This is a genomic window from Gemmiger sp. An50 (assembly GCF_002161595.1).
Lineage (GTDB): Bacteria > Bacillota > Clostridia > Oscillospirales > Ruminococcaceae > Allofournierella.
The window spans coordinates 55,431-159,472 of sequence record NZ_NFID01000006.1 but is presented as its reverse complement, the minus strand read 5'-3'; the positions used below and the strand labels follow the sequence as shown (position 1 = coordinate 159,472).

At 59.8% G+C, this 104,042-nt stretch carries 101 protein-coding genes, 3 tRNA genes and 3 pseudogenes (1 of these 107 only partly in view); 77 read left to right on the top strand and 30 right to left on the bottom strand.

Annotated features, from left to right (window positions below; translation table 11 throughout):
• The first annotated feature begins 39 nt into the window (after positions 1 to 39).
• The 3 genes from B5G03_RS07710 (at position 40) to B5G03_RS07700 (ending at position 1,967) form a co-directional block, all read left to right on the top strand.
• A tRNA-Thr gene (locus tag B5G03_RS07710) sits at positions 40 to 115 on the top strand.
• Between the two features lie 176 nt (positions 116 to 291).
• Positions 292 to 367 (top strand) — tRNA-Trp (locus tag B5G03_RS07705).
• A gap of 271 nt (positions 368 to 638) precedes the next feature.
• Positions 639 to 1,967 carry a putative ABC transporter permease gene (locus B5G03_RS07700; RefSeq protein ID WP_087181144.1) on the top strand — a complete coding sequence of 443 codons (1,329 nt, stop codon included), beginning with the start codon at positions 639 to 641 and terminating at the stop codon, positions 1,965 to 1,967.
• 67 nt (positions 1,968 to 2,034) lie between these two features.
• Here B5G03_RS07700 and B5G03_RS07695 read toward each other — a convergent pair whose 3' ends face one another.
• The 3 genes from B5G03_RS07695 to sfsA form a co-directional block, all read right to left on the bottom strand.
• Positions 2,035 to 3,288 (bottom strand): coproporphyrinogen-III oxidase family protein, encoded by a 1,254-nt coding sequence (locus tag B5G03_RS07695; protein WP_087181143.1) that lies wholly within the window; start codon positions 3,286 to 3,288, stop codon positions 2,035 to 2,037.
• 13 nt (positions 3,289 to 3,301) lie between these two features.
• On the bottom strand, positions 3,302 to 4,204 hold the full coding sequence (locus B5G03_RS07690) for a radical SAM protein (RefSeq protein ID WP_087181157.1): 903 nt from the start codon (positions 4,202 to 4,204) through the stop codon (positions 3,302 to 3,304).
• 140 nt (positions 4,205 to 4,344) lie between these two features.
• The gene (gene sfsA, locus B5G03_RS07685) at positions 4,345 to 5,043 is read right to left on the bottom strand and encodes a DNA/RNA nuclease SfsA (RefSeq protein ID WP_087181142.1); all 699 of its coding nucleotides are present in this window, start codon (positions 5,041 to 5,043) and stop codon (positions 4,345 to 4,347) included.
• Between the two features lie 395 nt (positions 5,044 to 5,438).
• On the opposite strand from sfsA, the gene B5G03_RS07680 reads away from it, so the two are divergent.
• From B5G03_RS07680 to bilS, 4 genes are all read left to right on the top strand, one after another.
• The gene (locus B5G03_RS07680; protein WP_087181141.1) at positions 5,439 to 6,368 is read left to right on the top strand and encodes an RICIN domain-containing protein; all 930 of its coding nucleotides are present in this window, start codon (positions 5,439 to 5,441) and stop codon (positions 6,366 to 6,368) included.
• Positions 6,369 to 6,593: 225 nt separating this feature from the next.
• Entirely contained in the window at positions 6,594 to 7,952 is a 1,359-nt protein-coding gene (locus B5G03_RS07675; protein WP_087181140.1) for a redoxin family protein, read from the top strand.
• Between the two features lie 147 nt (positions 7,953 to 8,099).
• Complete coding sequence (gene bilQ / locus B5G03_RS07670; RefSeq protein WP_087181139.1) at positions 8,100 to 8,585, top strand: bilirubin utilization transcriptional regulator BilQ; 486 nt, start codon at positions 8,100 to 8,102, stop codon at positions 8,583 to 8,585.
• A gap of 62 nt (positions 8,586 to 8,647) precedes the next feature.
• On the top strand, positions 8,648 to 9,151 hold the full coding sequence (gene bilS, locus B5G03_RS07665) for a flavodoxin family protein BilS (RefSeq protein WP_087181138.1): 504 nt from the start codon (positions 8,648 to 8,650) through the stop codon (positions 9,149 to 9,151).
• Between the two features lie 81 nt (positions 9,152 to 9,232).
• Here bilS and B5G03_RS07660 read toward each other — a convergent pair whose 3' ends face one another.
• The 6 genes from B5G03_RS07660 to B5G03_RS07635 all read right to left on the bottom strand — a co-directional run bounded on the left by B5G03_RS07660 (position 9,233) and on the right by B5G03_RS07635 (position 14,099).
• Entirely contained in the window at positions 9,233 to 10,225 is a 993-nt protein-coding gene (locus tag B5G03_RS07660; protein WP_087181137.1) for a hypothetical protein, read from the bottom strand.
• A complete protein-coding gene (locus B5G03_RS07655) occupies positions 10,222 to 10,953 on the bottom strand; it encodes an SDR family NAD(P)-dependent oxidoreductase (protein WP_087181136.1) in 732 nt (243 codons plus the stop codon). The genes B5G03_RS07660 and B5G03_RS07655 overlap by 4 nt, the downstream gene beginning before the upstream one ends.
• Before the next feature lie 10 nt (positions 10,954 to 10,963).
• Entirely contained in the window at positions 10,964 to 11,380 is a 417-nt protein-coding gene (locus tag B5G03_RS07650) for a MaoC family dehydratase (RefSeq protein WP_087181135.1), read from the bottom strand.
• 78 nt (positions 11,381 to 11,458) lie between these two features.
• Positions 11,459 to 11,701, bottom strand: a complete 243-nt coding sequence (locus B5G03_RS07645) for an acyl carrier protein (protein WP_058966615.1) — start codon at positions 11,699 to 11,701, stop codon at positions 11,459 to 11,461.
• 15 nt (positions 11,702 to 11,716) lie between these two features.
• Positions 11,717 to 13,495, bottom strand: coding sequence for an HAD-IIIC family phosphatase (locus B5G03_RS07640; protein ID WP_087181134.1), 1,779 nt, complete (start codon positions 13,493 to 13,495; stop codon positions 11,717 to 11,719).
• 298 nt (positions 13,496 to 13,793) lie between these two features.
• The gene (locus B5G03_RS07635; RefSeq protein ID WP_087181133.1) at positions 13,794 to 14,099 is read right to left on the bottom strand and encodes a BofC C-terminal domain-containing protein; all 306 of its coding nucleotides are present in this window, start codon (positions 14,097 to 14,099) and stop codon (positions 13,794 to 13,796) included.
• Between the two features lie 518 nt (positions 14,100 to 14,617).
• Here B5G03_RS07635 and B5G03_RS07630 point away from each other — a divergent pair.
• The 14 genes from B5G03_RS07630 to B5G03_RS07565 all read left to right on the top strand — a co-directional run bounded on the left by B5G03_RS07630 (position 14,618) and on the right by B5G03_RS07565 (position 29,724).
• The gene (locus tag B5G03_RS07630; RefSeq protein ID WP_140401653.1) at positions 14,618 to 16,909 is read left to right on the top strand and encodes a transglycosylase domain-containing protein; all 2,292 of its coding nucleotides are present in this window, start codon (positions 14,618 to 14,620) and stop codon (positions 16,907 to 16,909) included.
• A 202-nt stretch (positions 16,910 to 17,111) separates the two neighbouring features.
• Positions 17,112 to 17,537 carry an ACT domain-containing protein gene (locus tag B5G03_RS07625; RefSeq protein WP_087181131.1) on the top strand — a complete coding sequence of 142 codons (426 nt, stop codon included), beginning with the start codon at positions 17,112 to 17,114 and terminating at the stop codon, positions 17,535 to 17,537.
• An 80-nt stretch (positions 17,538 to 17,617) separates the two neighbouring features.
• Positions 17,618 to 18,835, top strand: a complete 1,218-nt coding sequence (locus B5G03_RS07620; RefSeq protein WP_087181130.1) for a homoserine dehydrogenase — start codon at positions 17,618 to 17,620, stop codon at positions 18,833 to 18,835.
• A gap of 15 nt (positions 18,836 to 18,850) precedes the next feature.
• Positions 18,851 to 19,744, top strand: a complete 894-nt coding sequence (gene thrB, locus B5G03_RS07615; RefSeq protein WP_087181129.1) for a homoserine kinase — start codon at positions 18,851 to 18,853, stop codon at positions 19,742 to 19,744.
• A 123-nt stretch (positions 19,745 to 19,867) separates the two neighbouring features.
• Positions 19,868 to 21,076 carry an aspartate kinase gene (locus tag B5G03_RS07610; protein WP_087181128.1) on the top strand — a complete coding sequence of 403 codons (1,209 nt, stop codon included), beginning with the start codon at positions 19,868 to 19,870 and terminating at the stop codon, positions 21,074 to 21,076.
• A gap of 230 nt (positions 21,077 to 21,306) precedes the next feature.
• On the top strand, positions 21,307 to 22,251 hold the full coding sequence (locus B5G03_RS07605; protein WP_087181127.1) for a M15 family metallopeptidase: 945 nt from the start codon (positions 21,307 to 21,309) through the stop codon (positions 22,249 to 22,251).
• A gap of 44 nt (positions 22,252 to 22,295) precedes the next feature.
• Positions 22,296 to 23,576 carry an EF-P 5-aminopentanol modification-associated protein YfmF gene (yfmF, locus tag B5G03_RS07600; protein WP_087181126.1) on the top strand — a complete coding sequence of 427 codons (1,281 nt, stop codon included), beginning with the start codon at positions 22,296 to 22,298 and terminating at the stop codon, positions 23,574 to 23,576.
• Positions 23,566 to 24,840 carry an EF-P 5-aminopentanol modification-associated protein YfmH gene (gene yfmH, locus B5G03_RS07595; protein WP_087181125.1) on the top strand — a complete coding sequence of 425 codons (1,275 nt, stop codon included), beginning with the start codon at positions 23,566 to 23,568 and terminating at the stop codon, positions 24,838 to 24,840. Before yfmF ends, yfmH begins: the two co-directional genes overlap by 11 nt.
• Positions 24,837 to 26,030 carry a prolipoprotein diacylglyceryl transferase gene (gene lgt / locus B5G03_RS07590; protein ID WP_087181124.1) on the top strand — a complete coding sequence of 398 codons (1,194 nt, stop codon included), beginning with the start codon at positions 24,837 to 24,839 and terminating at the stop codon, positions 26,028 to 26,030. Before yfmH ends, lgt begins: the two co-directional genes overlap by 4 nt.
• Before the next feature lie 41 nt (positions 26,031 to 26,071).
• A complete protein-coding gene (gene folD / locus B5G03_RS07585; RefSeq protein WP_087181123.1) occupies positions 26,072 to 26,923 on the top strand; it encodes a bifunctional methylenetetrahydrofolate dehydrogenase/methenyltetrahydrofolate cyclohydrolase FolD in 852 nt (283 codons plus the stop codon).
• A 165-nt stretch (positions 26,924 to 27,088) separates the two neighbouring features.
• Positions 27,089 to 27,400: a 50S ribosomal protein L21 gene (gene rplU / locus B5G03_RS07580; protein WP_058966591.1), complete on the top strand. Its 312-nt coding sequence runs from the start codon at positions 27,089 to 27,091 to the stop codon at positions 27,398 to 27,400.
• 20 nt (positions 27,401 to 27,420) lie between these two features.
• Complete coding sequence (gene rpmA / locus B5G03_RS07575; RefSeq protein ID WP_058966590.1) at positions 27,421 to 27,672, top strand: 50S ribosomal protein L27; 252 nt, start codon at positions 27,421 to 27,423, stop codon at positions 27,670 to 27,672.
• A 316-nt stretch (positions 27,673 to 27,988) separates the two neighbouring features.
• Positions 27,989 to 29,257, top strand: a complete 1,269-nt coding sequence (gene obgE / locus B5G03_RS07570) for a GTPase ObgE (protein WP_087181122.1) — start codon at positions 27,989 to 27,991, stop codon at positions 29,255 to 29,257.
• Positions 29,258 to 29,301: 44 nt separating this feature from the next.
• Complete coding sequence (locus tag B5G03_RS07565; RefSeq protein ID WP_087181121.1) at positions 29,302 to 29,724, top strand: Mini-ribonuclease 3; 423 nt, start codon at positions 29,302 to 29,304, stop codon at positions 29,722 to 29,724.
• Positions 29,725 to 29,902: 178 nt separating this feature from the next.
• Here B5G03_RS07565 and B5G03_RS17400 read toward each other — a convergent pair whose 3' ends face one another.
• Complete coding sequence (locus B5G03_RS17400) at positions 29,903 to 30,043, bottom strand: hypothetical protein (protein ID WP_156417391.1); 141 nt, start codon at positions 30,041 to 30,043, stop codon at positions 29,903 to 29,905.
• 130 nt (positions 30,044 to 30,173) lie between these two features.
• On the opposite strand from B5G03_RS17400, the gene B5G03_RS07560 reads away from it, so the two are divergent.
• From B5G03_RS07560 to B5G03_RS07550, 3 genes are all read left to right on the top strand, one after another.
• Positions 30,174 to 31,529, top strand: a complete 1,356-nt coding sequence (locus B5G03_RS07560; RefSeq protein WP_087181120.1) for an RsmF rRNA methyltransferase first C-terminal domain-containing protein — start codon at positions 30,174 to 30,176, stop codon at positions 31,527 to 31,529.
• A 118-nt stretch (positions 31,530 to 31,647) separates the two neighbouring features.
• A complete protein-coding gene (locus tag B5G03_RS07555) occupies positions 31,648 to 32,385 on the top strand; it encodes a YebC/PmpR family DNA-binding transcriptional regulator (protein ID WP_058966582.1) in 738 nt (245 codons plus the stop codon).
• A 267-nt stretch (positions 32,386 to 32,652) separates the two neighbouring features.
• A complete protein-coding gene (locus B5G03_RS07550; RefSeq protein ID WP_087181119.1) occupies positions 32,653 to 34,353 on the top strand; it encodes a PASTA domain-containing protein in 1,701 nt (566 codons plus the stop codon).
• A 124-nt stretch (positions 34,354 to 34,477) separates the two neighbouring features.
• On the opposite strand, the gene rpsR is transcribed toward B5G03_RS07550, so the two are convergent.
• The 3 genes from rpsR to rpsF are packed head-to-tail and all read right to left on the bottom strand — an operon-like array spanning position 34,478 to position 35,531.
• Positions 34,478 to 34,732, bottom strand: coding sequence for a 30S ribosomal protein S18 (rpsR, locus tag B5G03_RS07545; protein WP_187120513.1), 255 nt, complete (start codon positions 34,730 to 34,732; stop codon positions 34,478 to 34,480).
• Between the two features lie 32 nt (positions 34,733 to 34,764).
• Positions 34,765 to 35,232, bottom strand: a complete 468-nt coding sequence (locus tag B5G03_RS07540) for a single-stranded DNA-binding protein (RefSeq protein ID WP_058966578.1) — start codon at positions 35,230 to 35,232, stop codon at positions 34,765 to 34,767.
• Between the two features lie 14 nt (positions 35,233 to 35,246).
• On the bottom strand, positions 35,247 to 35,531 hold the full coding sequence (gene rpsF / locus B5G03_RS07535) for a 30S ribosomal protein S6 (RefSeq protein ID WP_058966576.1): 285 nt from the start codon (positions 35,529 to 35,531) through the stop codon (positions 35,247 to 35,249).
• Between the two features lie 214 nt (positions 35,532 to 35,745).
• Between rpsF and B5G03_RS07530 the strand changes: the two genes are divergently transcribed.
• Both B5G03_RS07530 and B5G03_RS07525 read left to right on the top strand, forming a co-directional pair.
• Complete coding sequence (locus B5G03_RS07530) at positions 35,746 to 35,964, top strand: hypothetical protein (protein WP_087181118.1); 219 nt, start codon at positions 35,746 to 35,748, stop codon at positions 35,962 to 35,964.
• Between the two features lie 293 nt (positions 35,965 to 36,257).
• Positions 36,258 to 37,952: a carbon starvation CstA family protein gene (locus B5G03_RS07525; RefSeq protein ID WP_087181117.1), complete on the top strand. Its 1,695-nt coding sequence runs from the start codon at positions 36,258 to 36,260 to the stop codon at positions 37,950 to 37,952.
• A 171-nt stretch (positions 37,953 to 38,123) separates the two neighbouring features.
• Here the strand turns inward: B5G03_RS07525 and B5G03_RS07520 are convergent, their stop codons facing one another.
• A complete protein-coding gene (locus B5G03_RS07520) occupies positions 38,124 to 39,185 on the bottom strand; it encodes an RING finger protein (RefSeq protein WP_162613367.1) in 1,062 nt (353 codons plus the stop codon).
• A gap of 187 nt (positions 39,186 to 39,372) precedes the next feature.
• Between B5G03_RS07520 and prfB the strand changes: the two genes are divergently transcribed.
• The 3 genes from prfB (at position 39,373) to B5G03_RS07505 (ending at position 44,477) form a co-directional block, all read left to right on the top strand.
• A complete protein-coding gene (prfB, locus tag B5G03_RS07515) occupies positions 39,373 to 40,494 on the top strand; it encodes a peptide chain release factor 2 (RefSeq protein WP_087181115.1) in 1,122 nt (373 codons plus the stop codon).
• A gap of 218 nt (positions 40,495 to 40,712) precedes the next feature.
• The gene (locus B5G03_RS07510) at positions 40,713 to 41,864 is read left to right on the top strand and encodes a helix-turn-helix domain-containing protein (RefSeq protein ID WP_087181114.1); all 1,152 of its coding nucleotides are present in this window, start codon (positions 40,713 to 40,715) and stop codon (positions 41,862 to 41,864) included.
• A gap of 60 nt (positions 41,865 to 41,924) precedes the next feature.
• Positions 41,925 to 44,477, top strand: coding sequence for a heavy metal translocating P-type ATPase (locus B5G03_RS07505; protein ID WP_087181113.1), 2,553 nt, complete (start codon positions 41,925 to 41,927; stop codon positions 44,475 to 44,477).
• A gap of 79 nt (positions 44,478 to 44,556) precedes the next feature.
• Here the strand turns inward: B5G03_RS07505 and rlmD are convergent, their stop codons facing one another.
• The 5 genes from rlmD to bilR form a co-directional block, all read right to left on the bottom strand.
• Positions 44,557 to 45,918, bottom strand: coding sequence for a 23S rRNA (uracil(1939)-C(5))-methyltransferase RlmD (gene rlmD, locus B5G03_RS07500; protein WP_087181112.1), 1,362 nt, complete (start codon positions 45,916 to 45,918; stop codon positions 44,557 to 44,559).
• Positions 45,919 to 45,932: 14 nt separating this feature from the next.
• Complete coding sequence (locus B5G03_RS07495) at positions 45,933 to 46,928, bottom strand: LacI family DNA-binding transcriptional regulator (RefSeq protein ID WP_087181111.1); 996 nt, start codon at positions 46,926 to 46,928, stop codon at positions 45,933 to 45,935.
• 20 nt (positions 46,929 to 46,948) lie between these two features.
• Positions 46,949 to 47,785: an AraC family transcriptional regulator gene (locus tag B5G03_RS07490; RefSeq protein WP_087181110.1), complete on the bottom strand. Its 837-nt coding sequence runs from the start codon at positions 47,783 to 47,785 to the stop codon at positions 46,949 to 46,951.
• A gap of 220 nt (positions 47,786 to 48,005) precedes the next feature.
• Positions 48,006 to 48,620, bottom strand: coding sequence for a hypothetical protein (locus tag B5G03_RS17630; RefSeq protein WP_206423613.1), 615 nt, complete (start codon positions 48,618 to 48,620; stop codon positions 48,006 to 48,008).
• Between the two features lie 44 nt (positions 48,621 to 48,664).
• On the bottom strand, positions 48,665 to 50,587 hold the full coding sequence (gene bilR / locus B5G03_RS07480; RefSeq protein WP_087181109.1) for a bilirubin reductase, long form: 1,923 nt from the start codon (positions 50,585 to 50,587) through the stop codon (positions 48,665 to 48,667).
• 192 nt (positions 50,588 to 50,779) lie between these two features.
• Here bilR and B5G03_RS07475 point away from each other — a divergent pair, with 192 nt between their 5' ends.
• The gene (locus B5G03_RS07475) at positions 50,780 to 51,652 is read left to right on the top strand and encodes an AraC family transcriptional regulator (protein ID WP_087181108.1); all 873 of its coding nucleotides are present in this window, start codon (positions 50,780 to 50,782) and stop codon (positions 51,650 to 51,652) included.
• Positions 51,653 to 51,709: 57 nt separating this feature from the next.
• Here the strand turns inward: B5G03_RS07475 and B5G03_RS07470 are convergent, their stop codons facing one another.
• Complete coding sequence (locus tag B5G03_RS07470; RefSeq protein WP_087181107.1) at positions 51,710 to 52,891, bottom strand: iron-containing alcohol dehydrogenase; 1,182 nt, start codon at positions 52,889 to 52,891, stop codon at positions 51,710 to 51,712.
• A 181-nt stretch (positions 52,892 to 53,072) separates the two neighbouring features.
• Between B5G03_RS07470 and B5G03_RS07465 the strand changes: the two genes are divergently transcribed.
• The 18 genes from B5G03_RS07465 to B5G03_RS18005 all read left to right on the top strand — a co-directional run bounded on the left by B5G03_RS07465 (position 53,073) and on the right by B5G03_RS18005 (position 70,929).
• Positions 53,073 to 53,747, top strand: coding sequence for a Crp/Fnr family transcriptional regulator (locus B5G03_RS07465; RefSeq protein ID WP_087181106.1), 675 nt, complete (start codon positions 53,073 to 53,075; stop codon positions 53,745 to 53,747).
• Between the two features lie 24 nt (positions 53,748 to 53,771).
• On the top strand, positions 53,772 to 55,235 hold the full coding sequence (locus B5G03_RS07460) for a family 43 glycosylhydrolase (RefSeq protein WP_087181105.1): 1,464 nt from the start codon (positions 53,772 to 53,774) through the stop codon (positions 55,233 to 55,235).
• Positions 55,236 to 55,792: 557 nt separating this feature from the next.
• Positions 55,793 to 56,506 carry a Crp/Fnr family transcriptional regulator gene (locus B5G03_RS07455; RefSeq protein ID WP_087181104.1) on the top strand — a complete coding sequence of 238 codons (714 nt, stop codon included), beginning with the start codon at positions 55,793 to 55,795 and terminating at the stop codon, positions 56,504 to 56,506.
• 30 nt (positions 56,507 to 56,536) lie between these two features.
• Complete coding sequence (locus B5G03_RS07450; RefSeq protein ID WP_087181103.1) at positions 56,537 to 58,045, top strand: sulfatase family protein; 1,509 nt, start codon at positions 56,537 to 56,539, stop codon at positions 58,043 to 58,045.
• A gap of 83 nt (positions 58,046 to 58,128) precedes the next feature.
• Entirely contained in the window at positions 58,129 to 59,178 is a 1,050-nt protein-coding gene (locus B5G03_RS07445) for a BMP family lipoprotein (protein WP_087181102.1), read from the top strand.
• Between the two features lie 102 nt (positions 59,179 to 59,280).
• A complete protein-coding gene (locus B5G03_RS07440; protein WP_087181156.1) occupies positions 59,281 to 60,801 on the top strand; it encodes an ABC transporter ATP-binding protein in 1,521 nt (506 codons plus the stop codon).
• A 15-nt stretch (positions 60,802 to 60,816) separates the two neighbouring features.
• Positions 60,817 to 61,902 carry an ABC transporter permease gene (locus B5G03_RS07435; protein WP_242962340.1) on the top strand — a complete coding sequence of 362 codons (1,086 nt, stop codon included), beginning with the start codon at positions 60,817 to 60,819 and terminating at the stop codon, positions 61,900 to 61,902.
• A complete protein-coding gene (locus tag B5G03_RS07430; RefSeq protein WP_087181101.1) occupies positions 61,895 to 62,827 on the top strand; it encodes an ABC transporter permease in 933 nt (310 codons plus the stop codon). Before B5G03_RS07435 ends, B5G03_RS07430 begins: the two co-directional genes overlap by 8 nt.
• A 27-nt stretch (positions 62,828 to 62,854) precedes the next feature.
• Positions 62,855 to 63,280, top strand: coding sequence for a cytidine deaminase (locus tag B5G03_RS07425; protein WP_087181100.1), 426 nt, complete (start codon positions 62,855 to 62,857; stop codon positions 63,278 to 63,280).
• A 62-nt stretch (positions 63,281 to 63,342) separates the two neighbouring features.
• Complete coding sequence (locus B5G03_RS07420; protein ID WP_087181099.1) at positions 63,343 to 64,305, top strand: nucleoside hydrolase; 963 nt, start codon at positions 63,343 to 63,345, stop codon at positions 64,303 to 64,305.
• Positions 64,306 to 64,320: 15 nt separating this feature from the next.
• A complete protein-coding gene (locus B5G03_RS07415) occupies positions 64,321 to 65,010 on the top strand; it encodes a ribulose-phosphate 3-epimerase (RefSeq protein WP_087181098.1) in 690 nt (229 codons plus the stop codon).
• On the top strand, positions 65,007 to 65,441 hold the full coding sequence (rpiB, locus tag B5G03_RS07410) for a ribose 5-phosphate isomerase B (RefSeq protein ID WP_087181097.1): 435 nt from the start codon (positions 65,007 to 65,009) through the stop codon (positions 65,439 to 65,441). Before B5G03_RS07415 ends, rpiB begins: the two co-directional genes overlap by 4 nt.
• 28 nt (positions 65,442 to 65,469) lie before the next feature.
• Positions 65,470 to 66,321 carry a transketolase gene (locus B5G03_RS07405; RefSeq protein WP_087181096.1) on the top strand — a complete coding sequence of 284 codons (852 nt, stop codon included), beginning with the start codon at positions 65,470 to 65,472 and terminating at the stop codon, positions 66,319 to 66,321.
• Positions 66,314 to 67,261 (top strand): transketolase family protein, encoded by a 948-nt coding sequence (locus tag B5G03_RS07400; RefSeq protein WP_087181095.1) that lies wholly within the window; start codon positions 66,314 to 66,316, stop codon positions 67,259 to 67,261. Before B5G03_RS07405 ends, B5G03_RS07400 begins: the two co-directional genes overlap by 8 nt.
• A 166-nt stretch (positions 67,262 to 67,427) precedes the next feature.
• Positions 67,428 to 68,633 carry a hypothetical protein gene (locus B5G03_RS07395; RefSeq protein WP_087181094.1) on the top strand — a complete coding sequence of 402 codons (1,206 nt, stop codon included), beginning with the start codon at positions 67,428 to 67,430 and terminating at the stop codon, positions 68,631 to 68,633.
• A 22-nt stretch (positions 68,634 to 68,655) separates the two neighbouring features.
• Positions 68,656 to 69,312 carry a fructose-6-phosphate aldolase gene (fsa, locus tag B5G03_RS07390; RefSeq protein ID WP_087181093.1) on the top strand — a complete coding sequence of 219 codons (657 nt, stop codon included), beginning with the start codon at positions 68,656 to 68,658 and terminating at the stop codon, positions 69,310 to 69,312.
• A 172-nt stretch (positions 69,313 to 69,484) separates the two neighbouring features.
• Positions 69,485 to 70,606, top strand: a complete 1,122-nt coding sequence (locus tag B5G03_RS07385; protein WP_087181092.1) for a hypothetical protein — start codon at positions 69,485 to 69,487, stop codon at positions 70,604 to 70,606.
• A gap of 191 nt (positions 70,607 to 70,797) precedes the next feature.
• Complete coding sequence (locus B5G03_RS18005) at positions 70,798 to 70,929, top strand: hypothetical protein (protein WP_275539300.1); 132 nt, start codon at positions 70,798 to 70,800, stop codon at positions 70,927 to 70,929.
• A gap of 91 nt (positions 70,930 to 71,020) precedes the next feature.
• Here B5G03_RS18005 and B5G03_RS07380 read toward each other — a convergent pair whose 3' ends face one another.
• The 3 genes from B5G03_RS07380 to B5G03_RS07370 form a co-directional block, all read right to left on the bottom strand.
• Positions 71,021 to 71,686: a metallophosphoesterase family protein gene (locus tag B5G03_RS07380; protein WP_087181091.1), complete on the bottom strand. Its 666-nt coding sequence runs from the start codon at positions 71,684 to 71,686 to the stop codon at positions 71,021 to 71,023.
• 28 nt (positions 71,687 to 71,714) lie between these two features.
• Positions 71,715 to 73,655 carry a BMP family ABC transporter substrate-binding protein gene (locus B5G03_RS07375; protein WP_087181090.1) on the bottom strand — a complete coding sequence of 647 codons (1,941 nt, stop codon included), beginning with the start codon at positions 73,653 to 73,655 and terminating at the stop codon, positions 71,715 to 71,717.
• 103 nt (positions 73,656 to 73,758) lie between these two features.
• Positions 73,759 to 75,111, bottom strand: a complete 1,353-nt coding sequence (locus B5G03_RS07370) for an MATE family efflux transporter (protein ID WP_242962338.1) — start codon at positions 75,109 to 75,111, stop codon at positions 73,759 to 73,761.
• Between the two features lie 259 nt (positions 75,112 to 75,370).
• Between B5G03_RS07370 and pth2 the strand changes: the two genes are divergently transcribed.
• Entirely contained in the window at positions 75,371 to 75,793 is a 423-nt protein-coding gene (gene pth2, locus B5G03_RS07365; protein WP_087181089.1) for an aminoacyl-tRNA hydrolase, read from the top strand.
• A 10-nt stretch (positions 75,794 to 75,803) separates the two neighbouring features.
• Here pth2 and B5G03_RS07360 read toward each other — a convergent pair whose 3' ends face one another.
• Entirely contained in the window at positions 75,804 to 76,955 is a 1,152-nt protein-coding gene (locus tag B5G03_RS07360) for an aminotransferase class I/II-fold pyridoxal phosphate-dependent enzyme (protein WP_087181088.1), read from the bottom strand.
• Positions 76,956 to 77,170: 215 nt separating this feature from the next.
• Here B5G03_RS07360 and B5G03_RS07355 point away from each other — a divergent pair, with 215 nt between their 5' ends.
• The 8 genes from B5G03_RS07355 to B5G03_RS07320 all read left to right on the top strand — a co-directional run bounded on the left by B5G03_RS07355 (position 77,171) and on the right by B5G03_RS07320 (position 84,769).
• On the top strand, positions 77,171 to 77,503 hold the full coding sequence (locus B5G03_RS07355) for a hypothetical protein (RefSeq protein WP_087181087.1): 333 nt from the start codon (positions 77,171 to 77,173) through the stop codon (positions 77,501 to 77,503).
• 573 nt (positions 77,504 to 78,076) lie between these two features.
• Positions 78,077 to 78,835: an adenosylmethionine decarboxylase gene (gene speD, locus B5G03_RS07350; protein WP_087181086.1), complete on the top strand. Its 759-nt coding sequence runs from the start codon at positions 78,077 to 78,079 to the stop codon at positions 78,833 to 78,835.
• 31 nt (positions 78,836 to 78,866) lie between these two features.
• Positions 78,867 to 80,315, top strand: coding sequence for an aminotransferase class I/II-fold pyridoxal phosphate-dependent enzyme (locus tag B5G03_RS07345; RefSeq protein ID WP_087181085.1), 1,449 nt, complete (start codon positions 78,867 to 78,869; stop codon positions 80,313 to 80,315).
• A gap of 13 nt (positions 80,316 to 80,328) precedes the next feature.
• Complete coding sequence (gene speE / locus B5G03_RS07340) at positions 80,329 to 81,189, top strand: polyamine aminopropyltransferase (protein WP_087181084.1); 861 nt, start codon at positions 80,329 to 80,331, stop codon at positions 81,187 to 81,189.
• A complete protein-coding gene (speB, locus tag B5G03_RS07335) occupies positions 81,170 to 82,024 on the top strand; it encodes an agmatinase (protein ID WP_087181083.1) in 855 nt (284 codons plus the stop codon). The genes speE and speB overlap by 20 nt, the downstream gene beginning before the upstream one ends.
• A 67-nt stretch (positions 82,025 to 82,091) precedes the next feature.
• Complete coding sequence (locus tag B5G03_RS07330; protein ID WP_087181082.1) at positions 82,092 to 83,351, top strand: saccharopine dehydrogenase family protein; 1,260 nt, start codon at positions 82,092 to 82,094, stop codon at positions 83,349 to 83,351.
• Positions 83,351 to 84,475, top strand: a complete 1,125-nt coding sequence (gene nspC / locus B5G03_RS07325) for a carboxynorspermidine decarboxylase (protein ID WP_087181081.1) — start codon at positions 83,351 to 83,353, stop codon at positions 84,473 to 84,475. The genes B5G03_RS07330 and nspC overlap by 1 nt, the downstream gene beginning before the upstream one ends.
• A gap of 66 nt (positions 84,476 to 84,541) precedes the next feature.
• Complete coding sequence (locus tag B5G03_RS07320; RefSeq protein WP_058965216.1) at positions 84,542 to 84,769, top strand: hypothetical protein; 228 nt, start codon at positions 84,542 to 84,544, stop codon at positions 84,767 to 84,769.
• An 84-nt stretch (positions 84,770 to 84,853) separates the two neighbouring features.
• Here the strand turns inward: B5G03_RS07320 and B5G03_RS07315 are convergent, their stop codons facing one another.
• Positions 84,854 to 85,870, bottom strand: a complete 1,017-nt coding sequence (locus B5G03_RS07315; protein ID WP_087181080.1) for a transglutaminase domain-containing protein — start codon at positions 85,868 to 85,870, stop codon at positions 84,854 to 84,856.
• Positions 85,871 to 86,063: 193 nt separating this feature from the next.
• On the opposite strand from B5G03_RS07315, the gene B5G03_RS07310 reads away from it, so the two are divergent.
• A complete protein-coding gene (locus tag B5G03_RS07310) occupies positions 86,064 to 86,876 on the top strand; it encodes an HAD family hydrolase (protein WP_087181079.1) in 813 nt (270 codons plus the stop codon).
• A 72-nt stretch (positions 86,877 to 86,948) separates the two neighbouring features.
• On the opposite strand, the gene B5G03_RS07305 is transcribed toward B5G03_RS07310, so the two are convergent.
• The gene (locus B5G03_RS07305; RefSeq protein ID WP_087181078.1) at positions 86,949 to 87,146 is read right to left on the bottom strand and encodes a hypothetical protein; all 198 of its coding nucleotides are present in this window, start codon (positions 87,144 to 87,146) and stop codon (positions 86,949 to 86,951) included.
• A gap of 323 nt (positions 87,147 to 87,469) precedes the next feature.
• On the opposite strand from B5G03_RS07305, the gene B5G03_RS07300 reads away from it, so the two are divergent.
• From B5G03_RS07300 to B5G03_RS07290, 3 genes are read left to right on the top strand one after another with little or no spacing between them, the layout of a single operon-like run.
• Entirely contained in the window at positions 87,470 to 88,645 is a 1,176-nt protein-coding gene (locus B5G03_RS07300) for an NAD(P)-dependent malic enzyme (protein WP_087181077.1), read from the top strand.
• Positions 88,642 to 89,481 (top strand): fumarate hydratase, encoded by an 840-nt coding sequence (locus B5G03_RS07295; protein ID WP_087181076.1) that lies wholly within the window; start codon positions 88,642 to 88,644, stop codon positions 89,479 to 89,481. Before B5G03_RS07300 ends, B5G03_RS07295 begins: the two co-directional genes overlap by 4 nt.
• Entirely contained in the window at positions 89,481 to 90,044 is a 564-nt protein-coding gene (locus B5G03_RS07290; protein ID WP_087181075.1) for a Fe-S-containing hydro-lyase, read from the top strand. The genes B5G03_RS07295 and B5G03_RS07290 overlap by 1 nt, the downstream gene beginning before the upstream one ends.
• 52 nt (positions 90,045 to 90,096) lie before the next feature.
• On the opposite strand, the gene B5G03_RS07285 is transcribed toward B5G03_RS07290, so the two are convergent.
• Complete coding sequence (locus tag B5G03_RS07285; protein WP_087181074.1) at positions 90,097 to 91,038, bottom strand: DUF1848 domain-containing protein; 942 nt, start codon at positions 91,036 to 91,038, stop codon at positions 90,097 to 90,099.
• A gap of 206 nt (positions 91,039 to 91,244) precedes the next feature.
• Here B5G03_RS07285 and B5G03_RS07280 point away from each other — a divergent pair, with 206 nt between their 5' ends.
• The 16 genes and pseudogenes from B5G03_RS07280 to B5G03_RS07220 all read left to right on the top strand — a co-directional run bounded on the left by B5G03_RS07280 (position 91,245) and on the right by B5G03_RS07220 (position 101,595).
• Complete coding sequence (locus tag B5G03_RS07280; protein ID WP_087181073.1) at positions 91,245 to 91,490, top strand: helix-turn-helix domain-containing protein; 246 nt, start codon at positions 91,245 to 91,247, stop codon at positions 91,488 to 91,490.
• Between the two features lie 25 nt (positions 91,491 to 91,515).
• Complete coding sequence (locus B5G03_RS07275) at positions 91,516 to 91,860, top strand: hypothetical protein (RefSeq protein WP_087181072.1); 345 nt, start codon at positions 91,516 to 91,518, stop codon at positions 91,858 to 91,860.
• A gap of 157 nt (positions 91,861 to 92,017) precedes the next feature.
• A complete protein-coding gene (locus B5G03_RS07270; protein ID WP_087181153.1) occupies positions 92,018 to 93,076 on the top strand; it encodes a dUTP diphosphatase in 1,059 nt (352 codons plus the stop codon).
• A gap of 5 nt (positions 93,077 to 93,081) precedes the next feature.
• Positions 93,082 to 94,212 (top strand): SUMF1/EgtB/PvdO family nonheme iron enzyme, encoded by a 1,131-nt coding sequence (locus tag B5G03_RS07265; protein ID WP_087181071.1) that lies wholly within the window; start codon positions 93,082 to 93,084, stop codon positions 94,210 to 94,212.
• A gap of 59 nt (positions 94,213 to 94,271) precedes the next feature.
• Positions 94,272 to 94,418 carry a hypothetical protein gene (locus B5G03_RS17395; protein WP_162613366.1) on the top strand — a complete coding sequence of 49 codons (147 nt, stop codon included), beginning with the start codon at positions 94,272 to 94,274 and terminating at the stop codon, positions 94,416 to 94,418.
• 14 nt (positions 94,419 to 94,432) lie between these two features.
• Positions 94,433 to 95,083, top strand: a complete 651-nt coding sequence (locus B5G03_RS07260) for a hypothetical protein (RefSeq protein WP_087181070.1) — start codon at positions 94,433 to 94,435, stop codon at positions 95,081 to 95,083.
• Positions 95,080 to 95,337 (top strand): hypothetical protein, encoded by a 258-nt coding sequence (locus B5G03_RS07255; RefSeq protein ID WP_087181069.1) that lies wholly within the window; start codon positions 95,080 to 95,082, stop codon positions 95,335 to 95,337. The genes B5G03_RS07260 and B5G03_RS07255 overlap by 4 nt, the downstream gene beginning before the upstream one ends.
• Positions 95,316 to 95,909 (top strand): annotated as a pseudogene (locus B5G03_RS17625) (DNA cytosine methyltransferase); the annotation flags it as partial. The gene B5G03_RS07255 and the pseudogene B5G03_RS17625, both read left to right, overlap by 22 nt.
• Positions 95,910 to 95,930: 21 nt before the next feature.
• Positions 95,931 to 96,842, top strand: a complete 912-nt coding sequence (locus B5G03_RS07250) for a phage tail sheath protein (protein ID WP_087181152.1) — start codon at positions 95,931 to 95,933, stop codon at positions 96,840 to 96,842.
• Between the two features lie 18 nt (positions 96,843 to 96,860).
• Entirely contained in the window at positions 96,861 to 97,316 is a 456-nt protein-coding gene (locus tag B5G03_RS07245; RefSeq protein WP_087181068.1) for a hypothetical protein, read from the top strand.
• Positions 97,317 to 97,332: 16 nt separating this feature from the next.
• Complete coding sequence (locus B5G03_RS07240; protein WP_087181067.1) at positions 97,333 to 97,701, top strand: hypothetical protein; 369 nt, start codon at positions 97,333 to 97,335, stop codon at positions 97,699 to 97,701.
• 15 nt (positions 97,702 to 97,716) lie between these two features.
• Positions 97,717 to 98,802: an SUMF1/EgtB/PvdO family nonheme iron enzyme gene (locus B5G03_RS07235; RefSeq protein ID WP_087181066.1), complete on the top strand. Its 1,086-nt coding sequence runs from the start codon at positions 97,717 to 97,719 to the stop codon at positions 98,800 to 98,802.
• A gap of 189 nt (positions 98,803 to 98,991) precedes the next feature.
• Positions 98,992 to 99,378: a four helix bundle protein gene (locus B5G03_RS07230; RefSeq protein WP_140401651.1), complete on the top strand. Its 387-nt coding sequence runs from the start codon at positions 98,992 to 98,994 to the stop codon at positions 99,376 to 99,378.
• A 318-nt stretch (positions 99,379 to 99,696) separates the two neighbouring features.
• Positions 99,697 to 100,401: pseudogene (locus B5G03_RS18165) on the top strand (reverse transcriptase domain-containing protein); the annotation flags it as partial.
• A gap of 9 nt (positions 100,402 to 100,410) precedes the next feature.
• Positions 100,411 to 101,265: pseudogene (locus B5G03_RS18160) on the top strand (IS30 family transposase); the annotation flags it as partial.
• 254 nt (positions 101,266 to 101,519) lie between these two features.
• A tRNA-Thr gene (locus tag B5G03_RS07220) sits at positions 101,520 to 101,595 on the top strand.
• A gap of 134 nt (positions 101,596 to 101,729) precedes the next feature.
• Here B5G03_RS07220 and B5G03_RS07215 read toward each other — a convergent pair.
• The 3 genes from B5G03_RS07215 to B5G03_RS07205 all read right to left on the bottom strand — a co-directional run.
• Positions 101,730 to 102,653, bottom strand: coding sequence for a tyrosine-type recombinase/integrase (locus B5G03_RS07215; RefSeq protein WP_087181065.1), 924 nt, complete (start codon positions 102,651 to 102,653; stop codon positions 101,730 to 101,732).
• A 276-nt stretch (positions 102,654 to 102,929) separates the two neighbouring features.
• Positions 102,930 to 103,583 (bottom strand): hypothetical protein, encoded by a 654-nt coding sequence (locus B5G03_RS07210; RefSeq protein WP_087181064.1) that lies wholly within the window; start codon positions 103,581 to 103,583, stop codon positions 102,930 to 102,932.
• 294 nt (positions 103,584 to 103,877) lie between these two features.
• On the bottom strand, positions 103,878 to 104,042 hold the final stretch of the coding sequence (locus B5G03_RS07205; RefSeq protein WP_087181063.1) for an ImmA/IrrE family metallo-endopeptidase. Its footprint extends 975 nt past the window's final position; 165 of the gene's 1,140 nt are visible here — the last part of the coding sequence; the start codon falls outside the window, past its right edge; its stop codon occupies positions 103,878 to 103,880.

Here is a 104,042-nt window from a genome sequence, read left to right as displayed (position 1 = left end):
AGAGGTCGTGGGTTCGAGCCCCATCCGGGTCGCCATCTTGCTGCTATAGCTCAGTCGGTAGAGCGCATCCTTGGTAAGGATGAGGTCAGCAGTTCAAATCTGCTTAGCAGCTCCATGGTAGAGCCCTTTCGGAATTTCCCGAAAGGGCTCATTTTTTGCCTTCGGGCAGGGCGCTTTTTGAGCCCCAAAGCCGGGCGGAAAAAATTATCAAAAAGTCGAAAATACTTGTTGACACGCGGCCCGTTTTTTGGTATAGTAATAAGGCACCCGGCGAACGGGGCAACTGAATAAAGGGGTATAGCTCAGCTGGTAGAGCAGCGGTCTCCAAAACCGCGTGCCGAGGGTTCGAATCCTTCTGCCCCTGCCAAAGGCCCGTGAATGCGAAAGCGTTCACGGGCTTTTTTGCGTCTTTTGACCAAAACGCGGAACGAGCAAGCTGCGCGACGGAAAAGCATCTTGCGCATGCCTGTAAAAATCAAGTAAAAAATACGAAGGAAACAAAGTTCGTTGTTTGTACAATTGATTTTGCCGCTGGATATGGTACACTTAAGCTACGCTGTTATGCCAGGGAGAAAGGAAAACATCCCGGCGGACTTCGTTGAAAACGGCGGGGCGTTCCCGCCCAAAGGAGAAAACGTATGTACGAATTGAGCATGTTGTTCCTGTATTTTATTATCTATGCCTTTTTAGGCTGGTGCGCTGAGGTTGCTGTCACCGCGGTGAAGCAGCGCCGGTTTGTGAACCGAGGCGTCATGAACGGCCCCATTGTACCGCTTTACGGCTTGATGGCCACTCTGGCCGGGGTCTTTCTGGAACCGGAAGAGAACAATCTTCTGGTGTTTGTGCTGGGGGCTGTGATCCTGTGTGCCGCCATCGAGGTGGTGGCCGGTGTGATCCTGGAGCGGCAGTTTGGACGGCGCTGGTGGGATTACTCCGACCGGCCCATGAACCTGAAAGGTTACATCTGCCTGGAAAGCTCCCTGGTCAAGGGCATCCTGGTGGCCCTGGCAGTGCGCTTCCTGACTCCGGTACTGCACTGGGGGCTGAGCTTCCTGCCTGCTATCGCACTGCAGATTCTGGCACTGGTGCTGGCAGTCGTGCTGGCAGTTGACGGCCTGGTGATGGTCTATGGTGTGCATGAAATGCGCCGCCGCTGGAAGATGAGCGGTCCCATCGCGGACTATCTGCAGCAGGCCAGCGAGACCATCGGCGACGGTCTGACCACCCGCACTCTGGGCTGGTATCATGGTTACCAGAAACGGCATCTGGCCAAGGCTTTCCCCAACCTGACCCGACTGTCCGGTGAGGAGGAACGCCCTGCCGCCAACGTCTTTGCGGCGGGCATCGGCTTCTACAAGCTGTTCTGGCTGTTTTTGATCGGCGCCTTTGTGGGCGATCTGATCGAGACAGTGTTCGTGTGGGGTACCTCCGGCGTGCTGATGAGCCGCAGCAGCCTGCTGTATGGTCCGTTCAGCGTGGTCTGGGGCCTGGGCGCGGCGATTCTCACTGTGGTGTTGCGGGGCCTGATGGACAAAAGCGACCGTTACATCTTCGTGGGCGGTGCACTCATGGGCGGCGTATACGAGTACATGTGCAGCGTGGTCACCGAAAAGCTGTTCGGCAAGGTTTTCTGGGACTACAGCAAGATTCCCTTCAACCTGAACGGCCGTATCAATTTGCTGTACTGTGTGTTCTGGGGCATTGCCGCAGTGGTCTGGGTCAAGGAAGTCTATCCCCGCATCTCGGCCCTGATCGAGAAGATTCCCATGAAGGTGGGCAAGGTGCTCACCTGGGTGCTGGTGGTACTGCTGGCAGTGGACGTGGCTCTCTCCTGCATGGCGCTGGGCCGTATGGACCAGCGGGAAAAGGGCATCCCTGCCACCAATGCGGTGCAGCAGTTCCTGGATGAGCAGTATCCGGATGAATATCTTACCCAGCGGTATCAGAATATGAAACTTGCGGGCTGAGTTGCCCGGAAACAAAAAACGCGCTCTGGTCAATGACCGGGGCGCGTTTTTGTTTGTGTTGAAAAGCTCACAGTTCGATCTGCTCAGGAAAGGCTTCCCGGCGCAGGATGCCCCACATCTTGTCGATGTAGGCCAGGGTGTAGAAGTTCTCATAATGGTGATAATAGAACGCGCCCCGGGGCGTCATGCGCCAGAGCTCATTTTCCTGTTTCACAAGTCCAAGCAGGCGGGCCAGCCGCAGCTCGGCGCCGTACATCCGGTCCAGCGGAACGCCGAAAAAGCGCTCGAAGGCTTTTGGGTCCACGCGGGTACTGTAGGCGGTCCAGAACAGATAGTAGACCATCCGTTGACGGAGAGTGAACCGAAGGGTGAGGGCGGTGGGCAGAAGGCCTGCATTCACCCAGCGGCAGTATTCCTGCACTGAGAAGGTGTTGATCTTGAACTGGTCCCGCAAAAGAGTGGTGGCTGAGCAGCCGAAGCCCAGAAAGTTATCCCGGGTCATGGAGGAATAGCTGGCCTGTTTGTCCTTGGCGAAGGTCCAGATAGAGGTGCGGGTATAGCCCCGATGAGTACCGTAGCGGGTGATGGCGTCCAGCAGGGCTCGCTTTTGCCGCTTGGGCATGGCGGGAACGGTGCTCTCGGTAAAGCTGAAATCAATGAAAGGATAAATGGCCACATGATTTGCCCCGTTCCGGAAGGCGGTGTCAATGTCCGCCCGCAGGTCACGGAAGGTCTGGCCGGGCAGCGCAAAAATGAAATCCATCGAGACAGTTTCAAAGGGCACCTGTGTTAGCGCACGCCGCAGAGCTTCCGCGCTCACACCCGGCCGCCCCAGAAGCTGCTGGAACTTTGGCTGGAAGGACTGGATGCCAATGCTGATCTTGGTCACGCCTGCGGCCTTCAGGGTGCGCAGCAGTGGCGGAGTCACGTCGGCAGGGTGAAGCTCCACCCCGATGCCCTGGGTGATGGTGAAATGCTGTTGCAGTGCAGCGATGATCTCGCCCAGCCGGTCAGCAGCCAGGGCGGGAGTACCACCGCCGAAATACAGGCTGGTCACCTCCTTTTTGCCGGGATGCTGACCGCCCACCAGATGAATTTCCTGAATCAGAGCGTCGATATACCGGTCGCAAAGGTCCTTGGAATAGGGCACCTTGCAGTAGGGACAGAAATTGCAGAGGCTGCGGCAGAAGGGGATGTGCACATAAAGGCCCAGCCCTTCACAATGGGAAAAACGCAGCCGCTGGTCGGCCTCGTTGTAAAACCGGAAGGGCTGCACCGAGCGGGTCAGCCACATTCGGGTCAGTGTGGGAAACAGAGACATGGTGCACCTCCCGTTAAATATATTTCAGGTAGGTCCAAAGCATATCCCAGATGATTCTGGGGTTGCCCTGGAACAGCAAGGTATATTCCGCCACGAAGAAATAACCGCACCGGCTGCACAGCCCCGGCTCGTGGATGCAGCGGCCACAGGTGGAAAGCACCCCGTTTTCCATCACCACACACTGGTGGCAGGGAGTGGGGAAGCGGTTGTGGATCAAATAGGGAAAAGCGCTTTTCAGGTTGAATACCGGCGCGCCCTCCTTCATCATGCGGGCGATGGTACGGCAGCAGCGGGCCTTGTCCCGCGTGCTCAGGGCAAGCTCTTGTGTATCCGGGTAAGGGGTATGGAAGTTGAACGAGACTGCCCGCACGTTTTTCAAATCCCGAGCAAGGCGGCAGACGTGAGCCACCGCACCTTTGTTGATCTGGTTGATGGCCATGTAAAAGCAGATGTTGTCCGCCGTGGCGGCGTTCACATTTTTCAAAATGGCGTCGTAGGTATCGCCCCGGATGGCGTTGTGCCGCGCCCGGTCACCGTCCAGGCTGAGCAGGATCAGGTCCGCCTCAGGCAGGTCCAGCGGGAAGGTACCGTTGGTGACCACGTTTACGATCAGAAAGCCCATCTGCTTTGCTTCCCACACCAGGTCCCGCAGGCTGTGGCCGTCGCTGTGCCACAAAAAGGTCTCACCGCCGCAGAAGAACAGGATGCGCACCCCCATGTCATAGAGCTTGAGCATCTCCCGGCGAATCTGCCGGTACGGATGGATGACGCCGGTGATGTTGTTCACCGAACAGTGCTTGCAGTGCAGGTTGCATTTGTCCGTGAGGATGATGGTGCCCAGGATGGGGTACTTTTTGTGCAGAAGGATGGTTTTCACGCCAAAGGCGGCGAATTGCAGGAAGGAGGAAAGCTTCATGGTCACACCTCCGCTTTTGAAAAGCATTGAAACAAGCTGTTTTTTTCAGTGTAGCACATCTTCCGGGCGGCCGCCATGCCTACAGGCAAAAACAAAGCGCGCTCGGCAGCAAGGCGAGCACGCTCTGTGGTGAAATAGAATTATGGGAGATCGTTCGGCGGGGTCAGGTCTGCGGGAACCGGGGCGTTCACCGTCAGGCTGGAAGGAGTGACACGGCAGTCGTAGGTCAGCAGTGTGACGCCCGCCTCCACCGCCCGGCGCAGTGCGTGGCCGAAGTCCGGATGGGTGGCCCAGTTGGGGGAGAACTGCTTCATCCCCTCCATCTGCAAAAGAATCATCACATAGCAGCGCCAGCCCTGACCGGCCAGGGCAGCCAGTTCCTCCACATGCTTGAGCCCGCGCAGGGTGGGCGCGTCCGGAAAGCGGGCAAAGCCGTTTTCCTCCAGGGTGCAGCCCTTCACCTCCATCAGAATTTTCTCCTCACCCCGGCGGACAAAAAAGTCGAAGCGGGAAGCGCCTACCTTATACTCGGCGCGCAGCTCGTCCAGTGGGCCGATGCCGCCCGCGGCCAGCCATTCCGCCACCGCCTGGTTGGGGGCGGCGGAATCCATATTCACCAGAAGGCCGTCCTTGTCCACGGCGATCAGGTCGTAGGGCGTTTTGCGGGCAGGATTGCTGCCGGGCTGCAGGTAAACGGTGCAGCCCGGGCGCAGCAGCTCGGCACAGCGGCCGGTGTTTTTTACATGAACGTTCAGCACCTGGCCCTCCAGCTCTACCCGGGCGATGAAGCGGTTGGGACGGCTGAGGAAATGGGCGGGAACAATGGCGGAATATTGCATAAAGCGGCCTCCTGAAATGTGGCGGGCGTTTTTCCTGACGAAATTTGACGCAATTGTGAAGTATTCTTCGCAGGGGCGCAACCACTGGATTTTAGCAGAATAATATGGTATAATCAGGCAAGAAACCAAGCAAAAAGCAAACGTGTCAGCTTTGGAGGAGAGAGGATCGTACAGCTGGCTTGGTTTGAGGTTTCAGGGCGATACCGCATCATTCCAGGTGGTGGAGCGCGCCGTAAAATTTTTTGTGATATGAACCAAAAAGCACAGCCAATCCTTGGTGGATTGGCGAGCATTTTTGGAAAATAGCACGGAAAATTTTGGCGTGATACGCCGCCTGAGGCTCGGGCCATGAATTGTGCGGTGTTGCCTTAGATAAGGAAGGAGCAGCGAACATCATGAAAAAGACGGTTCAGACGGTAATCAGTCCCGATAAATTCTACACCATTGCAAGTGCAAATGGCAAGGTTGTTGAAGTAGCGGATTTCAACACGGAAAATGGCGCGGCCATTCAGCTGTGGGATTACGCGGGTGAAGAGTGGCAGCAGTGGGCGTTCGTGCGCGCCGGGGAAGGGGTGTACCGTATCCGCAATCGCTTCACCGGCAAAATGCTCGACCTGATCGCCGGCGGCGTGGTGGACGGCACCTGGCTGCACCAGTGGGAAGGCACCAGCGGCTCCAGCCAGCTGTGGGTCGTGGAGAACACTGGCGACGGCCGTGTGAAGATCAAGTCCAACCTGTCCGGCAAGTGCCTGGACGTGGTGGGCATGAGCCAGGACAACGGCGCCCGCCTGCAGATCTGGCAGGACGTGAACGGCGACAACCAGCTGTGGGTCGTGGAGGAAGTCAAGCCCAAGAAGGCCAGCCGCAAGAAGGCTGAGCCTGAGGCCGAAGCTGCTCCCGCAGAGGAAGCCAAGCCCGCCAAGAAGACCACTGCCCGCAAGCCTGCGGCCAAGAAGACCACCGCAAAGAAAGCCGAGGAAGCGGAGGCTGTCAAGAAGCCCCGTGCTGCCCGCAAAAAGGCTGAGCCCGCCGCCGAGGAGACCAAGGCCCTGAAGGCTGCCGAGGAGCAGAAGGCTTTGAAGGCAGCGGAAGAGCAAAAGGCGCTGAAAGCCGCCGAGGAGCAGAAAGCCCTGAAGGCTGCTGAGGAGCTGAAGGCTCTGAAGGCTGCCGAGGAGCAGAAAGCCCTGAAGGCCGCTGAGGAACTGAAGGCTTTGAAGGCTGCCGAGGAAAAGAAGGCAGCGGAAGCTGCGAAGCCGGTCGAGGCTCCGAAGCCCGCTCCCAAGCCGAACCTGAAAAAGGCCGGCAAGCGCCGCGCTGCCAAGTAATCCGGGTACGGCAATCAAATAAATCGCAGGGCGGTCCGCCTGCCCTGGAGAGAGACGTTCCGGCGTTTGCGCCGCCAGCGTCCCGCCCCAGGCAGGCGGGCTGCTTTTTTGTGGCCACGGACCCAAAACGAGAAAATTCGCGCTGTCTGTGATTATGCCACAGTAACAGCATATCCGGTTTTGCTATACTGATACAAATTCAAACCATGGGAGGACCATTCGCTTATGGGTTTTAATCTGGAAACCAGTGTTTCGGTATTTACCGTATTCATACAGGGCTTGCTCAGCTTTTTCTCGCCCTGTGTTCTGCCGCTGGTGCCGCTCTATCTGGGCTATCTGGCGGGCGGCGCGGCCAGCGCCAGTCTGACCGACAAGCAGCGCCGCCGTATTGCGCTGCGCAACACCCTGTTTTTCATTCTGGGCGTGAGCTTCGCCTTTTTCATGCTGGGCCTGGGCTTCACGGCGCTGGGCAAGCTGCTCAGCGGCAACCGGGCGATGGTGGCCCGGCTGGGCGGTATTTTGATTATCCTGCTGGGCCTGTATCAGGTGGGCTTTTTGCAGGTGGACGCTCTGCAGAAGGAGCGCCGACTGCCCTTTGATCTGAACCGATTCAGCATGAACCCGCTCACCGCGCTGATTCTGGGCTTCACCTTTAGCTTTGCCTGGACCCCTTGCGTGGGCCCGGCCCTCACCAGTGTGTTGGTCATGGCCGGTTCCTCCGCCTCCCGGACCCAGGGCTTTTTGCTTATCGGCGTGTATACCTTGGGCTTCGTGCTGCCCTTTTTGCTGGTGGGCCTGTTTACCAGCCAGGTGCTTTCCTTCTTCCGCCGTCACACCTCCTGGCTTAAATACACCGCTAAGGCGGGCGGCGTGCTGCTGATCCTGATGGGCGTAATGATGTTCACCGGCTGGATGAACAGCTTCACCGGATATCTGTCCGGTGTGGGCACTTCCGGCGCTGCGGCGTCCTCGTCCCAGGCAGTAAGCAGCAGCCAGCCCGATTCGCAGCCGGATTCTCAGGCTGAAAGCCAGCCGCAGCCCAGCAGTGCCCCGGCTGAGTCGGATGCATCCAGCCAGCCGGAGAGTGCGTCCAGCAGCCCGGAAGAAGAGGAGTATCCGGTAATCGCCGCGCCGGACTTCACCCTGGTGGATCAGTACGGCAACGAGCACACCCTTTCCGACTATAAGGGCAAGACCGTGTTCCTGAATTTCTGGGCTACCTGGTGCGGCCCCTGCAAGAAGGAAATGCCGGACATCCAGCAGCTGTATCTGGACCACGGCGAAAATACCGGCGACGTGATCATCCTGGGTGTGGCCGCGCCCAAGAGCGATGACAACCCCTTCAATCAGGAGACCCTGGACGCCGACGGCATCGCAGACTTCCTGGAGGAGGGTGGCTACACCTATCCGGTGCTGATGGACACCACCGGCGATGTGCTGATGAACTACGGCATCTCGGCCTTCCCCACCACCTTCATGATCGACAGCGACGGCAACCTGTTTGGCTATCTGCAGGGCACCATGACCCGTGAGATCATGGACAGCATCATTGACCAGACCGTGAGCGGAATCCGAGCGAACTGATTCCGACATCGGTTTATCAAAAAAGAGAGAGGCGTTTTCCCATAAAACAGGGGAAACGCCTCTTTTTTTGAAAAAATACTTGACAATTGCAGATAAATTCATATAATTGATTTTGTCAGTGAAAATCAAACAGGATGGAGACGGAACATGGAACAGACACTTGCGTTCTATATCAATCTTCTGCGGGGGGACTTCACCCAGTTTTGTGCCCAGCGGCTCAAGGAGCTGGGCCTTTCTCAGGGGCTGCTCTACTTTTTGCTGTATGTGGGGCGGCATCCGGGCTGCTCGGCAGGAGAGCTGGCCTCGGTGATCGGGGCGGACAGTGGCCACACCACCCGCTCGGTGGAAAAGCTGGTGCAGCAGGGCTTCATGACCCGCACCCGTTCCCAGCAGGATAAGCGGGCGGTGGTGCTGGAGCTGACCGAGCAGGGCCGGGAGGCCTTTGTCCAGGCGGGCCGGTGGTTCCATCAGTGGGAGGCCCAGCGCACCCAGGGCATGAGCCCGGAAGAGGTGGCCCAGCTGAAGGGACTGCTGCAAAAAGCGATGGCCGGTATCCCCATGCCCAAATCGCCCATGGAATCGGCTCCCGGGCCGGTGCGAAAAGCCATCCGCAAGGAAACTTGCCAGGAATAAATCATCCATCACAGCCGTCCGGGCGGCGGTTCTCTGCAAGCGTGCAGGAAAGGAAATCAATCATGCGTTACTCCATTGTATATTCCAGCAACACCGGAAACACCCGCCAGCTGGCTGAGGCAATTGAACAGCAGCTTCCCGCCGGGGACCTGCTCTATTGCGGCGCGCCGGATGCGGCGGCGCTGCAGGCGGATGTGCTGTTTGTGGGCTTCTGGACCGATAAAGGCAGCTGCGATGCCAAGGTGGCCGAGATGTTGAAGCAGACAGAAGGCAAAACCGTGTATCTGTTCGGCACTGCCGGATTCGGTCAGAGCCAGCAGTACTTCGATCAGATCCTGGCCCGTGTGCGGGAAAACCTGCCCGCCGGTGCGGTGTATGGCGGCGGCTATATGTGCCAGGGCCGGATGCCTCAGGCGGTACGCCGCCGCTACGAGGCCATGCAGGCCAAGGAGCCGGAAAACGCCCGCTACAAAATGTTGATTGAGAACTTCGATGCGGCGCTGGCCCACCCGGATACCAACGACCTGGAAGCCGCTGCTGCCTGGGTCAAAGGCTGCCTGGCGTAAAATGTTTTAAAGAAACAAGAAAAAGCACTGGGAACGGGCAAAGAATGCCGTTCCCAGTGCTTTTTTGTTTTTGAAGAAAGATCAGTCCACGGTCAGGTTGGGCCGGTCCTGATCGCCGTCTGCCTTGAACAGCACGAACTGCTCCGGGTTGCTGGTGAAGTAGTAGTATTCGGTATTCTCGAAGAGGGGCGGGGTCAGGTAGTTGGGCAGGATGTTCTCGCTGCCCTCGTCCCGCTCGCAGAAGCCCGCCGCCGCGAATACCTCGGCGGGAATGCCCGCGCAGTAGCACTCGGCATATTCCGCGCCAGCGGCATGGAGCAGGCCGTCGATGGCTTTGCCCAGCCGGGGGAGCGTTTCATCCCGGCCAATGAAATCCACGATGCGCAGTACCTTGCCGCAGCCGCTGTCCACCACCCGGGCCACAAGATAGGCCAACGTTACGCCGTTCTCCCGGGCGCAGTACATGTCATATATAAGATGGGGGAAGGCGAAATACCGCCGAATCAGGTACCATAGGTCCTTTTTGGGGGTGTGGGGCGTTTCGGGCAGGCCCAGCTCGGCCAGCTGCTCGGGGCTGTTCACCCGCTCCAGCGTCAGGTCGCCGCTTACCGGCAGCACGGTGAGGTCGGTCACCCGGGCCAGAGTGTATTTTTCCTGGCCGGAAAGCCGGTAAAAGTGGGGCACCCGGTCCGCGTGCCAGCCCAGGAACCGATAAAAGGCCATGGTTTTGGGGCGGATGTTGTTGCAGGCTACCACCGAAGCGCCGGTAAGCCGGGGCAGGGCGTTCATCAGGTCCAGCCCCACGCCGTTGTGGCCCTTTTTCGCCACCCACACCGAGACCCAGATGTCCGGTGCGGGAGATTCGTTTGCCCGGATGTATCCGGCCACCGCCAGCAGCTCACCATTTTCTTCGGCCAGCGCGTATTGCAGTGCATCGCCGCTGCGGTAGTAGAAGTTAAAATATTCCGGCAGGTTCACCAGCGGCAGCTTCCAGTCAAAGTTTTCGTTGATGAAGCCGATCACCCGTTCGGCCTCCTCCGGCCGGGCCAGGCGCAGGGTCAGAGAATCGCTCATAAGGCGCTGCCTCCGGTGATGGGCAGGGTCACGCCGGTGATGAAGCCGGCCTCGTCACTGAGCAGGAAGGCCATGGCGGGCACCACGTCGCTGGGACGGGCGTTGCGGCCCATGGGGTTAGCTTCGGCGCTGGCCTGCACGATCAGATCGCTGGTCTCGGCCAGGAACTTGGTCTCCATCATGCTGGGGGCCACGCAGTTCACGGTTACACCGAAGCTGGCGTAGTCCGCAGCCAGGCTCTTGGCCAGACCGGCCAGGGCGCTTTTGGCCATCACGTAAGCGGCGGTGTTCTTGGGAGGCAGACCCAGCAGGTAACTGGTGAGCATGAACAGCACCCGGCCCTTTTTGGCCTTGGCCATGTCGGGAACAAAGGCCTTGCACAGGGCAACGGCGCTGCGCACCTGCACCGACAGGTCCAGCTCAAAGCGCTCCTCGTCGAACTTCTTGAATTTGGTGTTTACCACCCGCAGGGCGGGCAGGTGCACGAAATGGGTGGGAGCGGGGCAGTTCTTCTGCACGTCCTCGATGAAGGCGCACAGCGCCGCCTCGTTGGTCAGGTCTACATCGTAGGTGCGGATGGCCCCGGGGTGCGCCTGGCACAGGGAGGCCAGGCCCTTCAGATCGCCCGCGCCCTGGGCGATGAAGATGTCGCCCTCCTGATACAGCCGCTCGATCAGCGCGCAGCCCACATCGCTGGAAGCGCCGGTAATCAGATATACATTGCCCATAAAGTCCTCCTTATTTTGCCACGCCCGCCTTGATGACGCCGCGGGTCACTTTTTTGCCGTCCTGATTGGTGATGGTCGCCTTGATGGTGATCTCGCCGAATACCTCGTTCACCTCGTCCACCTTGCCGGTGATGGTCAGAGTATCGCCGAGGAAGATGGGCTTGGCGAATTTGGATTCCACGCTGTGCAACAGGCAGTGTTCGCCGGGCAGGTAGACGCCCGCAAGGGTGGAAAAGAAGCTGGCGCCCAGCATGCCGTAGACCACACGGCCGGGGAAGCCGCGCCCGGCGGCGTATTCCTCGCTCATGTGGATGGGGCTGTTGTCGCCGGTGATGGCGTAAAAGGCATCCATCATTTCAGCGGTCACGGTCACGGTGAAGCTTTCGGTCATGCCGGGGGTGATGTCCGCCAGAGTGTAGCTGTTCATGGAAATATGTCCTCCTTTTAAAAAGGGCTCAAACAGAAAAGGGGCCGGGCCCGCAGCCCAGCCCCTTTTTTCGGTCGTTTACGCGGTCAGACGCTCGATCAGATCCAGCAGGTCGCCCACGTTCTCCAGGCCGCGCACGTCGTCCAGCTTGAACTTCAAGCCGAACTTCTTCTCCATGGCGGTCAGCAGGTTGATCTGCTCCAGGCTGTCCCAATCCTCGATGTCGTCGGCGCAGGTCTCGCGGGTGATCACCAGCTCCTCGTCGTCAAAGTTGTCGCGGAAGATCTGCTGTACAGCGTCAAAAATGCTCTGCTTATCCATTTGAAAAACTCCTTTTTAAACGATCTCGATCTCCATTACACCGCACTGAGGCTGGTAGCCCGCAAAGCCGGTGAATTCGAAGGTCAGGTTGCCCTGGTCATCCTGGGCGGTTTGTTCAAAACCGATTGTAGCATAAAAATCGCGAACGAGCAAATTTTTTGCGGTGGGGTAGTAGTGGCCCACGATCTTTTCCACTCCGGCAGCGGCGGCGCGGCGCACCAGCTCGTCGAACATGGCGTGCTCCAGGCGGCGCTTGAAGGTGCGGCAGCTCATGATCCACAGGTCCATATCCAGCACGTTGTCCTGGATGTGGCCGATCATGGCGGTGACCAGGCCGTTGTCGCCGAACTTGTCCACCAGGCGGCCGTAGAGGGTGATGTAAGCCGGATCGGCCATGATGCCCTCCACCTCGGCGGCGGTGTAGCGGCGGGTGGTCAGGTTGAACTGGTTGGTCTTGTTGATCAGCTGGGTGATGCGCTCGGCGTGGGGCTCGTCAAAGGCGCCGATCTCGCAGTGCATCTCCAGGCTCTTCAGATAGTCGTTGTAATCGCCGAAGCTCTGCTCCAGCTGGGCCCGCTCCAGATTCTGCTTGTACATGCTGGCACGCTTTTTGTCGTCCGCCGAGAGGGTGGTCACCTCAAAGTAGCCGCTGCGGTCGATGGCCGCGATGTACTCTTCCGGCGCGCCCAGCTCGGGCACGGTCACGCCCGGCAGCTCCTGGCGCACGATCTCCCGCTCGGCGGGGTTGTCGTCCACGAACACGAAGCTCTCCGGCAGGATGTTGATCTCCTGGGCCATGGCCGCGATGTTCCGGCTCTTAGGCTCCCAGTTGGCCTTGAAGCAGAGGAAGTCGTCCCGCTTGAGCACGGTATCTGCCCGCTCGAAGCCGGTCAGGGCGATCTTCTCCTCATTCTTGCTGCATACATTCAAAAGGATGCCCAGTTTGGACAGCTCCTTTAAGTAGCTCTGGAACTCCGCGTAGGCCATACCGGCGGGGGTCTCGTTGCCCATCACGATGCCCTCGGGGCCGTCGTCGCCGATGATGCCGCCCCACAGGGTGTTGTCCAGATCCAGCGCCAGGGCTTTCTTGTTCTTGCCCAGCAGGCTCTTGATGATGTTGGCCACGCTCTGACACAGATAGGGGATGCAGTCGATGCTCACCGCATACTTGTAGGCGTACCATGCGGTCTGGCTGCTGAAGGCATCCATGCCATGCACCGCCTGCAGGTAGGCCAGGTCGTTCAGATAAAGGTTGGGAGTGGCCTCCGCCAGGGCGGCCAGCTTCTCGTTCAGCTGGCGCACAAAGCGCACCCGGCCGTGGCAGTCCACGCCCTCCCGGTTGCCCATTACACGGTAGACCGGCAGATCGAAGTTGTTGGCAATGACCGGGCAGCCGAAGGAAAGCGCGGCCCGGATGGCCTGCTCGAAGCGGCTGTATTCCGCGTTCAGCTTCTCCTCCACCCGGGAGGGCTCGTCGGCGGCGTCCGGCCAGAGCTTGATGTTGCGCACGCTGGTGTGGATGTAGATTACATCCGGCGCAAAGGCCTTCAGCGAACCGTCGTCAAAGACCAGGTTTTCATAGAACAGTGCGTAAGCGCCCTCATGGAAGGTGGGCTTGATGCCGTTTTCCAGCAAAAACAGCTCCAGGATATTTTTGATCTCGCCAATGGTGCTGCCGCTCATGATGGCGACTTTCTTTTCGATCAGACCCTGCTTTTCCAGCAGCTGGCGTTTAAGGCTGCGCTTCTTTTGCAGCAGATAGGCCGGGTCCAGGGGATAATCAAAACAGTTCACGGCAAAATTCCTCCTCGCAGAAGTCATGACCCGCCGGAAGGCGGCGGCCAAAGCCGCGGGCGCAAGCAGGGCCCGTCACATGCAGTTTAGGCAATACCGCACAATTCCAGGTGGTGGAGCGCGCCGGAAAATTTTTTGTGATATGAACCAAAAAGCACAGCCAATCCTTGGTGGATTGGCGAGCATTTTTGGAAAATAGCACGGAAAATTTTGGCGTGATACGCCGCCTGAACCGTTCAATGTGAATTGTGCGGTGTTGCCTTTAATTATACTATAAACCCCGGCGGCGCGCAACGCGTCATAAGCCAAAATCCTCCAAAAGCCGCTGCAGCTGCTCCTGGCTTTCCAGCGGGATGCCCGCCTGCAGGCTCAGCACATCGCTCTCGGGCAGAAGATGAGTGTAAACATCATACACTTCCACGGGCTGGTCCTCCTCGCCGGATTCCCCGGGGGCGAACAGGGCCAGCTTGCCGTGCCAGTCGCGCAGAGTATAGCTAGCGTCGGGCGATTTGTTTTCAAACGGACGCAGGGCAAACACAGCCACACTCACGGCAAGGCCCAGCACACAGAGCAGGGCGAGAAGATAGATCCATACTTTCGGCATAGCGATTCACCTCTTTGGAAACAGTATGGCCCGGGCAGGTGCGTTTCAAACGGCAGGATGTGAAATTCCGTTTTTGCTGTACTTGCGGCAGGCATTTGTGCTATAATATCAAAATAGGCAGAGCAGCGCCTGAATGTGAAAGGCTTTTTGAAAAGCCTGCGGGCCTGCCCGGCTTTGCCGGCAAAGCAGCTTCGGCGGCATTCCGGCAGGGCTGCCCGGGGCGAAACGCGCCCTGCGGCGACGCCCCATTCTCACAACGAATTATTTCCGCAAAGGAGGCGGTCCCCATCGAAAACAACGAACACCGCAATATCCGGCGCCCGCAAAACAGCCAGAGCGGCCAGAGTGCGCCCCGCCGGGTAAACCGCACGCCCAGCACGGGCACGCAGCGCACGGTCAACCGCAGCGCGGCGGCCGGCGCTCAGCGCAGCACCGGCGCTCCGCGAACCGGTGGCCAGGGTTCTTCCGGCGCGCCCCATTCCGGCGGGCATACCCCGAAACGGAAGAAAAAGAGCGGCGTGCGCCGCTTTTTCGGCGGCCTGTTTCGTTTCATCGCTGTCTGCTTCTGTCTGGGCGTGATGGTGGCCAGCGTGGTGGCTGTTGCGCTGAGCCTGTATCTGGTGGAAGCCACTGCAGATGACAACCTGGACCTGACCGAGGTCAAGCTGGCTCAGACCACCTGGATCATGGCCAAGGACCACAACACCGGCGAGTGGGTGGAATACGAGGACTTCTACCGCACCAACAACCGTGAGTGGGCCGAGCTGAGCGAGATCGATTCCAGCCCCTATCTGAAGTGGGCGTTTATCTGCACCGAGGATAAGGACTTCTACGAGCATCACGGCGTGAGCTTCAAGCGCACCATCGCCGCGGCCATCAACGAGTATACCCCCATCAAGCTGTTCGGCGGCCGCCAGGGTGCGTCCACCCTGGAGCAGCAGCTGATCAAGAACCTCACCGGCGACGATGAGCAGGACGCCATGCGTAAGATCCGCGAGATCTTCCGCGCCTGGGGCCTGGATAACCGCTATAATAAGGACACCATCCTGGAGACTTACCTGAATACCATCAGCCTGACCGGCAACACCGCCGGCGTAAAGGCCGGGGCCATTCAGTACTTCGGCAAGGATGATCTGAGCCAGCTGACCGCTGCCGAGTGCGCCAGCATCGCGGCCATCACCAAGAGCCCCAATACCTACAACCCCTACAAAAACCCGGAAGAGCATCTGCAGCGCCGCAACCTGATGCTGTGGAACATGTACGACCAGGGCCACCTGACCGAGGAAGAGTACAATGAGGCGGCGAATTCGCCCCTGACCCTGGCCGAGACCGATACAGACAACTCGAGCAGCACCGGCGTTCGCTCCTACTTCAGCGACGCGGTCTACACCGAGCTGAAGCAGCAGCTGGTGAACGAGCTGGGCTGGACCGAGGCCGAGGCGGAGAACGAGATCTTCAACGGCGGCCTGCGCATCTATGCCACGGTAGATCCCTATCTGCAGGAAGAGATGGAGAAGGCTCTGCTCAACGAAGACGAGAGCATTCCCTGGATGGAACGGGAAGAGGAGTTCGAGCTGGGCAGCAAGACCGAGGAGGACCTGACCAAGGAAGAGGGCGTCGTTTACAATGAGGACGGCAGCCTGAAAACCAAGACCGATAAGGACGGCAAGGTCTACTACTATAAGAAGGTCCACAGCCAGGTGGCCATGGTGACCATGGACTACAACGGCGAGATCAAGGCGCTGGTGGGCGGCCTGGGCGAAAAGACCACCGACCTGAGCCTGAACCGGGCCAATGTGGCACGGCAGACCGGTTCTACCATGAAGCCCATCGCAGCCTATTCCCTGAGCATCGACATGGGCTGGATCAACTACTCCACCAACTTTGTGGATATGGGTGTGGGTAAGGTTCTGCTGGACAGCCAGAAAAACAACTACCCCCAGTACCGGGACAAGATGTTTGAGAACGACGCGCCCGAGGTTCTGGCGAATCCCGGCATCTGGCGCGACTGGCCCCAGAACTATGAGACCAGTACCGGCCACGGCGAGCGCACCGTAAACGTGAACTACGCCATCGCTCACTCTTTGAATACCGTTGCGGTGCAGGTGGGCCAGCTGGTGGGCGTGGAGTCCATGTACAACTTCGCCAAGGATACCGTGGGCATGGCCCATCTGAACGAGAACGATATGGATCTGGCGCCCATTGTGCTGGGCAGCCAGAACGGCGGCGCCACTCCCATCGAGCTGGCGGGCGCCTACCTGATGTTCGGCAACGGCGGCGAATATGTGACCCCGCACCTGTACACCCGTGTGGAATACGCCACCACCGGTGAGGTGCTGATCGATAACGAGATCAACGTGGTGCACACCCAGGCCATCAAGGAGAGCACCGCCATGATCATGAACCGCCTGCTGCAGGGGGTTCTGAATAGCGGTACCGCCAGCGGTATGAAGCCCAGCGGTGAGATGGAAGCCGCCGCCAAGACCGGTACCACCACCGACAACAAGGATTATACCTTTGTGGGCCTGACCCCCTATTACGTGACCAGCATGTGGTGGGGTTACGACAAGCCCTACGACATGAGCAAGGCGGGCGCCAGAAACGCCAAGGCCATCCAGAAGGTATGGAAATCCTACATGGAGACCGTGCAGGAAGGTCTGGAGGTCAAGCAGTTCCCGGTGAGCGAGGACGTGAAGACAGCCGCCTTCTGTGTGGACAGCGGCGAGCTGGCCGGAGCCAATTGCCCCAACCGGCAGACCGGCTACTACACCGAAGACAACATGCCCGGCATCTGCCCGATGCATCCGTAAAAAACTGATTTGAAAAAGCCTGCTGTACGCCGTGAACGCACAGCAGGCTTTTTTGTGCATTCTGTGCATACAAAACCGAGCGTGGGTGAGAAATGTGCGGGTTTTCACAAAATTAAAACAGCATCTTGCGTTTTGACCTGCTAAAGTGGTACACTATACACATGCGTAAAAACAAATGTGTTCAAGGGGTGTACAAAACAGCATGAAACGGCATTTTCTGATGGTGGACGCAGCGGTCCTGCCCGAGGTTTTTCTGAAAGTTCTCAAGGCGAAGGAGCTGCTCGCCAGCGGCGAAGCCCGCAACATCTCGGCGGCCACCCGGGCGGTGGATCTTTCCCGCAGCGCGTTCTATAAATATAAGGATTGCATCTTTGATGCCCGCAGCACCCAACAGATCATCACGGTGCTGGCCACCCTGCTGGACGAGAACGGTGCACTGCAGGCGCTTTTGGGCGGCATTTCTGCCGCAGGCGGCAGCGTGGTCACCATCAACCAGGCCACGCCGGAAAACGGCGCGGCCAAGGTGGAGGTCACTGTGCGCACCGATACCCTGCGGGTGAGCATCGAGGAGATGCTGGCCCAGCTGGCGCAGCAGCGCGCTGTGGTCGAGGTGCATCAGGGCGTGTAACGCCGCCAAAACGGCCGGGGGCCGTTTTTCCATTTTTCATCACAAGTGCCCGGCGGCTTTGCGCCGGGCGGGGAGGATTTATGATCAACATTGCGATCCTGGGCTTTGGCACCGTGGGCAGCGGCGTGTATGACGTGCTGCAGAAAAACGCCGGACTCATTGCCCGGCGGGCGGGCCAGGAGATCCGGGTCAAGCGGGTGCTGGTGCTGGAAGTTACCGAAAACCCTGAGCTGTTCACCAGCAGCATCGACGATATTCTGAACGATCCTGAGATCACCATGGCGGCAGAAGCCATCGGAGGCGTGAAAGCTGCATATCCTTATGTGAAGGCGCTGCTGGCCAGCGGCCGCAGTGTGGTGACCAGCAACAAGGAGCTGGTGGCCACCCATGGCGCCGAGCTGCTGGCACTGGCGAAGGAAAAGGGCGTGGCCTTCCTGTTTGAGGCCAGCGTGGGCGGCGGTATGCCGCTGATCACCCCCATGTGTCAGAGCCTGCTGGCAAACCAGGTGGCGGAGGTCTACGGCATCGTGAACGGCACCACCAACTACATGCTCACCCGCATGAGCCGGGAGAACATGGACTTTGCCGCCGCACTCAAAGAAGCTCAGCAGCTGGGCTACGCCGAGACCAAAGACCCCTCGGATGACGTGGATGGTCCGGACGCCTGCCGCAAGATCGCGATTCTGGCCAGCCTTGCCTTTGGCAAGCAGGTCCATACCCAGAACATTCCCACCCGTGGTATCCGGGGACTGGAGCCCTTTGATCTGCGCGCCGCTGCCCGGCTGGGCTGCGCGGTGAAGCTGATCGCCTGGGCGCGGCAGACCGAATCGGGTCCGGCGGTGGGTGTGGAGCCCATGCTGGTGCCGCTGGAGGATCAGCTGGCCGGTGTGGAGGAGGTATTCAATGGCGTTCTGGTACGGGGCGATATGGTGGGCGACGTGTTCTTCTACGGCCGCGGCGCGGGCAAGCTGCCCACCGCCAGCGCCATCGTTGCCGATCTGGCTCTGGCAGCCCAGCAGGGTGCAGCGGTACATGACAGCATCTTCTGGGAGCCTTCTCCCGCGCTGCCCGCGCCGCTCACCAGCGGCGAGCCCGCCACATATTATGTGCGGGTGAAGGGACTTGCCGCTTCCATGCTGCCCGGTCTGTATGGTCCCGGCGAGCTGGTGGCGGATGACGGCGGCCAGGCAGCCTATCTGGTCGAAAACATCACCCCGAAAAAGCTCTATGAAGCGGCCCGCCAGGTGAAAGCCCTGGGCGGCAGTGTGCAGATGGAGCTGCGCCGTCTGGAACAGTAAGGAGGTACAGGCAATATGGCAGTCAAGATTCTGGTCCCCGCCACCAGCGCCAATGTGGGCGCCGGGTTCGACGCGCTGGGCCTTGCGCTCTCGCTCCACAACACCGTGACCATGGAAGAGTGGGATAAGCTGGACATCATGGCCAGCGACGGCTCGCTGGTGCCCACCGGTACCTCCAACCTGATCTACCGTTCCGCCAAGGCGGTGTATGAGCAGCTGGGCAAGCCCATCAAGGGTCTGCGCATCCGGCAGGAAAATCCCATCCCCATGGCCCGTGGCCTGGGCTCCAGCTCCGCCTGCATCGTGGCGGGCATCCTGGGGGCAAATGCATTGCTGGGCAGCCCGCTCACCAAGCGGCAGATGCTCACCCTGGCCACCTCCATCGAGGGCCATCCGGACAACGTGGCTCCCGCCATGCTGGGCGGCTTTGTGAGCAGCGTGTTCGACGAGGGCCAGGTTTTTACCGCCCGCAAGGAGATCAATGAGGAGCTGGCCTTTGCCGCCTTCATCCCCAACTTCAAGCTGCTCACCGAAAAGGCCCGCGCGGCACTGCCCAAAACCGTGGACCGGCGGGACGCGGTGTACAATCTGTCCCGCGCGGCGCTGGCCACCGCTGCCTTCTGCGACGGTGACTACGAGCTGCTGCGGGTTGCCACCAAGGACGCGCTGCATCAGCAGTACCGTTTGCCTCTGATTCCCGGCGGCGAGCGGGTGTTCGAGATCGCCTGGGACCTGGGCGCTTACGCGGTGTACATTTCCGGTGCCGGCCCCACCATCATGGCGGTGGTCCACCGGGACAACTGTGAGTTCTTTGAAAAAGCCGAGGAAGCCCTGCTGGAGCAGCCGGAAACCATGGCCTTTTCTTTGCGCAGAATGCTTGCAGACAATACTGGCGCTGTGGTAGAATAGTAAAGCGACGCGCCGGTCCCGGCAGAGCCTTTGCCGGGAAACCGAGCTTTGCGGATTACATGTGCAGGCGGGCCGCTCCATGGCGGGCGGCACGCATTTGGTATAGAGGAGTTGAGAGAAACAATGGCGTTGATCGTGCAGAAATTCGGGGGTACCTCGGTGGCAAACCGGGACCGGATCTTCAACGTAGCCCGGATTGTGGCAAACACCCGCAACGCGGGCAACGAGGTAGTGGTAGTGGTTTCCGCCCAGGGCGACACCACCGACGACCTGATCCAGAAAGCCGCCGAGATCACCAGCAATCCCTCCCAGCGGGAGATGGATATGCTGCTGGCCACCGGTGAGCAGATCTCCATTTCGCTTTTGGCCATGGCCCTGAGCGAATTGGGTGTGCCTGCCATCAGTCTGACCGGCTGGCAGGCGGGCTTCCACACCGACCGGGCCTACACCAAGGCCCGCATCCGCCGGCTGGACAGCGAGCGAGTGGAAAGTGAGCTGGCCCGTAACCGTGTGGTGGTCGTGGCAGGCTTCCAGGGGTTGAACCGCATGGAAGACATCACCACCCTGGGCCGCGGCGGCAGCGATACCAGCGCGGTGGCGCTGGCCGCCGCCCTGCATGCGGACCGCTGCCAGATCTTCACCGATGTGGAGGGCGTTTATACTGCCGATCCCCGTTTCATCCCCCGCGCGAAACGCCTGGATGAGATCACCTTTGACGAGATGCTGGAGCTTGCGGGCGCCGGCGCGCAGGTGTTGAACAACCGCAGCGTAGAGCTTGCAAAAAAATACGGCGTGGAGCTGGAAGTGCTCTCCAGCCTGAATCCTGTGCCCGGCACAGTTGTTAAGGAGGTTACTAGCGATATGGAAGGTATGCTGATCAAGGGCGTGGCCAAGGACACCGACGTGGCCGTTCTCACCATCCTGAATGTGCCGGACGTGCCCGGCACCTCGTTCAAGGTGTTCGGTGTGCTGGCACAGAAGAACATCAATGTGGACATCATTCTGCAGGGCACCGGCCGTGAGGGCGATAAGGATCTGACCTTCACCGTACCCCTGAGCGATGCTGAGACCGCGCTGCGGGTGCTGAAGGAGAACCAGCACCGCTTCGGCGGCAAGGACATCACCGTGGACACCGGCTGCGCCAAGGTCAGTGTGGTGGGCGGCGGTATGAAGAGCAACCCCGGCGTTGCCAGCCGCATGTTCGAGGCTCTGTTTGAGGCCAATGTGAACATCCGCATGATCTCCACCAGCGAGATCAAGATCAGCGTCATCATCGACAAGGCGGACGCCGACCGCGCTGTGGCGGCCATCCACGACGCCTTCATCCACTAAGTTTTATGCAGCGCCCCTTTGCAGAGCCGAATGCCTGCGAAGGGGCGTTTTTTTGAGCCGTAAGACAATTCGTTCACAGTTTCTTTGCAGCTTTGCACGTTTACAGTATCGGCAAAAACGTGTATAATATGAAACTATAAAACAGGTTTCTGCAAACCGCGATTGAAACGGAAGCCCGGGCGCGCTGGCGCCCTCGTTTATAACCTCACAGTTAAGGAGTGTTGCATCAAATGCCAAGTTATCCGCCCCGTGAAATGAGCGAAGCCGAACGTCGCCGCCGGGCCGCCGCCCGCGCCCGGCGCAAGAAAGAGATCCGCCGCAACCGGATCATTTTTGCGATCCTCTGCCTGGCGCTTCTGGCGCTGATCGTGTTTGGAATGGTCAAGCTGGTTGGCCTGTTCACCAAGGACAAGGATTCCTCCAGCGGTTCCACCAGCAGCTCCACCAGCATTTCGGTCAGCGGCGATTCGACTTCGGAGCCTGCCAGCGGCTCGGAATCCGGCTCGACCAGCAGCCCGGAATCCGGCTCCGCCAGCACCTCCGAACCGGCTTCCGCCACCGGCACCGCCGCCACCACTGGTGGCGGCGGTGCTGACTGGCTGCTCACACTGGTGAATAACAATGTGAAGCTTCCGGATGGCTGGGAGGATACCCTGGAAACAAAGGTGGCCGATTCCTCCACCGGTAAGGAGCTGGCCACCGTGGCGGCCGACGCCTTCATCAACATGAAAAACGCCGCTGCCGCGGAGGGCGTCGACCTGATGCTCTGCTCCGGTTACCGCAGTGTGGAGTACCAGCAGAGCCTGTTCGATGCGGAAAAGCAGAAATGGCTGGATAAGGGCAACTCGGAAGAGGAAGCCTATAACCAGGCCAAGACCGTGGTGGCCGTTCCCGGTTATTCCGAGCACAACTCCGGCCTGGCCGCCGATATTGTGACCCCGAAGCATCAGAATCTGGACGAAGCTTTCGGCAAAACAGACGCCGCAAAGTGGCTGTTCGAGCACGCGCCGGAATATGGCTTTATCCTCCGGTATCCGGAGAACAAACAGGCCATTACCGGCATTATTTATGAGCCCTGGCACTACCGTTATGTGGGGGTGGAAAACGCGAAAGCCATCACCGCCAGCGGCCTGTGCCTGGAAGAATATCTGGACGAGAATCTGCAAAAGGCCTGACGAGTGCGGGCCGCAGTTTTGTCCCTCGAGATTAAGGAGTACCGATGTTACAACGCGAATGCCTTGCGCCTGGGGTGCATCTGAACTGCATCCCGGCGGATAAATTCAACCGCTGCCGGATCTCGCTGCATTTCCGGTTCCCCGCCAGCCGGGAAAAGGCCACCGATCAGGCCCTGCTCCCCCTGGTGATGGACCGGGGCTATGCCGCCTGCCCGGACATGACCCAGCTCTCCCGCAAGCTGGCCCGCCTGTATGGCGCGGCCCTTTCGGTGGAGACCAGCATGCAGGGCGCCAGCCGGGTGCTCAGCGTGTCCATCACCGGCATCAAGGACCAGTTTGCCCTGAACGGCGAAGCTCTGACCGCAGAATACGCGGCCATCGCCTTCGGCGTGGCCTTTGAGCCCTATTTTGAGAACGGACTTTTCAGCCGCGAGGCGGTGGAAATCGAAAAGACCACCCTGACCCGTCAGCTGGAAAGCGAGATCAACGACAAGCGCCTGTACTGCGTGCGGCAGGCCCGCCGCAAATTCTTCGGCGATTCTCCCGCGGGCATCGAGCGGGACGGCTATCTGGCCGACCTGCCCGCCGTCACCTGCGAGAGCCTGACTGCCGCTTATCACGAAATGTTGCGCACCGCTCAGCTGGACGTGATCTGCCTGGGGGCGGACGAGGGCGTGGTGCGCCGTATGACCCTGGAAAAGCTGGCGAATATCCAGCGTGAGCCTGCCCAGCTGGAGAACTATCTGTATATGCCTGCCCAGCCGACGGAGCATTTCCGCGAGGAGATGGACCTGGTGCAGGCCAAGCTGTGCATGATGTTCACCTGGAACCAGTGCGCAAAGCCCGAGCAGCTGAACGCTTTCCGGCTGGCTATGAGCGTGTTCGGCGGTTCCGCCACCAGCCGTTTGTTTTTGAACGTGCGGGAAAAGCAGAGCCTTTGCTACTACTGCGCCAGCCGCTTCGCTTCTCCCACCGCTTTCATGATGGTGGACAGCGGGGTGGAGCCTGCCAACGCCGAAAAGGCCGAGCAGGCCATCTTGAAGGAGTTGAACGATTTGGTGAACGGCCCCATCACCGAGGAGGAGCTGGAAAACAGCCGCCGGGGTCTTTTGTCCGGCCTGACCAGCGTGGGCGACAGCCTGGCCGGTCTGGAAAACTGGTACTACAACGAGATCCTGCGGGGCGGCGCGATCAATACCCCCGAGCAGGCGGCCGATCAGCTGAAGCAGGTGACCGCCGAGGATGTGCGCCAGATCCTGGCCGGGTTCCGGTACTCGGTCGGCTATCTTGTGACCAAAAAGGAGGAGCCCAGCCATGCAGAATGAACCCATGCAGACGGTGCGCGCCGCCGTGGCCTGTGAGGCCCTGACGCTGGAAAACGGCCTGACCGTTCTGGTGAGGCCCATGCCCGGCTACAGCGGCGTCCACGCCATCTACGGCACCCGCTTCGGCTCCATCGACCTGGAATTTGAGGTGGACGGCCGCCGGGTGAGCCTGCCCGCGGGTGTGGCCCATTTCCTGGAGCATAAAATGTTTGAGAGCGAGGACGGCGACGCCTTTGCCAAGTTTGCCAGGACCGGTGCGGCGGCCAACGCCTACACCAGCTTTGACAAAACCTGCTATCTGTTCACCGCCACCCATCAGGTGGACGAGAGTCTGGATATCCTGCTGAGCATGGTGAACGAGCCCTACTTCACCAAGGAGACCATCCAGAAGGAGCAGGGGATCATCGGCCAGGAGATCAAGATGTACGACGACAGCCCGGACTGGCGGATCATGACCGGCCTGTTCGGCTGCCTGTATCATAATCATCCCATCCGCAACGACATCGCCGGTACCGTGGAGAGCATCGCTCAGATCACCCCGGAGATGCTGTACGACTGCTGCAAGGGCTTCTACAACCCGGGCAATATGGTGCTGGCGGTGGCGGGCAACATCACCACTGACCAGGTGCTGGCGGCTTGCAAGCGGGCCAAGCTGCCCGCAAAGCCCGCTCAGGTCAAGCGCATCCAGCCCCAGGAGCCGGAAACCGTCGCGAAGGAGCGGCTGGAGTTCTCCATGCAGCTGGCCAAGCCCTGCCTGGGTGTTGGCTTCAAGGAAGCACCGGTGGAGGGCGCCAAGGCCGAGATCATCTGCGACATGCTCACCGAACTGGTGTGCGGCGGCATGACCGATTTTTACCGCAGCCTGTACGACCAGGGCCTGGTGAACCCGGGCTTTGGCGGCGAGTTCCTTGTGCTGGATGGCTGCTGCTGCTTTTTGTTCACCGGCGAGACCGACCAGCCGGAAAAGGTGCGCGGCCTGCTGCTGGACGAGATCGAGCGGCTGCGCAAGGAGGGCGTGGATGAGGAATTGTTCACCCTGTGCAAGAATCAGTCCTACGGCGAGATGCTGCAGGATCTGGAAAACATTGAGGACAGCGCCACCGCGCTGGCGGGCAGCTTCTTCCGCAAGCGCAGCCTGACCGAGGAGATCGAGGCGCTGGCCAGCGTGACCCGCCAGGAGGTGGACGAGGCGCTGCAGACCATGCTGCGCCCGGAACGGTCTTCCACCGTGATCATCTGGCCCAAGCAGGAGGAGAACGCATGACGAATCTGGTGCAATTCCCCGGTCTGGGGCTGGAATTCAACATCAACCGGGTGGCCTTCACCATCGGCGGCCTGGATGTTTACTGGTACGGCGTGCTCATTGCCACCGGTTTTCTGCTGGCGCTGGTGTTTGCCTTCCGCTACGCGGTGGATTTCGGCATCGACGCCGACCGCCTGGTGGACGTGGTGCTGGTGGGCAGCGTGTGCGCGGTGATCTGCGCCCGGGCCTACTATGTGATCTTCTCGCCGGTGCCCTATGAGAGCTTTGCCGACATGATCGACATCCGCCAGGGCGGCCTTGCCATCTACGGCGGCGTGATCGGCGCAGCGGTATTCGGCGGCCTTGCCTGCAAATGGCGCAAGCTGCCCATCCTGCCCACCTTTGATCTGGTGGCCATGGGCTTTTTGATCGGTCAGTCCATCGGCCGCTGGGGCAACTTCGTGAACCAGGAGGCCTTTGGCAGCAACACCACTCTGCCCTGGGGCATGTACAGTCAGGCCACGGCCAACTATCTGAGCAGCTGGCAGACGGTTCTGGCCCAGGACGGCGTGATCGTGGACCCCAGCATGCCGGTGCATCCCACCTTCTTGTACGAGAGCATCTGGTGTGCGGTGGGCTTCTTCGCCCTGCGGGCCTACATGAAAAAGCGCCGCTTTAACGGCGAGATCGCCCTGATGTACGCCGCCTGGTACGGTGCGGGCCGCTTCTGGATCGAAGGCCTGCGTACCGACAGCCTGATGCTGCCCGGCATGACCCTGCGAGTCAGCCAGCTGATCGCCTTGATCAGCGTGTTGGCGGCGGTGATCGCCATTGTGCTGATTCGCCGCAAGATCGGCAAAAAGGAGCTTCTGGTGGACATTCCGGTCAGCACTGCTTCGGAAAAGAAGTTCCAGAAGGCAAAGTCCGCCTGGGCGGATAAGCTGGAGGCTCTGGGCCAGAATGTGAGCCTGGAGGAGCTGCGGCAGCAGCTGCCCGCCAGCGCTTCCCACAAAGAGTTCGTGGCGGCGCAGAAGCAGCAGGAATTCGACTGGGAGGCTTTGATCCGCCAGAAGCTGGAACAGGCGGAGATGGATGCCGGTCTGCAGGAGAGCGTGCGGCAGGAAAATGTCCGCTTTGCTCAGCTGCCGGTGGACCCGGAGGAACGGGCTGCTACCAACAGCTCGCTCACGCAGGGGCTGGATGAAAAATAAAGTATAGCCGGGCGCACAGCCCGTGCGATGAGGAGGAAACCATGGCGCAGATCATCAGCGGCAAGGAGCTGGCCGCCCGCATCAAACAGCGGGTGAGCGGTCAGGTGGAGGAATTGAAGGCCGGGGGAGTGACCCCCTGCCTGGCGGTGGTTCTGGTGGGCGACGACCCAGCCAGCGCCGTCTATGTGCGGGGCAAGGAGTCGGACTGCCGCGAGTGCGGCATCGAGAGTCGAATGCTTCGCCTTCCCGCCGACACCACCCAGGCCCAGCTTCTGGAACAGCTGGAGGAGCTGGCAGCGGACCGGTGCGTCCACGGCATTCTGGTGCAGCTGCCCCTGCCCGCCCAGATCGATGAGCAGGCGGTGATCGCTGCCATTCCCCCCGAAAAGGATGTGGACGGCTTTTCTCCGGTGAACGTGGGGCGGATGATGATCGGCGAGGAGTGCTTTTTGCCCTGCACCCCGGCGGGTTGCATCGAGATGCTCAAGAGCACCGGTATGCCCATCGCGGGCAAGCAGGCGGTGGTGCTGGGCCGCAGCAACATCGTGGGTAAGCCCGCGGCCATGCTGCTGCTGCGGGAGAATGCCACTGTTACCATCTGTCACTCCAAAACCGAGGATCTGGCCGCTGTGTGCGCTGGAGCCGACATTCTGGTGGCGGCCATCGGCAAGCCCAAGTTCGTCACCGGCGATATGATCAAGCCCGGCGCGGTGGTCATCGACGTGGGCATCAACCGGGATGAAAACGGCAAGCTGTGCGGCGATGTGGATTTTGCCGCCGCCGAAGCCAAGGCATCCTTCATCACACCGGTGCCCGGCGGCGTGGGCCTGATGACCCGGGCCATGCTGCTGGTGAACACCATCCAGGCCGCCCGGCGGCAGACCGGTTGCTGAAAAGAGCTGAATCTGCAAAAACGGCCTTGCAAGGCCAAAAAAGGGCTTGCAATCCCCGAGAAGTTGTGGTATAGTAGTATAGCCGCATGGTTCGGGCACCCAAGAGGTGTGCAACATCACCCGCCCACTAGTCCAGCGAGACTTATATAAGAGAGGCAAAACACTATGTACGCTATCATTGTTACCGGTGGCAAGCAGTACCGGGTACAGGAAGGCGACGTAATCTTCGTAGAGAAGATGGACGTTGCTGAAGGCACCAATGTGAACTTCGACTCCGTTCTGGCTGTCGGCAACGAGGGCTCCGTTAAGGTGGGCACTCCCGTTGTTGAGGGCGCCAGCGTCGAGGCCAAGGTCGTGAAGAACGGCAAGGGCAAGAAGCTGAACATCATCACTTATCGTCCTAAGAAGGGCAGCGCCCGCCGCATGGGCCACCGTCAGCCCTACACTAAGGTCGAGATCACTGCCATCAAGGGCTAATAACGGAGGTGTAAACTACTATGGCACATAAGAAAGGCGTAGGTTCTACTAAGAACGGTCGTGACTCTGAGTCCAAGCGTCTGGGCGTTAAGCGCGCCGACGGTCAGTTCGTTCTGGCCGGCAATATCCTGGTTCGTCAGCGTGGTACCCACATCCATCCCGGTGAGAACGTGGGCCGCGGCAGCGACGATACCCTGTTCGCTCTGGTGGACGGCCGCGTAAGCTTCGAGCGCGTGGGCCGTGACCGCAAGAAGGTCAGCGTTAAGCAGTAAGATCTTTCAAAAGCCAGGCCTGTTGATTGGGCCTGGCTTTTTGTTGTAACGGGGCATACTGTTAGGGTAATACCGCATAATTCCAGGTGGTGGAGCGCGCCAGAAAATTTTTTGTGATATGAACCAAAAAGCACAGCCAATCCTTGGTGGATTGGCGAGCATTTTTGGAAAATAGCACGGAAAATTTTGGCGTGATACGCCGCCTGAGCCGCAAGGCGTGAATTATGCGGTGTTGCCCTCGGCAGGGCAGTGCAGCAAAGATGCCGCCCGCTCCATCCCCATTTCCCATTATCAGAAAAGGAGAAAAACAATGTCGATGTTTGTAGACGTGGCGAAGATCACCATCAAAGCAGGCAAAGGCGGCGACGGTGCTGTGAGCTTCCATCGGGAAAAGTTCGTAGCGGCCGGCGGCCCGGACGGCGGCGACGGCGGCCGTGGCGGCAACGTGGTCTTCGTGGCCGACGACAATTTGTCCACCCTGATGGATTTTCGCTATAAGCGCAAGTATGCCGCCCAGCCCGGCGAGAACGGCAGCGGCTCGCGCTGCACCGGCAAAAATGCCCCGGACCTGGTCATCAAGGTGCCTCGCGGCACCCTCATCCGCGACGCCGCCAGCGGCCTGCTGATGGCGGATATCTCCGGCGATGAGCCGGTGATCGTGGCCAAGGGCGGCAAGGGCGGCTGGGGCAACACCCATTTCGCCAGCCCCACCCGTCAGATCCCCAAGTTCGCCAAGCCCGGTCTGCCCGGCGAGGAGTATGAGGTGCGTCTGGAGCTGAAGCTGATTGCCGACGTGGGCCTGATCGGCTTCCCCAACGTGGGCAAGTCCACCCTGATCAGCGTGATCAGCGCGGCCAAGCCCAAGATCGCCAACTATCATTTCACCACCCTGAGCCCGGTGCTGGGCGTGGTCAAGGTGGGCCCCGAGCAGAGCTTTGTGGCCGCCGACATCCCCGGTCTGATCGAGGGCGCCAGCGAGGGCATCGGCCTGGGCCATGACTTCCTGCGCCACGTGGAGCGCTGCCGCCTGCTGCTGCATGTGGTGGACGTTTCCGGCTGCGAGGGCCGCGACCCGGTGGAGGACTTCGAGAAGATCAACACCGAGCTGCAGAGCTTCAGCCCCGAGCTGGCCACCCGGCCCCAGATCGTGCTGGGCAACAAGTGCGACATCGCCACCGAGGAGCAGATCAAGAGCTTCAAGTCCTACGTGGAGGGCAAGGGCCTGACCTTCATGCCCATCTCCGCCGCCACCAACCAGGGCCTGAAGAACCTGCCCGGCATCGTGTGGGACCGGCTGCAGCAGCTGCCCCCGGTGCAGGTGTTCGAGCCGGACTTCGTTCCCTATGCCGTCAACCCCAACGAGCGCACCTACACCATCGAGAAGACCGCCGACCACGAGTTCACCATCACCGCTCCCTGGCTGGAGCGCATCCTGGCGGGCAGCGACGTGGACGACTACGAGAGCCTGCAGTACTTCCAGCGCCAGCTGGACGAGAGCGGCATCCTGCGGGATCTGGTGGCCCAGGGCGTAGAGGAAGAGGACACCATCAAGATCGGCGAATACCAGTTCGACTATATCTTCTAAGGCACCTGAGCCGCGCGTGGCGCGGCATGAAATGAGGCAAAACCATGTTGTTTGAAGCAAATCCCGAGATCGATATCCGGGAGCAGTCCCCCCTGAATCTGGCCTTTGTGGGCGATGGTGTGTTCGAGCTGCTGGTGCGCCAGCGGCTGGTGGAACGCACCCGTCTGGTGCCCGGCAAGCTGCACGCGGCCTGTGTGAAGTATGTATCTGCCAAGGGACAGAACCGGGCGCTGGCCGCCATTGAGGACCAGCTCACCGAGGCTGAGCAGGCGGTGCTGCGCCGGGGGAAGAACGCCAGCAAGGCCTCCGTGGCCAAGCACGCCACTCCCCAGGAATACCGGGCGTCCACCGGCTTCGAAGCGCTGTTCGGTTGGCTGTATCTTACCGGCCAGAACCAGCGCATTCAGGAACTGTTCGACGCCTTGTGGGAGGGCTACAACCCGCTGGCGGTGGAAAAGCCGGAATAAACGGCATTTCCCGGGTTGCTCTGCTGTGAAAAGCGGCAGAGTATTGCCGGAAAACGCAAACCAAGGCTGAGACCGGCGGAACAGGAAACATTGGTTCCGAGGGTCTCAGCCTTTTCACGCTCTGTAATTGGTGAAAAGCGTGTTTGCCGGTGTGTGCCCGGCGAGGAGAAAGCCGGTGTTACTTGCCGGTCTTCATGTTGGAAGCACCAGTGCTCTTGCTGTTCTTGGAAGTGCTGCTGGTAGCATTGGTGCTTTCGTTCTTGGCGCTGTTCTTAGCGCTGCGGCTGTTCATGCTGTTTTTCGCGTTACGGTTTTCCATGGTTTGTGATCTCCTTTCCGAATCCGAAGAGGGGGCGGGGGCGTTTGCCCGGCGTATGATCTTGTCCGCCGTGCCTCTTCGCTCCTAGTGTAACCCCAAACAAGACCCATTATACAAAGGTGGTATGGCATTGCAGGCAAAATATTTTGAAGAGCGGGAGCGGGCCCTGCTGGGCGAGCGCTACGCGGAATACTACGCGGCCCCCAGCGAGGAGGCGGCCCGGGGCGTGACCGTGAACCGGCTGCGCTGCACGCCGGAGGAATTTGTCCGTCTGGCGGGACTGGCGCTGCGTCCCTCTCCCTTCTGCGCCGAGGGCTTCGCGGTGGAGGAGCCGGACTTCAAGCCCGGCCGCCATCCCTATCACCACGGAGGTTCCTTCTATTCTCAGGAGCCCTCCGCAAGCGCTCCGGCGGCCCTGCTGGACGTGCAACCGGGCATGAAGGTGCTGGATATGTGCGCCGCACCCGGCGGCAAGAGCAGCCAGCTGGCGGCGGCCCTGCAGGGCCAGGGCCTTTTGGTAAGCAACGAGTACAATGCAGGCCGGGCCGAGATCCTGCGCTCCAACCTGGAGCGGATGGGCGTGGCCAACGCGGTGGTGCTGAACAGCGATACCAATGCCCTGGCCAAGGCTTTTCCAGCCTTTTTCGACCGCATCCTGGTGGACGCGCCCTGCTCCGGCGAGGGCATGTTCCGCAAGGAGCCCCAGGCGCTGACCCAGCACAACGAGGGCCTTGTGCGCCAGTGTGCTGCCATTGGCCGGGAAATTCTGGACAACGCCGCCACTCTGCTGGCTCCCGGCGGGGTGCTGGTGTATTCCACCTGCACCTTTGCGCCCGAGGAAGACGAGGGCCAGATCGGGGATTTTCTTGCCCGCCATCCCGAGTTCACCCTGGTGGATACCGGCGCGGCCTTTGGCAGTCCCGGCGAGGCCAACCGCTGCGGCGAGCATCCCTTTGATGTGAGCCTGGTGCGGCGTATCTGGCCCTTCCAGGGCGGCGAGGGGCATTTCATGGCAAAGCTGGTGAAGGCGTCCGAGGGCGAAGATGCCCGCCCCTTCAAGCCGGAAAAGCCCGCCAAGCCCTGCAAGGAATGGCTGGAGTTTGCCGGGAAGTATTTTCCGTCGCTGGCGGACCGGCCGATGCTCAAGGCGGGCGAGCTGCTGCTCCTGCCGCCCGAGACTCCGCTGCCGCCCCATAAGCTGCGGGTGATGCGCTGCGGCGTGGCGGCTGGTACCGTGCAGAAGAACCGGTTCGTTCCCGCGCACCATCTGTTCACGGCCTTCGGCCACACATGCACCAACCAGGAGCGGCTGACCCTGGACGATGAGCGCACCGCCGCCTGGCTGCGGGGTGAGGAGATCGAGGCTCGCACCGCGGAAAACGGCTGGTGCTGCGTGCTGGTGGACGGCTTTTCGCTGGGTGCAGGCAAGGTGAGCGGGGGAAAGGTGAAAAACCACTATCCAAAAGCCCTGCGAAACCTGAAATAATGGGCCTGGGCAGCCCCGGGCACTTGCCAGAAGAGGGCTTTTTGTGCTAAAATTATTTAGTTACCGCACATCGTTCGGGTCCGGCTCGCGGCCCGGCATAAAATAGGAGGAAGTTTCCATGTCTGGACATAGTAAATGGAATAACATCAAACGCAAGAAGGAAAAGACCGACGGCCAGAAGGCCAAGCTGTTCACCAAGGTTGGCCGCGAGATCGGCGTTGCCGTGCGCATGGGCGGCGCGGACCCCGCCAGCAACGGCAAGCTGCGTGACCTGATCGCCAAAGCCAAGAGCCTGAACGTGCCCAACGATAACATCCAGCGCATCATCAAGCGCGCTGAGGGCGGCGAGAAGGACAACTACGAATCCATCACCTACGAAGGCTACGGCCCCTGCGGCATCGCCATGATGGTAGAGACCCTGACCGACAACCGCAACCGCACCGCTGCCAACCTGCGCCACTACTTCGATAAGTTCGGCGGCAACCTGGGCAACATGGGCTGCGTGGGCTTCCTGTTCACCCAGAAGGGTGTGATCGTGCTGGACGGCGAGGGTCTGGACGAGGAGAAGGTCATGGAGGACTGCTTCGATGCCGGCGCCGAGGACTTCGACATGGGCGACGACGTGGTGGAAGTGACCACCGATCCCGATGCATTCTCCGCTGTGCGTCAGGCTCTGGAGGACAAGGGCTACACCTTCATCTCCGCTGAAGTGGAAATGGTGCCCTCCACCACCTCTGCCATTACCGACGAGGACAACCAGAAGCTGATGGCCAAGCTGCTGGACGCTCTGGAGGACGATGACGACGTGCAGAACGTGTGGCACAACCTGGAGAACGAAGAGGATCTGGATCGCTGATCCGGCCCTTCGGCGCATATCTGAAACAAAAGTCCCGGCTTTCCCCGCAAATGGAAGGCCGGGGCCTTTTTATACCCCGGCGGAGCGATTAGCCGCGGTGAGCCCGGTCCAGACTGAAAGGACAGAGCCGCCGCGCCGGTTTGCTTTTTGCCGGGGGGCATGCTATAATGAACCCATACAAATAAAATAGGGAAATTTTGTGCAATTTATCCGCCCTGCGGCCATCATGTCCGGGGCGTTTCATCAAACAAAGGAGGCCTCTGACCCATGGGTCAAACCATTCTCTGCCCATACTGCCTTTCCAAGGTGGACCTGGGCCGGCCGGATTGCCCCTTCTGCGGCAAAGAGCTGAACAATCTGAATCCCCCGGGCACCCTGCCCTTTGCATCGCTGCTGGCGGGGCGGTACACCATTGGCCGCCACCAGGCCACCGACGGCGAGGGTATTCTGTACGAAGCGGTGGAAAACACCGGCGGCGTGCGGGTGAGCGTGAAGGAATACTACCCGGTGACCCTGAGTGTGGGCCGGGACGAAAGCGGCCTTGTGATGCCCAAAGAGGGCAGGGAAGTGCTGTTCAAAACCACTCGCATGGATTTTGCGGATCTGTACCGCAGCATCCAGCGCATCACACCGGCCACCGGCCTTGCCGCTGTGCTGGACGTGGTGGAGGAAAATAACACCGTTTATGCGGTACTGGAGCAGGTGGAGGGCGAAAGCCTGAGCCGTTATCTGTCGGAGCACACCCAGAACTTTGATCCGGCCCAGGCCCGCATTCTGCTGCAGCCCATCATGGAGGGCGTGGCGGCCATGCACAAGGCCGGACTGGTGCACCGGGGCATCTGCCCGGACAACATTATCCTGAGCCCCGGCGGAGCCCAGGCCAGGCTGTGCGGCTATGCCACTCTGGGCCTGCGCACCGCGGGCAGCGAGCTGAAAAGCCAGCTGTACGACGGCTATTCCGCCCCCGAGCAGTATTCCGCCGCCGAGTTTGAGGGCCGTTATACCGACGTGTACGGCCTCGCAGCGGTGTTCTACCGGCTTCTCACCGGCCAGGCGCCGCTCCCGGCCAACCAGCGGCGTGTCACCGACAGCCTGCAGCCTGCCCGCGCCCTGGAGCCGGAGGTTCCCGGCTACATTTCGGTGGTGCTTTCTGCGGCCATGCGCATGGACCCGGGCAGCCGTATCCAGAACGTGCCGGAGCTGATGGGCGCACTCACCAGCCAGCGTGCGGCGGACAGCATCACCCCGCCCCAGCGCCAGTCGGAGCGCGCGCCCGTCCGGGAACAGCACATCAGCATCAGCACCCGCACGCTGCTTACCGGTTCACTGTTGGTGATCGCGGTGCTGTTCCTGCTGCTTATGTGGAGTATTCTGGGCCGGGAAGCGCCCGCGCCCTCCTCAAGCAGTGTGGCATCCTCCTCGGCCAGCCAGAGCACACCCCAGGTGCTCACGGTGCCCAATGTGGTGGGCCTTGCCTATGAGGATGTGCAGAGCAATCTGGAATACACCGCCGCGTTCCGGTTCATCGCAGTGGCACAGGAGTACGATTCGGACCATGAAGCGGGGATTATTCTGGAGCAGTCGCCGCAGGCAGGGACCGAGACCGATCAGGAACGCCCGCTGATTGAAGTGGTGGTGAGCCTGGGACCGGAGATGGTGGAGATGCCGAACATTGATGGATGGCCCCAGGATGCCGCACAGCAGGAGCTGGAGAAAAAGCACATCAAAGCCAGCTTCTCGATGATCGACAACAATGGCGAATATGCCAGCGGCTGCGTGGCGTATACCGATATAGAAGAGGGGACCATGATCGATGTGGGCAAGGTCACGGTAAACGTTTATATTGCGAAGGAGCGGGATATCCCGCTGGTACCGGACCCGACGCCGGAGCCTACTCCCGCACCCACCCCCAGTCCCACCCCGTCGCCCAGTCCGGAACCTTCTCCCAGTACGGTTCCCGCTGGATAAGAACAAAAAACACAAACCGCCGACAGAGCGTTCCCTTTGGAATACTCTGCCGGCGGTTTGTTGTTGAGAAGAAGATAAGAACAAAAAATCCCCCGCCCGAAAGGGCAGGGGATCGGTGCAACGATTAGTCGCTCACGTAGGGCATCAGAGCAACGTGACGGGCGCGCTTGATGGCGACGGTCAGTTCACGCTGATGGAACGCGCAGGTACCGGTCACGCGGCGGGGAATGATCTTCGCACGCTCGCTGACGTACTTGCGCAGGCGAGCAACATCCTTGTAATCGATGTGCTCAACACGGTCTACGCAAAAGCTGCAAACCTTCTTACGGCCGCGGCGCATGGGGCGCTGGGGACGGCCTTCGGTTCTCTCAAAAGCCATGGCTTGTTACCTCCTGTTAGAATCGATTCATGTTAGAACGGAAGATCCTCGCCTTCGTCGATCACAGCAAAATCATCATTGCTGCCGGCGGAGTAAGTGGGGGCTGCCTCCATGGGAGCCTCGCGAGTGTATTCCGGGCGGGCGCTGCTGTAAGCACCGCCATTACCGTTTCCGCTGCCGCCCTTGCCGCCGGCGAAGTTCACGTTGTTCGCAACGATCTCAAACGCCTTGCGGTTGTTGCCGTTCTTATCCTGATAGCTCCGGGTCTGAATGCTGCCGTCAACGGCGATCAGGGAGCCCTTCTGGAAATACTTGCAAACGAACTCAGCGGTGGAACGCCAGGCAACGATATCAATGAAATCAGCCTGACGCTGCTCGCCCTGCCGCACAAAGCTGCGGTCCACGGCGATGGTAAAGGTGGTCACGCTAACGCCCTGGGGGGTGTGGCGCAGTTCAGGGTCGGCCACGAGCCGGCCCATCAAAGCTACAACGTTCAGCATTGAAAAATGCCTCCTTATTCAGCCTCGGCCACGATCATCGTACGCAGTACGCCGTCGGTGATCTTGTAAACGCGATCCAGCTCGGCGGGGAAAGAGGGCTCGCTGGTGAACTTAATCACGGTGTAGACGCCTTCTTCCTCGTCGTTGATGGGATAAGCCAGACGGCGCTTGCCCCAATCGTCAACAGAATCGATGGTACCATTGGCCTCGATCAGGCTCTTGAACTTGCCAACCAGAGCGGTGGAAGCCTCCTCATCGAGAGCAGCGCTGGTAACCAGCATGGTCTCATACTTTGCCATTTCTGTGCACCTCCTTTTGGACTTATGGCCCGGCAAAACCGGGCAAGGATCACTGCCCTTCGCAAGGCAGCAACTCATTATATCAAACATAGAACGTCAGTGTCAAGCTGTTTTTTGAAAAAATATCAGCTTTTTTGCGCTCCGGCCCGATACAATGAGTCTGCATTTTATGATACAATAAAACTGATCAAAAGAAAAGGGGAGGCCGGTGCAAATGAAGGTGAATGAACGAAAACTCATGGCGCTGCTTTATGCGGCAAGTTTTCTGCTGCTCTGGAAGATTTACTGGGCATTGATCGGTCTTGCCTGCAGCGGGCAGGCGATCGCATGGGAGAATGTGCTGTTTTTGTTTGCTCTTTTGGGGGTGCCGCTGCTGCTTGTGCCGGGCAGCTGGCTGGCGGGAAAGGGACTGAAAAAATTTTTGCAGCAATAGCCTGCACACTGTGCAAAGAAAACGGGAGCCTGGAAACATTTTTTCGGCTCCTTTTTCATATTTGCGGGTAATGCAGACGTAAAATGTTGAAAATGCAGACAAAATATATTGTCAAAATGGACAACGAACAGAGCCCGCTAGGGCAAAACTCATGGCGTTTCTCCAAAAAATGGTAAACTCTGTTGACATTCTCGCTTTAACTGGATAAACTTAGAAATCACTACCACGGCAATGTGCGAATGCGGGCGGACGTGCCGTGGGCAGACACTTCATAGAAGGGGAGAAAACGAATCATGAATACGCTTGTCATCGTGCTGATCGCTGCGGTGTGCCTGGTGTGCGCCTATGCCCTCTACGGCCGCTGGCTGGCCAAGACCTGGGGCATCGACCCCAAGGCCGAGACGCCCGCCGTGCGCCATAAGGACGGCAAAGACTATGTGCCCACCGATGGCTGGACCGTGTTCAGCCACCAATTTTCCTCCATTGCGGGTGCAGGCCCGGTCACCGGCGCCATCCAGGCGGCGGCTTTCGGCTGGCTGCCGGTGCTGCTGTGGATTCTGCTGGGCGGCATTTTCTTTGGCGCAGTCACCGACTTCGGCGCACTGTATGCCAGTGTGAAGAATGAGGGCCGCTCCATGGGCCTTCTGATCGAGAAATACATCGGTAAGCTGGGCCGCAAGCTGTTCCTGCTGTTCTGCTGGCTGTTCACCCTGTTGGTCATTGCCGCCTTTGCGGACATGGTGGCCGGTACCTTTAACGCCTATACGGAGCCCGGCGTTCTGGCCGAAGCTGCTCAGGTGAACGGTGCCGCCGGTACCATCAGCCTGCTGTTCATTGTGTTTGCCATGGTCTTCGGCCTGCTGCAGAAAAAGTTCGTCTTCACCGGTTGGAAGGAAGGCGCTGTGGGCCTGGTTTGCACCGTGGCTGCTCTGGCTCTGGGCATGGCCATGCCTCTGATCGCAGGCAAGGAAGCCTGGGTCTACATTACCTTTATCTACATTTTCTTCGCGGCGGTGCTGCCCATGTGGCTGCTGAAACAGCCCCGCGACTATATGACCACCTTTATGTTCATCGGCATGATCGCCGGTGCGGTGCTGGGTCTGCTGGTGGCACATCCCACCATGAACCTGCCGGTTTACACCGGTTTCAACAATGAAAGCCTGGGAACCTTGTTCCCGATCCTGTTTGTTACCGTGGCCTGCGGTGCGGTGTCAGGCTTCCACAGTCTGGTATCCTCCGGTACCTCCTCCAAGACCGTGAGCAATGAGAAGGACATGCTCAAAGTAGGCTACGGCGCCATGGTGCTGGAAAGCCTGCTGGCGGTGCTGGCCCTGTGCGTGGCCGGTGCAGCTGCCGCGGCGGACGGTACCCCCGCAGCCGGTACGCCCTTCCAGGTGTTCAGCAACGGCGTGGCTGGTTTCTTCCAGATGTTCGGTGTGCCTGTCTATGTGGCCCAGTGCTTTATGACCATGTGTGTGTCCGCTCTGGCGCTGACCAGCCTGGACGCGGTGGCCCGCATCGGCCGCATGAGCTTCCAGGAGCTGTTCAGCCTGGATGATATGAGCAAGGCAGAGGGCTGGCGCAAGCTGCTGTGCAACACCTACTTTGCCACCATCATCACTCTGGCGGGCGGTTTTGTGCTCACCCGCATCGGCTATTCCAACATCTGGCCCCTGTTTGGCTCTGCCAACCAGCTGCTCAGCGCACTGGTGCTGGTCACTCTGTGCGTGTTCCTGAAGGTTACCGGCCGCAGCAACAAGATGCTGTTCCCGCCGCTGGTCATCATGCTCTGCGTTACCTTCACCGCTCTGGTGCAGCGCCTGATCGCCCTGATCAAGGCCTACCAGGCAGGCAGCGCCGCCTTCCTGGTGGAGGGCCTGCAGCTGATTCTGGCGGTGCTGCTCATCGCGCTGGGCCTGACCATCGTGATCAACTCGCTGCGCGCCTATGCTGCCGCCCGCAAAAACAGCGAGACCACTGCCGCCTGATTCCGGTTATTGACCGGATGGAAGGATAGACACCCCCAAAAGCAAGGACAAAGCGCCCGTTCCGCATTTTTTCGGAACGGGCGCTTTGCTGTTATATATAATTATGTATAAAAGAAGATCCCCAGCGAAGACTGTATCCAGCTTGGCCGGGGATCGTTTGTAGGAATGGGGTTACATCATAGTGATCAAGACCGGCCACAGCGCAAACATGGAGATGGCGTAGATGAGCGCCATGCAGACCGCCACGCTGATCACAGCGCCCGCCACACTCACGCCGCCCGCCTTGGTCAGAGCGGCAGTGGGGTCAGCGTCCTGGGAATTTTCCAGAATCCGGCGGATGTTTGCCGCACCACGCCTGCGGTAAAGCCAGAGTGCGAACATGCCCTGCAGGAACATGAGCAGGATGTTCAATGTGCTGGACACCGCCAGCAGAATGTTCAGCGGCTGCTCAGGAATGGCCGCCGCCATGGGATGGCCCGAGTAGACCATGAGCTGAAGCACCACGGGGATGCGCAGCACTGCATTGATGGCCAGCAGCAACAGGCCTTCGGTCCACATCTTGCGGTAGAAGAAGTAAAAGGGGCCAAAGAAGAAGGCGGCAAACGAGGCCGAGATCTTGCGTCCGGTTGCCTGCATGGCCTTGAAATTGGCCAGATAGTAGGCGGCATTTTTGCCCAGATAGGCTGCCCAATGGCGGGCCTTTACGCCCTCCAGCTCCTCTTCCGGGTCCACACGCAGGCCGCCGGGGATGAAGTTTGCCTGAAATGCACCAAAAGGATTGGAGTAGTTCGGCTCATTGGCAGCGAAGGGGTCCTGCTGGCCGGAGCCCGGGCCGTACTGGGGCGGAACCTGCCCGCCGCCGAAGCCGCCATAGGGCGGGGGAGTCTGGCCCGTGGCCTGGCCGCGCCGGTCCGGCATGCCGCGCAGGGGTGCGCCGCAGTTCTCGCAGAACAGGCCGGTGGCCGGGTTGGGCGCGCCGCATACCGGGCAGGACAGCTGCGGGTCGGAATAGCGGGCGGAATCCGCCCGGCCCGCCTCTGCCGCCTGGCTGGCAGCGGGGTCAGGCTTCCACTCAAAGCCGGTGCCGTGCTTGGCAGCGTACACACAGCCGCCCTGTTTCTGGTAGCAGGCCCGATGGTAAGGGGCGCCGCACTCAGGGCAGACCACAATATCGTCGGTTTCCGTGAAGGGCTGCTGGCACACAGGGCACTTGCAGCCGATGTAGTTAGACATATCAATAAACCTCCCAGATGGGGAAAAATACATGTAAACACATTTTAGCGCAAATCGCTGGAAAATGCAAAACAAAAATCCCGCAGGCGAAGCGGCTTCCCCCTTGCTTTTGGCAGGATTTTTCGGTATACTGATAGCTGTATAATTTTGTATTCATGTATATTTTATAACAGAAAGGTTTTCCCATATGATCACGATCGACGAACTGAAAATGCAGATGGGCGGCCACAAGAGCGCGGTGGACGAGCTGGGCGACGCCCTGGCCATTGCCGCCAGCGAGAAGCGGGTGGCCGAGCTGGAGCATAAAATGACCATGCCCGGCTTTTACGATGACACCGAGGCCAGCCAGAAGGTATTTGCCGAGATGAGCTCTCTGAAGGGCAAGCTGGAGCGCTACACCAAGCTGAAGAGCCTGTACGACGATGCCGAGACCATGCTGCTGCTGTGCGAGGAAGAAAACGATCCGGACCTGATTCCCGAGGCCGAGAGCGCCGTGGAGGCGGTGGCCCATGCAGTGGACGAGCTGCAGATGATCACCCTGCTCAGCGGCGAGTACGACAAGAACAACGCCATCCTCACCTTCCATGCAGGCACCGGCGGCACCGAGGCGCAGGACTGGGCCGACATGCTGTTCCGTATGTACAACCGCTGGGGCGTGGCCCACGGCTACAAGGTTTCCACCCTGGACTACCAGGACGGCGACGAGGCCGGCCTGAAGAGCGCCTCCATCCTGGTGGAGGGCGCCAACGCCTACGGTATGCTGAAGAGTGAGAACGGCGTGCACCGCCTGGTGCGCGTGTCCCCCTTCGACAGCCAGAGCCGCCGTCAGACCAGCTTTGCCTCCCTGGAGGTAATGCCTGAGATGGACGACAGCATCCAGGTGGACATCCGCCCCGAGGACATTGAGATGCAGGTGTTCCGTTCCTCCGGCGCCGGCGGCCAGCACATCAACAAGACCTCTTCTGCGGTTCGTCTGATTCATAAGCCCACCGGCATCGTGGTGAGCTGCCAGACCGAACGCAGCCAGTTCCAGAACCGCGATACTGCCATGAAGATGCTGGCTTCCAAGCTGTATCAGATCAAGGAGCAGGAGCACCTGGATAAGATCAGCGACATCAAGGGCGTTCAGAAGGAGATCGCCTGGGGCCATCAGATCCGCAGCTACGTGTTCATGCCCTACACCATGGTCAAGGACCACCGCACCGGTTACGAGAGCGGCAACGTGCAGGCTGTGATGGACGGCGATCTGGACGGCTTCATCAATGCCTATCTGAAGGCTGCCAGCCGGAACGAGCTGCAGGACGTATAATTGTTCCGCACACAGCGGTTATATCAAACAGTCAAAAGGCACAGGGGATTTGCCCTGTGCCTTTTCTGCACGCATTTTTGCGAGAATCTGGAATAGCACTCCTGTTTTTCAACTGCTGTTCGTAAAACGGCTCCATTGTGCCGGAGCCAAAACCATGGTAGCATAAAATCAGAACAAGAGAATACCGCCGGCCGGGTGCCGGGAAAGGGGAAGAGACGATGGAACAGAACATGGGAAAGGTGATCCAGGCAAAACGCCGCGCCAAAGGCATGACCCAGGAGCAGCTGGCACAGCTGGTGGGAGTGAGCAGCGCGGCGGTGAGCAAGTGGGAGACCGCCAGCGCCTTGCCCGATGTGGCTTTGCTCTGCCCGCTGGCCCGCGCGCTGGACTGCACCCCGGACGAGCTGCTGGACTTCAAGCCTCAGCTCACCGAGCAGGAGGTGGACACACTGGGCGAGACCGCCGAGTGCATGTTCCAGGCGGGCCAGTGGCAGAAGGCCTGGGATTTCTGCGAGGGGCGGCTGCGGGAATATCCCGGCGATCTATATCTGGCGTTTCGCTGCGGCGGGCTGTATGCCAAATATCTGGCGGTGAGCGGCCAGGAGGAGCAGGCCAGCAGGCAGCTACGCCGGGCCATCCAGCTGATGGAGCGGGCCTGTGCGCTCACCGATGAAGAAAGCCAGCGGGCGGCGCTTTTGTCGCTGGCGGGGCTGTATGTGCTGGAGGACCGGCTGGACGATGCCATGGCCACGCTGGACCGGCTGCCCGGCTGCAATCAGGACGCCCAGAATATGCGGGCGTCCATCCTGCTGCGGCAGGGCAAGCTGGACGAGGCCGAACAGCTGGAAACGGCGAATCTGTCTGTTCATCTGCACAACGCTCAGCTCAGCCTGCTGGGGCTTGCGAATATTGCCAAACAGCGGGGCGACAGGCAAAAGCAGCTGGATCTGTTGGACCGGATCGACCGGCTGATCGAGCAGTTCCCGAACCCGGAAGGTGGGCAGGGGATCGGGCGGGTGGCCTCGCTGCGCCGGGTGGAGCTGTACGCGGGCCTTGGCCGGTGGTCGGAGGCTCAGCGAGAGACTGAGCGGTTTGTAGCAGATACAATTCGAGCCCCGGAGGGTGACTGCGGCGGCAGCTGTCCGTCCTGCGGCGGCGAAGTGAGCAGAGCCTTTTTGATGCAGAACGCTTTACAGATGCTCAGCGAAGCGAATCTGCCGCCCCAGCTCACCGAAAGCCCGGCCTGGCGTCGGGAGGTGGAGCGGCTGGAACAGGCGGTGCATGCTGCCCGCGCGGAGGAAAGTTCCTGCGCAGCTGGAACCGGAGTTGAAAAAACAGAACCTGATTCAAACTGCACCTCCATTGTGTAAGAAGCGAGGAAGGCGCTATAATAGAATCGGAATCAATTCTAGAAAGTGGGGGGAAGACCCGTGAAGGAAAAATACAACGTGACCGGCATGAGCTGTGCGGCCTGCTCGGCGGCGGTGGAACGGGCGGTGAACAAGCTGCCCGGCGTGAAAAGCGCCCAGGTGAACCTGCTGGCCAATTCCATGCAAGTGGAATACGACGAGAATGCACTGGATGCCGCGGGCATCTGCAAGGCGGTGGAGCAGGCAGGCTACGGCGCAAGCCCGGCCAATGCCCCGGCGGCTGCAAAAACGGCCGGGCAGCAGGCCGATGACGAAGACCCGGTGGCCGCCGAGCTGGCCGGGATGAAGCACCGGCTCATCGCTTCGCTGGTGTTCCTGGTGCCGCTGATGTACGTGTCCATGGGCCACATGATGGGAATGCCGCTGCCTGCCTGGATGCACGGGCAGGCGGGTGCGGTGCCCTTTGCTCTGACCCAGCTGCTGCTGGTGCTGCCCATTCTCTATCTGAACCGCAAGTTTTTCCAGGTTGGTCTGAAAAGTCTTTGGCATCGCTCGCCCAACATGGACAGCCTGATCGCCCTGGGCAGCGGCGCGGCGGTGATCTACGGCGTGTTTGCCCTGTACCGCATCGGCTGGGGTCTGGGCAGCGGCGATCTGGCTCTGGTGGACCGTTACCGGATGGATCTGTACTTTGAGTCCGCCGGAACCATTCTGACCCTGATCACTCTGGGCAAATATCTGGAAGCGCGGGCCAAGGGGCGCACCAGCGCCTCCATCCGGGCGCTGATGGACCTTGCCCCCAAGACCGCGCTGGTGCTGCGGCAGGGACAGGAGGTGGAGATCCCGGCAGCTGAGGTGGCTGTGGGCGATACCGTGGTCATCAAGCCCGGCATGCGCATCCCGGTGGACGGCGTGGTGCTTGCGGGCCTGTCCAGCGTGGACGAGGCCGCCGTCACCGGCGAGAGTATCCCGGTGGAAAAAGGCCCCGGCGACAAGGTCATCGCTGCTTCGCTGAACAAGGCGGGCAGCTTTACCTTCCAGGCCCAAAAGGTGGGCGAGGATACCACCCTTGCCCAGATCATTGCCCTGGTACAGGATGCCGCTGCCACCAAGGCCCCCATTGCCAAGCTGGCCGACCGGGTCAGCGGCGTCTTCGTGCCGGTGGTCATGGGCATCGCACTGCTGGCCTTTGTGGTTTGGATGCTGCTGGGCCAGGGGCTGGAGTTCGCGCTGGCCCGGGCCATTTCGGTGCTGGTCATCAGCTGCCCTTGTGCACTGGGCCTGGCCACTCCGGTGGCCATCATGGTGGGCACCGGCAAGGGTGCCCGGCTGAATATCCTTTATAAGAATGCCGAGGCGCTGGAAAACGCCCACAAGATCGATACCGTGGTGCTGGACAAGACCGGCACCATCACCGCAGGCAAGCCTGTGCTGACTGACCTCATCCCGCTGGCGGGCCAGAGCGAGGGCGAGCTGCTGGGCCTTGCCGCCAGTCTGGAAAAGCCCAGTGAGCACCCGCTGGCCGAGGCGATTCTGAGTGCGGCGGAGGGTGCCGAGCTGCCCAGCCCGGAACGGTTTGAGGCGCTGCCCGGCCGGGGCCTGCGGGCTACCCTGGGCGGCGTGGAGTGTCTGGCGGGCAATGCCCGGCTGATGCAGGAATCCGGCGTGGAGATGGGCGATGCGGAAAAGCGGGCCGAGGAGCTGGCCCGGCAGGGCAAGACCCCGCTGTTCTTTGCCAGCGGCAAACGGTTGCTGGGTATTGTGGCGGCGGCAGACCCCATCAAGCCCACCAGTGCGGCGGCCATCCGCCAACTGAAGGCCATGGGCCTGACCGTGGTCATGCTCACCGGCGACAATGCCCGCACGGCCGCGGCCATCCAGAGCCGCCTGGGCATCGAGCAGGTGGTGGCCGAGGTGCTGCCCCAGGACAAGGAAGCCCAAGTGCGCGCACTGCAGGCCCAGGGCCGCCGGGTGGCCATGGTGGGCGACGGCGTGAACGACGCCCCGGCCCTTGCCCGGGCGGATGTGGGCATCGCCATCGGTGCGGGCACCGACGTGGCCATCGACAGCGCCGATGTGGTGCTGATGAAGAGCGACCTGTGGGACCTGGTGAACGCGCTGCGGCTGTCCCGGGCCACCATCCGCACCATTCGGGAGAACCTGTTCTGGGCCTTCTTCTACAACAGCATCGGCATTCCGGTGGCGGCCGGTGTGTTCTATGGCCTTGGTCTGGTGCTGAACCCCATGATCGGGGCCGCCGCCATGAGCCTTTCCAGCGTGTGCGTAGTATCCAACGCGCTGCGGCTCAACTTCTTCAAAGCAAGCCGGGCGGAATTCGCCGCCCTGCCCAGTGAGGAGGCAACCCCTCATATTCCCGCGGCACAGCCGCCGAAAGGAGTTTTACACATGGAAAAGACGATTCACATTGAGGGCATGATGTGCAACCACTGCACCGCCCACGTGGAGAAAGCCCTAAACGCCATCGAGGGCGTTCAGGCCGTGGCGGACCTGGAAGGCAAGTGCGCCCGGGTGACCCTGAGCGCCGATGTGCCCAACGAGACCCTGGCCGCCGCCGTGACCGAGGCGGGCTACGAAGTGACCGGCATCGAATAAGCCGCAGAGCAAACAGAAAAAGGCACGCAGCCGGTTGAAGGGCTGCGTGCCTTTTTGTTTCGTATTACTGTTGGAAAAATCAGTTTTCCCTGACCAGCTCGATCACGCACTCACAATGTTTCGTGCGGGGGAACAGGTCCGCGGGCTGCGCCCGCAGCGGGCGGTAGCCCCGGTCGGCCAGATACCGGCAGTCCCGGGCGGCGGTGGCCGGGTTGCAGCTCACCATTACAATGCGCCGGGGCCCCATGGCGATTACCGCGTTCAGGGTCGCCTCGTCACAGCCCTTGCGGGGCGGGTCCAGGCAGACCACATCCGGCCGCAGGCCCTCGTCCGCCAGCTTTGCGGCGGCCTTGCCCGCGTCCGCACAGAAGAAGCGGGCGTTCTCCACACCCATGGCGGCCGCGTTGAGCTTGGCGCTCTCCACCGCTTCGGGAATGATCTCCACGCCGATCAGCTCCTTGCAGTCCGCCGCCATGGAGAGCCCGATGGTGCCCATGCCGCAGTAGAGGTCCAGCAGGGTGTCGCCGGGCTCCAGCTGAGCAAACTGCCGGGCCACGCCGTACAGCTGCTCGGCGGCGGGAGTGTTCACCTGATAGAAGGAGAGCGGCCCCAGCCGTACCGGCACGCCGCACAGGGTATCTTCGATGTAACCGGGCCCGTACAGAGAAATGTTCTCCAGACCGGTGATCACGTTGGTTTTCTGGCGGTTCACATTCAGCACGATGCTGCGGATGGCAGGGAACTGCTCGGTCAGTGCCGCGCACAGCTCCTGAGCATGGGGCAGCTTGCGGCCGTTGACCACCAGGCAGACTAGAATCTCGCCGCTGTGCCAGCCCTTGCGCAGGAAAATGTGGCGCACAAGGCCGGTGTGCTTCTCCTCCTGATAGGGGGCAGTGCCGTGAGCTTCCATGAACTCGCATACAAAGGAGGCAATCTGATTCAGCTCTGCGGGCTGCAATTTGCAGTCGGCACAGGGGACAATGCGGTGGGTGCGGCCTGCGTAAAAGCCCGCGATCACGTGGCCGTCTGCGTCCAGCCCCACCGGAAACTGAACCTTGTTGCGGTACCGCTCCTCCAGCGGAGAGGGCAGAATGGGCAGCACCGGGGTGTCCAGCCCGCCGATGCGCCGGAAGGCATCCTCCACAAAGCTCTGCTTTGCCCGGGCCTCGGTTTCGTAGTTCAGATGGCGGAAGCAGCAGCCGCCGCAGGGCTTGCAGACCGGGCAGTCCGGCTCAATGTGGGCGGGGGAGGGCTGCAGCATTTCCTCCACGATGGCGAAGGAATAGCGACCCATATCTTTCACGATGCGGGCATTCAGCACGTCGCCGGGGGCGGTGGCGGGCACAAACACTGCCTTGCCCTCGTAATGGGCCACGCCGCTGCCGTCGCTGGAAAGGCTCTCGATGGTCAATGGGATGATGGAATTCTTGTGAATGGGCACAAAAACGCTCCTTTTTATTCGTCTTCAATGGTGGTGACCAGGCCGAAGGGGATGAAGAACCGGCCGGTCTCGTCGGGCTGCAGCTCCAGGCCCTGGCCCGCGAACTGACTGTTCAGCGCATTCAGCGCCAGTTGTCCGGCCACCTGGGTGATCTGGTCAATGTCGTAGTAAGAGGCGGCTACGGCAACGCCGTCGTCCACCAGCGCCTGGGCCAGCTCGGGATTCTCGGCCACGGCGGCGATGCGCACCGGCGCGTCGCCCTCCAGCCAGCCCAGCTGCCCGGCAAGATCATACAGGAACCGGGCATCCCCGGCGGTGGTGCACAAAAGCAGTTCCGGCTTTTGCTGCCCGGCCAGAGCCTCGGCGGTGAAGGGCAGGGGATCGTCGTTCTCGTCCAGGTATTCCAGAAGATTGGAATATACCCCGTAATGCTCGCATTCCTGCAGGGCATAGTAGCTCAGCGCCTGGTGATAGGGACCGATGTCGCTCAGATAAAGGCTGTATTGCAGCAGCAGGTCGCCGTTTGCGTCCGCAATGGCGCCGTCACGGAAGCCCATGGCCATCTCCTCGCCCAGCAGCTCGCCGCCCAGCGCGGGATTGCTGCCCACATACCACAGCTTGTCGTAATCCTCCATCTCCTGCAGCTGAGGGCTGCGGCCGACCACCACCAGCGGTACGCTGTGGCGGCGGGCAAGGCGCAGAAGCGCCGGGTCCAGAATGTCCTCGTCCTCGCTCACGATCAGTACCTGCGCGCCCTGCTCGATCAGCTCCCGGGCAGCGGGCTCGTAGCCGGCGGATTCATCCCCCAAAAGAAACCGGACTCCGTTTTCTTCAAAGCGGTCCTCCAGTGCGTCCAGATCCACATAGGGCAGCTCCTTGGGCGAGTGCAGGTAGCCGATGGCGGGCTGAGGGTCAAAGTAACCCACGCTGAACAGATACAGCACGACGCACAGCCCCAGAGCGGCGCAGACGGCAAACAGCTTGGCAAGGATAAGCGCGATTCGTTTCATTGGCAGGTCTCCTGAATGGGTCAAGGCTTTTCGATGCTGCTCAGATAGCGGCTGGGCGGTACGCCCTTGGTCTTTTTAAAGACCCGGGAGAAATAGAACTGATCGAAAAAGCCCACGGAAACGGCGATCTCGGCGATGGAAAGCTTGGAATCCCGCAGAAGATTGCAGGCCTCGCCGATGCGGTAGTTGGTCAGGTAGTCGATGGGACTCTGGCCCACATTGCTCATGAACACCCGGTACAGGTGGCTGCGGCTCACGCCCACCGCCTTGGCAATGTCGTCAATGCTGATGTCGTGGGAATAGTTGAACTGAATGTACTTGATGGCTCCGTGCACATACTGGGAGCTGGTGTTGCTCACCCGGGGATCGCACTCGTGGGCCTGCTTCATCAGGCAGGACAAAAACAGATACAAATGGCCCACCATGGCAGCTTCGTGGTGGGATTCCGGGCCGCGGCAATCGTAGATGGAGCGCAGCGCCTGCTTCAGGGATTCCGACTCTCCGCAGTGATACACGGGGGATTGATCGGTGAAGGGGGTCTGCTGCACCAGCTTGTTGGCGAAAGCGCCGTTGAAGCCCACCCAGTAGTATTCCCAGGGGTCGTTTGCGTCGGCGCAGTAGCTCACCAGCTGGTTGGGCTTGACCAGAAACAGGTCCCCGGGGCCCAGAGTGAAGCTGCGGCCGTTCATGGTGTACTGACCGTGGCCGCTCACCACCAGGTGGATCAGGTAATGGTCCCGCACACCGGGGCCCCAGGCATGAGAGGGCGCACAGGACTGCAGTCCGCAGTTGAAGATGGACAGTTCCACATTATCCGTGTAGTGCTGTTTGAAGGATTGTTTGTAGGTTTCCGCCATAACGAAGGCACCTCCGCAAGGTATCAAAAAGGAAAAAGCGGCAGCCGGGGCACGCGGTGAAAGGCGCGGCCTGTGGGCCGGAGTCAAACGGGGGACTTTCCGGCAGGCTTCCGCATTGATACCCAGTATAACAGAAAATTCAACAAAAGTCCATAAAAAATGCCGTACCCCCGAAAAACAGGGGCACGGCATGAAAGATTGGTGCAAAAAACAGGGGGGATCAGCCCACCGGCAGGACCTCAACGATCTTGAGAACCACGCTGGCTTCGCTCACGGATTCGTTGGCCTCCTGCAGCTGAGCCAGGACCTCGGCGTCCTCCTCCAGCTCCAGCTTGACCACGGCGCCGGAGTGGCGGCCGGCCTTCTCCTCGGCGGTGGGGTCGGCGATGTCGTAGCTCATGATGGCGGTCTTCTCGCGCAGCACGTTGGCCTTGGTGGCATTGTCGGCCCAGTTGAAGAAGATGTGGCTGTCGTCGGCCACGCCGGGCACGAAGATGGCAATGTTGGGGGTGCCGTCCGCATTCACGGTGGACACATTGCACAGGCCCTTGAACTGGCCGATGGCCTCCAGCAGAGCGGCCTGGTCCAGATTGGTGTACAGGCCGGTGGTGGCGCTGGCGGTGGCGGCAGCGTCGGCGGAAACAGCGGTCTCGCTGGCGGCAGCCTCACTGGAAGCAGCCTCAGAGGAGGAAACCTCGCTGGAGGAAGCTTCGCTGGAAGCGGCGCTGGTGGAGGTGGTGGAAGAGGCGCTCGCAGCGGAGCTGCTGCTCTGGCCGCAGGCGCAGAGGTTGAAGACCAGGGTCAGGGTGAGCAGTGCAATGGCAAGCTTTTTCATAATGATACAGAATTCTCCTTTTATCAATCAGTACAGGAAAGGGATTACAGGCTGTTGGCAGCGTCGTAGGCGGTGCGGATGGCGTTGGAAATGTCCGCAGCGCGCTCGCCGCAGTCGCCCACGGCGATCACCGGGATACCGGCAGCCTTCAGGGGCTCGGCGTCAAAGGCCACCGGGCGGGCGCCCACAGCCAGAACCACATAGTCACAGGGGATGGTCACGGTGTTGCCGTCCTTATCCTCGCACAGGATGTGGTCCAGGGCGATCTGGCTGACCTTGTGGTTCACGTACTGCTCCACGCCGTAGCGGGTGTAGTTCTCCATCAGGGTGGGCAGAATGGTGTTGCTCTCGCCGTTGGCGATCTTGTCCATCATCTCCACAACGCTTACCTTGCAGCCACGCTCGGCCAGATACTCTGCGGTCTCGCAGCCCACCATGCCGCCGCCGATCACGGCAACCTTGCCGTAGACCTGCTGGGCGCCGGCCAGAACCTGCCAGGCGTCGCACACGTTGGTGTTTTCCTTGCCGGGAATGGCGGGGGCAAAGCTGGAAGCGCCCACAGCCAGGATCACGGCGTCCGGCTTCTCGGCCAGCACGTCCTCGGCGGTGACGGCCTTGCCCATGCGCAGGGTCACACCGGCGCTGGTGACCTCATGCACCAGGTTGGCAGTGGCACGGCGCATCTCCTCCTTGCGGGGAGGTACGCAGGCGATGTTCAGCTGGCCGCCCAGCTGGGCGCTCTTCTCGAACAGAACCACCTCGTGGCCCTTGGCAGCGGCCACACGGGCAGCCTCCATACCGGCCACACCGCCGCCGATCACAGCAACCTTCTTTTTGGTCTGAGCGGGAGTGATGGAACGGGTCAGCTCGTAGCCGTTCTCCGCATTCAGCACGCAGGACAGGAAGCTGCGGTTCTGGATGTTGTCGGTGCAGCCCTTGTTGCAGGAGATGCAGCGGCGGATGTCGCAGCCCTTGCCGGCTTCCAGCTTGGCCACCCAGTCAGGGTCGCACAGCAGGGGACGGCCCAGCGCAACGATGTCGGCCTTGCCGCTGTCCAGAGCGCGCTCGGCCATCTCGGGATCGATGATGCGGCCCACGCAGCTCACGGGAACCTTCACGGCCTGCTTCACCTGACCGGCGATGTCCACAAAGAAGCCGTAGGGCTGCACGCCCATGGGAGGAATGGTGTCGGCCATGTTGCCGGTATGGTTGGCCTGGGCCACGTGCAGCATGTCCACACCGGCCTCCTCCAGCAGCTTGGCGAAGTCCACAGCCTCGGCCAGGGGGATACCACCCTTGCCGCGCTCGGGAGTGATGACCGAGAACTTGTAGTCGATGCCCATGTTGGGAACCGCCTGGCGCAGGGCCTTGACCAGCATCACAGCAAAGCGGGTGCGGTTCTCGAAGCTGCCGCCGAACTTGTCGGTGCGGCGGTTCATCAGGGGGCTGCACAGGCAGCCCACCAGTCGGTCGCCGTGCACCTGCACAAAGTCGATGCCGGCCTTTTCGGCGCGAACGGCGCAGTCGCACATCTTCTGGATGATGTCCATCAGCTGCTCTTCGGTCACGTCGGTCACGTAATGCTCCATGTCGTGGTGCATCTTCTGGCGCACGCCCATCATGTCCTTCTTCTGGAACAGCTCGATCAGGGCGTTCACATCGTATTCCGGGTGGAAGATCTGCACGCCGATCTTGGCACCGTAAGCATGTACGCTGTCCGCCAGGTCCTTGAAACCGGCGATCTGGCCGTCATGGAACAGGCGGGGGGTGGGGGAGAAGGAGGCCACGGGGCTCACGTCGCCCAGCACGATGTAGGAAACGCCGCCCTTGGCCAGGCGGGTGTAGAAGGCCTTGCTCTGTTCGGTGATGCTGCCGTCGCGGCCTTCATAGCCGGTGGTCAGCGGGGGGAACATAATGCGGTTTTTCAGGGTGATGTTGCCAACCTTGATGGGGGTGAGCAGTTCCATGGTAAGATCTCCTTTCCGATCTCAAAAAAGCAGCGGTGCGGGCGTTTGGCCCGGTTTCTAAGGCCATTATAAGCCCCGCGGTTGTTAAAAATATATCCCATTTCTTGATGTGAATTACGCAAAACTTGATGGAAAAGCGCGCTTTTGATAAAATAAATAAAAAGATTGGAAGAAAAATTGGGAGGAATTTCCATGGAAGAGAGGTACCGGCTGAAGCAGTGGCCGCTGGAGGCAGGCGGCGAAAAAGAGCTGGACGCGCAAAGCGGCCAGCTGGTGATTCTGGTGAACGGCGGCAGCGGGCGGCTGCAGTGGTCCGGCCGCAGTGCGGCGCTGGGACCGGACTGCATTGCCCTGCTGCGGCCGGGCGCCGCGGCAAAGGCCAGCGCGGGGGAACGAGGGCTGGAGCTCTGGCAGCTGCGGCTGCAGCCGGGCTTATTGGAAGCAATCTCCTGCCCGGGGTGCGATCTGGAGGCCTGCTTTTCGGTGGTGCCCTTCCAGTGTGCGGTGGTCCGGCTGAACACCCAGAACGCCACCCTTCTGCGGCGGCTGTATTCCATGCTGCAAAAGGAGACCGAACGGCCGGATGCGCTGGCCGGCGGAGTCTACCGCCGGGGGCTGGTGGAGCTTCTGGTGGCCGGGGTGCTGCGCTGCTGCGTGAACGAGGAACGCAAGACCGCGCTGGTGGGCCGCAAACGGCTGGTGGTGGACGAGGTGTTCGCCTACATCAACGCCCATCTGGCCGAACCGCTGCAGCTGAAGGATCTGGCCGCTCATTTTTATGTGAGCCCAGAGCATCTGGCCCGCCAGTTCAAGCAGCGAACCGGCCAAACCCTGCACCAATACATCATAAAAGCCCGGCTGAGCCGCTGCCGGGAGCTGCTGTGCAACGGGGTGCCGCTGTCGGCCATCTGGATGCAGTGCGGCTTTTCCGGCTACAGCGCCATGCTGCGCAGTTTCAAGCAGGAGTTCGGCGTGACCCCGGCGGAATATTACCGCCAGTGCTGCCAGCGCGCCCGGGAATACCCGGAGAAAGCCATGCCGGAAACAAAGAAAAGCGATGGATAAAAAATCCCCCGCGCAGGCCAAACCGGCTGCGCGGGGGATTGATTTTTTTTAAATAACTCAGCAATTGGCCAGCCGGTAGATTTCCAGGGCCTTTTCCCGGTTCAGAGGCAAAAAGCTGCCCAGCAGGAAGGTATCACCCCGGGTGGCCTTGTCCGCCATCTGATAGAGTACCTCCTCCGGCTGCACGCCCACGCCCAGTTCAGAGAAGCTGGTGGGCATGCCCAGAGAACGGAAGAAGTCCACGGTGCGCTGGATGGCCTGTTCCGCTGCGCGCTGGTCGTCCGGCTCGGTCACGCCCCAGACCTGGCGGCCGAACCGGGCAAAGCGGGCGGGGTCCTGATGCAGGCAGTATCGGGCCCAGTGCCCCCATACCGCAGAAAGGCTGGCTCCGTGGGCCACATCGAACCGGCCGCTCAGTTCATGGCCCAGCTTGTGGGGCGCGAAGTCGACCTTGGCGCCCAGTCCGGTGAGCCCGTTGTGGGTAACGCTGCCGCACCACATCAGCTCGCTCATGGCCTGGTAATCATGGCTGTTCTCCAAAGCGGTGGGACCGTTGGCGATCACCGTGCGCAGCAGTGCCTCGGCAAAGGCGTCGGTGAGCTGGTTGTCCCTGGTAGGGGTGAAATACCGGTCCATGGTGTGCATCATGATATCCACAATACCGCAGGCGATTTGGTAGCGGGGCAGGGTGTAGGTAAGCTCCGGGTCCAGAATGGCGAAGAGCGGCCGGTTAAACGGCGTGCTCAGTCCCCGCTTAGTGCCGGTGGCTTCATCGGTGAGCACAGCGGAATCGCTGGTCTCGCTCCCGGCGGCGGAGATGGTCAGCACCACACCCACCGGCAGGCTGGCGGTCACCGGCTGACGGCCCAGCCAGAGCTCCCAGATGTCGGTGCCGGGGCAGGCCGCGCCGTGGGCGATGGCCTTGGCGGTGTCGATCACGCTGCCGCCGCCCACCGCCAGGATCAAGTCGGCCCCAAACTCTATGGCCTGCTGCACACCCTGCCGGGCCAGCCCCAGCCGGGGATTGGGCTGAACGCCGCCCAGCGTCATGTAGGCGATGTCCTCCCGGGCAAGGTCCGCCTGAATCCGGTCCAGCAGGCCGCTGCGCTCTGCGCTGCCGCCGCCGTACACCAGCAGCACCCGCTTTGCGCCGGCCTGTTTGATTTGCTCCGCGGTCTGTGCCTCGGTTCCCTTGCCGAAGATCACACGGGTGGGAATATGATAAACAAATGCCTGCATTGTCAAACGCTCCTTTCTGTGCGGGGCGGAAAGCCCTGCTGCTTCTATTTTACAAAAAGGGAACGAGGACTTGCAAGAGAGGGAAAAAAGCGGCTTTACAGCCGGAGCATTGACAGGTAAGGCAGTCCGCATTACAATCAAAGTATGTTGAGAAGTTGCAAATCCAACAAAAGGAGCGCTTATGGAAGACATTCAGATCCTGCAGTCGTCGCAGTTGTTCCAGGATATCCAGCCGGACCAGATTCGCATTCTGCTGGATTGCCTGTGCGCGGTGGTAAACACCTATCAAAAGGGAGAGTTCATTCTGCACCGGGGCGAGCCCACCCGGCGGATGGGCATTGTGCTGGAGGGCACCGCCCATATCATCAAAGAGGATTTCTGGGGCAACCGGGTGATTCTGGGGCCGTCCGGACCGGGGCAGCTGTTCGCGGAATCCTACGCCTGCCTGGGTAGTGAGAACCTCACGGTGAGCGTGGTAGCCGCAGCCACCACCCGGGTGATGTTCCTGGATGTGGGCCATCTGTTCCAGACCTGCTCCACCGCCTGCGGCTTTCACACCCGCATGATTCACAATCTTACCCAGGTGCTGGCGGGACGCAACCTGATGCTCACCCAGAAGGTGGAGCACATGGCCCAGAAAACCACCCGGGAAAAGCTGCTGTCCTATCTTTCCGGCGAGGCGCAGAGGGCGGGCAGCGCCCGGTTCTCCATCCCCTATGACCGGCAGGAGCTGGCGGATTATCTGTCGGTGGACCGGAGCGCCATGTGCACCGAGCTGTCCAAGCTTCAGCGTCAGGGGATTCTGCGCTGCCGAAAAAAGGAATTTGAACTGCTGGAGCTGCCCCGGGAATTTTGAGCCGGGTCAAGGGAGAGAAAAGCCATGAAACAAGAAGTATTCAACCCCTATCTGCCCAGCTGGGAATACGTGCCCGACGGCGAACCCCGGGTGTTCGGCGGCCGGGTGTATCTGTATGGTTCCCATGACCGCTTCGGCGGGCCGCTGTTCTGCATGAACGATTATGTGTGCTGGTCCGCTCCCGAGGAGGATCTGAGCGACTGGCGATTTGAAGGTGTGATCTACCGTAAGGACCAGGACCCTATGAATCCCGGCGGGCGGCGCTGCCTTTATGCGCCGGATGTGGTGCAGGGGCCGGACGGTCGGTATTATCTTTACTATGCCTTCGACTTTATGGGCCGCATCGGGGTGGCGGTGTGTGACGAACCGGCGGGCGAGTTTCAGTTTTACGGCCATGTGGCCTTTCCGGACGGGCATCTCTGGGGCGAGCGGGCTGGCGAGCCCTTCCCCTTTGACCCGGGCGTTCTGGTGGACGGCGACGGCCGGGTTTACCTGTACTCCGGGTTTGCCACGCGCATCCCGGCGCCGGTCACCGGATTCCGCCAGCTGGAAAATCTCGGCGGCGTGGCGGTGGAGCTGGAGCCGGATATGCGCACCATCCGGCAGGGACCTCATCTGCTGTTCCCCCGCAAGGGACTGCCCGGAGCCTTTGAAAACCATGCCTTCTTTGAGGCAAGCTCCATCCGCAAGGTGGACGGGCGCTACTGTTTTATCTACTCTTCCGAGCACAACCACGAGCTCTGCTACGCCATGGCGGATCATCCCTTCGGGCCGTTCACCTTTGGTGGGACGCTGGTGGACATTGGCGATGTGTTCCTGCCCGGCCGCCCCGGGGAGGAGCAGGCGGCCAACTATCTGGGCAATACCCACGGCAGCATCGCCTGCATCCGAGGGCAGTGGTATGTGTTCTATCACCGGCAGACCAACCGACACTCCTATTCCCGCCAGGCCTGCGCCGAGCCGCTTCGCCGCAGACCGGACGGCGGCTTTTTCCAGGCGCCCCTCAGCAGCACCGGACTGAGGGCCGAGCCCCTGCCGGACCTGGGCAGGTATGAAGCCCGGATCGCCTGCCATCTGCGCAGCGCCAAGGGTGCGGCCCGCTATGACATCCGCCTGCCCCGGCTCAGGTTAGCATCACACCCCTATTTCACGCAAACTGGTACAGACCGGGAAGAGAGGCCGGAACAGTACATCGCCAACATGCGCAGCGGCAGCAGTGCGGGCTTTTTGTCCTTTGCCTTCACCGGCCAGGAGCGGCGCATCACGCTGCGGCTGCGGGGCAGGGGACGGGGCGTGATGCTGGTTTCCCACCGGGAAGATGGCAGCCGGCCGGTGGCCTCGATCCCGGTACCGGGGGACAAGGCCCTGCTGCGCCCGGCAAGGCTTTGCCCGCGGGAGGGTGTGCGTCCGCTTTATTTTGTGTTCCGCGGTGTGGGCGCGGTGGATTTTATCGGATTCACTCTGGAGCAGCCGCTGGGAAAAAAATAAAAAATTGCGGCCGGATTTTGTGAAATCTGAATATTGTGCACCGCTTTCCGGACCAGTACACTTAAAATATGAAGAAAATGTGAAACTCTTCCGAGCCAAGGTGTGCCGTGTGCCGGGCCTTCGGGAGCATTACCAGGACTAATTCCGGGATAAAGCGATATATTTAGTTACAATTCAACAAAAATAGAACGTTCAATATTGCCAAAATGCCCAACTTTTGTTAGAATATGAGAAAAACTTCGGCGGGGTTTGGAACATGCGGCGAATGGAATCTTTTTCTCATAGAAACTACTCAGGCGTTTTGCAAAAGTGCAGATCGCTTGGGTAGTTTTTTCATATTTTCCAGGAAAAACCGCTGAAAAAATGCGAAGTATTTGCCGTTCCTTGTGCATGTTCAACAGGAAAAACGCGGGGCAGTTTATTTAAAAAAGAGAAAGCTGTCAAACCGTGACATCCGTCATGTTCCGCGACTTGGCTTTTCGTTATGCTAGGGGTGTAGCAAGCGGGCGGGCATTTCGCTCCGCACCGCGAAAGGGAGAAAGGGGGAAGCGCCCGCAATGACCACGGAGTTCCAGCAGCTGCTTGGGCTGCTCCGCATGATCGAGCGGCCTGTTCCGGGCAGAAAATATTCGTCCAAGGACCTGCAGCCCTACCTGAATCAGTACATTACCATGGTGCGCTATGCAAAGGAAAAGCCCATCATTATGTGCAACCAGATCCTCACAAAGATCATCCTGGTGGTGGAAGGGGAGTTCTGCCTGATGCGCAGCTCCATCAAGGGCGGCAGCGGCATGATCGCCCGGGTCTGGGGACCGGAGTTTCTGGGCATTCCTCAGCTGGTCACCGCCGACAAGGTGTTCTATTCCAACATCATTGCCAGCAGCAACTGCCTGGCCGTCAAGATCGACTGTGACTTCTTTCTGGAAGCCATGCACAAATATGCGCCGGTCTCCTTCGCCTGTGTGGAGAGCATGTCTCGCGCGATGGACCGCAACTATACCCACATCGAGCGGCTGAACTTCTTCAGCGCCCGGGAGAATCTGCTCTATTATATCCACAGAAAATGGACCGAGGCCGGGGCCAATGAAAACGAGCCCCTGTGCATCGCGGAAAAACGGACCGTGATTGCCAGTGAGCTGGGCGTCACCATCCGCACCGTGTGCCGGGCGCTCAGCGAGCTGAAGGACGCGGGCCTCATCACCACCGAAAACAACGGGAACATCCACTGCACGCCGGAACAGATCCGCCGCATCTGCGAGCTGAATCCTTAAAATGGCACAGCAAAGAAAGGAAGCTACACCGTGAACCGGAAACCGAACATTGTCTACATCCTGAATGACCACCAGGCCTGGTACGGCCATGGCATGGCCCAGGGCGGCCCCAAGCCCATGCGCCCGAACTTTGAAAAGTTCGCCGCAGAGGGCATGGAGTTCACCAATGCCTATTGCGTGACTCCCATGTGCGGCCCGGCCCGCCGGTCCATGCTCACCGGCCTGTATCCCCACACCCACGGGCAGGTGCACAACGAGAACGACCCGCCCTACCGTCACGATGTCTATCTGGATATCCTGGCTGAGAACGGCTACACCAATTATTATTACGGCAAGTGGCACGCCGGCCCCGGCTGCGCCTACGATCACCATTGCACCGGCCTTTCCCAGAGCGGCTACGGCAATCCCTACAATACCCCGGAATACGCCGAGTACTGCAAAAAGCGGGGCCTGCCCCGCGCACAGCACATGGTGGAGCGGGCGCTCCGGCCGGACTCCTACGAAAACAGTCACTTCTTTAAAAAGCTCAAAGAGGGCGAGCTGTATCAGTGTGAGGACTACTGGTGCGGCGAGCACGCCATCGGTCTCACCGTGACCCCCAAGGAGACCCACGAGGCCTTCTTCCTGGCCAACCTGGCTTGCGACAAGCTGGAGGAGCTGGCAAAGCAGGATTCCGATGAACCCTGGAGCCTGCGGGTGGATTTCTGGGGCCCCCATCAGCCCTTCTTCCCCACAAAGGAATTTGCGGACCTGTACGACCCGGAAAGCATCCCCATGTATCCCAGCTTTGAAAACGACCTGCACGACAAGCCCGAGAACCTGACCTGGGAGGTCAGCCGCCCCTTGGGTGACGGTAAGCACATCATCCGGCCCAATCCGCTGCCCTGGAGCGAGTGGCAGAAGATGCTGGCCCGCTGCTATGCCCACATTACCATGGTGGACGCCGCGGGCGGCCTGGTGGTGGACAAGCTCCGGGAGCTGGGTCTGGACGAAAACACCATCGTGATCTGGACCACCGACCACGGCGATGCCATCGCATGCCAGGGCGGTCACTTCGATAAGGACTCCCACATGGCCCAGGAAGTGGAGCGCATCCCCATGGCGATCCGCTGGCCCGGCAGCATCCAGCCCGGCCAGACCAGCGACCGGCTGGTGTTCACCTGCGATCTGCCGGTGACCATGCTGGACGCCGCGGGCCTTACCTTCCCCGAACGGGTGGATGGCAAGAGCCTGCTGGAGCTGGGCTGCCACCGCCCGGGTGAGAAGGACTGGCGCACCAGCCTGATGTGCGAGACCTATGGCCACGGCTACGGCCTGACCCTGCTGGGCCGTATGGTGGTGGATGAGAACAACATCAAATATACCTGTTTCGAGGGCCAGCAGGACGAGCTGTATGATCTGAATGCGGACCCCTACGAGATGAAGAATCTGGCCTGCCTGCCGGAATACGACGATCTCAAGCAGAAGATGCGCCAGCTGCTGCGGCAAAAGCAGCAGGAAAGCTGCGATCCGGTACCGCTGGAACAGCTTCTGCCGTAAGGTTACCCAGGAAAAACGGACCGACGGTCTGTATTCATAATGGATAGACGCTTCGTTTTTTAAACAAAAGGAGGACAAAACAAATGAAAAAGGTACTTGCATTGATCATGGCGGGGGCCATGGCTCTGTCCCTGGTCGCCTGCGGCGGCAGTGGCTCCGGTGAAGGCGGCGGCACTGACGACGGTAGCCTGCGGGTTGGCCTGATCGCTTCCAGCATGGGCACCCAGAGCTTCAACGACGACGTGTGGGCCGGTCTGGAAAAGGCTCAGGAGGAGCTGGGCATCGGCGCCGAGTACATCGAGGTAAGCGAGGTAAGCGACGCGGCCAACAGCCTGCGTACCCTCATCGCCCAGGGCGACACCCTGCTGGTGGTTCCCTCTTCCGAGTTCCACGACGCCATGATGGAAGTGGCCGCGGAATACCCCGACTGCAACTTCATGTATCTGGCTGGTGAAGAGACCGGCGCAGAGAACGTGATGAGCGTTGAGTACAAGGAAAATGAGGCTGCCTTCCTGGGCGGCGCGCTGGCTGCTTCCCTGAGCCAGACCGGCAAGATCGGTACCGTGCTGGCCGTGCAGGAGCCCCTGCAGCTGCGCTATCAGTACGGCTACATGGCCGGCGCCAAGACCGTGAACCCCGACTGCGAAGTGAGCGTTCTGTTCACCAACAGCTACACCGACACCAACCTGGGCCAGGAATCCGCCAAGGCCCTGTACGATAAGGGCGCGGACTACGTGAGCTGCTTCGCGGGCGCCTGCAACCTGGGCGTGTTCAACGCAGCCAAGGAAGCTGGCGAGGGCAAGTACTGCCTGGGCGCTGCCACCGGCCAGTTCGACAAGATGCCGGACAAGATCGTTGCCTCTGTGGTGAAGTCCATCGACGTGGCTCTGTACGACATGATCAAGGATTACATGGACAACGGCACCTTCAACGGCGGCGGCTGCACCGTTCTGGGCCTGAAGGAGGGCGGCGTTGAGCTGCGCTACACCACCATGAACGACGAGCTGCTGAACTCCATCCCCGAGGATGTGAAGAACAGCGTCGAGGATCTGAAGAACAAGATCATCAACGGTGAGATCACCGTACCCGGCACCGAGGAAGAGTACAACACCTACATTGCTTCCCTGGGCTAACTGAATAACGACGGAACAGTGCGCATGGGCCGCGGAGAAGGTCTGGAACAAGGCCCCCTCTGCGGCCCTTTGATCAACAGAAAGGATGGTGGAACTGTGAGTGTGAAATACAGCATCCAGCTGAAGGACATCACCAAGCGTTTCCCCGGCATTGTAGCGAACGATCATATCACCATCGATGTGGAGCAGGGCGAGATCCACACCCTGGCCGGCGAGAACGGCGCGGGCAAGTCCACTTTGATGAACATCATTTACGGACTGTATCAGCCGGATGAGGGCCAGATCTTCATCAACGAGCAGCCGGTGCATTTCCAGAGCTCGAAGGATTCCATCGCCCACAAGATCGGCATGGTGCACCAGCATTTCATGCTGATCCCCAAGCTGACCGTGGCCGAGAACATCGTGGTGGGCCAGGAGCCGGGCAGCCGCCTGAAGGTGGACCGAGCCGGAGCGGAAAAGCGCATCCGGGAGCTGAGCGAGAAATATGGCCTGAAAATTGACCCCCACGCCAAGGTGGCGGACCTGTCGGTCACCGAGCAGCAGCGCGTGGAGATTCTGAAGATCCTCTACCGTGAGGCCGAGATTCTGATCTTTGACGAGCCCACCGCCGTGCTGACTCCTCAGGAGATCGATGAATTCTGCGACATTCTGCTGGGCCTGAAGGCCAGCGGCAAGACCATTCTGTTCATCAGCCACAAGATGGCTGAGGTGATGAAGATCAGCGATCACATCACCGTAATTCGCCGGGGCAAGGTGATCGGCACCGTGCGCAAGGACGAGACCAACGTGGACGAGCTGACCCGCATGATGGTCGGCCGTGACGTGAACCTGTCCCGCCGGGAGCGCAAGGAGTTCACCGACCAGCCCAACCTGCTGGAGCTCAAGAACGTGAGCTACACCGTGAACAAGACGGTGAAGAAGCTGGACGGCATCAACCTGCAGCTGAAAGCGGGCGAGGTGCTGGGCATCGCCGGTGTGGACGGCAACGGCCAGGAGGAGCTGGTGCAGGCCATCTGCGGTCAGATCACTCCCGATTCCGGCGAGATCCTGTTCAAGGGCGACAATATCGTGAAAAAGGGCATCCGCGCCCGCAAGGACAGCGGCATCGCTCTGGTCCCGGAGGACCGTCATCGGGACGGCCTGGTGCTGCAGTACAGCGTGGCCGACAACCTGGTGCTGGGCATGCATTACCAGGAGCCCTACGCCCACGGCCGCACCTGGATGGACTACAAAGCCATCCACAAAAACGCCGAGACCCTGCAGGACGATTTCGACATCCGCTGCGCCAACGTGGACGTGCCCGCGGGCACTCTGTCCGGCGGCAACCAGCAGAAGATCGTCATTGCCCGTGAGGCCAGCCGCAACCCGGACGTGCTCATCGCAGTGCAGCCCACCCGCGGCCTGGACATCGGCGCCATGGAGTTCGTGCAGAAAACGCTGCTGGAGCAGCGCGACAAGGGCAAGGGCGTTCTGCTCTTCTCTCTGGAGCTGGACGAGATTCTCTCGGTCAGCGACCGGATCGCCGTTATCTTCAAGGGCCGCATCGTGGACGTGGTGGACGCCGAGGGTGTGACCCGGCAGGAGCTGGGCCGCATGATGCTGGGCTCCCACAGAGATGCTTAAAAGGAGGGGAAACGATTGGAAACAAAGGTAAAAAAGCCCCTGTTTGCTTTGGATAAAAAGAAGCTGCAGGAAACCGGGCTGAGCCTGCTCATTACCCTGATCGCGCTGGTGATGGCGCTGGTGGTGGGCGCTCTGGTGATCTGGGCCTTCGGCTCGAACCCCATTGAAGCCTACGGCGCTTTGTGGCGCGGCGCCTTCGGTACCGGCATTGCCTTCACGGTAACGCTGGGCAAGGCGGTCCCTGTAATGCTCACCGGTCTTGCGGTGGCCATTGCCTTCCGGTGCAGTGTGTTCAACATCGGCGCCGAGGGCCAGCTGCTCATTGGCGCCATGTGCGCGGCGCTGGTGGGTGCCTACGTACATCTGCCCATGGTGCTGCATCTGCCTCTGACCATTCTGGCCAGCATGGTGGGTGGCATGATCTGGGCCTTCTTCCCGGCGGTGCTGAAGCTGAAAGGCAACGTAAACGTGGTTATCAGCACCATCATGTTCAACTACATCGCCCAGTATCTGATTTCCTATCTGATTCTGGGACCCTTCAAAGGCCCTGGCGAATCTCCCGCCACTGCCACCATCGACAAGACCGCGCAGCTGCCCGACCTGCTGCCCAAGCCCTACGTGCTGAACCTGGGCTTCGTGCTGGCTCTGGTGGCCGTCGTGGCGGTCTACATCATCCTGAACCGCACCAGCCTTGGTTACGAGATGCGCGCGGTGGGCTTCAACCCCAACGCATCCCGCACCAACGGCATCAACGTGAACCGCAACATGTTCCTGGCGCTGCTCATCAGCGGTGCGCTGGCCGGTCTGGCCGGCGGCATCGAGGTCACCGGCAGCCTGGATAAGATCGTGAACAACTTCTCCGCGAACTACGGCTTCAACGGCATCCCCGTTGCTCTGATGGCGCACAACAATCCGTTCGCCATCATCTTCTCGGCGCTGCTCATCGGCGCCATGCGCAGCGGCTCCGCCATGATGCAGTCCAGCGCGGGCATCTCCAAAAACATGGTCGACGTCATTCAGGGCCTGATCATCGTGTTCCTGTGCGCCGAGCATGTGATCCGCTACTACATCAAGCGTATGGGAGGGAAGAAGAATGCTTAATGCCATTACCTATCTGCTTTCCGCCACGCTTCGCATGGGCACTCCCATCGCTTTCACCGCGCTGGGCGGCATGACCAGTGAGCGAAGCGGTGTGAACAACATCGGTCTGGAAGGCATCATGACCGCTTCCGCCTTCGGTGCGGCGGTGGGCAGCTACCTGTTCCAGAACGCCTGGATGGGCATTCTGTTCGCCATCGTCATCGGCGTGGGCATTTCGGCCATCCACTCTCTGGTGTGCATCACCTGGGGCGGTACCCAGGCGGTAAGCTCCATGGCGCTGGTGCTGCTGAGCACCGGTATTTCCGGCGTGGGCCTGAAAGCGCTGTTCAACCAGCAGGGCAACAGCCCGCAGGTTCCCTATCTGCCCACCACCACTCCGCTGGAGAAGATCCCCGTGATCGGACCCTTCCTGGCGCAGCAGTCTCCCTTTGTGTACATCCTGTTCATCGTGCTGATCCTGGTGTGGTACATGTTCAAGCACACCCGCCTGGGCCTGCGCATCGTAACCGTGGGTGAGAACCCCAAGGCGGCTGAGACCGCCGGTCTGTCCGTACACCGCATCCGTTACTTCAGCGTGATCTTCTCCGGCGTTCTGGGCGGCCTGGGCGGCGCGATGCTGTCCATCGGCGGCATGAACATGTTCCAGGAGGACATGGTCGCCGGCCGTGGCTACCTGGCTCTGGGTGCTGTGACCATGGGCCGCTGGAACACCTGGGGCGTGTTTGGCTCCGCCATGTTCTTCGGCTTCTTCAGCGCGTTGCAGCTGTACCTGCAGACCATCCCCAACAACCCGGTGCCCGCGGAGTTCATCCAGATGATTCCCTACGTGGCCACCGTGATCGTGCTGGCTCTGAGTGCCAGCAAGCAGAACGTGGGCATCGCCGCAGGCGGCCAGCCCTACACCAAGTTCGTGCAGCAGCGGTAACAAACCGGCGCAGCAAAGGAGCAGATCATGGAACAAACCATCTCGAAGGAAACGATCCTCCAGCTGGAACAGCTGGCGCTGCAGGCCCGGCTACAAAAGGCCCGGGTCCCCATCTCCGGTTACGGGGTCGGGGCGGCCCTGCTTGGGCAGGACGGCCGGATCTTCACCGCCGGGAACATTGAGTGCTACGGCCAGACCCCCAGCATCTGCGCGGAGCGGGTGGCCCTGTTCAAGGCGCTCAGCGAGGGCTGCGACCAGTTCGCTGCTCTGGCGGTGTGCGGCGGCCCGCTGGGTGAGCCGCTGCGGGGCTACTGCACCCCCTGCGGCACCTGCCGCCAGGTGCTCACCCAGTTCTGCCCGGCGGACATGCCGGTGATTTGCACCCAGGCGCCCGGCGACCACAAGCTTTATCATCTTTGCGAGCTTCTGCCCTTTGGCTGGAGCCGCGATTGACCACCTGAGCCGATCCCGGGCCGCGCGGATGCCGCAGCGGCCCGGGTCAGAAGGAGTGCCCTATGGAAAAAATCAAAGTACTCATCGACTGCGACACCGGTATCGACGATATCGTCGCCTTGTCCTATGCATTGAAGACCGACCGCCTGGAGGTTCTGGGCGTGACCACCGTCTGCGGCAACCTGCCGGTGGACATCACCACCTACAACACCCTCAACGCTCTGGAGCTGATGGGCCGGCCGGAGATCCCCCTGGCCAAGGGCGCGGCCACCCCGCTGGAGCGCCCCCTGTGGGACGCGGCTTACATCCACGGCAGCAACGGCCTGGGCGGCTACGAGTTCGCCCATAAGACCGCAAAGCAGCCCGAGGCCCAGCCTGCCCACGAGTTCATCTACTCGGTGCTGATGGCTCAGCCGGAGCCCATCACCATCATTGCGCTGGCTCCGCTCACCAACATCGCCCTGCTGCTCAAGCAGCATCCGGACGCGCTGACTAGGATCCAGCGCATCGTGTTCATGGGCGGTTCGCTGCGCACCGGCAACCCCACCCCGGTGGCCACCTTCAACGTGCTGGCAGACCCTGAGGCCGCCAAGTATGTAATCGCCACCAAGGTGCCCTTCGTGATGTGCAGCCTGGACTGCACCCGCGGCAGCTTCTTGACCTACGACGATCTGGATAAGGTGGCCGCTCTGCACAATCCGGTGGCAGACATGGTCCGCACCGTGACCGGCTTCTACATCCAGACCACCAAGGCGGAAAACACCGTGGACGGCCAGAAGAAGGGCATCGACATTCACGACCTGTGCACTGTGATGTATGTGACTCACCCGGAGCTGTTCGAGGGCGAGCACTACTTTGCGGACGTGGAGACCAAGGGCGAGCTGACCACCGGCTTCACCCTGGTGGACTTTGAGAACAACCTGAAAAAGCCTTCCGAGGATAAGACCGTTCTATTCCTGAAAAAGGTGGACCGGGAGAAGTACGTGGAGTACTTCCTCGAGGTGCTTGCCCGCTACGGGGCCTGAAAAAGGAGAAGCAAAATGACGATCCTGAATCCCACTTTGGCCTGTGCCGACCCGCTGCATCTGGCGCGGGACATCGACGCTGTGGCGGCCGGCGGCGCCGGTATGCTGCACGTGGATGTGATGGACGGGCATTACGTGCCCAACTTCTGCCTGAGTCTGGACCAGGCGGCGGCCATCCGAGTCTACCGGCCGGAGCTGCCGGTGGACGTGCATCTGATGGTCACCGATCCCTTTGCCTGGCTGGACGCGCTGGCAAAGGTCCGGCCCGCCATGGCGGCCTTTCATCTGGACGCCACCCCCTTTGCGCTGCGCATGATCCAGAAGCTGCGGGACCTGGGCATCCGCCCCGGCGTGGTGCTGAATCCCTCCCAGCCGGTGGAGTTGCTGGCCGAGGTGCTGGATCAGGTGGACTATGTGCTGCTGATGGGGGTGGAGCCGGGCTTTTCCGGCCAGAAATTCTTCCCCCAGACCTACCGGCGGCTGGAGCAGCTGGCCGCGCTGCGCCGAGAGAAGAACCTGCGCTTTTCCATTATGGTGGACGGCGGCATTGATTTTGAAAACGGTCCCCGCTGCGCCGAACTGGGCGCGGATATTCTGGTGGGCGGAGCCTTCGTGTGCTTCGGCCAGCCGGACGGGGTCACCGCCAGCGCGCGCCGTTTTGTGCAGGCGCTGGAGGGTGTGAGCGAAAAGGAGAATGCGGAATGAGAATTGTAGTGGGAAGCGACCACGGCGGTTTTGAGCTGAAGGAAGAACTGAAAAAGCGCCTGATGGACCAGGGCCACGAGGTACTGGACGTGGGCTGCCACGACAAAACCATGGTGGATTATCCCATGATCGCGGTGGATCTGTGCAAGGTGCTGCTGGCCCAGGGGCAGGATTTCGGCCTGCTGTGCTGCGGCACCGGCATCGGTATCTCCATCGCGGCCAACAAGGTAAAGGGCATCCGGGCTGCCCTTTGCACCGATTGCTACAGCGCCCGGATGGCCAAGGAGCACAACAATGCCAACGTGATCGCCTTCGGCGGCCGTACCACGGGTATTGAGCACGCCTGGGCCATGGTGCAGGCCTATATGGCGGCAGAATTCCAGCACGGCATCCATGAGCCGCGCGTAAAGATGATCGATGAGATCCAGTAAAGCGATTGACCAGCAAGGAGGCTAACGTATGGAAAAACAGGAGCTGAAACGCTTGAAACTGGCGGCCTGCCAGCTTCGCATGGATGTGGTGACCCAGGTGCACGCGGCCCATTCCGGCCACCCGGGCGGCGCGCTGTCCAGCGCCGAGATTTTCACTTGGCTGTATCAAAAGGAGCTGCGGGTGGACCCCGCTCAGCCCAAGGCCCCCGGCCGTGACCGGCTGGTGCTCTCCAAGGGCCACAGCAGCCCGGGCTATTACTCTGCACTGTGCCGCCGCGGCTTCTTCGCCCCCGAGCTTCTGCCCACCTTCCGTGCGCCGGGCTCCATCCTGCAGGGCCATCCCGATATGAAAAAGATCCCCGGTGTGGATATGACCACCGGCAGCCTGGGCCAGGGCGTAAGCGCAGCCTGCGGCATGGCGCTGTCCGCCAAGCTGTTCGGCGATGATTACCGGGTCTATGCCCTGCTGGGCGACGGCGAGGTGGAGGAAGGCCAGGTGTGGGAGGCAGCCATGTTCGCCGCCCACAACAAGCTGGACAACCTGTGCTGGATCGTGGACTGCAACGGCCTGCAGATCGACGGCCGCGTGGAAGACGTGGCCGGCATCGAGCCCCTGGACAAAAAGTTTGAGGGCTTTGGCTTTGAGGTCATCAAGGTGGCCGACGGCAACGATCTGGAGCAGCTGGAAGAGGCCTTCAACAAGGCCCGCGCAGTGACCGGCAAGCCCGCTGTGCTGCTGGCCAAGACCGTGAAGGGCAAGGGCGTCAGCTACATGGAGGACCAGGCCGGCTGGCACGGCGCGGCCCCCAACGACGAGCAGTATGAGCAGGCGATGAGCGAGCTGCGCGCCGCGATGCAGGAGGTGGAAAACAATGGCTGAGATCATCAATAAGGCAACCCGCGAGAGCTTCGGCATGGCTTTGGCCGAAGCGGCGAAGGAATACCCCCAGCTGGTGGTGCTGGATGCCGACCTGGCAAAAGCCACCCGTACCGACCTGTTCAAGGCAGCCTGCCCCGAGCGCTTTGTGGACTGCGGCATCTCGGAATGCAACATGATCGGCGTGGCGGCTGGCCTGGCCAGCTGCGGCAAGATCCCCGTGGCCTGCACCTTTGCCATGTTCAGCGCCGAGCGCGCCATGGAGCAGGTGCGCAACTCGGTGGGCTATCCCCATCTGAACGTGAAGGTTGTGGGTACCCATGCGGGCGTGAGCGTGGGCGAGGACGGCGCCACCCATCAGTGCAACGAGGACTGCGCCACCATGCGCAGCATCCCCGGCATGACTGTGATCTGCCCCTCGGACCATTACGAGACCATGGCGGCAGTCAAGGCGATGCTGGCCTATGAGGGCCCGGTTTACCTGCGTCTGGGCCGCCTGCCGGTGGAGTGCATCAACCACAACGACGATTACCGCTTTGAGTGGGGCAAGAGCATTGAAAAGCGTGCCGGTACCGACGTTACCGTGATCGCCATGGGCGCGGAGGTCTGCGAAGCGCTGAAGGCGGCGGAGCTTCTGGCCGCCGAGGGTGTGAGCGTGCGCGTCATCAACATGCACACCATCAAGCCGGTGGACGAGGAAGCCATCGTAAAGGCTGCCCGAGAGACCGGCGCCATCGTCACCGCTGAGGAGCACAGCGTGATCGGCGGTCTGGGCGACGCGGTGGGCGATGTGCTGCTGCGCACCTGCCCGGTACCCATGGAAAAGGTGGGCGTACAGGACGAGTACGGCCATTCCGGCCCCGGCAATGTGCTGATGGACGAATTCGGCCTGCGCGCGCCGGATATCGCCGCGGCGGTCCGCCGGGTGCTGGCCCGCAAATAAGCAGATTGAATCCGCGGTTTGCGCCTTCCGCTTTCAAAAGCGCACAGGGAAAATTCCCTGTGCGCTTTTTTACCGGCAGCGAAAGGCAAAATCCACAAAAATAATAAAAACAACAAAAAAGAATGAACGCTTTCGTCAAAGCGGCGAGGCGGAAAGGAACAATACAATGGAACGACTTGGCGTTTATCAGATTCTGGGCCCCACCAACTGCAACGACCCTCACATTCCTGACTACTGCGCGGACTACCTGCGCCAGCTGAGCCAGGCCATGGGCGTGGAGGTGTATGCGGCGCAGGAAGAAGACTTTGTGGCTCAGGATGTGCACGTGTTCTTCATCGGCTCCGGCGGCACCGCCGCTCCCTTCAGCCATGTATGCGGCTGCGTGGATGGCCCCTATGTACTGCTCACGGTGCCTGCCTACAACTCCCTGGCCGCATCCATGGAGATTCTTTCTTACCTGCAGCGCAACGGCAAGCAGGGCGAGATCATCCACGGCACGGTGGAGGAGAACGCCCGCCGCCTGCTGGCGATCCTGAGAGCGGCCCAGGCCCGCAAGGCCATTGCCTCCATGCGGATGGGCGCCATCGGCGAGGCCATCACCCTGGTGGCCAGCTGTGCCGATCACGCCACTCTCAAGCAGCGCTTCGGGGCGGACCTGGTGGTTCTGGAGGTGCAGGAGCTGGTGGACGAGTACCACAAGGGCGGCTACCCGGAAAACGAGTACACCCGCGCGCTCAAGGCCAGCGGTTATGACCCGGTGGAGATGGAAAAGGCCCTGAACGTGTACGGTGCGGCCAAGCGTCTGGTGGAGAAGTACGGTCTGAAGGCCATGACCCTGCGCTGCTTCGACCTGCTGGGCAGCATCGGTACCACCGGCTGTCTGGCCCTGGCCATCCTGAACGCGGAGGGCATCCCTGCCGCCTGTGAGGGCGATACCCGCAGCATGCTGGCCATGACGGTGCTGTATCAGCTCATCGGTCAGCCGGTGTTCATGGCGAACCCCAGCCAGCTGGACCGCCATAACAGCGAGATGATCTTCGCCCACTGCACTCTGCCCATCAACATGCCCGATTCCTATGAGCTGACCACCCACTTCGAGTCCGGCCTGGGCGTGGCGCTGGCAGGCGAGCTGGCCCCCGGCCCCATCACCATCTTCAAGTGTGACGAGACCATGGAGCGCTATTATGTGCAGGATGCTGAGCTGGTGGCCAGCCTGCACCGGGATGATCTGTGCCGCACCCAGCTGCACATCCGTCTGCCCCAGGGCACCGACTATTTTGTGACCGCTCCCATTTCCAACCATCACATGATCTGCCGGGGTCACTGGGCCGACGTGGTGGAGGAGTTCTTCAAGCAGGCAAAAAGCGAATAAAGGCTGAAAGGAGAAACGAGCCATGAAATTCTTTATTGATACCGCCAACGTGGATGAGATCCGCAAAGCCAACGAGATGGGCGTGATCGCCGGTGTGACCACCAACCCCAGCCTGATCGCCAAGGAAGGCCGGGACTACGCCGAAACCCTGAAGGAGATCGCCGCCATTGTGGACGGTCCCATCTCCGGTGAGGTGAAGGCTACCACCGAGGATGCCGAGAGCATGATCGCCGAGGGCCGAGCCATCGCGGCCATGCATCCCAATATGGTGGTCAAGATCCCCATGACCACCGAGGGCTTGAAGGCCATCAAGGCGCTGAGCGCCGAGGGCATTAAGACCAACTGCACCCTGATCTTCAGCGCCAACCAGGCGCTGCTGGCCGCCCGTGCAGGCGCCACCTATGTGTCGCCCTTCCTGGGCCGTCTGGACGATATCAGCCAGCCCGGCATCGACCTGATCCGCATGATCTGCCAGATGTTCGACAATTATCCGGACATCAACTGCCAGATCATCGCCGCCAGCGTGCGCAACCCCATCCACGTGACCGACTGCGCTCTGGCTGGGGCGGACATCGCCACCGTGCCCTACAAGGTGATCGAGCAGATGACCAAGCATCCTCTCACCGATCAGGGCATCGAGAAGTTCAAAAAGGATTACCTGGCAGTGTTTGGTCAGTAATTTTCCATAACACATTCGCCGCGGGCACGCCCTTTCCAGGGGTCGCGTCCGCGGCTTTTTGTATATAGAAAGGCAAAAAAGCGGCTATTTTACAAATTTTCCATTGCATTGCGGGCGGCATCCGGTATAATAAGGCACGAACCACACGAAAATGAGGGGCAAAGGAGAAGCCATGAAAGAGAGACTCAAAAAAGGACTGAGCGCGCTGAGCGTCGTGCTGCTGGCAGTCTGTATGCTGACACCGGTCCATGCGGCTGAGACCGCTTCACTGAACGAAGCGCTGGAGCAGACGGCCCGACTGCAGCAGTTGGCGGAGCAATACACCGCCGCCCAGCAGACCGAGACCGACCCGCTGATGCTCACCATCAACTACATACGCGCCCAGCGCTACGCGGATGCCAGCTGGGATATGATTTTGGGTATGCCCAGCGAGGAATTCGCCCAGTTTGCGGAGCAGCAGGCCCCGGAGCTGGAGCAGCTGCAAACGCTGGAGAACGTGCAGATCCCAGCCACTGGCGAGCTAGTGGACTTTGTGCATCTGGTGGCCGGAATCGGCGCCACCTACAAACGGATGCCGGTGGTCTGCACCTGGGGCGGCGATTGCATCCAGCTGGCGGGCAGCATTCAGGGAATCGGTGCGGACGAAGAGGGCTGCATCCAGCAGCTGAAACCCTACTTTGCCTGCGAGGACGAGAACGCCAGCCTGATGCCGCAAAGCGACTGGCTGGCAGATCTGGACGGGGTGAACATCGGCAGCACGCTGAAAAGTGGAGACGACCTGTCCGATGCCATCGAGCGATATTATACGGATATCACCAATGAGGAACGGGCCCGGCGGTTCGTGCTGGCTCAGTTCGGCGAGGCGGATACCGGCGACCAACAGGCCTTCCGCCAGCAGGTGAAGGATAAATTCTTTGCGGACTCCGGCGTTCAGCTGCTGCTGCTCAGCCAGAAGCAGATGACACTGGACGAGGAGCGAAACATTGTTGCGGTGGATGCCATGGATGCGCCGCTGAACGCAGTGTGCAGCCTCACCGCCGACACGCTGGCCGAAATGCTGGGGGGTGCGAAGGTGAGCGAAGCCCCGGCAGAGACGGCCCAGCCGCAAGCGGGGGAGGCGGAGAGCGTGGCCCAGACCGGTCAGCCGGAGCAGTCGCAGCCCACCGCACCAGTCCTGGGGCAAAGCTCGCTGGCCCAGACCATGCAGAAGCATACCTGGCTGCCCTGGGCGCTGGGCGGCGTGGTGCTGTTCTGCCTGCTGGTGCTCATGGTATTGTCCCGCAAGGGCCGCTGAGGCAGGCATTTCTCGGATCTTTCGCAGTGTGCTCATATTCTGTTCAAATTCGATTGGTATAGTAAAGCCACGGTCACAACAGCCGTGGCTTCGGTGATAAAGTTACCGCGGCCGGCAGAGGAATCTGCTACCATATAACTAGGAAATTCGACCGGCGATTTTCCCAAAACCAATTGATAAAGGAGAGCACCATGATGATCCAATCGTTTTTGCAGCAGGCCCTGATTCAGCTCGGCCCTTCGGCACAGGTGCTGGCCTGGCTGGAACAACTGCCTTTTGTCCCCCACTGGCTGCGCCCGGTTCGGGCACGTGCCCGCCGCTGAGCGGTCAATCGGGAAGATGCATTCTGAAAAATAAAAGCTCCGCTCCCGCGAGCCCTGGAATCCAGGGTGCGGGAGCGGAGTTTTTTGTTGCTTACAGCTGGCTGACGATGGGCAGCCGTTTCCAAAGCTGCCACCAGTCGGGGCGGACCGGCCGGTTCGGGTCCGGCTCGATCTCGATCACATGCTTTTCGTAGGCGTTCACCACGGTAGTGCTGCCTTTCTGGCAGCAGCGGGGGAGATTGGCGTTGTAGCTCATATGCACATGTCCGTGTACGAAATAGCCGGGGGAATATTCGTCCAGCAGGCGGTTGAAGCACTCAAAGCCCCGATGCGGAAGATCTTCGCCGTCGTTTAAGCCCCGGGCGGGCGCATGGGTGACCAGGATATCGAAGCCCTTGTAGCTTTTCAGCTTGCGGCGCAGCCGCCGGATGCGGTTTGCCATCTGGCTTTCCGTGTACTGGAAAGGCCCTTCCTTGTAACGAAATGAGCCGCCCAGGCCCAGAACCCGTATCCCTCGGTATTCAAAAATATCGTCCTCGATGCAGATGCAGCCCTCCGGCGGATCGTGCAGATAGCGGGTGTCGTGGTTGCCGTGTACATAAAGCAGAGGGGCGGAGGTAAAGGTGGCCAGCAGGGTCAGATAATGGGGATTCAGGTCCCCGCAGGAGATGATGAGATCATAGCCGCGGATCTTGTCCGGGCTGAAAAAATCCCACAGGGCCTTGGATTCTTCATCTGCCAGCAGCAAAATTTTCATGTTTGACTTCTCCTCGCCGAGCCTGTGTTTACAGGATCTTGGTGGTTGTTTCGTCCTTGTGAACGCCGATCAGCGAAACCAGGGGTTTGGCCTCGTCGATCAGTTCATCGAAGCGGGGGATGCGGCCGATCACGTTATTGGCCAGCCAGTCCATGGTGATCACCTGCTCCGCGGTGAGGCGGCTGTGATCCGCGGGCATCACCACGCGGCCGCCCTGGGCATAAAGCACGCCTGCAAAGGGATCGAAGTCCCGGCTGCAGACCGCCTGACGCAGCAGGCTGACCAGGCGCTGCGTCTCAGCGGGCAGGCCGCGGGAGCACAGCACGTCGATCACGCCGGCGTCCATGCCCCACCAGTAGTTCAGCGCGCGCTCGCCGCTGCTGCCGGCGGACCAGCCGCCGTTCATGATGGACTGCACGATACGCACATAGAATTCGCCCCAGTTCCAGAAGGGCATGGCGTAGTTGCAGATGTGTTCTCCGTCCAGCCGGTAAAGACCGAACTTCCAGGGGGGCTGCTGGGGTGCGCGGTTGTCCAGATCCGAGATCAGGGTCACGCCGTTCTCGGCGAAGCGGGCAGAGATATCCGCGCCCTTTTCCGAGGTCCATTCCAGATACACCTGCGCCCGGGGATTGGTCATCTGCGCGCCCAGAGCAAAGGCGTTGATGGCGGCGATCATACCATAGGTGGGGTAGGTGGCCACATAGCCGATCTTGTTGTCGTCCGCCAAGGCACCCGCGATGGCGCCCAGCAGGAACTTGGCCTCATGGATGCGCCCGTAGTAGGTGCGGATGGAGGGGTGAGACATGTTCAGCGAACAGTTGATGATCTTCACTTCCGGATGGGCCAGCGAAGCCTTCAAACTGGCGTTGATCAGCTTGGGTGTGGTGGTGAAGATCACGTCGCAGCCGTCGGCCACCGCCTTCTCCAGTACCTCTTCGCCGTTTACCTCGGGCTGCACATTGTCGTAGCACAGGGTGGTCACCCGGCCGTCGAAATGTTCTTCCAGCTCGCCGCGGCCGAAATCGTGGGCGTAGGTCCAGGGAGAGGTGTCGGCGCTCTTTTCATACACAAAGCCAACCTTCAGGCTGGGCGCCTGGAAGGCAATGGGGCTGTGCAGCCGGGAGAACAGGCTGGTGTTCTGGGGCGGGAAAGCAGGCTCCATGGAAAGCTCCACCGCGTCCGGCCGGGTCAGCACCAGGACCTCGCTCCAGGCCCGCTCCACCGCCTGCTGCAGCTCCTGCATGCTCATGCCGCACAGCTGCCGGTAAGGGTAGACTCCCATCACGGCCAGCAGAGCGTCGGCCGGGGTGATGGGCAGCCGGTCTCCGCCGCGCTGCATGAACACCGAGCGGAACCGGTAATACATCGAGGTGAGCATGCTCTTGTCGTCGTCGCTCCAGCGCTCGCCGGGAGCCTTGCCCGCCGCAGCCACAAACTTGGCAAAGCGGCCCTCTTCGGTGAACCAGAGCAGATTGATCTGGGTCAGCTTGTAGAAATCCAGGAACTCATAGTAGATGTTGACTTCCTTGGAGCCGTTGCGTTTGGGGATATAACGGGTCACGGTGCCGGGGATGCTGCCCGCGCCGAAGTATTTCATCACCGATACCCGTTTGTTGCCCTCCACCACATAAAAGCGGTTCAAAAACTCCACCGCCTCAATGGGATCGCGGATGCCCTCCTCCATCTGGGAGTCGCACAGAGCACTCCATTTCAGGGCGAACTCGGTGCGCTCGCCCAAAAGGGGCATAAAGTTCCGGGCGAAAGCGGTCTTGCGGCCCTCGGTCTTGGTGCCCACGATGGAATCCAGGGGGATGTTCACTACGCCCAGGGGCTGGGTGCCGTCCAGCTCGGTGTTTTCCAGAATATCGTCCAGCACCTGCAGATAGGGGTACTGCCCCTTGGAAACGCAGGCCCGGAAATTTCGCTGGCCCATTTTTTGAGCCTTTTTGTAATCTTCAACTGCCAAATAAGATCCCTCCTTAACAATAAGAAGCTGAATCGCGGGGCCGTCATAGAGGTCCCACTTAATGGTAAAGCATGTTCGCTCAAATTACAATACCCGGCTTTGCTCAATTTTCCGGCTGGCTTGCCATGGGTGGAAAGCGCAGCTTGGTCAGGCACAGGGCGAACAGCAGCGAACTGATGGTCCAGGTGATGGGGTAGGCCCAGTAGACCATGTGGATGTCCGGAATCAGGCGCACCGCCACGGTGATGTAGCAGATGCGCAGAACACACCAGATGCTCAGCATGATGGTCATGGGGATAATGGGCCGGCCCATGCCCCGCAGGATGCCCGCGCAGCAGTGGGAGAAGGCCAGCAGGCAGTAGAACAGCGCCACAGTGTGGGCGTCCGCCACGCCGTAGGCCACCACCTGGGGTTCGCTGTTAAAGGCGCCGATCAGCTGGGGCGAGAAGGTAAAGATGAACAGGCCGATGCACTCGGCCAGCAGCGGGCTGCAGATCAGGCCGAAGCGCATGCCCTGCCGCACCCGGTCGTAACGGCCCGCGCCGATGTTCTGGCTCACAAAGGTGGAAAGCGCCAGCGCGAAGCAGGTTACCGGCAGAAAGGCGAAGCCCTCCACACGGCTGTAGGCGGCGCAGCCTGCCATGGCGGCCGAGCCGAAGGCGTTGATGTTGGACTGCACGATCACGTTGGCCAGAGAGATCACCGAGTTCTGCACGCCGGAAGGAACGCCCAGGGTGAGCACCTGGCGCAGCATGTCCGCCCGGAAGCCCACCTCCTTCCAGGTGATGCGGTAGGGGGCCTGCACCACCATCAGCTTGCGGAAGGCCAGGAAGGCACAGAGGGTCTGGCTGATGATGGTGGCCAGGGCGGCACTTTCCACCCCGCGGCCCATACCGGCCACGAATACCAGGTCCAGCACCACGTTGGTGATGGAGGCGATGATCAGGTATTTCATGGGGCTGCGGCTGTCGCCCACCGATTGCAGGATACTTGCGCCCATGTTGTACATGACCACCGACAGCGAGCCCATGAAATAGACCCGGAAATACAGCACCGACTGGGGCAGCACGTCCGCAGGGGTACCCATCCAGCGCAGGATCTGGGGCGTGAAGATGATGCCCAGAATCGAGAGCAGCACACCGGCGCACAGGCCCAGCGCCACGGTGGTATGTACCGCCTGCTTCAAGGTCTTATGATCCTGCGCGCCGTAAAGCCGGGCCACCAGGACGCCAGCGCCCAGTGAGACGCCGTTGATGAAGCCGATCATCAGCATGATCAGGCTGGAGGAGGAACCCACCGCTGCCAGCGCCTGTTCGCCGATGAAATTGCCCACGATCAGCGAGTCCACCGCGTTGTACAGCTGCTGGAACAGATTGCTGAAAAAGATGGGCACCGAGAACAGCAGCATCTTTTTGGGAACGCTGCCCACGGTCAGAAGGTTTTGGTCGTTTGTCATATCATAGCCACTTCGCTTTCCCATCGCGCACAAAAAGCGGCCCGCGGGCGCAAAAGCATACCCGAAAGGACCGCGAAAAAGGCGTGACAATAAATTTTCAATTCTATCATACCACCTGCGCGGGGATGGGCGCAAGATGGTGCTGTGCTATTTGAGCAGAGTGAGAAAGTGCCGTTGCGGCTCCCGCCGGGCACTGGTATAATAGCAGGGAACAGCCGGAGTACATCCGATCTCCGGCGATTGTTAAGGAGGAACCAGAATGTATTCATCCAAGCAGATGATCGTAATGCGCCGGGATCTGAAAATGCGCAAGGGCAAGATCGCCGCCCAGGCGGGCCATGCCTGCGTCACCGCCACTCTGATGGCCCTGCAGAAGGAGGGCCGCCTGGGTCAGGTGCAGGTGACCGACGGCTGGGTGGGCCTGACTGAGAACGAACAAGAAGCCACCCCCCTGAGCGAGTGGTTCGACAAGGGGGTGGCCAAGATCTGTGTGTATGTGGATTCCGAGGAGGAGCTGTTACGGCTGCACGAGAAGGCGCAGGCCGCCGGGGTCATCAGCGCTTTGATCCAGGATGCGGGCATGACCGAATTCCACGGCGAGCCCACCTATACCTGCCTGGCGCTGGAGCCGCTGGCAGCGGAAAAGGCCGACGAATTCACCGGCGGCCTGCCGCTGTATTGAGCACTCCTGTTCAGAATTTCAGGGCGGCGATGCGGTCGAAAGCTTCGCCCAGCTTTTCCTCGCTTGTGGTGCAGGCGATGCGCACATAACCTTCGCCCGCCGCGCCGAAGGCTACGCCGGGCACCATGGCCACATGGGCTTCCTTCACACACTTCTGGCAGAAGGCGATGGAGTCCAGACCGGTCTCCTTGATGTTCATGAACAGATAGAAGGTGCCCTGGGGTTCGTGCACCGAAAGCTTCGGGATGGCATTGATGCGCTCGGCGGTGTAGAATACCCGGCGGCGGTATTCGCCGGTGTATTTGTCACCGATTTCGCTGCGCAGCCGCAGCGCGTGGATGGCTGCCCGTTGGGACACCGAGGGCGCCGAGTAGACCATGTTCTCATTGATGCGCTTGATGGTGTCGATCACCGCGGGCTCGGCGATGATGGAACCCACGCGCCAGCCGGTCATGATGTAGTTTTTGGAAAAGCTGTTCAGGGTGATGCTGCGCTGGGCCATGCCGGGCAGGCCGCGGAAGGGCCGGAAAGGCTGGTCGAACATGTAATCGGTGTAGATCTCGTCCAGAATCACCACCAGGTCGAATTCCTCGGCCACCTGGGCCAGGGTCTGGTAGGTCTGCATGTCGTAGGCCGCGCCGGTGGGGTTGCAGGGATTGTTCACGATCATGGCCTTGGTGCGGGGAGTGATGGCAGCCCGCAGCCGCTGGGCGTTGATGGCAAATCCCTCTTCCTCCAGGCAGGGCACCTCCACGGCTACGCCGCCGGTCAGCTCTACCTGCTCCTTGTAGGGGGAGAAGTAGGGCGCGAAGAGGATCACCTCGTCGCCCGGGTCCAGAATGCTCATGAGCGCCAGCTCCATGCCGAAGCAGCTGGAGGCGGAGATGAACACCTGCTCCCGTGCCAGGTCCATGTTGTGAGCGGTTCTATAATAAGTACGAATCTCGTCGATCAGCTCCGGGTCGCCCTGGGGCGAGGTGTAGTGGGTATGCCCGGCCAGGGCGTCCTCCATGGCGGCGCGGATGATCCGTTCGTCGGTGGTGAAATCGGTGTCGCCGATGCTCAGGTCGATCAGATCGCTGTAAGCGACCTTCTCGGCGGCGGCGCTGGCCATCACGCTGTCCTGCGTGGTTTGGAACCGGCGGGCGATGTAATTTCTCATGGCAATACTCTCCTTTTTTCAAAACATCCTTTTTTATCATAGCACATCAGCGCGCAAAAGGGCAGTGCTCTTTTGCACAAATTGATTGCATGAAAAATGAATGTTACGAATAAATAAACACAAAAGAAGAGCAAAACTTGCGGCCTGCGGCAGGCAGGGCGTAAAATAAAAGCACAGGGTGCAGGCGCTGCCTGCCCAAAACAGGAGGAAAAGATATGGAAGCAATGGAGCCGGCCTGGCTGCAGGCCATTCATCCCCGAACAGCAACTGCCAAAGAGGGCAGCGTGAAGGGGGCATTTCAGTACAACGGAGGCCATGGATTGACCACTTTCTTTGTGAATGTGGAGCTGGCTGAGCCCTTGCGCCAGCAGCTGGCCGGACAGGGACTGGACCCTGTGGACACCGTGGCCTTCTGTCAACAGGCCGAAGGTGGATGGATTGCGGCCTTTGCCGACGAGGCGATGACCAAAAAGGTGGAATTCTCCCTGGAAGAAGGGCAGATGCAGGCATTGATGGAGGCAAACGGCATCCGTTTGATGCATGTATAATTATTCCAGAATATAGAAAAATCCCACGAAAAAAGCAGGGAAAATGCCCCGTTAAAAATTTGATAAAAAATAAAAAAAGCCGTTGACAAACGGCAAAAAAACAGGTTATACTTGTGCCGTCATGAGATATGAGTTTCATACAGAGTATCCATGCAAATATTTCTTCCGACCACCCAATTCAGTTTGGGTCAAGGCCATACGGACAGCCGGGTCAACTGCCGATGGGCGGTGAGATACCGCCATTATTGATTGAGTTAAAAGCTCAATTTTATAAGTTGGTTACTTTACAACCAGTGCGTATTCTGCGTACATCAACTTGTAAAACGGTCAATAAGAGTAGTAAAAGTAAGTATTTGCTATATAGACTCTGTGTGAAAGCAAGCCGGGCTGCGCCCAGACGGCGTTGATTCGCTGTATCCTGCTGTGTCCATCCGGAAACTTGTCGGTTTTAGGGGCCCGCGCTGTATCACCAGAATATGATTCGTTTACAGGCAATGTGTATGCAAAAATACACATTGCCTGTTTTTTGTTGCCGCCGGGCAAAAAGGCGATGTCAATTTCAGGAGGAAACCGATGGGAGAAAAGCTGAAACTGTACGGGTTTAACAACCTGACCAAAGCGCTGAGCTTCAACATCTACGACGTATGCTACGCAAAAACCGCCCGGGAGCAGAAGGACTACATCGCCTATATCGATGAGCAGTACAATTCCGAGCGTCTGACCAATATCCTCACCACCCTCACCGATATGATTGGCGCCAAGGTGCTGAACATCGCCCGGCAGGACTACGATCCGCAGGGCGCATCGGTGACCATTCTGATCGCCGAGGGCAGCATGCTGCCCATGGGTGAGACTCAGCTGGCCCATCTGGATAAGAGCCATGTGACGGTGCACACCTACCCGGAGTATCATCCGGAGACCTGTCTGGCCACCTTCCGGGTGGACATCGATGTAGCCACCTGCGGCGAGATCACGCCGCTGTCCACGCTGGATTACCTGATCCGCTCCTTCGATTCGGACATCATCACCATGGACTACCGGGTGCGTGGCTTTACCCGGGACATGAACGGCCGCAAGCTGTTCCTGGACCACAAGGTCAACAGCATTCAGGACTACATCGAGCCGGAGCTGCTACGCCGGTACGATGCGGTGGACATCAATGTCTACGACGCGAACATCTTCCATACCAAGATGATGCTCAAGGAAGTGGATCTGCAGAACTATCTGTTCAAGACCGATGTGTATGAGCTCCCGCCCAAGACCCGGCTGGAGATCATGAACAACCTGCGCCGCGAGATGATCGAGATCTTCAGCGGCCGCAATATCTACTAACGTTTGTCAAAAGAGGCAGGGGGAGAGAGCAATGGAACGTTTGGATCAGCAAAGGGCCCCCATCTACGAGGCGCTGGAGCGCTTCGGCAAGATGCGGGTGGTGCCCTTTGACGTGCCCGGCCACAAGCGCGGGCGAGGAAACCCGGAGCTGGCGGAGCTGCTGGGCCAGCAGTGCGTGAGCATGGATGTGAACTCCATGAAGCCGCTGGACAATTTGTGTCACCCGATCTCGGTGATCCGTGACGCGGAGATCCTGGCCGCGCAGGCCTTCGGTGCGGCCCACGCATTTCTGATGGTGGGCGGCACCACCAGCGCGGTGCAGAGCATGATCCTGTCGGTGGCCAAGCGGGGCGAAAAGATTATTCTGCCCCGCAACGTGCACCGCAGCGTAATGGGCGCCATGGTGCTGTGCGGTGCGGTGCCGGTGTATGTGAATCCGGAATGCGACCACCGGCTGGGCATCCCGCTGGGCATGAGTGTCTCGGCGGTGGAAAAGGCCATTCGGGAAAACCCGGACGCCAAAGCCGTGCTGGTGAACAACCCCACCTACTACGGCATCTGCTCGGATCTGCGCAGCATCGTGAAGCTGGCGCACGACAACGGTATGCTCTGCCTGGCCGATGAGGCCCACGGCACCCACTTCTATTTCGGCGAAAACCTGCCCGTGTCCGCCATGGCGGCGGGGGCAGATATGGCCGCCGTCTCCATGCACAAATCCGGCGGCAGCCTGACCCAGAGCTCGCTGCTGCTCACCGGCCCGGCCATGCCGGAGGGCCATGTGCGCCAGATCATCAACCTGACCCAGACCACCAGCGGTTCTTATCTGCTGCTGTCCAGCCTGGACATCTCCCGGCGGAACCTGGCACTGCGGGGTAAGCAGGAGTTCAAACGGGTGAACGAGCTGGCGGAATATGCCCGCAAGGAGATCAACGCCATCGGCGGTTACTATGCCTTCTCCAAGGAGCTGTGCAACGGCGACAGCATCTTTGATTTCGATACCACCAAGCTGTCAGTGAACACGCTGGACGTGGGCCTTGCCGGCATTGAGGTCTATGACCTGCTGCGGGACGAATACGACATCCAGATCGAATTCGGCGACCTGGGCAACATTCTGGCCTATCTGTCCATCGGTGACCGGCCCCGTGAGGTGGAGCGGCTGGTGAGTGCACTGGCCGAGGTGCGCCGCCGGTTTGGCGGCAGCAAGGCGGGCCTGATGCAGCAGGAGTACATCGACCCCATCGTGGCGGCTTCCCCCCAGGAGGCCTTCTACGCCGAGAAGGAGTCGCTGCCCATTGAGGACACCGCGGGCCGCATCTGCAGCGAATTCGTGATGTGCTATCCTCCGGGAATTCCCATTCTGGCCCCCGGCGAGCGCATCACCAAGGAAATTCTGGACTACATTCAGTACGCGAAGGCCAAGGGCTGCTCTATGACCGGCCCCGAGGATGCGGACATCCTGCGGCTGAACGTGCTCAAATAAGAAGGAGGAAGCGATGGATTTTTGGTTTTCCGAGGCGCAGACCCCGAACGTGAAGCTGTCCATCAAGGTGGACAAGCAGCTGTTCAGCGGCAAGAGCGAATTCCAGCGCATCGACGTGTTTGAAGCGCCGGAGTTCGGCCGCTTTCTGACGCTGGACGGTTACATGATGCTCACTGAAAAGGATGAGTTCATCTACCACGAGATGATCACCCATGTGCCCATGGCGGTGCATCCCAAGGTGCGGGATGTACTGGTCATCGGCGCGGGCGACGGCGGCGTGATCCGCGAGCTGACCCGCTACCCGGAGATTGAGCACATCGCCATGGTGGAGATCGACCCGCTGGTGGTGGAGGTGTGCAAGAAGTATCTGCCCCAGACCTCCTGCCGGCTGAACGATCCCCGTCTGACCATCCACTACGAGGACGGCGTGCGGTTCATCCGCTCCTGCAAGGATCAGTACGACCTGATTATTGTGGACTCCACCGACCCCTTCGGCCCCGGCGAGGGCCTGTTCACCCGGGAGTTCTACGGCAGCTGCTACAACGCCCTGCGGGAGGACGGCATCATGGTCAACCAGCATGAGAGCCCCTTCTATGCCGAGGACGCGGTGGCCTGCCAGCGAGCCCACAAACGGATCGTGGAATCCTTCCCCATCAGCCGGGTGTACCAGGCGCACATCCCCACCTATCCTTCCGGGCACTGGCTGTTCGGCTTCGCCTCCAAGAAATATCACCCGCTGAAGGATCTGGACGAGACCCGCTGGAACATGCGCGGGCTGACCTGCCGCTATTACACCACCACACTGCACAAGGGCGCGTTTTACCTGCCCGCATACGTAGAGGAGCTTTTAAAAGATGTTGAGCAAGAATGTTGAGGTTTTCATGGGGTGCGACAAGGGCCCCCGTTTCGCGTCCACCATGCTGTTCGGAGCACCCTTTGATTCCACCACATCCTACCGGCCGGGCACCCGGTTTGGCAGCGCGGCCATCCGCCACGAGTCCTACGGCATCGAGAGCTACAGCCCCTACCAGGACAAGGACCTGGAGGACGCCAATGTGATCGACCTGGGCGACCTGGAGCTGTGCTTCGGCGACGTGAACAAGGCGCTGGACCGCATTGAGGAGCGCACCCGCCACGTGCTGCACGCCAGCAAGCGGCCCTTCATGCTGGGCGGTGAGCATCTGGTGACGCTGGGCGCCTTCCGGGCGGTGGCTGCCATGTACCCGGATGTGCACATCATCCACTTTGATGCCCACGCCGACCTGCGGGACGATTACCTGGGCGCCAAGCTCTCCCACGCCTGCGTGCTGCGCCGCTGCTGGGAGCTGGTGGGCGACGGCCGCATTCATCAGTTCGGCATCCGTTCCGGCGACCGGGAGGAATTCAGCTGGGGCCGCAGCCATGTGAGCACTCACCGGTTCGACTTCGAGGGCCTGGAAGAGACCTTAAAGGAGCTGGAGGGCAAGCCGGTCTACTTCACCGTGGACCTGGACGTGATGGACCCCTCCATCTTCCCGGGCACCGGCACCCCCGAGCCCGGCGGCGTGACCTTTGATGCCCTGCGCCAGGCGGTGACGCTGGTGTGCAGCCGGGCCAAGGTGGTGGGCTGCGACGTGAACGAGCTGAGCCCCCACTACGACCAGAGCGGCGTGTCCACCATCGTGGCCTGCAAGATCGTGCGGGAGATGCTGCTGGCTCTGCAGCCCTGAGTGCAAAAACGAGCGTAAATCAATGTTATAACAATAGAAAAATCAAACGAAGAAAGAGGATGAAATCATGAGCAAGGTATTGATCATCGGCTGCGGCGGCGTTGCTGGCGTTGCCATCCACAAGTGCTGCCAGAATAGTGAGGTGTTCACCGAAATCTGTATCGCCAGCCGCACCAAGTCCAAATGCGACGATCTGAAGGCCAAGCTGGAGGGCACCACCTCCACCAAGATCACCACCGCTCAGGTGGACGCGGACGATGTGAACCAGCTGATCGCTCTGATCAAGGAGGTTCAGCCCGATCTGGTCATGAACATCGCCCTGCCTTATCAGGACCTGACCATCATGGACGCCTGCCTGGCCTGCGGCGTGAACTACATGGATACCGCCAACTACGAGCCCGAGAATCTGGACGATCCCGAGTGGAAGGCTGCCTATGAGAAGCGCTGCAAGGAAGAGGGCTTCTCCGCCTACTTCGACTACTCTTGGCAGTGGGCCTACAAGGAGAAGTTCGAGAAGGCTGGCCTCACCGCTCTGCTGGGCTCCGGCTTTGACCCGGGCGTGACCCAGGCCTACTGCGCATGGGCCCAGAAGCACCTGTTCGATACCATCGACACCATCGACATTCTGGACTGCAACGGCGGCGACCATGGCTATCCCTTCGCTACCAACTTCAACCCGGAGATCAACCTGCGTGAGGTGTCCGCCCCCGGCTCCTACTGGGAGAACGGCCACTGGGTGGAGATTCCCGCCATGAGCATCAAGCGGGAATACAATTTCGATCAGGTGGGCCAGAAGGACATGTACCTGCTGCACCACGAGGAGATCGAGTCTCTGGCGAAGAACATCCCCAATGTAAAGCGCATCCGCTTCTTCATGACCTTCGGCCAGAGCTACCTGACCCACATGAAGTGTCTGGAGAATGTGGGCATGCTGTCCACCACTCCCATTGAGTTTGAGGGCCACGAGATCGTGCCCATCCAGTTCCTGAAGGCTCTGCTGCCCGACCCCGCCACCCTGGGCCCCCGTACCAAGGGCAAGACCAACATCGGCTGCATCTTCACCGGCAAGAAGGACGGCCAGGACAAGACCGCCTACATCTATAATGTGTGCGACCATGAGGAGTGCTACAAGGAGGTTGGCTCTCAGGCCATCTCCTACACCACCGGCGTACCTGCCATGATCGGTGCCATGATGCTGCTCACCGGCAAGTGGAACAAGCCCGGCGTATACACCGTGGAGGAGTTCGATCCGGACCCGTACATGGACGCCCTGAACAAGTGGGGTCTGCCCTGGCAGGTCAACGATAACCCGGAGCTGGTGGACTGATGAATAACACCATTTCCACACCCTATTTTCTGGTGGATGAGACCCGCCTGACGCAGAATCTGGAAATTCTGCGCCAGGTGGCTGACCAGGCGGGCTGCAAGATCCTGCTGGCCCAGAAAGCCTTTTCCATGTTTTCCTGCTATCCGCTGCTGCGCCGCTATCTGGCGGGCAGCACCGCCAGCGGCCTGTACGAAGCCCGGTTGGGCAAGGAGCATTTCGGCGGCGAGACCCATGTGTTCTCCCCGGCCTACAAGCCGGAGGAGTTCGAGGAGCTGCTGACCTATGCCGATCACTTCGTGTTCAATTCGCCCCGCCAGCTGCAAAAGTTCGGCCCGGCGGCAAGGGCGGCGGGCAAGGCGGTGGGCCTGCGGGTAAATCCGGAGTGCTCCACACAGGAGGGCCACGCCATCTATGACCCCTGCGCCCCCGGCTCCCGGCTGGGCACCACGCTGGCCAACTTTGACGAGAGCCTGCTGCCTCTGCTGGACGGCCTGCACTTCCACACCCTGTGTGAGCAGAACTCGGACGACTTGGAAACCACCGTGGCTGCCTTTGAGGAGAAGTTCGGCAAATACCTGCACGGGCTGAAGTGGATCAACCTGGGCGGCGGTCACCACATCACCCGCAAGGATTATGACCGGGAGCGTCTGGTGCGCATCGTGAAGCATCTGAAGGATACCTATCAGGTGGAGGTCTACCTGGAGCCGGGGGAGGCCGTAGTGCTGAACGCGGGCTTTCTGGTGACCAGTGTGCTGGAGACCCTGCACAACGGGATGGACATTGCCATTCTGGACACCTCTGCGGCCTGCCATATGCCGGATGTGCTGGAAATGCCCTACCGCCCGCCGCTGAAAAATTCCGGCGAGAGTGGGGAAAAGGCCTATACCTACCGGCTGGGCGGCCCCACCTGCCTGGCGGGGGATGTGATCGGCGATTACTCCTTCGACGCACCTTTGAACGAGGGCGACCGGCTGGTGTTTGAGGACATGGCCCTCTACACCATGGTCAAGACCAACACCTTCAACGGCATGCCCCTGCCCGCCATTGTCTGGCGGGATGCAAACGGGGAGGAGAAGTTGGTGAAGGCCTTCGGCTACGAGGACTTCAAGAATCGACTTTCCTGAATTGGCTTTACACCAGGCCTCGGCGCGGGTATAATAGAAACCAGCAAAGCGAGGTGTTGCAAGCATATGCTGCTGCGCAAAAAGCCAATGTTCGGGGCCAACATCCAGCCGGCCTGCACCTATTGTGAGTTCGGCCAGAAGGCGGCGGACCCCCGGATGATTCTGTGTGCCAAAAAGGGCGTGGTCTCGCCCTATTATCACTGCAAAAAGTTCAGCTATGATCCTCTGCGGCGGGTGCCCCGCCGCCAGCCCAAGCTGCCGGAATTCTCGGCAGAGGATTTCAGCCTGGATTAAAAAGCAAAAAACAAACGCCCGCCCGGGCTCCTGATTATCAGGAAAGCCCGGGCGGGCGTTTTGTTTGTTGAATAGAGAAGAAGGTCACAGAGTCTCGCCCTCGTTGGCCTGTTCCTCGGTGAGCTCCTGCTCTGGAGTCTGGCTCACAAAGCTTACCTGAAACACTGCCTGGGGCCAGTTGAGCCCGATGCGGGGATGCAGCTCCTTGCGCCGGGCGGCGGTCTCCAGCGCGGTAGTTAGCTCAGAAATCGCATTGCGGGTCAGCGGTCCGCCCCGCCAGTGGAAGATCAGCGGCTGTTTTTTCCGGATGGCCTGCGCCGCCCGCTTTTCCACATCCTCAAGCTTTGTGAAGGAGAGTTTTTTCTCCCGGTAGTAAAACCGGTCGCCGGTGGTGCAGGCCGGGGCAGGATAGAGCAGCGGCTCGTGGTCCCGCAGCAGCTTCTCGTCATTCAGGTTGAAGTAGTCGTAGCGGATGGGCCCGGCCTTGCCCAGTGTGTTGTCGAAGGTGGCGTCCAGATGATAATACGCCCCGTCCAGTTTCACGATGTTCCAGGCGTGGCGGTATTTCACGCCCTGCTCCGGATTTGCCTCGGAAAGGGCCACCATGCACCAGATGCCCAGCGCGTCGCACAAGACCTTCACGGTTTTGGCGATGCCCTCGCACACCCCCACACCCTGGCCCAGAGGGCCGATGATCTCGTGGGAATAGGGCTTTTTCAGCTTGTCGTACCGCACGTTTCGGCAGATGAAATCGTGCACGAACTGTTCCTTTTCCCGGTCGCTCAGCTCTATGGCCGGACGGGTGAGCTTCTGGATGCGGGCGGTCATAGCCTTCTGGTGCTCCTGGATTTTGCTCTTTTCAAACAGATATTCCGGCACCATCTCCACGCTGGAGGCCTGGGAGTAGTACCGGTAGGTGAAGCGCACGGCGTAGAAAATCTTCGGATGATCCAGCCGCAGCTTCAAAAAGATCTCGGAAAGCTGCCCCGGCTCCAGACGCGGTACCGGGAAGGCGGGAGCAATGGCCCGCAGCCCGGTGAGCATGGCATGGTAGGCAGCCTGGCTGGATTTGTCCAGTTGATTATAATAATAGGATTCCATGATGGGATCGCTCCTTAATGGGGAAGGTTTCAGAACGATACGAGTATACCATAAATTTGGAGCGGAAGGATATGGGAATTTTAAAAGGTCCATTGTAAGCTGACGGAAAGCCCTCCAAAGGAAATCGCTTGACAAAACCACGCCGGAAGAGTAGAGTGGACTCGAATACCCAGTTGAACGGAGGAAATATCCCATGATCAAACTGCTTGCTGTGGATATGGACGGCACCTGTCTGGACAGGCGCAGCCGCATGAGTGCCGAAAATCTGGCGGCCCTGCGCCGGGCGGCCGAAGCGGGCATTCTGGTGGTGCCCACCACCGGGCGCAGTCTTTCCTGTCTGCCGTACCGGCTGCGCAGTGAGAAGTTTTTTCGCTATGTGATTTCCTCCAACGGAGCCCAGGTCACCGACCTGCACACCGGCGAGGACCTGTTCCAGGCGCTCATTCCAAAGCAGCGGGCCATGCGTCTGGTCCAGCTGGCCCAAAGTCTGCCGGTGAGTATTACTGCCCATGTGGAGCAGGAATATCTGGTGCGCGGCCGCGCTTTCTGGCTGCTGGGACGGGCAGCGTTCGGGCCGGATGCCGCTGCCAGCCTCTGCGTAAACAATATGAACCGGCAGCTGCGGCTGCGTGCCAGCGATGTGGAAGAGCTGCAATTCTATTTCTTCACCAAACGTACCGGCCGGAAGTTGAGTTGCATGCTGGAGCGGTACGCGCCGGACTGCCGCTGGGCGTTTACCGACCAGTATGTGGAGGTGTTCTCCCGCAACGCCTCCAAGGGCGCGGCGCTGGCGGCACTGGCCGCCCGGCTGAACATCCCGAAGGAGCAGATCGCCTGCATCGGTGATGGCGAAAACGACCTGCCCATGTTTGAGACAGCGGGGCTGCGCATCGCCATGGGCAATGCAGTAGAGCCGCTCAAAGCGCAGGCCAGTCAGGTGACTCGCAGCAACCGGCACAACGGCGTGGCTTATGCCATCGACCGGTGGATCTTGCAGGAACAATAATAAATCAGGGCCGGGCCCTCTGCCGCACATAGTCGGCTGGGGCCCGGCCCTTTTGCAAAAGGAGGAAATCGATCAGTAATAGGTGGGGCGTGCTGCACTCATGGCCAGATACTGCCGCAGGACGGTGGTGCACACCTCGTTCTGGGCCTTGAGCCATTGCATTTTTTTGCGCTGCTGGTCCTGCAGCTCTCGCTGATAGTTTTTCCAGTAAGCGCAGGTCTTGTGGCAGCCCTCGGCGTAGTGAGGGCAGGAGGAACGGCAGGGGATCATATCGATGCAACTCCTTTCAGGGCAAGGCAGCCGCCCACAAGGCGTGCCGCCTTTGTGAACCTGGTTTAAGTGTATCAGACCAGGCGGCCGGGGCGATAGCCTGCTTTTGTAAAATCTGTGCGCGCTTTTGATAAAATGGTATGCGCCAAAGCAGCGAAACAGTAGTGCGACTTATGCCCCGCGGGCTGTACAAGCCCGCGAAACTTTTGTATACTGGAACAGGAAAAACGAAAGCAGCACCGCATCATTCCGGCGCGACAAGCCTTTAGGCCGTTCGGCTCGAATTGTGCGGTAGTGACTAAGAAAAGGATGGCGAAACCCTGATGGATTATTATAAAAAAGCGCTGGAAATGCACGAAGCACACAAAGGTAAGATCGAAGTGGTGAGCAAGGTCCCGGTGAAGACCCGTGAGGACCTTTCCACCGCCTATACCCCCGGCGTGGCCGAGCCCTGCCGCGAGATCGCCAAGGACCCGGCGGCGGCATACACTTACACCGCCAAGGGCAACCTGGTGGCGGTGGTAAGCAACGGAACGGCGGTGCTGGGCCTGGGTAACATCGGCGCGGCAGCTTCTCAGCCGGTCATGGAGGGAAAGGCCATCCTGTTCAAGGAGTTCGGCGGTGTGGACGCCTTCCCCATCTGCCTGGACACCGAGGACCCGGAAAAGGTCATCGAGGCGGTGCGTCTGCTGGCTCCTGTTTTCGGCGGCATCAATCTGGAGGACATTTCCTCTCCCAATTGCTTTTATATTGAAGAAACTCTGGAAAAGGAGCTGGACATCCCCGTCTTCCACGACGACCAGCACGGAACTGCCATCGTGGTCACTGCCGCACTGTTGGGCGCACTGCGGGTGGTGAAAAAGGACATCGGCTCCATCAAGGTGGTGGTGAACGGCCCCGGCGCCGCGGGTACCGCCATCATCAAGATGCTGCTGGCCGCTGGTGTGAAGAATGTGATCGCCTGCGATGAAAACGGCATCCTGTACAAGGACCGGGGCGTGGGTATTCAGGACCACAAAAAGATGCTCTGCGAGATCACCAACAAGGAGGATCTGCGGGGCGATTTGTCGGACGCCATCAAGGGTGCGGACGTGTTCATCGGCGTGTCGGTGGCGGGCGCTCTGAAGCCGGAAATGGCCAAGACTATGGCCAAGGACGCCATTGTGTTCGCCATGGCCAACCCCACCCCGGAGATCCTGCCAGATGAGGCCAAGGCCGCTGGTGTACGGGTCATCGGCACCGGCCGCAGCGACTTTGCCAATCAGATCAACAACGTGCTGGCTTTCCCCGGCGTATTCAAGGGTGCTCTGAGTGTGCGCGCGCGGGATATCAACACCGCCATGAAGGTGGCTGCGGCCCATGCTATTGCCGACCTGGTGAGCGACGAGGAACGCAACGAGGATTACATCATCCCCGGCGCCTTCGATCCCCGCGTGGCCCAGGCCGTGGCGGATGCGGTGGCCAAAGCTGCCCGGGAAACGGGGGTGGCCCGGCTGTGAGAGAGATCAGCGCCCAGGCCATTACCGAAACGGTGGCCCGCCTTTGCATTGAGGCCAACAGCCGGCTTTCCCCGGATATGGAGAATGCGGTGCGCTCCGCCTTTGAGCGGGAGCAATGGCCCATCGCCAAGACCACATTGAAGACCCTGTGCGACAATCTGGCCGCCGCCCAGGAGACCGGCCTGCCCATCTGCCAGGATACCGGCATGGCCTGTGTGTTCTGTGAGATCGGCCAGGAGGTGCACATCCAGGGCGATTTTGAAGCCGCCATTCATGCGGGCGTGGCCAAGGGCTACACCGAGGGCTTCCTGCGCAAATCCGTGGTGAAGGACCCCATCCGCCGGGGCAACACCGGAGATAACACTCCGGCAGTCATCCATACCCGCCTGGTGCCCGGCGACAAGCTGAAAATTACCGTGGCTCCCAAGGGCTTCGGCAGCGAGAACATGAGCCGTCTGGGCATGCTCAAGCCCTCGGACGGGGAGCAGGGCGTGAAGGACTTTGTGCTGGAAACCGTCAAGCTGGCGGGGCCCAATCCCTGCCCGCCCATCGTGGTGGGCGTGGGTGTGGGCGGCACCTTTGAGAAGGCGGCAATGCTGGCCAAGCAGGCCCTGCTGCGCCCGGTGGGCAGTCATCATCCGGACCCCTACTACGCGGAAATGGAGCAGGAGCTACTGGAAAAGATCAACCGGCTGGGCATCGGCCCTCAGGGCTTCGGCGGCGAGACCACTGCGCTGGGTGTGCAGATCGAAACCTACCCCACCCATATCGCGGGCATGCCGGTGGCGGTGAATATCAACTGCCACGTGACCAGGCACAAGGAGGCGGTACTGTAATGGAATACAAGCTCACAACGCCTCTCACCGAAGAGGTGACCCGCAAGCTGCGGGCAGGGGATACGGTGTTGCTGTCCGGCGTGATCTATACCGCCCGGGACGCGGCCCACAAGCGGCTGTGCGAATGTCTGGATCGGGGCGAGGAATTGCCCGTTGATGTGAAGGATGCGGCCATCTATTACGCGGGGCCCACTCCTGCCCGGCCGGGTCAGGCCATCGGAGCCTGCGGCCCCACTACCAGCTACCGGATGGACGCCTACGCCCCCCGGCTGCTGCATCTGGGCTTGAAGGCCATGATCGGCAAGGGCAAGCGCAGCGAACAGGTGGTGGATGCCATGAAGGAAACCGGTGCGGTCTACCTGGCTGCCATCGGCGGCGCGGGTGCGCTCATGGCCTCCCGGGTGAAGACAGCCCAGTTGGTCTGTTATGAGGATCTGGGCAGCGAAGCCATCCGCCGCCTGGAGGTGGAGGAGATGCCCCTCACGGTGGTGATCGATTCTCTGGGAAATAATCTGTACCAGACTGGCCCGCAGGAATACCGGGCCGCCATGGAACAGCAGTAATTGAAAAAGTGGAAAGCGGCCTGCTCGTGAATTGAACAGACCGCTTTTTGTGTCAAAAGCCCTCCATGCGGAGTTGACCGTCCCGCAGCGAGGAAAAGGAAGAATGAATGATTTGATCCTGCGGGCCGGGCCATCCGACCAGAAGGGGAGAACGGGGGTCGTGTGCGGCACGGTTGGCCGTGATCTGGCCGGGCGAGAAATTGGCGTAGCAGTAGCGGCAGCCGCCCGGGCAGGTGTTATAAGTGCCAATGTCCACACTGGCCGCGCAGCCGCATTCCGGCCGCTGTCCCTTGGCAGGTGACCAGTACAGCGGCTGCCCCAGTAGCGATTCGAACAGCGCCCCGTCTACGCAGCTTCCGTGGACAATGCCCGCTGCCTCGAGATCCAGCGCCTCGGCACAGCTTTGCACGCGCATGCCGCAGCCAGCGGCGATGGCAGCAAGGCTCCGGGCAAGGCGGGCGGCAGCCTGTGGGTCAAAGGCGGCAGGAATCAGCGGACGCATCCGTGCCCGGGTGCCCTGGTATTCGTCCAGAAAGCTGATCACACAGGTTTCCGTGTATCCTTGCAGGTGGTGGGCAATTTGTTCGAATCGCGCCAGGTGCCACTCTTCGGTGTATTCCCTGGTGCAAAAGATAGGGTCGTATCGCCAGATCACCCGGCGGGGACCCAGCTTTCGGGAAAGCTGCTGAAAGGCCGGGATAAGCACCGTGTCCTTGTCTGGTAGAGTGGGTTCCACTTCCGGGCCGTAACCGGTGAGGGTGAACTGAAATACCGTGAGGTGGTTCTCCAGTTCGTCCAGCCGAGGCAACATAGGCAGAGGATTTTTGGTCCAGAAAACGATACCGTCCACAACATCCGGATTCAGGGGGATATGATGCAGCCGGTGCGGCGCGCGAGGGGAAGGAACAAGCGCAAATCCCTCCGCAAGGCGGCGAAAAAACCAGTCCGCATACCAGGCGGGAATATCGGTGCGGCGGCTGACGCTCAGCAGCATATGGACCTCCTTTTGGCCGGGAGCAAAATGCGAGTTGGGATCAAAAATCCCGGCGCATAGATTGAACAGTGAGAGGGAACATATCTATTTTATCATATCATAAGGATTTGCGCTGAATATTTAGAATAAATGCGAGAGAACTCGATGCGAGTTTTCCCGCATTTATTTTTTTACCCAAAATCAATCAAGAGAGGAGGAAAGGCGGTTTGACCAAGAGGCATTTGAATCTGCAAGACCGCATGGAACTGGAAGAGCTTTATGGGAAAGGGAGCGGGGTTGAACAGATCGCAGCAAAGCTGAAAGTCCACCGGTCTACCGTGTACAACGAGTTGAAGCGGGGGGACACGGGGGAGATGGATGGGAATGGTCGTATTGGGTACAGCGCAGAACTGGCCCAGCGGACGATCATTGAAAACTACCGCCGGAGACGGACGGCGGGACGCGCCAAGTAAAGGCATAACGAAAGAGGGATGATCCATGAAATCCGTATACTGCGAAATCGCAAGAGGCGAGGGATGCACAAAAATCAGCCTGTACTCCGAAGCGGAATATAAAAGAGAGCTGCGGAGAAGGGAGCGACGCGAGAAGATCCGGCGCAGAAGAACGCACGTCCGGGAGGTGGCGGGCGCACTCATTGGACTGGCAGGGTTCATGATGCTTGTTTGTGCTGGTGGGGCATACGAAGTAGGAACGCTCGTTGCGCTGGGGGCCACAGGGCTGGGGCTTATGGTGCTCGGCGGATGGATGGGTCATGCCTTTTATGGGCAGGAAGATAAAGCGGAGTGGATGCGCCGTATGCGCGAGCGGGGAGAAATCGAATGACGGACAAGCGGGAAAACGTTCGCGGATGGGCACAGGGGAGTGCGTGTGCGGTGAGTTGGAACGCGAGAATCTGGAAAACGGAACCGGTGGATGGCCCGGTGGCCGGGTCGAGAGAATTACTCAAAAACACAAGCAGATGATCGGAGGAAAAGTGAATATGAACATGAGAATCAACACCCATGGAAACCCCTTGCCGGAGGTTCACGGAGAATGGATTGACCTTTGCACAGCAGAGGAAACCCACCTGGAATTTCTGGACTACAAGATCATTTCCCTGGGTGTTTCTATTGAGATCCCGGCGGGTTACTACGCACACATTGTGCCTCGTTCCTCCACGTTTGGAAAATGGGGCGTACTGCTTGCCAACAGCATGGGCGTGATCGAGAACGACTACTGTGGAGACGGCGATATTTGGGGGTTCCCTGCCGTGTGCCTGCGCCGGGAGGGGACAACCATTCCGAAGGGGACGCGCGTTTGTCAGTTCCGGCTCATGGAAAAGGCCCCGGCCATCGAGTTTGAGCAGGTAGAGCGACTGGGAAACAAAGACCGGGGCGGGTACGGTAGCACCGGGGAGAGAGCGGGAGCAAACAGGAATGCGATCACATACCGGGCTGCCAGCGGTGAAATTGAAATCTGCGGCGGGCATAGCTACGCAGAAGCAGTGAACAAGCTGTGCGAGCTGGAGGATGAAAAGAAGCCGGGCGAGCGGTATACGTTCAGAAGTCCGAACGGCCAGGTGCACTCCAGACGAGGAATTGAACTGGTGTTGGCGCGGCTGAACGATTACGAAATGGAGACCCGTAATCCGGCGAACATTCCCACAAGAGACGGCGGGGAGACCAACAAGAAAAGCCGCGTGGAACGGATGTTCGGAGCCAGGGAGACGTGGAACACCACAAGCACGCCGAACCCGGACGAGGGACAGGGGCCGTACAAAGGGTTCCTGATGGTGGTTTGCGAGGAGTGCGGAGAGGTGCGAGCGTTCTGCTCAAAGCGGGAGACTTACAGTTTCCGGTGCGACAAGTGCGGGCACGAAACAGCCCTGGAAAATCTGCGGCCCATGTATATGCACTGCAAGTGCGGAAAGAGCTTCCGCTATAAGACCAACGCGACGGCGGAAAAAATCACCCACACCTGTCTGGAGTGCAAGGCTCCGGTAGAAATGGAGCTGAACAAGAATGGAACGGCATACGTCACTATCGGAGTGAGGAGGTAATAACGATGTCCAGAACTGAAATGAGCTATTTCGGCCTGAGAATGAGTGCAGAAGGAGAACCAAAATTCTGTAAAGAACAGACAGAGACGTTTTTCAACTATATCCGAGAGGATAGCGAGATCATAAACGAAACCGGCGGCGACCTGTGCCAGACTGCACCGGTGATCCAGAGCGCCCCGGCGGGCATGGACTGGGATGTTGTAGCAATCTATGACGATGCCGGTATACCCTCGATTATGCACCGGTTTAAGCGAATGACCAATGCGGAACTTTTTGAAGGAGGAAGCGATGCAGTCCACCCGGCTTTTATCATCGGGGGCGAGGTGTACGACGAAATTTACATCAGTGTGTACCCGAACACGATCATAAACGGGAAACCGTACAGCCTCCCACTTATGGAACCGGCGACGAATATTGCGATGGAGGACTTCGCGGCGGCCTGTTTCTCAAAGGGGGATGGCTGGCACTGCATGACCGCAGCAGAATGGGGCTTGCTTGCAAATATCAGTGCAAAGCTGGGGACGCTTCCGCACGGCAACACAGATTGCGGGAAATGGCACGCGGATTCCAAGGAAAAGGGGGCCGTTGTGGATGGCGGCTACGGCAAAACGCTGACGGGCAGCGGCCCGGCAACGTGGACACACGACCATTCGCCCACCGGCGTGCATGACCTGTGCGGAAATGTCTGGGAGTTCTGCCGGGGATGCCGCATTATGAACGGAGCCATTCAGGCTGCACAAAACAATGATGCGGCGCTGCCGGAAACAGACCTTTCGGAAAACGGTAAGGACTGGCGCTCCGTGATAAATGATGCCGGGAAGCCCGTGTATGGAGGGGTTGAGGAGGACAATGTGGTGATTACCACCGGAGGCCACGAGCAGGGATATACGGGGTGCCGCTGGGGCGATGTGAAAGTGCGTTGCGAAAGCGAACAGCTCAAAGCACTGGCGCTTTATCCGGGAGAAAAAGAAAGCTACTGCTGGATGGACAGCACAGATGGAGAATACTGCCTGATTCGCGGCGGCGACTGGGGCTATGGGGCCAGCGCTGGGGTGTTCAACTCGTACCTCAACTACCCCCGTTGCAACGTCAGCACGTACGTTGGCGGGCGCTCCGCTTTTTTCGTGAAGCACTGAACACTGAAACCTGAATCACTGAACGCCGAGCGTGAGCGAGGCGAGAAAGGGAGAATATCATGGGAAACCGAAACAAAGTTACACCAGGGCTGGGAGAATTTGCGATTGGGGTTATCGTGATGGTGATCGCCTGCCTTTGGATTGCGGCGGCGATCATCGTGCCTGCTGCTCTGGTTAAGCTATGCTGGCTTTTTCTGCTGGCCTAAAGGGGGAGCAATCAATGAAAATATCCAAGTTCGTAAAGCTGGTGAAGAACGCCGGGCGCTGCATTGTGGCGGATGTGGAAAACAGTGGCATTTGGCTTGGGAACGGGTACGGGTTCTACCGGGCAACAAATCTGCCCAGGATGGAGGGCGCAGAGCAGGTGCGCACGGTTCTGGATGTGCCGGAAAAGGCGTGGGAGAAGGTGTACCTGACAGAAGAATGGTATGGGAACGCACAAAATGTGATGGGAATGAACCTTTCCGACTACGAAAAGGAAGAAAAGCGGGCGGAGAAGATTCGAGTGGTCGCGGCCATGGATGATGTATGGGCGGCCTGCTGCCGGTGCGATGATGGAGAGCTGATATTCTACCGTGAAAATCTGCTTTCCCCGATCATGGACGAGGTGGAGAACAGCGATTACATCATGTTCACGGTGCGGCGCATGACCAGCGGACAGCGGTATCTCGCGGTGCATGACGGGATGAACCTGCTGGCAGCGATCATGCCAATGCGGGTGGTGAGCGAGGAATACCTGGGACGGCTGGCGGAGTTCGAGGCGATGTGCGCGGAACAGCTCAACCGCGAGCGGGCGAGGGCAGAAGGTGCGACCGAAGCGGAAAATCAGGAAGATGGGGAACAGCTTGGAATGGAGGATGCGGAGGAATGAAAATCGAGAGAGCAAGGGAAATTCTTGACCCGGAGCACCGGGAGGAATACAAGAGCCTGGAGCCGGTGAAAGAGGCGTGCCAGATGGGGCGGGCGGCACTGGAGAAAATGGTGCCGCGCTCGGTTTGTTTGGATGGAATCGAAGCCTGCCAGGGGTGCGGCAGCGGAGAGTACCTCTACAACGAGGACGGGAACCGGAACAAGTTCTGCGGCCAGTGTGGGCAGGCCATTGAATGGAGCGAAGAAGGACAATGAAAAGAGCGAGCACAAGGAACGGAGGGAGCCAGCTTAATTTCCTTGACGAGATCATAGTGGACAATTTTGCAGGCGGCGGCGGTGCGTCAACAGGGATGGAGCTTGCAACGGGACGGCCCGTTGCCATTGCCATAAACCACGATCCAGATGCAATCCTGATGCACAAGACAAATCACCCGTTTACAGAACATTTGCAGGCAAGCGTATGGGATGTAGACCCGAGAAAGGTGTGCCGGGGGAGACCGGTGGGGCTGGCGTGGTTCTCGCCAGACTGCAAGCACTTTTCAAAGGCAAAGGGAGCGGCGCTGGTGGATCGGAATATACGGGGGCTGGCGTGGATCGTGCTTCGATGGGCGGGAACGGTCAGGCCACGGGTGATTATCTTGGAAAACGTAGAGGAGTTTGTAACCTGGGGGCCAGTGCGTAAAGGAAGGCCGGTAAAGAAAAAGGCTGGTCAGACATTCCAGAAGTGGAAACAGCAGCTTCTAGACCTTGGATATGCTGTGGAACACAGAGAGATCGTGGCCGCAGACCTGGGCGCGCCTACCACGAGAAAGAGATTTGTGCTAATTGCCAGATGTGACGGGAGACCTATGGCTTATAAACATGGCGTTTATACCAGCGAGGTGGAAACCAGTCTGATTGCCCCGGTCAACGGGACAGCTGGCCTCATTGTCGCCGTAGGCACCGCGCCGGTCAATATGCTGGCCGACCCCGCTGCGGCTGTGAACAAGCCGATTCTGGTAAACAACTACAAGGAGGCCGTAGAGGCCGTCGGCTATGTGGGAGACTTTGAGAAGTACACTCTGTGCGAGTGCATCAGCGCAGCGTTCAGCGTGGTGGGTGTGGCACCCATGGTGTTTATCAATGTGCTTGATCCGGCAAAGCACACCACCGACATCGAGGAAACCACAATCCAGGTCAACGACGGCGTGGCCGCGCTGGATAAAGTGGGTGTGCTGCTGGACGAGCTGGTGGTCAAGAAAGAGGCGGAGACGCTGGAGGCGGGCACGGACTACACAACGGTGTGGAACACTGATGGCACCGTGAATATCGTGATTCTCTCTACCGGCGCAGGAAATGGGGCCACCCAGCTGACCGTAAGCGGAAAGACGCTCGATCCCTCGAAGGTGACCGCGGAGGACATCGTGGGCGGCGTGGATATTGATTCCGGGAAAGAGACGGGGATGGAGGTTATCCGGCAGGTGTACCCGATGCTGGGCATGACCCCGGGCATCCTGATCGCGCCCAGATACAGCATGGAGGCAACCGTGGCCGCTGCCTTGCAGGCAAAGACGAAGAGCATCAACAGCAAGGAGATCATTGGCGAAAACGTGATTGTTTTCGTGAGTGTACCGAGTAGCGGTGGGGATGATACCATCACGGCGGTACGGGTATACGACAACAACGACGCGCTGGCCGGTGAACAGACTGTGAGCCTGAAACGCACCAGCCGGAACACAGCACTTCTGCGATTCACGTTCCCGTTGGTTGAAGCGGAGTAAAAGAGAGGAGGAAAACCTATGGCGTATAAGCGCACCTATTGGGTGGATCACGTCGTCGATCAGCACGGGGCGGTTATTCAGCAAGGCACGCTGCTTGACCAGCAGCACTTCAATAACCTGGAAGAAGGTTTGAGCGATGCGAGCCTGGCCCATGCGATCATGTACTTCAAGCAGGTACAGGAGGACTATAATTTCACGGACGAACTGCACACCATGACGCTGGCACAGACCGGTCTCAAGTGGCCGTTCAACAACAAGGAAAACACCGTGGGTCTCGCACAGCTGCGCGAAAACACGAATTACAGCGTGGAGGTGACGGTGCTGGAGTACACCGGCGGGCGGCTTGGAGAGATCCGGGTCTATGACCGGGCAAAGAACGGCTTTAAGCTGATGCACGATGGAAGCGCGACTACGGTAAAAGTGGCTGTGCGCGTCAGCGGCGGCATGACGGATCAGCGTGTAACCGACATTTGATGCAGGAGGGAACAAAATGAAAATCGTTGAAATGAACGAGGGCCGGAAAATCGACTACAAGATGACCGGCACGAAGCTGGAGTTCGCGGACGGGGCGCTCACTGTTGATCTGGCCAGATACCAGAGCGACGACCCTGTGACGCGCGACATCATGGTTGACAGCGAGGGTTACCTGGTGATGGGGAAGGGAAGCTACTATGTGGCCCAAGTGGAGATCCCTGCGCGGGAGTACGAGGAGACGGAAGTGCCCCAGACGCTGGAAGAGGACGCAGAGGAAGCTGACGGCATGAGCGATATGCCCGGCATCCTGCGCACCCCCCTGCCCCTGGACACGGAAAAAGTCACCCTGTGCCTGTTCAGTATCGACGGCATCATGATTCGCTGATAGGAGGAAAAAGATATGGCAAACTTCGATATGGCTGAAATGGCTCTGAAAAGCGTGTGCCCCAACAACTTCATGAAGTACGACGACAAAGAAATGCCCACGATCATGGTCTACATTCCCAAGTTCCGGCTGTGCGATGTGCTGTCCACCGAGGACACCAGCATCCATCCCGCTTTCCGCGTGAACGGAGACGAGATCGACGGCTTCTACATCGGCAAGTTCCAGACGCACCACTACAACGGCAGAGCGTACAGCCTGCCCGGTGAAGATCCCAGCGCCAGCGCCGGTCATGACACCTTTGTGGCGTATAACCGCGCCAAGGGCCAGAAGTACCACGAGGTGACTGCGGCGGAGTGGGCCGCCGTGGCCCTGTGGTGCCACAAGAACGGCACCGAACCCAAGGGCAACAACAACTACGGCAAGGACACCACCGAGACCCTGTACAAGGCGATTCCGACGACCCACGAAAGCGACGGGCGCACTGCCCGAGTGGCGACCGGCACCGGCCCTGTAACCTGGAGCCACGACGGCACCCTGGCCGGAATCTGGGACATGAACGGAAACGTGTGGGAGTGGTGTACCGGCCTGCGCCTGGTGCATGGTGAGTTGCAAATTCTCCAGGATAACAACGCCGCATCCCCCACGGCGGATCTGTCTGCATCCAGTAAAGCGTGGAAAGCAATCGACGCGACCACCGGCGACTTGGTTACCCCAAACGGCAGCGGCACCACCGCGAACACCGTGAAGCTGGACTATGTGAGCAGCAAGTGGAAGTATGTGACCACCATCACCAGTTCCGAAGATTCCGGCAGAAGCTGCCAGTTCAAAGACATCACCTGCGACGCGGGCATTGGCGCAGATGCAAAGCTGCTCCTCCAGGCGCTCGCCATGCTGCCCGATGCCGAGCTGGTGGGCGACAAGATCGACGCGAATTATGGCGGAGACTACTTCTACGCGAACAATGCGCAGGAGGAGCGGTGCCTGATTCGCGGCGGCTACTGGGGCAGTGGGGCCGACGCTGGGGTGTTCCTCTCGAACCTCAACCCCCCCCGTTCCTACGTCGCCGCGCGCGTTGGCGGGCGCTCCGCTTTGATCGAATAACTGCACACTGCGCCCTGATTCACTGAACGCCGAGCGATAGCGAGGCGATAAGGGGACAAGCCCACGCACGGACGAGGACAAAAGATGTTCCCGCGCCGTGCGCGGGCGAATTTTTTGGGCGATTTGTGGTGGGCGCAAAAGTAGAGTGCGCCGGGTGGGAAAGAGGGAAAATAAAACGGGGGTGAAGCGATGCAGAGTGATATGCCGCCTCAAAGAAATTATGAGCCGTTCCGTCTGAAAGAAAAGATCGGAGAAATGATCCAGTACGGCAGACCACTGACAAAGCAGTTCAGCCGGAAAGACCGAGACCTTGCCGACGACCTGCGAGAATGTATGCTGCGGATGTACCATCTGGCGGTAGAGCTGGAAAAGAAATACTACCGCAAGACCACTGCGCAGGAGCTTGACGTGGAACTGGACTGGCTGCGAAACCTGGTAAGACTGGCGGCAGACAAAAAGTGCTGCGGAGCAAAATTCGCCCCGCCGCTGTCCACGCACCAGTATGAAGTGTGGGCGCGATACAACGAAGAGATCGGCAGACTGTTGGGCAAGTATATTGCGAGCCTGAAAGGATAGCCGTTACTCTTGGGGGATGGGCCGTATTGCGGTGCCTGATTCGCGGCGGCAACTGGAACAATGGGGCCAACGCTGGGGTGTTCAACTCGAACCTCAACAACCCCCGTTCCAACGTCAACACGAACGTTGGCGGGCGCTCCGCTTTTCGTCTGAACACGCCATCATGGGGCGGCGGTTCTGCGCCGGACAAGTGGGTGGTGCCTCACGGGGCATCATCGGCGCGCAGACTAAAAGGGGCCTATCTCCAATCCCAACAACAGGGATAAAATCTGAATTGCCGCGGAGACGGAAACGCCACACGCGGCCTGTTTGGTGAACATGAAAATGAGCGAAGGAACCGGACTGGCAGTCATTCAAAATGCGTGGCCCACGGTGTGCAGTTTCGAGTGGATGCTGGAAGCGCATAGACACGCTTGCAAAGGGAAAAGGTACAGGCTGGAAGTCATGGGGTTCACGTCGAAACTGGAGAAAAATCTGCTGGACGTGCAAGAGCGCATGAAGGACGGCAGCTATGAGCTGGGGCCGTACAGGAAGATGTGGGTATTTGTGCCAAAGAAACGGCTGGTTATGGCATTGGATTACCCGGACAGAATTGTGCAGTGGTGCCTATATCTGTACCTGAATCCGATATACGACAAGCTGTTTATCGAGGACAGCTATGCTTGCAGGAAAGGAAAAGGGAGCCACAAAGCGGCGAAGCGCCTGCAATACTGGATGCAGCAGGTGAGCAGGAAGCCGGGGCCTGGGTGGTATTGCCTGAAACTGGATATTTCAAAATACTTCTACCGGGTCAACCACGACAAGCTGCTTGAAATCCTGTCCCGAAGGATCGCGGATCAGGAAATGATGGAGTTTGTGCGCGGGGTGGTGAACAGCAAGGCGGAGCCTTTTGGGCTGCCAAGATGGAGAAGCCCGGACGATACGCCGCCGGAAGAGTGGGAGTATGAAACGGGTATGCCGATAGGCAATCTGACATCACAGCTTTTTGCGAACATCTACCTGAATGAGCTTGACCAATACTGCAAGCACAAGTATCAAGCCCAGCTGCGGGAGAAGGGGCCAGATCTGAAAATCGGGAAAGACCATGAGCTGGCGGAGTACATCGAGCAGACGATCATAGAGCGGGACTGCTCCCCTGCTGCGGTACTGGGATATGCGATGATGGAAGGGAAAACGTTCAAAACCACCGTATCGGTGCAGACCATATACAAATATATAAAAATGGGTCTGTTTCTCCATATCACACAGGTGGATTTGCCACGCCGGGGAAAGCGAAAGAACAGCTACAAAAAGGTCAAGACCAACAAAAGCCAGGCCAGGGCCAGCGCCGGGGAGAGCATTGAGAACAGGGCACCGGAGGTCAAGAACCGGAAGGAGTTCGGCCACTGGGAGATGGACACGGTGTACAGTAAAAAGAACACCACCGCAAAGGCCCTGCTGGTGCTGACGGAGAGAAAGACCAGGAAGGAAATCATCATTGGAGTGCCGAACCGAAAGGCTGAAACCATCGTCCGTGCGCTGGATGCGCTGGAGCGGAAGATGGGGGCGGCGAAGTTCAGGAAAATATTCAAGAGCATCACAGTGGATAACGGAAGCGAGTTTGCGGCGGCGGAGGCGATGGAGCGAAGCGCCATCAACAAAACCATTCCTAGGACGGCGGTATACTTCTGTCACCCGTATTCTTCATGGGAGCGCGGAAGCAACGAGAACAACAATATCATGATCCGGAGAAAGCACCCAAAGGGAACCGATTTCTCGAAGGTGAGCGCGGCGCAGATTAAGGAGACGGAGAACTGGATCAACAACTATCCGAGAAAGATACTGGGGTACAAAAGCAGCGAGGCGGTTTTCAGAGAGTGCCTGCGGGAGCTGGGGATCGTAGCGTAAAAGAAATAGAAGAGGGAGAGGGGGGAAGCACCGGGAAACTGATGAAACTGAACAGAGAATCAATGGGGCCAGCAATCGGGAGAATTGGTGGCCTGGTTGTCGTGATGTAAAAATGGACAAAATTGCACACAAAAATCTGTTGCATCTGCCTATTGAATTTTCGATCATAAGGATTTGCACGATTTCCTCTTGACGAAACACCGATTTTTCGGTATCATAATTATTGTTGCTCAGTCAGAATGATTGAGTGATTTGCTGGAGTGGCTCAGTCGGTAGAGCAGCTGATTCGTAATCAGCAGGTCGTCGGTTCAAGTCCGATCTCCAGCTCCAAAATAAAAACCCCGCAGATGGCTTCACAGCACTATCTGCGGGGTTTTTCTGTATCATATCCTATTTGCTATATATTTCCAGAAATAAACGGGAAAACCATGATAAACTAACAAATAAGCTAACAAATCCGCGGGTTAGATCAGATCAATTCCTTTGACCAGATCGGCCGGCTGGGTGTGGGTGTACCGGTTCACGGTCATGGAAAAATCGGAATGCCCCAAAATTTGTTTGATAATTTCCGGCCGCACGCCCGCAGCCACCATCTTCGTGGCGGCAGTATGGCGACATGTGTGCGGCGTTGCTCCCTCAATGCAACAGGCCTTCATCAGGCTGCGGAAGGTCTTTCGCACGTTGTCGGCATCCTTGGCGGTGCCGGCAGAAGTATGCAGCAGCCAGCGAGCCGAGTTTCCGTCCACCCATTTGGCAATGATCGGAACGATCTCCCGGTGGATCGGGATGGTACGGTTTCGGCCGGCGTCGGTTTTCTCGCCGCCCACCATGTAGCGGTCGGCCAGATGCACATTCTCCCGTTCCATCTGCAGCAGCTCATTGATACGCATGCCGGAGTAACACAAAACCAGAGCAATTTCCGCAGTGGGTCCCAGCTTGGGATCACCCAGCATGCCGCGAATGCGCCCGATCTCCTCGTCGGAGAGCACACGGGTCTTGGCCTCGCCCTTGCTGGGCAGCTCCAGAAACTGCGCATAGTTCTTATCGATGATGTCCTGCTTCATGGCGTATTGGCACAGTTTCGAGAAAAGCAGCCGCTGCTTTTCGCACAGAGAACGGCTCAGGCCGCGCTGGACCAGACTGTCGATCACCTGCTGGTAGTCCTCAGTTTTCAGATCGCGGATTCGCCGGGAATGCAGATCCTCTGCCTTGGCGAAGGCGTCCTCGTAGCTCTGCCTGCTCTTATCTCCGATTTTGGCAAAGGCGTTGGGACTCCATTGCTCGTATATATCCCGGAGCGTGTAGTTCTTCCGTTCCAGCGGCACCCGATCCGCATTGAAGCGATCCAGCGCCTCCACTGCTTCACTGCTGCTGGCGTAGGTACCCAAAAGCTTTCCGGCTCCGTTCACAGCGGCCCATGGCCGGCTTCTTGCGCCGGATAGCTTATATACGGACCCGCTGCCCTTGGTCCGGCGTCTGCTGCGCCGCTGGGGCGGAGCGGTCGTCGCTGTCTGACGCTTCCCGCAGAAGAGACAAAAGCCGGATTCATCTGGAATTTCCCGGTGACATCTTATGCATCTCAAAGTAAGTCCCTCCTTTGGGCGGAATCTGTTTGCTTAAAAATCAAGCGGCCCCTGTCTGGCGATGGGGGCCGCTTTTGCTTTTTATTTCCCCGCCTCGGAAGAATCGGCAGAAGAAATGACCTCGCCGCTATCAGCGTTTACGAAGTCCACGTGGATGTTGTCGGGGGTCTGTCCGGAGAAGATTCCATAAAGGCCGCCATACATGTACAGCCCAATTACAGACATAGACTCAGCCAGTCCAAGCTCATCAGCGGATACCGTGACAGTAAAATTAGTAAAATCATCGTTGGCGGAAACGTTGGTGATGGTGGGGAAGTCGCCGGACGTGGACATCTCAGCGAGAGTCTCATTGATGGATGCAGAAAGCTCTTCCAGCACCTTTTTGTGTTGGGCTTTACTCATCACATAGGTGGCACTTCCGTCTTCATTCAAGGTGATGGAATGGATATCGGACTCCTTCGCTTTAGCGTCCAATTCTTCCTGTGTCGTTTCCCCAACAAAATCAGCGGGGACAGTGATCTCCACGTCAAACAGATTTTTGTCCACTTCGATATCGCCCAAAGAATCCAGATCTGAAAGAGCACTATCCGAATCAGAGGCAGCGCTGGACGCAGAGGCAGCGCTGGCCGCAACAGAGCTGCTGGATGGCGTAGAAGAAGCCGGGGCCGGAGTTCCGCAGGCCACCAAAGAGGCACAAAGCAGTACCGAAATCACTGATGCAGGTGTTTTTTTCATATGTTTTTCCTCCTAAAGTAAACTGTATTGCAAATCCGCAAGCGGACTTAGCCGAAATGATCATTTCCATGCGCCGGAAAATATCGATAAACCAATCGACTTTTTCCCTGTGGGAAATTCTCGATAAATTATCGACTTTTTCTCTCGGGAAGGAAATTACTTACCCCCTATGGGGGTAACAGGTGAATTTTCCTCCGGTCAAGTCAATGGGGGCAGAAAAGGGGGCGCTGAGGTTCGCCCCCCCTTTCCTACACCCCGCCATTGACAAGGGGGGATAGAGTGAGCAACAGACGATTATGAAACTGATAACGGAAAATCGTCGTCATCGCTCGGGTAGCAGAAAGGGAAGTCTTCCTCTTGATTGTCTGCAATCTGAATAAGCTGACGGGAATTTGTCCTCCGCATTTCTTCCTGGAGTTCTTCTTGCCAAGGTCGTAGAAGTTGCGCTTCCTGAAAAGA

Coding starts and splice junctions, on each gene's coding strand:
- B5G03_RS07400 (WP_087181095.1), top strand. CDS start 66,314: ATGGCTGAGATCATCAATAAGGCAACCCGCGAGAGCTTCGGCATGGCT.
- rplU (WP_058966591.1), top strand. CDS start 27,089: ATGTACGCTATCATTGTTACCGGTGGCAAGCAGTACCGGGTACAGGAA.
- B5G03_RS07395 (WP_087181094.1), top strand. CDS start 67,428: ATGGAACGACTTGGCGTTTATCAGATTCTGGGCCCCACCAACTGCAAC.
- B5G03_RS07520 (WP_162613367.1), bottom strand. CDS start 39,185: ATGTCTAACTACATCGGCTGCAAGTGCCCTGTGTGCCAGCAGCCCTTC.
- B5G03_RS07305 (WP_087181078.1), bottom strand. CDS start 87,146: ATGATCCCCTGCCGTTCCTCCTGCCCTCACTACGCCGAGGGCTGCCAC.
- obgE (WP_087181122.1), top strand. CDS start 27,989: ATGTTTGTAGACGTGGCGAAGATCACCATCAAAGCAGGCAAAGGCGGC.
- B5G03_RS07355 (WP_087181087.1), top strand. CDS start 77,171: ATGGAAGCAATGGAGCCGGCCTGGCTGCAGGCCATTCATCCCCGAACA.
- B5G03_RS07210 (WP_087181064.1), bottom strand. CDS start 103,583: ATGAAAAAAACACCTGCATCAGTGATTTCGGTACTGCTTTGTGCCTCT.
- B5G03_RS07510 (WP_087181114.1), top strand. CDS start 40,713: ATGGAACAGAACATGGGAAAGGTGATCCAGGCAAAACGCCGCGCCAAA.
- B5G03_RS07655 (WP_087181136.1), bottom strand. CDS start 10,953: ATGGGCAATGTATATCTGATTACCGGCGCTTCCAGCGATGTGGGCTGC.
- B5G03_RS07285 (WP_087181074.1), bottom strand. CDS start 91,038: ATGCTGCTGAGCGTCAGCCGCCGCACCGATATTCCCGCCTGGTATGCG.
- B5G03_RS07530 (WP_087181118.1), top strand. CDS start 35,746: ATGAAGGTGAATGAACGAAAACTCATGGCGCTGCTTTATGCGGCAAGT.
- B5G03_RS07565 (WP_087181121.1), top strand. CDS start 29,302: ATGTTGTTTGAAGCAAATCCCGAGATCGATATCCGGGAGCAGTCCCCC.
- B5G03_RS07625 (WP_087181131.1), top strand. CDS start 17,112: ATGAAACGGCATTTTCTGATGGTGGACGCAGCGGTCCTGCCCGAGGTT.
- thrB (WP_087181129.1), top strand. CDS start 18,851: ATGGCAGTCAAGATTCTGGTCCCCGCCACCAGCGCCAATGTGGGCGCC.
- B5G03_RS07250 (WP_087181152.1), top strand. CDS start 95,931: ATGGCTTATAAACATGGCGTTTATACCAGCGAGGTGGAAACCAGTCTG.
- B5G03_RS07265 (WP_087181071.1), top strand. CDS start 93,082: ATGTCCAGAACTGAAATGAGCTATTTCGGCCTGAGAATGAGTGCAGAA.
- B5G03_RS07235 (WP_087181066.1), top strand. CDS start 97,717: ATGGCAAACTTCGATATGGCTGAAATGGCTCTGAAAAGCGTGTGCCCC.
- rpsF (WP_058966576.1), bottom strand. CDS start 35,531: ATGGCAAAGTATGAGACCATGCTGGTTACCAGCGCTGCTCTCGATGAG.
- B5G03_RS07700 (WP_087181144.1), top strand. CDS start 639: ATGTACGAATTGAGCATGTTGTTCCTGTATTTTATTATCTATGCCTTT.
- yfmF (WP_087181126.1), top strand. CDS start 22,296: ATGTTACAACGCGAATGCCTTGCGCCTGGGGTGCATCTGAACTGCATC.
- nspC (WP_087181081.1), top strand. CDS start 83,351: ATGAATAACACCATTTCCACACCCTATTTTCTGGTGGATGAGACCCGC.
- B5G03_RS07675 (WP_087181140.1), top strand. CDS start 6,594: ATGGGTTTTAATCTGGAAACCAGTGTTTCGGTATTTACCGTATTCATA.
- B5G03_RS07270 (WP_087181153.1), top strand. CDS start 92,018: ATGAACATGAGAATCAACACCCATGGAAACCCCTTGCCGGAGGTTCAC.
- speE (WP_087181084.1), top strand. CDS start 80,329: ATGGATTTTTGGTTTTCCGAGGCGCAGACCCCGAACGTGAAGCTGTCC.
- B5G03_RS07680 (WP_087181141.1), top strand. CDS start 5,439: ATGAAAAAGACGGTTCAGACGGTAATCAGTCCCGATAAATTCTACACC.
- B5G03_RS07645 (WP_058966615.1), bottom strand. CDS start 11,701: ATGGATAAGCAGAGCATTTTTGACGCTGTACAGCAGATCTTCCGCGAC.
- B5G03_RS07310 (WP_087181079.1), top strand. CDS start 86,064: ATGATCAAACTGCTTGCTGTGGATATGGACGGCACCTGTCTGGACAGG.
- B5G03_RS07315 (WP_087181080.1), bottom strand. CDS start 85,870: ATGGAATCCTATTATTATAATCAACTGGACAAATCCAGCCAGGCTGCC.
- folD (WP_087181123.1), top strand. CDS start 26,072: ATGGCGCAGATCATCAGCGGCAAGGAGCTGGCCGCCCGCATCAAACAG.
- B5G03_RS07475 (WP_087181108.1), top strand. CDS start 50,780: ATGGAAGAGAGGTACCGGCTGAAGCAGTGGCCGCTGGAGGCAGGCGGC.
- B5G03_RS07455 (WP_087181104.1), top strand. CDS start 55,793: ATGACCACGGAGTTCCAGCAGCTGCTTGGGCTGCTCCGCATGATCGAG.
- B5G03_RS07385 (WP_087181092.1), top strand. CDS start 69,485: ATGAAAGAGAGACTCAAAAAAGGACTGAGCGCGCTGAGCGTCGTGCTG.
- B5G03_RS07650 (WP_087181135.1), bottom strand. CDS start 11,380: ATGAACAGCTACACTCTGGCGGACATCACCCCCGGCATGACCGAAAGC.
- bilQ (WP_087181139.1), top strand. CDS start 8,100: ATGGAACAGACACTTGCGTTCTATATCAATCTTCTGCGGGGGGACTTC.
- B5G03_RS07620 (WP_087181130.1), top strand. CDS start 17,618: ATGATCAACATTGCGATCCTGGGCTTTGGCACCGTGGGCAGCGGCGTG.
- sfsA (WP_087181142.1), bottom strand. CDS start 5,043: ATGCAATATTCCGCCATTGTTCCCGCCCATTTCCTCAGCCGTCCCAAC.
- rpiB (WP_087181097.1), top strand. CDS start 65,007: ATGAGAATTGTAGTGGGAAGCGACCACGGCGGTTTTGAGCTGAAGGAA.
- B5G03_RS07470 (WP_087181107.1), bottom strand. CDS start 52,891: ATGCAGGCATTTGTTTATCATATTCCCACCCGTGTGATCTTCGGCAAG.
- rpmA (WP_058966590.1), top strand. CDS start 27,421: ATGGCACATAAGAAAGGCGTAGGTTCTACTAAGAACGGTCGTGACTCT.
- B5G03_RS17400 (WP_156417391.1), bottom strand. CDS start 30,043: ATGGAAAACCGTAACGCGAAAAACAGCATGAACAGCCGCAGCGCTAAG.
- B5G03_RS07490 (WP_087181110.1), bottom strand. CDS start 47,785: ATGGCGGAAACCTACAAACAATCCTTCAAACAGCACTACACGGATAAT.
- pth2 (WP_087181089.1), top strand. CDS start 75,371: ATGTATTCATCCAAGCAGATGATCGTAATGCGCCGGGATCTGAAAATG.
- B5G03_RS07555 (WP_058966582.1), top strand. CDS start 31,648: ATGTCTGGACATAGTAAATGGAATAACATCAAACGCAAGAAGGAAAAG.
- B5G03_RS07420 (WP_087181099.1), top strand. CDS start 63,343: ATGGAAAAAATCAAAGTACTCATCGACTGCGACACCGGTATCGACGAT.
- B5G03_RS07465 (WP_087181106.1), top strand. CDS start 53,073: ATGGAAGACATTCAGATCCTGCAGTCGTCGCAGTTGTTCCAGGATATC.
- B5G03_RS07245 (WP_087181068.1), top strand. CDS start 96,861: ATGGCGTATAAGCGCACCTATTGGGTGGATCACGTCGTCGATCAGCAC.
- prfB (WP_087181115.1), top strand. CDS start 39,373: ATGATCACGATCGACGAACTGAAAATGCAGATGGGCGGCCACAAGAGC.
- B5G03_RS07695 (WP_087181143.1), bottom strand. CDS start 3,288: ATGTCTCTGTTTCCCACACTGACCCGAATGTGGCTGACCCGCTCGGTG.
- B5G03_RS07370 (WP_242962338.1), bottom strand. CDS start 75,111: ATGACAAACGACCAAAACCTTCTGACCGTGGGCAGCGTTCCCAAAAAG.
- rpsR (WP_187120513.1), bottom strand. CDS start 34,732: ATGGCTTTTGAGAGAACCGAAGGCCGTCCCCAGCGCCCCATGCGCCGC.
- B5G03_RS07240 (WP_087181067.1), top strand. CDS start 97,333: ATGAAAATCGTTGAAATGAACGAGGGCCGGAAAATCGACTACAAGATG.
- B5G03_RS07690 (WP_087181157.1), bottom strand. CDS start 4,204: ATGAAGCTTTCCTCCTTCCTGCAATTCGCCGCCTTTGGCGTGAAAACC.
- B5G03_RS07255 (WP_087181069.1), top strand. CDS start 95,080: ATGAAAATCGAGAGAGCAAGGGAAATTCTTGACCCGGAGCACCGGGAG.
- yfmH (WP_087181125.1), top strand. CDS start 23,566: ATGCAGAATGAACCCATGCAGACGGTGCGCGCCGCCGTGGCCTGTGAG.
- speB (WP_087181083.1), top strand. CDS start 81,170: ATGTTGAGCAAGAATGTTGAGGTTTTCATGGGGTGCGACAAGGGCCCC.
- lgt (WP_087181124.1), top strand. CDS start 24,837: ATGACGAATCTGGTGCAATTCCCCGGTCTGGGGCTGGAATTCAACATC.
- B5G03_RS07660 (WP_087181137.1), bottom strand. CDS start 10,225: ATGAGCGATTCTCTGACCCTGCGCCTGGCCCGGCCGGAGGAGGCCGAA.
- B5G03_RS07330 (WP_087181082.1), top strand. CDS start 82,092: ATGAGCAAGGTATTGATCATCGGCTGCGGCGGCGTTGCTGGCGTTGCC.
- B5G03_RS07430 (WP_087181101.1), top strand. CDS start 61,895: ATGCTTAATGCCATTACCTATCTGCTTTCCGCCACGCTTCGCATGGGC.
- speD (WP_087181086.1), top strand. CDS start 78,077: ATGGGAGAAAAGCTGAAACTGTACGGGTTTAACAACCTGACCAAAGCG.
- B5G03_RS07405 (WP_087181096.1), top strand. CDS start 65,470: ATGGAAAAACAGGAGCTGAAACGCTTGAAACTGGCGGCCTGCCAGCTT.
- B5G03_RS17395 (WP_162613366.1), top strand. CDS start 94,272: ATGGGAAACCGAAACAAAGTTACACCAGGGCTGGGAGAATTTGCGATT.
- B5G03_RS07605 (WP_087181127.1), top strand. CDS start 21,307: ATGCCAAGTTATCCGCCCCGTGAAATGAGCGAAGCCGAACGTCGCCGC.
- B5G03_RS07445 (WP_087181102.1), top strand. CDS start 58,129: ATGAAAAAGGTACTTGCATTGATCATGGCGGGGGCCATGGCTCTGTCC.
- B5G03_RS18005 (WP_275539300.1), top strand. CDS start 70,798: ATGATGATCCAATCGTTTTTGCAGCAGGCCCTGATTCAGCTCGGCCCT.
- bilS (WP_087181138.1), top strand. CDS start 8,648: ATGCGTTACTCCATTGTATATTCCAGCAACACCGGAAACACCCGCCAG.
- B5G03_RS07345 (WP_087181085.1), top strand. CDS start 78,867: ATGGAACGTTTGGATCAGCAAAGGGCCCCCATCTACGAGGCGCTGGAG.
- bilR (WP_087181109.1), bottom strand. CDS start 50,587: ATGGAACTGCTCACCCCCATCAAGGTTGGCAACATCACCCTGAAAAAC.
- B5G03_RS07300 (WP_087181077.1), top strand. CDS start 87,470: ATGGATTATTATAAAAAAGCGCTGGAAATGCACGAAGCACACAAAGGT.
- B5G03_RS07635 (WP_087181133.1), bottom strand. CDS start 14,099: ATGCCGAAAGTATGGATCTATCTTCTCGCCCTGCTCTGTGTGCTGGGC.
- B5G03_RS07260 (WP_087181070.1), top strand. CDS start 94,433: ATGAAAATATCCAAGTTCGTAAAGCTGGTGAAGAACGCCGGGCGCTGC.
- B5G03_RS07495 (WP_087181111.1), bottom strand. CDS start 46,928: ATGAAACGAATCGCGCTTATCCTTGCCAAGCTGTTTGCCGTCTGCGCC.
- B5G03_RS07230 (WP_140401651.1), top strand. CDS start 98,992: ATGCAGAGTGATATGCCGCCTCAAAGAAATTATGAGCCGTTCCGTCTG.
- B5G03_RS07540 (WP_058966578.1), bottom strand. CDS start 35,232: ATGCTGAACGTTGTAGCTTTGATGGGCCGGCTCGTGGCCGACCCTGAA.
- B5G03_RS07610 (WP_087181128.1), top strand. CDS start 19,868: ATGGCGTTGATCGTGCAGAAATTCGGGGGTACCTCGGTGGCAAACCGG.
- B5G03_RS07550 (WP_087181119.1), top strand. CDS start 32,653: ATGGGTCAAACCATTCTCTGCCCATACTGCCTTTCCAAGGTGGACCTG.
- B5G03_RS07290 (WP_087181075.1), top strand. CDS start 89,481: ATGGAATACAAGCTCACAACGCCTCTCACCGAAGAGGTGACCCGCAAG.
- B5G03_RS07525 (WP_087181117.1), top strand. CDS start 36,258: ATGAATACGCTTGTCATCGTGCTGATCGCTGCGGTGTGCCTGGTGTGC.
- B5G03_RS07320 (WP_058965216.1), top strand. CDS start 84,542: ATGCTGCTGCGCAAAAAGCCAATGTTCGGGGCCAACATCCAGCCGGCC.
- B5G03_RS07275 (WP_087181072.1), top strand. CDS start 91,516: ATGAAATCCGTATACTGCGAAATCGCAAGAGGCGAGGGATGCACAAAA.
- B5G03_RS07460 (WP_087181105.1), top strand. CDS start 53,772: ATGAAACAAGAAGTATTCAACCCCTATCTGCCCAGCTGGGAATACGTG.
- B5G03_RS17630 (WP_206423613.1), bottom strand. CDS start 48,620: ATGAAAAAGCTTGCCATTGCACTGCTCACCCTGACCCTGGTCTTCAAC.
- B5G03_RS07360 (WP_087181088.1), bottom strand. CDS start 76,955: ATGAGAAATTACATCGCCCGCCGGTTCCAAACCACGCAGGACAGCGTG.
- B5G03_RS07380 (WP_087181091.1), bottom strand. CDS start 71,686: ATGAAAATTTTGCTGCTGGCAGATGAAGAATCCAAGGCCCTGTGGGAT.
- fsa (WP_087181093.1), top strand. CDS start 68,656: ATGAAATTCTTTATTGATACCGCCAACGTGGATGAGATCCGCAAAGCC.
- B5G03_RS07415 (WP_087181098.1), top strand. CDS start 64,321: ATGACGATCCTGAATCCCACTTTGGCCTGTGCCGACCCGCTGCATCTG.
- B5G03_RS07425 (WP_087181100.1), top strand. CDS start 62,855: ATGGAACAAACCATCTCGAAGGAAACGATCCTCCAGCTGGAACAGCTG.